At 44.1% G+C, this 115,343-nt stretch carries 97 protein-coding genes (2 of these 97 running past the window's edge); 53 read left to right on the forward strand and 44 right to left on the reverse strand.

The genetic code is table 11. The features are described 5' to 3' along the window. Both Q4561_RS05870 and hydA read left to right on the forward strand, forming a co-directional pair. Nucleotides 1-835, forward strand: the 3' portion of a protein-coding gene (locus Q4561_RS05870; protein WP_303458301.1) for an NCS1 family nucleobase:cation symporter-1. The gene continues 641 nt to the left of window position 1, outside the view; only the last 835 of its 1,476 coding nucleotides appear in the window; its start codon lies off the left edge, out of view; it ends in the stop codon at nt 833-835. A gap of 23 nt (nt 836-858) precedes the next feature. Beyond that, nucleotides 859-2,325 (forward strand): dihydropyrimidinase, encoded by a 1,467-nt coding sequence (hydA, locus tag Q4561_RS05875; RefSeq protein ID WP_303458302.1) that lies wholly within the window; start codon nt 859-861, stop codon nt 2,323-2,325. Between the two features lie 101 nt (nt 2,326-2,426). Here hydA and Q4561_RS05880 read toward each other — a convergent pair whose 3' ends face one another. From Q4561_RS05880 to hemC, 4 genes are read right to left on the reverse strand one after another with little or no spacing between them, the layout of a single operon-like run. Beyond that, nucleotides 2,427-3,599, reverse strand: a complete 1,173-nt coding sequence (locus tag Q4561_RS05880; RefSeq protein ID WP_303458303.1) for a heme biosynthesis HemY N-terminal domain-containing protein — start codon at nt 3,597-3,599, stop codon at nt 2,427-2,429. Beyond that, the gene (locus tag Q4561_RS05885) at nt 3,596-4,804 is read right to left on the reverse strand and encodes a uroporphyrinogen-III C-methyltransferase (protein WP_303458304.1); all 1,209 of its coding nucleotides are present in this window, start codon (nt 4,802-4,804) and stop codon (nt 3,596-3,598) included. Before Q4561_RS05885 ends, Q4561_RS05880 begins: the two co-directional genes overlap by 4 nt. Further along, nucleotides 4,805-5,581 carry a uroporphyrinogen-III synthase gene (locus tag Q4561_RS05890; protein WP_303458305.1) on the reverse strand — a complete coding sequence of 259 codons (777 nt, stop codon included), beginning with the start codon at nt 5,579-5,581 and terminating at the stop codon, nt 4,805-4,807. It abuts the gene before it with no gap. Between the two features lie 35 nt (nt 5,582-5,616). Then, entirely contained in the window at nt 5,617-6,552 is a 936-nt protein-coding gene (gene hemC / locus Q4561_RS05895; protein ID WP_303458528.1) for a hydroxymethylbilane synthase, read from the reverse strand. 197 nt (nt 6,553-6,749) lie between these two features. Here hemC and Q4561_RS05900 point away from each other — a divergent pair, with 197 nt between their 5' ends. Then, nucleotides 6,750-7,808, forward strand: a complete 1,059-nt coding sequence (locus Q4561_RS05900) for a GGDEF domain-containing protein (RefSeq protein WP_303458306.1) — start codon at nt 6,750-6,752, stop codon at nt 7,806-7,808. Between the two features lie 127 nt (nt 7,809-7,935). Here the strand turns inward: Q4561_RS05900 and Q4561_RS05905 are convergent, their stop codons facing one another. Beyond that, nucleotides 7,936-8,607: an alpha/beta hydrolase gene (locus Q4561_RS05905; RefSeq protein ID WP_303458307.1), complete on the reverse strand. Its 672-nt coding sequence runs from the start codon at nt 8,605-8,607 to the stop codon at nt 7,936-7,938. Nucleotides 8,608-8,805: 198 nt separating this feature from the next. Here Q4561_RS05905 and gmk point away from each other — a divergent pair, with 198 nt between their 5' ends. From gmk to Q4561_RS05965, 12 genes are all read left to right on the forward strand, one after another. After that, nucleotides 8,806-9,447 carry a guanylate kinase gene (gene gmk, locus Q4561_RS05910; RefSeq protein WP_303458308.1) on the forward strand — a complete coding sequence of 214 codons (642 nt, stop codon included), beginning with the start codon at nt 8,806-8,808 and terminating at the stop codon, nt 9,445-9,447. Between the two features lie 111 nt (nt 9,448-9,558). Next, nucleotides 9,559-9,831, forward strand: a complete 273-nt coding sequence (gene rpoZ / locus Q4561_RS05915) for a DNA-directed RNA polymerase subunit omega (RefSeq protein ID WP_057794791.1) — start codon at nt 9,559-9,561, stop codon at nt 9,829-9,831. Nucleotides 9,832-9,972: 141 nt separating this feature from the next. After that, a complete protein-coding gene (gene spoT / locus Q4561_RS05920) occupies nt 9,973-12,081 on the forward strand; it encodes a bifunctional GTP diphosphokinase/guanosine-3',5'-bis pyrophosphate 3'-pyrophosphohydrolase (protein WP_303458310.1) in 2,109 nt (702 codons plus the stop codon). Between the two features lie 26 nt (nt 12,082-12,107). Further along, complete coding sequence (locus tag Q4561_RS05925) at nt 12,108-12,494, forward strand: RidA family protein (RefSeq protein WP_303458312.1); 387 nt, start codon at nt 12,108-12,110, stop codon at nt 12,492-12,494. A gap of 3 nt (nt 12,495-12,497) precedes the next feature. After that, entirely contained in the window at nt 12,498-13,229 is a 732-nt protein-coding gene (gene trmH, locus Q4561_RS05930) for a tRNA (guanosine(18)-2'-O)-methyltransferase TrmH (RefSeq protein WP_303458313.1), read from the forward strand. Nucleotides 13,230-13,374: 145 nt separating this feature from the next. Further along, on the forward strand, nt 13,375-15,447 hold the full coding sequence (recG, locus tag Q4561_RS05935; RefSeq protein ID WP_303458314.1) for an ATP-dependent DNA helicase RecG: 2,073 nt from the start codon (nt 13,375-13,377) through the stop codon (nt 15,445-15,447). After that, nucleotides 15,440-16,234: a class I SAM-dependent methyltransferase gene (locus tag Q4561_RS05940; RefSeq protein WP_303458316.1), complete on the forward strand. Its 795-nt coding sequence runs from the start codon at nt 15,440-15,442 to the stop codon at nt 16,232-16,234. The genes recG and Q4561_RS05940 overlap by 8 nt, the downstream gene beginning before the upstream one ends. A gap of 9 nt (nt 16,235-16,243) precedes the next feature. Further along, the gene (locus tag Q4561_RS05945) at nt 16,244-16,717 is read left to right on the forward strand and encodes a peroxiredoxin (protein WP_303458318.1); all 474 of its coding nucleotides are present in this window, start codon (nt 16,244-16,246) and stop codon (nt 16,715-16,717) included. 398 nt (nt 16,718-17,115) lie between these two features. Next, nucleotides 17,116-17,925 carry a hypothetical protein gene (locus tag Q4561_RS05950; protein ID WP_303458320.1) on the forward strand — a complete coding sequence of 270 codons (810 nt, stop codon included), beginning with the start codon at nt 17,116-17,118 and terminating at the stop codon, nt 17,923-17,925. 15 nt (nt 17,926-17,940) lie between these two features. Next, complete coding sequence (locus Q4561_RS05955; RefSeq protein WP_303458322.1) at nt 17,941-18,975, forward strand: extracellular solute-binding protein; 1,035 nt, start codon at nt 17,941-17,943, stop codon at nt 18,973-18,975. Then, the gene (locus Q4561_RS05960) at nt 18,972-20,492 is read left to right on the forward strand and encodes an iron ABC transporter permease (RefSeq protein ID WP_303458324.1); all 1,521 of its coding nucleotides are present in this window, start codon (nt 18,972-18,974) and stop codon (nt 20,490-20,492) included. The genes Q4561_RS05955 and Q4561_RS05960 overlap by 4 nt, the downstream gene beginning before the upstream one ends. Next, nucleotides 20,492-21,508 carry an ABC transporter ATP-binding protein gene (locus Q4561_RS05965; RefSeq protein WP_303458326.1) on the forward strand — a complete coding sequence of 339 codons (1,017 nt, stop codon included), beginning with the start codon at nt 20,492-20,494 and terminating at the stop codon, nt 21,506-21,508. The genes Q4561_RS05960 and Q4561_RS05965 overlap by 1 nt, the downstream gene beginning before the upstream one ends. A 23-nt stretch (nt 21,509-21,531) precedes the next feature. On the opposite strand, the gene Q4561_RS05970 is transcribed toward Q4561_RS05965, so the two are convergent. After that, entirely contained in the window at nt 21,532-23,472 is a 1,941-nt protein-coding gene (locus Q4561_RS05970) for a bifunctional diguanylate cyclase/phosphodiesterase (protein ID WP_303458327.1), read from the reverse strand. Between the two features lie 28 nt (nt 23,473-23,500). After that, nucleotides 23,501-23,716, reverse strand: coding sequence for a DUF2892 domain-containing protein (locus Q4561_RS05975; protein ID WP_303458329.1), 216 nt, complete (start codon nt 23,714-23,716; stop codon nt 23,501-23,503). A 277-nt stretch (nt 23,717-23,993) separates the two neighbouring features. On the opposite strand from Q4561_RS05975, the gene Q4561_RS05980 reads away from it, so the two are divergent. Further along, a complete protein-coding gene (locus Q4561_RS05980; protein WP_303458331.1) occupies nt 23,994-25,175 on the forward strand; it encodes an NAD(P)/FAD-dependent oxidoreductase in 1,182 nt (393 codons plus the stop codon). 378 nt (nt 25,176-25,553) lie between these two features. On the opposite strand, the gene Q4561_RS05985 is transcribed toward Q4561_RS05980, so the two are convergent. The 8 genes from Q4561_RS05985 to Q4561_RS06020 form a co-directional block, all read right to left on the reverse strand. Then, nucleotides 25,554-26,228 carry a hypothetical protein gene (locus tag Q4561_RS05985; protein ID WP_303458333.1) on the reverse strand — a complete coding sequence of 225 codons (675 nt, stop codon included), beginning with the start codon at nt 26,226-26,228 and terminating at the stop codon, nt 25,554-25,556. A 237-nt stretch (nt 26,229-26,465) separates the two neighbouring features. Then, nucleotides 26,466-27,299 (reverse strand): mechanosensitive ion channel family protein, encoded by an 834-nt coding sequence (locus Q4561_RS05990; protein ID WP_303458335.1) that lies wholly within the window; start codon nt 27,297-27,299, stop codon nt 26,466-26,468. Nucleotides 27,300-27,569: 270 nt separating this feature from the next. After that, complete coding sequence (locus Q4561_RS05995) at nt 27,570-29,696, reverse strand: TonB-dependent receptor (protein ID WP_303458337.1); 2,127 nt, start codon at nt 29,694-29,696, stop codon at nt 27,570-27,572. A 92-nt stretch (nt 29,697-29,788) separates the two neighbouring features. Then, entirely contained in the window at nt 29,789-30,196 is a 408-nt protein-coding gene (locus Q4561_RS06000; protein ID WP_303458339.1) for a group 1 truncated hemoglobin, read from the reverse strand. A gap of 79 nt (nt 30,197-30,275) precedes the next feature. Next, the gene (locus Q4561_RS06005; RefSeq protein ID WP_303458341.1) at nt 30,276-31,229 is read right to left on the reverse strand and encodes a DUF3034 family protein; all 954 of its coding nucleotides are present in this window, start codon (nt 31,227-31,229) and stop codon (nt 30,276-30,278) included. Between the two features lie 71 nt (nt 31,230-31,300). Further along, nucleotides 31,301-33,217, reverse strand: coding sequence for a tetratricopeptide repeat-containing diguanylate cyclase (locus tag Q4561_RS06010; RefSeq protein ID WP_303458343.1), 1,917 nt, complete (start codon nt 33,215-33,217; stop codon nt 31,301-31,303). 143 nt (nt 33,218-33,360) lie between these two features. Further along, entirely contained in the window at nt 33,361-33,954 is a 594-nt protein-coding gene (locus Q4561_RS06015; protein WP_303458344.1) for a bifunctional 2-polyprenyl-6-hydroxyphenol methylase/3-demethylubiquinol 3-O-methyltransferase UbiG, read from the reverse strand. After that, the gene (locus tag Q4561_RS06020) at nt 33,951-34,838 is read right to left on the reverse strand and encodes an ArgP/LysG family DNA-binding transcriptional regulator (protein WP_303458345.1); all 888 of its coding nucleotides are present in this window, start codon (nt 34,836-34,838) and stop codon (nt 33,951-33,953) included. Before Q4561_RS06020 ends, Q4561_RS06015 begins: the two co-directional genes overlap by 4 nt. Before the next feature lie 184 nt (nt 34,839-35,022). Between Q4561_RS06020 and Q4561_RS06025 the strand changes: the two genes are divergently transcribed. Beyond that, on the forward strand, nt 35,023-35,625 hold the full coding sequence (locus tag Q4561_RS06025) for a LysE/ArgO family amino acid transporter (RefSeq protein ID WP_303458346.1): 603 nt from the start codon (nt 35,023-35,025) through the stop codon (nt 35,623-35,625). A gap of 56 nt (nt 35,626-35,681) precedes the next feature. Further along, nucleotides 35,682-35,999 carry a multidrug efflux SMR transporter gene (locus Q4561_RS06030; protein WP_303458347.1) on the forward strand — a complete coding sequence of 106 codons (318 nt, stop codon included), beginning with the start codon at nt 35,682-35,684 and terminating at the stop codon, nt 35,997-35,999. Nucleotides 36,000-36,081: 82 nt separating this feature from the next. Here the strand turns inward: Q4561_RS06030 and Q4561_RS06035 are convergent, their stop codons facing one another. Next, nucleotides 36,082-36,798, reverse strand: coding sequence for a DUF1499 domain-containing protein (locus tag Q4561_RS06035; RefSeq protein ID WP_303458348.1), 717 nt, complete (start codon nt 36,796-36,798; stop codon nt 36,082-36,084). 239 nt (nt 36,799-37,037) lie between these two features. Here Q4561_RS06035 and Q4561_RS06040 point away from each other — a divergent pair, with 239 nt between their 5' ends. The 6 genes from Q4561_RS06040 to Q4561_RS06065 all read left to right on the forward strand — a co-directional run bounded on the left by Q4561_RS06040 (nt 37,038) and on the right by Q4561_RS06065 (nt 45,833). Continuing rightward, the gene (locus Q4561_RS06040; RefSeq protein WP_303458350.1) at nt 37,038-37,709 is read left to right on the forward strand and encodes a DNA-J related domain-containing protein; all 672 of its coding nucleotides are present in this window, start codon (nt 37,038-37,040) and stop codon (nt 37,707-37,709) included. A 424-nt stretch (nt 37,710-38,133) separates the two neighbouring features. Next, nucleotides 38,134-39,276: an efflux RND transporter periplasmic adaptor subunit gene (locus Q4561_RS06045; protein WP_303458351.1), complete on the forward strand. Its 1,143-nt coding sequence runs from the start codon at nt 38,134-38,136 to the stop codon at nt 39,274-39,276. Nucleotides 39,277-39,293: 17 nt separating this feature from the next. Further along, the gene (locus tag Q4561_RS06050) at nt 39,294-42,392 is read left to right on the forward strand and encodes an efflux RND transporter permease subunit (RefSeq protein ID WP_303458353.1); all 3,099 of its coding nucleotides are present in this window, start codon (nt 39,294-39,296) and stop codon (nt 42,390-42,392) included. 21 nt (nt 42,393-42,413) lie between these two features. Then, complete coding sequence (locus Q4561_RS06055) at nt 42,414-42,914, forward strand: alpha/beta fold hydrolase (protein ID WP_303458355.1); 501 nt, start codon at nt 42,414-42,416, stop codon at nt 42,912-42,914. Between the two features lie 112 nt (nt 42,915-43,026). Then, nucleotides 43,027-44,868, forward strand: a complete 1,842-nt coding sequence (locus tag Q4561_RS06060; RefSeq protein WP_303458356.1) for a bifunctional acetyl-CoA hydrolase/transferase family protein/GNAT family N-acetyltransferase — start codon at nt 43,027-43,029, stop codon at nt 44,866-44,868. After that, on the forward strand, nt 44,865-45,833 hold the full coding sequence (locus Q4561_RS06065; protein WP_303458357.1) for a histone deacetylase family protein: 969 nt from the start codon (nt 44,865-44,867) through the stop codon (nt 45,831-45,833). The genes Q4561_RS06060 and Q4561_RS06065 overlap by 4 nt, the downstream gene beginning before the upstream one ends. Here the strand turns inward: Q4561_RS06065 and Q4561_RS06070 are convergent. From Q4561_RS06070 to Q4561_RS06105, 8 genes are all read right to left on the reverse strand, one after another. Continuing rightward, entirely contained in the window at nt 45,830-46,315 is a 486-nt protein-coding gene (locus tag Q4561_RS06070; protein WP_303458358.1) for a DUF6436 domain-containing protein, read from the reverse strand. The two genes, Q4561_RS06065 and Q4561_RS06070, sit on opposite strands and share 4 nt — an antisense overlap. Before the next feature lie 47 nt (nt 46,316-46,362). Then, complete coding sequence (locus Q4561_RS06075) at nt 46,363-47,844, reverse strand: methyl-accepting chemotaxis protein (protein WP_303458359.1); 1,482 nt, start codon at nt 47,842-47,844, stop codon at nt 46,363-46,365. 168 nt (nt 47,845-48,012) lie between these two features. Beyond that, nucleotides 48,013-49,002, reverse strand: coding sequence for a zinc transporter ZntB (locus Q4561_RS06080; protein WP_303458360.1), 990 nt, complete (start codon nt 49,000-49,002; stop codon nt 48,013-48,015). Between the two features lie 144 nt (nt 49,003-49,146). Beyond that, entirely contained in the window at nt 49,147-50,481 is a 1,335-nt protein-coding gene (locus tag Q4561_RS06085; protein WP_303458362.1) for a DUF3300 domain-containing protein, read from the reverse strand. A 162-nt stretch (nt 50,482-50,643) separates the two neighbouring features. Beyond that, a complete protein-coding gene (gene ribA, locus Q4561_RS06090) occupies nt 50,644-51,258 on the reverse strand; it encodes a GTP cyclohydrolase II (protein WP_303458364.1) in 615 nt (204 codons plus the stop codon). Between the two features lie 155 nt (nt 51,259-51,413). After that, the gene (locus Q4561_RS06095; protein ID WP_303458365.1) at nt 51,414-54,275 is read right to left on the reverse strand and encodes an EAL domain-containing protein; all 2,862 of its coding nucleotides are present in this window, start codon (nt 54,273-54,275) and stop codon (nt 51,414-51,416) included. 102 nt (nt 54,276-54,377) lie between these two features. Continuing rightward, complete coding sequence (locus Q4561_RS06100) at nt 54,378-54,686, reverse strand: DUF3630 family protein (RefSeq protein WP_303458367.1); 309 nt, start codon at nt 54,684-54,686, stop codon at nt 54,378-54,380. After that, nucleotides 54,674-56,101 (reverse strand): YdiU family protein, encoded by a 1,428-nt coding sequence (locus Q4561_RS06105; RefSeq protein WP_303458368.1) that lies wholly within the window; start codon nt 56,099-56,101, stop codon nt 54,674-54,676. Before Q4561_RS06105 ends, Q4561_RS06100 begins: the two co-directional genes overlap by 13 nt. 207 nt (nt 56,102-56,308) lie before the next feature. Between Q4561_RS06105 and Q4561_RS06110 the strand changes: the two genes are divergently transcribed. Further along, nucleotides 56,309-56,977 (forward strand): glutathione S-transferase family protein, encoded by a 669-nt coding sequence (locus Q4561_RS06110; RefSeq protein ID WP_303458370.1) that lies wholly within the window; start codon nt 56,309-56,311, stop codon nt 56,975-56,977. Nucleotides 56,978-57,032: 55 nt separating this feature from the next. Here the strand turns inward: Q4561_RS06110 and recQ are convergent, their stop codons facing one another. Beyond that, complete coding sequence (recQ, locus tag Q4561_RS06115) at nt 57,033-58,871, reverse strand: DNA helicase RecQ (protein WP_303458529.1); 1,839 nt, start codon at nt 58,869-58,871, stop codon at nt 57,033-57,035. Between the two features lie 162 nt (nt 58,872-59,033). On the opposite strand from recQ, the gene Q4561_RS06120 reads away from it, so the two are divergent. The 3 genes from Q4561_RS06120 (at nt 59,034) to rarD (ending at nt 61,982) form a co-directional block, all read left to right on the forward strand. After that, nucleotides 59,034-59,537, forward strand: a complete 504-nt coding sequence (locus tag Q4561_RS06120; protein WP_303458371.1) for a thioesterase family protein — start codon at nt 59,034-59,036, stop codon at nt 59,535-59,537. 30 nt (nt 59,538-59,567) lie between these two features. Next, on the forward strand, nt 59,568-60,905 hold the full coding sequence (locus Q4561_RS06125) for a magnesium transporter (RefSeq protein WP_303458372.1): 1,338 nt from the start codon (nt 59,568-59,570) through the stop codon (nt 60,903-60,905). A gap of 126 nt (nt 60,906-61,031) precedes the next feature. Further along, complete coding sequence (gene rarD, locus Q4561_RS06130; RefSeq protein ID WP_303458374.1) at nt 61,032-61,982, forward strand: EamA family transporter RarD; 951 nt, start codon at nt 61,032-61,034, stop codon at nt 61,980-61,982. Here rarD and Q4561_RS06135 read toward each other — a convergent pair. Both Q4561_RS06135 and uvrD read right to left on the reverse strand, forming a co-directional pair. After that, entirely contained in the window at nt 61,970-63,226 is a 1,257-nt protein-coding gene (locus Q4561_RS06135; protein ID WP_303458375.1) for a diguanylate cyclase, read from the reverse strand. The two genes, rarD and Q4561_RS06135, sit on opposite strands and share 13 nt — an antisense overlap. 36 nt (nt 63,227-63,262) lie before the next feature. Next, on the reverse strand, nt 63,263-65,434 hold the full coding sequence (gene uvrD, locus Q4561_RS06140) for a DNA helicase II (protein WP_303458377.1): 2,172 nt from the start codon (nt 65,432-65,434) through the stop codon (nt 63,263-63,265). Between the two features lie 371 nt (nt 65,435-65,805). Here uvrD and cysE point away from each other — a divergent pair, with 371 nt between their 5' ends. Further along, on the forward strand, nt 65,806-66,624 hold the full coding sequence (gene cysE, locus Q4561_RS06145; RefSeq protein WP_303458379.1) for a serine O-acetyltransferase: 819 nt from the start codon (nt 65,806-65,808) through the stop codon (nt 66,622-66,624). A gap of 68 nt (nt 66,625-66,692) precedes the next feature. On the opposite strand, the gene Q4561_RS06150 is transcribed toward cysE, so the two are convergent. The 8 genes from Q4561_RS06150 to Q4561_RS06185 are packed head-to-tail and all read right to left on the reverse strand — an operon-like array spanning nt 66,693 to nt 73,002. Then, nucleotides 66,693-67,415: an HAD-IA family hydrolase gene (locus Q4561_RS06150; protein WP_303458381.1), complete on the reverse strand. Its 723-nt coding sequence runs from the start codon at nt 67,413-67,415 to the stop codon at nt 66,693-66,695. A 29-nt stretch (nt 67,416-67,444) separates the two neighbouring features. Next, nucleotides 67,445-68,368 carry a tyrosine recombinase XerC gene (locus tag Q4561_RS06155; RefSeq protein ID WP_303458382.1) on the reverse strand — a complete coding sequence of 308 codons (924 nt, stop codon included), beginning with the start codon at nt 68,366-68,368 and terminating at the stop codon, nt 67,445-67,447. Between the two features lie 5 nt (nt 68,369-68,373). Beyond that, the gene (locus Q4561_RS06160) at nt 68,374-69,069 is read right to left on the reverse strand and encodes a DUF484 family protein (RefSeq protein ID WP_303458383.1); all 696 of its coding nucleotides are present in this window, start codon (nt 69,067-69,069) and stop codon (nt 68,374-68,376) included. Further along, nucleotides 69,066-69,896 (reverse strand): diaminopimelate epimerase, encoded by an 831-nt coding sequence (dapF, locus tag Q4561_RS06165; protein WP_303458384.1) that lies wholly within the window; start codon nt 69,894-69,896, stop codon nt 69,066-69,068. The genes Q4561_RS06160 and dapF overlap by 4 nt, the downstream gene beginning before the upstream one ends. Nucleotides 69,897-69,930: 34 nt before the next feature. Further along, the gene (gene lysA, locus Q4561_RS06170) at nt 69,931-71,181 is read right to left on the reverse strand and encodes a diaminopimelate decarboxylase (protein WP_303458386.1); all 1,251 of its coding nucleotides are present in this window, start codon (nt 71,179-71,181) and stop codon (nt 69,931-69,933) included. Beyond that, nucleotides 71,181-71,363, reverse strand: coding sequence for a lipoprotein (locus Q4561_RS06175; protein ID WP_303458387.1), 183 nt, complete (start codon nt 71,361-71,363; stop codon nt 71,181-71,183). Before Q4561_RS06175 ends, lysA begins: the two co-directional genes overlap by 1 nt. A 51-nt stretch (nt 71,364-71,414) precedes the next feature. Next, on the reverse strand, nt 71,415-72,482 hold the full coding sequence (locus tag Q4561_RS06180) for an MJ1255/VC2487 family glycosyltransferase (RefSeq protein ID WP_303458389.1): 1,068 nt from the start codon (nt 72,480-72,482) through the stop codon (nt 71,415-71,417). 1 nt (nt 72,483) lies between these two features. Continuing rightward, nucleotides 72,484-73,002 carry a phosphatase PAP2 family protein gene (locus Q4561_RS06185; RefSeq protein WP_303458390.1) on the reverse strand — a complete coding sequence of 173 codons (519 nt, stop codon included), beginning with the start codon at nt 73,000-73,002 and terminating at the stop codon, nt 72,484-72,486. A 368-nt stretch (nt 73,003-73,370) separates the two neighbouring features. Between Q4561_RS06185 and rraA the strand changes: the two genes are divergently transcribed. Then, a complete protein-coding gene (rraA, locus tag Q4561_RS06190) occupies nt 73,371-73,856 on the forward strand; it encodes a ribonuclease E activity regulator RraA (protein WP_013785912.1) in 486 nt (161 codons plus the stop codon). Between the two features lie 168 nt (nt 73,857-74,024). On the opposite strand, the gene Q4561_RS06195 is transcribed toward rraA, so the two are convergent. The 3 genes from Q4561_RS06195 to mpl form a co-directional block, all read right to left on the reverse strand. Beyond that, nucleotides 74,025-74,825, reverse strand: a complete 801-nt coding sequence (locus Q4561_RS06195) for a S1/P1 nuclease (RefSeq protein WP_303458392.1) — start codon at nt 74,823-74,825, stop codon at nt 74,025-74,027. Nucleotides 74,826-74,894: 69 nt separating this feature from the next. Then, nucleotides 74,895-75,530, reverse strand: coding sequence for a flavin prenyltransferase UbiX (locus Q4561_RS06200; protein WP_013785910.1), 636 nt, complete (start codon nt 75,528-75,530; stop codon nt 74,895-74,897). After that, nucleotides 75,530-76,909: a UDP-N-acetylmuramate:L-alanyl-gamma-D-glutamyl-meso-diaminopimelate ligase gene (mpl, locus tag Q4561_RS06205; RefSeq protein ID WP_303458395.1), complete on the reverse strand. Its 1,380-nt coding sequence runs from the start codon at nt 76,907-76,909 to the stop codon at nt 75,530-75,532. The genes Q4561_RS06200 and mpl overlap by 1 nt, the downstream gene beginning before the upstream one ends. Before the next feature lie 274 nt (nt 76,910-77,183). Between mpl and Q4561_RS06210 the strand changes: the two genes are divergently transcribed. From Q4561_RS06210 to Q4561_RS06220, 3 genes are all read left to right on the forward strand, one after another. Then, on the forward strand, nt 77,184-78,161 hold the full coding sequence (locus Q4561_RS06210; RefSeq protein WP_303458397.1) for a class 1 fructose-bisphosphatase: 978 nt from the start codon (nt 77,184-77,186) through the stop codon (nt 78,159-78,161). A gap of 118 nt (nt 78,162-78,279) precedes the next feature. Further along, a complete protein-coding gene (gene ppa / locus Q4561_RS06215; RefSeq protein ID WP_303458399.1) occupies nt 78,280-78,810 on the forward strand; it encodes an inorganic diphosphatase in 531 nt (176 codons plus the stop codon). 139 nt (nt 78,811-78,949) lie between these two features. Then, nucleotides 78,950-79,390: a DUF3299 domain-containing protein gene (locus Q4561_RS06220; protein ID WP_303458531.1), complete on the forward strand. Its 441-nt coding sequence runs from the start codon at nt 78,950-78,952 to the stop codon at nt 79,388-79,390. Nucleotides 79,391-79,500: 110 nt separating this feature from the next. On the opposite strand, the gene Q4561_RS06225 is transcribed toward Q4561_RS06220, so the two are convergent. Beyond that, the gene (locus tag Q4561_RS06225; RefSeq protein WP_303458401.1) at nt 79,501-80,202 is read right to left on the reverse strand and encodes a 2OG-Fe(II) oxygenase; all 702 of its coding nucleotides are present in this window, start codon (nt 80,200-80,202) and stop codon (nt 79,501-79,503) included. Further along, nucleotides 80,195-80,629 carry a thioesterase family protein gene (locus tag Q4561_RS06230; protein WP_303458402.1) on the reverse strand — a complete coding sequence of 145 codons (435 nt, stop codon included), beginning with the start codon at nt 80,627-80,629 and terminating at the stop codon, nt 80,195-80,197. The genes Q4561_RS06225 and Q4561_RS06230 overlap by 8 nt, the downstream gene beginning before the upstream one ends. A 169-nt stretch (nt 80,630-80,798) precedes the next feature. Here Q4561_RS06230 and Q4561_RS06235 point away from each other — a divergent pair, with 169 nt between their 5' ends. After that, complete coding sequence (locus Q4561_RS06235) at nt 80,799-82,298, forward strand: Hsp70 family protein (protein ID WP_303458404.1); 1,500 nt, start codon at nt 80,799-80,801, stop codon at nt 82,296-82,298. A 119-nt stretch (nt 82,299-82,417) separates the two neighbouring features. Here Q4561_RS06235 and uvrA read toward each other — a convergent pair whose 3' ends face one another. Next, on the reverse strand, nt 82,418-85,252 hold the full coding sequence (gene uvrA / locus Q4561_RS06240; protein ID WP_303458406.1) for an excinuclease ABC subunit UvrA: 2,835 nt from the start codon (nt 85,250-85,252) through the stop codon (nt 82,418-82,420). A gap of 197 nt (nt 85,253-85,449) precedes the next feature. Between uvrA and Q4561_RS06245 the strand changes: the two genes are divergently transcribed. From Q4561_RS06245 to Q4561_RS06255, 3 genes are all read left to right on the forward strand, one after another. Continuing rightward, complete coding sequence (locus tag Q4561_RS06245) at nt 85,450-86,793, forward strand: MFS transporter (RefSeq protein WP_303458408.1); 1,344 nt, start codon at nt 85,450-85,452, stop codon at nt 86,791-86,793. Nucleotides 86,794-86,880: 87 nt separating this feature from the next. Continuing rightward, nucleotides 86,881-87,477 carry an HAD family phosphatase gene (locus tag Q4561_RS06250; RefSeq protein WP_303458410.1) on the forward strand — a complete coding sequence of 199 codons (597 nt, stop codon included), beginning with the start codon at nt 86,881-86,883 and terminating at the stop codon, nt 87,475-87,477. A gap of 27 nt (nt 87,478-87,504) precedes the next feature. Continuing rightward, nucleotides 87,505-88,371, forward strand: a complete 867-nt coding sequence (locus tag Q4561_RS06255) for an alpha/beta hydrolase (RefSeq protein WP_303458411.1) — start codon at nt 87,505-87,507, stop codon at nt 88,369-88,371. A gap of 435 nt (nt 88,372-88,806) precedes the next feature. Here Q4561_RS06255 and Q4561_RS06260 read toward each other — a convergent pair whose 3' ends face one another. After that, a complete protein-coding gene (locus Q4561_RS06260; RefSeq protein WP_303458413.1) occupies nt 88,807-89,808 on the reverse strand; it encodes a LacI family DNA-binding transcriptional regulator in 1,002 nt (333 codons plus the stop codon). A gap of 284 nt (nt 89,809-90,092) precedes the next feature. Between Q4561_RS06260 and Q4561_RS06265 the strand changes: the two genes are divergently transcribed. The 12 genes from Q4561_RS06265 (at nt 90,093) to serC (ending at nt 106,076) form a co-directional block, all read left to right on the forward strand. Next, nucleotides 90,093-91,109 carry an aldose epimerase family protein gene (locus tag Q4561_RS06265; protein WP_303458415.1) on the forward strand — a complete coding sequence of 339 codons (1,017 nt, stop codon included), beginning with the start codon at nt 90,093-90,095 and terminating at the stop codon, nt 91,107-91,109. A 201-nt stretch (nt 91,110-91,310) separates the two neighbouring features. Beyond that, the gene (locus tag Q4561_RS06270) at nt 91,311-92,366 is read left to right on the forward strand and encodes a UDP-glucose--hexose-1-phosphate uridylyltransferase (RefSeq protein ID WP_303458417.1); all 1,056 of its coding nucleotides are present in this window, start codon (nt 91,311-91,313) and stop codon (nt 92,364-92,366) included. Further along, entirely contained in the window at nt 92,359-93,498 is a 1,140-nt protein-coding gene (gene galK, locus Q4561_RS06275; RefSeq protein ID WP_303458419.1) for a galactokinase, read from the forward strand. The genes Q4561_RS06270 and galK overlap by 8 nt, the downstream gene beginning before the upstream one ends. Before the next feature lie 274 nt (nt 93,499-93,772). Continuing rightward, on the forward strand, nt 93,773-95,335 hold the full coding sequence (locus Q4561_RS06280; RefSeq protein ID WP_303458421.1) for a sodium/sugar symporter: 1,563 nt from the start codon (nt 93,773-93,775) through the stop codon (nt 95,333-95,335). Between the two features lie 265 nt (nt 95,336-95,600). Further along, entirely contained in the window at nt 95,601-96,188 is a 588-nt protein-coding gene (locus Q4561_RS06285; RefSeq protein ID WP_159528021.1) for a single-stranded DNA-binding protein, read from the forward strand. 623 nt (nt 96,189-96,811) lie between these two features. After that, on the forward strand, nt 96,812-97,756 hold the full coding sequence (locus tag Q4561_RS06290) for a TRAP transporter substrate-binding protein (protein WP_303458425.1): 945 nt from the start codon (nt 96,812-96,814) through the stop codon (nt 97,754-97,756). Further along, nucleotides 97,746-98,252: a TRAP transporter small permease gene (locus tag Q4561_RS06295; protein ID WP_303458427.1), complete on the forward strand. Its 507-nt coding sequence runs from the start codon at nt 97,746-97,748 to the stop codon at nt 98,250-98,252. Before Q4561_RS06290 ends, Q4561_RS06295 begins: the two co-directional genes overlap by 11 nt. Beyond that, entirely contained in the window at nt 98,252-99,532 is a 1,281-nt protein-coding gene (locus Q4561_RS06300; protein ID WP_303458429.1) for a TRAP transporter large permease, read from the forward strand. Before Q4561_RS06295 ends, Q4561_RS06300 begins: the two co-directional genes overlap by 1 nt. A 49-nt stretch (nt 99,533-99,581) precedes the next feature. Continuing rightward, the gene (locus tag Q4561_RS06305) at nt 99,582-101,102 is read left to right on the forward strand and encodes a PLP-dependent aminotransferase family protein (RefSeq protein ID WP_303458430.1); all 1,521 of its coding nucleotides are present in this window, start codon (nt 99,582-99,584) and stop codon (nt 101,100-101,102) included. Between the two features lie 246 nt (nt 101,103-101,348). Continuing rightward, complete coding sequence (locus tag Q4561_RS06310; RefSeq protein ID WP_303458432.1) at nt 101,349-104,000, forward strand: TonB-dependent siderophore receptor; 2,652 nt, start codon at nt 101,349-101,351, stop codon at nt 103,998-104,000. A 114-nt stretch (nt 104,001-104,114) separates the two neighbouring features. Beyond that, on the forward strand, nt 104,115-104,852 hold the full coding sequence (locus Q4561_RS06315) for a sulfite exporter TauE/SafE family protein (protein WP_303458434.1): 738 nt from the start codon (nt 104,115-104,117) through the stop codon (nt 104,850-104,852). A gap of 57 nt (nt 104,853-104,909) precedes the next feature. Continuing rightward, nucleotides 104,910-106,076 (forward strand): 3-phosphoserine/phosphohydroxythreonine transaminase, encoded by a 1,167-nt coding sequence (gene serC / locus Q4561_RS06320; RefSeq protein ID WP_303458436.1) that lies wholly within the window; start codon nt 104,910-104,912, stop codon nt 106,074-106,076. Nucleotides 106,077-106,296: 220 nt separating this feature from the next. Here serC and Q4561_RS06325 read toward each other — a convergent pair whose 3' ends face one another. Next, nucleotides 106,297-107,547 carry a response regulator gene (locus tag Q4561_RS06325; RefSeq protein ID WP_303458437.1) on the reverse strand — a complete coding sequence of 417 codons (1,251 nt, stop codon included), beginning with the start codon at nt 107,545-107,547 and terminating at the stop codon, nt 106,297-106,299. Next, entirely contained in the window at nt 107,531-110,224 is a 2,694-nt protein-coding gene (locus tag Q4561_RS06330; RefSeq protein ID WP_303458439.1) for an ATP-binding protein, read from the reverse strand. The genes Q4561_RS06325 and Q4561_RS06330 overlap by 17 nt, the downstream gene beginning before the upstream one ends. Before the next feature lie 206 nt (nt 110,225-110,430). Here Q4561_RS06330 and Q4561_RS06335 point away from each other — a divergent pair, with 206 nt between their 5' ends. The 4 genes from Q4561_RS06335 to Q4561_RS06350 all read left to right on the forward strand — a co-directional run. Beyond that, nucleotides 110,431-111,663 (forward strand): EAL and HDOD domain-containing protein, encoded by a 1,233-nt coding sequence (locus Q4561_RS06335; protein ID WP_303458441.1) that lies wholly within the window; start codon nt 110,431-110,433, stop codon nt 111,661-111,663. A gap of 151 nt (nt 111,664-111,814) precedes the next feature. Beyond that, nucleotides 111,815-112,750: a dihydrodipicolinate synthase family protein gene (locus Q4561_RS06340; protein WP_303458443.1), complete on the forward strand. Its 936-nt coding sequence runs from the start codon at nt 111,815-111,817 to the stop codon at nt 112,748-112,750. 122 nt (nt 112,751-112,872) lie between these two features. After that, on the forward strand, nt 112,873-114,075 hold the full coding sequence (locus Q4561_RS06345) for an MFS transporter (RefSeq protein ID WP_303458444.1): 1,203 nt from the start codon (nt 112,873-112,875) through the stop codon (nt 114,073-114,075). Between the two features lie 154 nt (nt 114,076-114,229). After that, nucleotides 114,230-115,343 carry the 5' portion of an acetylhydrolase gene (locus tag Q4561_RS06350; RefSeq protein WP_303458446.1) on the forward strand. The gene runs 164 nt beyond the window's last position, so 1,114 of the gene's 1,278 nt are visible here — the first part of the coding sequence; its start codon is at nt 114,230-114,232; its stop codon lies off the right edge, out of view.

Here is a 115,343-nt window from a genome sequence, read left to right on the forward strand (position 1 = left end):
AGGCACAAGGCCTGAAGATGCAGGCTTCTTTAGTTACTTCTTTGCAGGGCTTACCGCCATGGTAGGTTTTTGGGCAACGTTATCGCTGAATATTCCTGATTTCAGTCGTTACGCGAAAAGCCAAAAAGCTCAAGTAACAGGGCAAATTATTGGCTTGCCACTTACCATGTTTATGTTTGCCGCCCTAGGGGTGTTGCTAACTTCAGCCTCTACCACGTTAGTAGGCGAAACAGTTTCAGATCCTGTTACCTTAATTGGTCATATCGATAGCCCATTTTTTGTGGCTATAGCCATGTTACTTATCATTGTAGCGACCTTATCTACGAACACCGCCGCAAACGTAGTATCGCCCACCAACGACTTTCAAAATATTGCCCCTAAGTATATTAACCACACCCGTGGTGTATTACTGACTGGCCTAGTTGGCGTATTGCTAATGAGCTGGGAGCTATTGAAAAAAGCCGGGCTTATTGAATCTGATGTAAGTGTAGATAGCTTGTACTCAAACTGGCTACTTGGCTATTCAAGCTTATTAGGCCCTATTGCGGGCATTATGATTGTTGATTACTTCCTAATTAGAAAACAAGAACTAGATGTAGCGGCGCTTTACACCAGCAGTGCTGCCTACCCGAAAGTGAATTGGGCCGGTTTTGTTGCCTTTTTAATTCCAGTAGGTATTACCTTGCTAGCCATAACCGCAGATGTACTAACGTGGTTCTATAGCTATGGCTGGTTTACCGGTTCTATTTCGGGCGCCATCATTTATTACTTTGCTGCAGGCAAGCTAGTTAACACCGTGAACACGAACGTTGGTGAACTAGCAAAAGCTTCATAAATTAAAGCGAAAAGGACACAAAAATGGCCATATTATTACGCGGTGGGACCGTAGTTACCCACGAAATGACCTACAAAGCCGATGTACTTTGCGAAGACGGCAAAATTACTAAAATTGGCGAAGACCTTGCAGTCAACGATGTTTCTGTAGAAGGCACAGATGTAGAAATTGTTGATGTATCTGAAAAGCTAATTATGCCAGGTGGTATCGACCCGCATACCCATATGCAATTGCCATTTATGGGTACAGTAGCTGCCGATGACTTTGCCTCTGGCACAGCCGCTGCCCTTGCTGGTGGCACCACAACTATTATCGATTTCGTTATTCCAAGTCCCGGTCAGCCTTTGATGGAAGCCTATCAACAGTGGCGAGATTGGTCTGAAAAATCCATGTCTAACTATACCTTCCATGTGGCCATAACGTGGTGGGATGACAGTGTTCACAAAGACATGGAAACACTAGCCACAGAATACGGTATTAATAGTTTTAAACACTTTATGGCGTACAAAAACGCCATTATGGCCACCGATGATATTTTAGTATCAAGCTTTACCCGTTGTATGGAACTTGGCGCTATCGCGACGGTTCATGCTGAAAATGGCGAGTTGGTGTATCACTTACAACAACAGCTAATGGATAAAGGGATTACTGGGCCAGAAGCCCATCCACTATCTCGCCCCCCCATGGTTGAAGGTGAAGCGGCTTACCGTGCTATTAGTATTGCTGAAACCCTAGGCGCACCTTTGTATTTAGTGCATTGCTCGGTAGAAGAGTCGGTTGATGCGATTCGTTATGCACAGCAGCGCGGGCACCATGTTTATGGTGAAGTATTAGCTGGGCATTTAACGGTAGATGATAGTGTTTATCAAGATGTAAGTTGGGAGCGCGCAGCAGCCCACGTAATGAGCCCGCCATTTCGTCCTAAGAAGCATCAAGACGTACTATGGAAAGCCTTGCAAGCAGGCACGTTGCAAACTACCGCTACCGATCACTGCGCCTTTTGCAACGAACAAAAAGCCATGGGTAAAGACAACTTCACCCAAATTCCAAACGGCACTGCTGGGGTAGAAGAGCGCTTGGCAGTACTGTGGGAAAAAGGCGTGAACGGCGGCAAGATTACCCCTAATGAGTTTGTGGCGGTAACGTCTACTAATGCGGCTAAAATCTTCAATATGTATCCTGCTAAAGGCGCGGTACGGGAAGGCTCTGACGCCGATTTAGTAATATGGGATCCGAAAGGCACAAAAGTGATTTCTTCCGAAACCCATATGTCGAATATCGAAACCAATATCTTTGAAGGGATGGAAATTACAGGTGTACCTGTGATGACTATTTGTAACGGTAATATCGCGTGGCAAAACGGTGAGTTATTAGCGAAAGCAGGTGACGGTAAATACGTTATGCGCCCAACTTACGCACCGTTTTATCAGTCGCTTCAACGGCGCAAAGCCTTAGCTGAACCTAAAGCGGTAGACCGCACTTCAGCGTAAAACGCAGCGTATAGCGTACAATAGAAAAGAAAAAGGCCAGTCAATTTAAAGTGACTGGCCTTTTTTTATCTTCTTTCAAATTAAAAGTGAGCAGTGTAAAACTACACTAGTTGCTGACCTTCCTTGTAATATTGCAACGCCGTAGAGCTATCGTGTCTGCGTTCACTTATGGCTGACAGCAATAACAGGTCATCTTTGTTCGATTCCATCTTCACTGCTTTTAATAACACTTTCTCAGCCAAAATATCGTCACCTGCATTGAATGCGACTCTACCCAACGTAGAATATAATTCTACATTTTCGCTGTCTTGTTTAATCCAGCTTTCCAGCAACCGCAACGATGGTGAAGCATTCGGAATATTTAACTGGGTGAAATAAGGGAACAGGGCAGGGTTTGGCCCACGTTTTTGCCATTCTACTAACAAGGTTTGTGCTTCAGCATGCATACCTTGTTCAAGCAATTGCTGAATATAAGCTGCGCGATAAGCATCGTCCTGCTTAATTTTACGGGGTAAACCTTCCCAGTGGGTTTTAAGCTCAGCGGCACCTTGCTTACTGGCAATTTCGGCTAGCTTGCCTTTAGCGATTTGCTGCGACCATGCGGTGTAATCTTCTTTTGATAACGCCTTGCGCCAACCGCCTAGTTTTTCCTGTAGCTCTTGCCATTGGCCTTGCTCTGCCATAATCGATGCTTTAAGTTTTATCACCTGCGGGTTATTAGCATCTTCCTCATCTAAGCTGTCTAGCTTTTCAAGTGCGTCAGCGAACTTACCTTCGGTAATATCTATACGCGCCATAACGATGGTAGCAGCCACTTTAGCACTGTCATAATCTGCAGCTTGCAGTAAGAAATAACGAGCTTTTTGCGGGTCGTTTTGGCTTTGTGCTACTTGCGCAGCGGCCAAGTAGTTCACCCCTTCAAAATCGCCGTTGGTGGTTTGGCTAAGTGCCTTGTGAGCACTTTTTAGGTCGCCCGCTGCCAATGACTGTAAACCATGATAAAAGGCACGCTTGCGTTTACGCTCGCCTAAAGCACCAAACCAGCGGTGAGAGCCTGTTACCAAACTTAACGTCCATAACACCAACTTAGAGATAACGTACCAGGCTACAATGGCGCAAATTATCATGATGCAAAAACCAATCACGGTGGTTTCTATCGCGGTATTACCTAACGAAATCAACACGTAGCCTTTGTCGCCCAAAATCATAGGGCCAACAATAAGCGCAATAATAAATGCGGCCAGCACCGCAAGGGCAATGACTAACCATTTCATAATGCGCTAGCTCCCTGACTGAATGCTTGTTTTACACGAGACTCCAATAATTGCTCAAGCGGCTTTTGTGATGCCAATTGGCTAGGAATGGGTTGTGAAATGTCGGTATCAACAAGGTTATCAAGTGCTGAGATAAAACCAGTAACTTGGCTCTTTTCAACATCGTAGTGCTCTTCAAGCATGGTTTTAGCGTAAAGCAAAGATTGCTCATACAAGCCTGAGTCTGCTTTAAGTGCAGCAGATTGTGCGTGCATTAACTGTAGTCGAAGCTGTTCTTTTACTAAAAACTGGGCTTGTAGTGACATGACAGGTTCAACCGGGCCTTCTAAACTTTTCACTGTTAAAAAGCCATCAACAATGGAGTGCCATACTTTTGCTAGGTTTTCTTTCCAGTCGTCTGCCGATTCAGACAGCTCATTACTATCAGCATCTGCATCTACTGGCTTTTCAAAGGTATCTAACGGTAACTTGTCAATTTGCGCCAGCATGCCAGTAAGGGCAAGAGCCACTGAACTTTGAGATACAGGGTTCATTTGTTGAAGGGTTTGAATATCTTCAGCAAGCTTGGCACGAACCGGTAACACCGAAGGGTCGGCTAATGATTTTAAACGTTTATCGGCATTCACTAACAACAAAGTTGCTGTGCGTACATCGTTTTCTAACCACAGTTTTCTACCCGCCATACGAACTAAATAATCAGCCTCGGCTATAAGCCAATCGGCAGGGCGTTGACCTTCCATGCTGTTAAGTTGTTGTTGTGTGGCTTCGGCTTGTTGCACTAAGGCACTATTTTGTTGCTGCAATGAATCTACAGCGTCTTTTAGTTCGCCGTTTTGCATATTGAGCATGCGTAAGGCATCTGCTGTTTGCTTGCGATCAGAACTTAAGTTGTTAAGTTGGGTTGTATTCGCCTGTTGGATTTGGACAAGGGTATCGCTGCTGCCTTGTTGTTGCATGTAGTACCAATACCCAGCACCAATAATACCCAGTACTAAAAGGAAAATAATAATAACCACAAACCATAGAAGCTTGGTTCCTGATGATTTCTTTGCTTTTTTCGGTGCGCTTTTAGGCGTAGCTTTAGGTGATACGGTATCGGTGCTTGATGCCGTGTTCGCTGACGTCGATTCTGATGTCGTACTAGATGATGATTCCACGCTTACCATTTCCCCGTTTTGAGGGTCCTTCTCATTCTTGTCAGACATTTAATACTCCCAATTATCCTTTATCCAGGCAATTAATGCCTGATCGGTGGCGCGGTTGCACACCGAAACGCGTGCTATTCCATAATTACGTAAGCTGGTTGCAACACGTTCACTTACTGTTAACCATGGTAACGCTAATATTTGTCTACTATGAGTAGAAATAAGTTGCTTTGCTAAATTCTCGCTTGTAGCGATAATGCCGCGAACGTCGTCAATTTTCCAGACTTTTGTATAAAATGGGTTCGCAAGTGGCTCCCTCTTATATACACAAAATTCAGTGGCCGATATACCTCTATCGCCTAAAACACGAGAAAGTGTATCTCTACCACCTTCGCCCTTAATAATAACGACTTGTGTACAGTTTGCCTCATTAAGTTGCTGCATGACCAGTATACCTTCGGATGTATGTTGCGAAGGCGTAACGATTTTGAAAGGTAAATTCGCGCTGTGCAGTGCACTAGCCGTGGCATCGCCAACCGCAACTAACGTTGGGGGCGATGCTAGGAATGAAGCTTGACTAAGCGCATCAAGCGCAGCGGGCGATGCTAGGAATGAAGCTTGACTAAGCGCATCAAGCGCAGCGGGAACCGCATAAATGCTGGTAACAATGATGATATTCACGCTGTTTGAACTTATCAAAAATTGCTTTAAAGCATTTGCCTTACCAGGCACACTTTGAATGTCAGATGTAGCGATCCCCACGGCATCAATACCCGCCTGCTCAAATGCATCTGCACTTGCCTGTAATTTAGGAAGAGGGCGGGTAATCAGCAGCATAAGTTAGTAATAATATAAGTTAGCAAGAACATATATTAGTCATACAGTGCACTAAGAATTTCTCCAGCGCCTTGTTCAAGCAGTGCCTCGGCGACTTCTACGCCTATGCTTTTCGCATTTTTTGTAGGACCTGTGGCAGAAGCAAACAATAAGGTTGAGCCATCTGGCTGTCCCACCATACCGGTTAAGGTTATGCTGTCTCCGTCAAGGGTAGCAAAACTGCCGATAGGAACTTGGCAGCCGCCTTCCAAACGCTCGTTCATCGCGCGCTCTGCGCTCACTCGGGTTTGGGTTTCACTGTGGTTCAGCGCCTGAAGTAAATCAATAAGCTCGGCGTCATCATTGCGACATTCAATACCTACAGCACCTTGCCCAACGGCAGGAAGCGATACCGAAGCTGGCAAACCGGTTTTAATGCGTTCTTCCATGCCCAAACGGATAAGTCCAGCGGAGGCAAGAATGATAGCATCGTATTCGCCTGCATCTAATTTGGCTAAGCGGGTGTTTACATTGCCGCGTAAATCTTTAATTTGCAGATCTGGGCGGTGTTTACGAATTTGGCATTGGCGACGAAGACTAGAAGTCCCTACTACAGCACCTTGTGGCAACGCATCTACGTTATCGAAGTGATTGGAAACGAAAGCATCAAACGGGTTTTCCCGTTCGCAAATAGCGTGAAGGCCAAAGCCTTCTGGGAATTCAACCGGTACGTCTTTCATTGAATGCACAGCAATGTCAGCTCTGCCTTCTAACATGGCAACTTCTAACTCTTTAATGAACAGGCCTTTACCACCAATTTTAGCCAGTGGCGTATCAAGTATTCTATCGCCCTGTGTGCTCATAGGCACCAGTTCAACAGTTATTCCATCATGATGTTCTAATAATTTTGCTTTAACGTACTCCGCTTGCCATAGCGCCAGTGCGCTTTTGCGTGTAGCAATACGAATCGTTCTTTTAGGAGCTGTTTGCATCATAAAAATCCTTTCTAAGGCCTTGTTTCAGGCATAGAACCAAAAGCAATCAGATATCATGTGCTAGTGGTATAAAGTCGACTAATTTATATATTGTACTTAAATCTTTCACTTGCGCACAGGTTTAAGGTTGCGGGAATGTAAGTAAAGTGACTATGCTTATTTCACTTATAAAATATGATTAAGCTCCAATTTGCATGGATACTTCTTCTTTTCGCCAGTTTCTCGAAAATACAGATCTAAATGGTGCCGAAGCAAAACGCCGCCGTTTAACCCTGTATTTCATCTCGTATATTGGCGGAACCATTATGGCTGTGCTCACAGTCCAAAATATCGCTCGTGGCGATCATTTCCTTGCGTTTTGGTTAGGGCTTTTTTCGTTATTGGTTTTTGCTAATGCAGTCTTGTCTCATGTATTTAAAAATAATAGTGTTTTTTATTATTTAGCGGGCGGTATTGTGGTGATTATGATAGCGGTGATTACCTTTACCGGCGGCTATCATAATACGGGGTTGCACTTCGTGTACCCGCTCATTTTTATTCAAATTATAGTAGTACGTTTTAGAGCTGCTATTGCGTATGTCACAGTAACCGTGTGTGTGGTGTCGTTTATTGTCTATCACCAAGATTCGATTCCCGCTATTTATCGAAGTGAGGACGTATCCCGTTTTTTAATTTCCTTGTTATGTTTTATCGCCGTGGCTTTTATCTCTGAATACTTCTGGCACAAAAGCAGAAAGGAAATGATGACCGATAACTTGGAAAAATTGCGCCAAGCCAATTCTGACCCGTTAACGAAAGTACCTAACCGACGTTTTTTAGAGTCGGTCTACTTTGAGCGAGCAATGCAAAACCCTGCAGACTATTTCCCATTAAGCGTGGTGGTGGTTGATATCGACTACTTTAAAAAAATAAATGACAACTACGGGCATGATGTAGGAGATAGGGTATTAGTTAAAATAGCCACCTTGATGAAAAACGCTATTAGGTCGACCGACGTGGTGTCGCGCACTGGTGGAGAAGAGTTTTTAATCCTTTACCCAAAAACAACCTTAAGTGTGGCGATGAAACTGGCGGAAAAAATTCGAGTAGAAATTGAAAAATCCCCCTTCGAAGAAGGTGAAATCTATCACCCGATCACAGCCAGTTTTGGGGTGGCAACAGCACTGACTGACACCAATATCAATGCCTCGATTAAGTTAGCCGACGAGCACCTATACGAAGCGAAAGGCGCTGGTAGAAACCGCGTCATGTAGCGTTAACTCGTTTAGCTAATCGAGTAGCCATTTAACAGGCTACATAAGCGAAACGACTGAACGTAAAGGTACTTAGTAAAAAGCCCAACGTAAATGAGCTTAGCCAAGCACCTCTATGCAGACACTACTAAGCAAGCACCTTTTGTAGCCAAGCTGAAATATCATTTAGCTCTTGCATACAGACGTTGTGCTGCATGGTGTAGGTTTGCCAGGTTGCGTTAAAACCGTTGTCGGTTAACGTTTTATATGCAGCGTTACCCATAAAAATAGGTACTACTTCATCTTGATCGCCATGGGCCATCATAATGGGTATGTCACGATTAGTATCAGTCGCTTCACTTGCCAATAAACTTGGCTCACACATATAAGTAGAAAGTGCCATTACGCCGGCTAACTTGTGTGTAAAGCGAGGCGCCAAATGAAGTGCAATTACGCCACCTTGAGAGAACCCTGCTAACACAATGCGGTTTGTAGGAATGCCTTTATCTACTTGTTCTTGAATAAGGGCCTCTACTTGACTCGCCGACTCAAGCACACCAGTTAAATCTGCGCGGCTATTGAAATCGAGTGATTTGATGTCGTACCACGCACGCATACGCATGCCACCATTAATGGTGACGGGGCGCTCTGGTGCGTGGGGGAAAATGAATTTTACTGCCATAGTATCAGGCAGTTTTAGCTCAGGTACGATAGGCGCAAAGCCATGTCCAGAATCGCCTAAGCCATGAAGCCAAATTACGCAGGCATTGGGTGTAGAGCTGGGGCTTTGTTCAACGTATGGCAAAAGTTCTTGCTCCATGTTTGTGTATTCCTACTTCTTTGTATTTTCCTAAAACAGCGCGAGTTTTACTCTTGCTGTAAACTCATCACTTTATTCGTGGTGTAAGCGCAGACATCGTTAGTGCATGTTTAAACGATTGCTACTACGGCTTAATGGTTCAATATGCTATCATTGCTCCACGAAATCACCATATTTTAAAATATATTTAATACTTTCATGGCATCATTACTCGGTAACTTATTTATACTTGCAGCGCCTTCAGGCGCAGGAAAATCCAGCCTTATAAAGGCGCTAATGGAAAAGTACGCGTCTAACAGCAATAATGCAATGGAAGTGTCGGTTTCCCACACTACTCGAAAGCCTAGACCCGGTGAAGTTGATGGCCAGCATTACCACTTTGTAAGCCGTGAGCAATTTGAAGCGCTTATAGAACAAGGCGTTTTTTTCGAGTGGGCTGAAGTGTTCGGTAATTACTACGGCACATCAAGGGTGACCATTGAGCAAACCTTGCACCGTGGTATCGATGTATTTCTAGATATCGATTGGCAAGGTGCACGTCAGGTGCAAAAGCTTATGCCAGATACCTGTGGCATTTTCATCTTGCCGCCTTCAATTGAAGTGCTAGAGCAACGCTTAACTAATCGCGGGCAAGATAGCGATGAAGTTATTGCAGGACGAATGAAAGAAGCGGTGACAGAAATGTCGCATTTTAGTGAGTTCAGCCACGTTATTGTTAACGATGATTTCGCCACTGCGCTTAACGATTTAGAAGCAATTGTGATTTCACAGCGCCTGCGAACAATAAAACAACAAATGCGTTATCAGCCTTTATTGGACGAATTGCTCGGATCTGCTTAATATATATATTGTTTTAAATTCAAACAAACCGCTAGGATCGCACCCTACATAGGTGTATACTACGCGGCCGCTTTTTGAATTACTTGATCAACCTAATTTTCGGAGAAATACATGGCCCGCGTAACAGTTGAAGATGCCGTAGATAAAATTGGTAACCGCTTTGATTTGGTTTTGGTAGCGGCCCGTCGTGCACGCCAAATTGCCACCGAAGGTAAAACTCCAATGGTTGATGTGCAAAACGACAAGCCTACCGTAACTGCACTTCGTGAAATCGAAGAAGGTTTGGTAACTGCTAGCACATTAGAACAAGACGATTTACGTGATCAGGAACAACAAGAGCACGCTGAATTTTCTTCAGTAGCAAACATTCTTTCTGATCAATAGTTACACCTTACGGGTAACTATTGTATGTTTAAGCGCCAGTGCTTTGAAAAAAGCACTGGCGCTTTGCTTTTTGGTATTGGCTAAAGGCTCAATTCTACGTATTCTTAAGGTTGTAACGTTAATCAGGAGTCGCACTAGTCCGTGTATTTGTTTGAAGGCTTAAAACAGAAAGTAATAAAGTACTTGCCTGCTGACCGAGTTCAGTTGGTACAAGAGGCGTTTGTGTTGGCTCAAGAAGCCCACGATGGCCAAATGCGCTCAAGTGGCGACCCTTATATTACGCACCCTGTTGCTGTTGCCAGTATTCTTGCCGACATGCATTTAGACCATGAAACCCTCATGGCAGCCTTGTTACACGACGTGATTGAAGACACCCATTACAGCCAAGAAGATCTTGCTGAAGCCTTCGGCGAAACCGTCGCTGAGTTGGTGGAAGGGGTAAGTAAGCTAGATAAAATTGCTTTTAGTAGTAAACAAGAAGCGCAGGCTGAAAACTTCCGTAAAATGATGATGGCTATGGTGCAAGACATTAGGGTTATCCTAATAAAGCTTGCCGACCGTACCCATAACATGCGCACACTAGGTTCGCTTCGCCCTGACAAACGCCGCCGTATTGCCTTAGAAACTCTTGAGATTTATGCTCCTATTGCCCATCGATTGGGTATTCACGATATTAAAAATGAGCTAGAAGATTTAGGTTTTCTTGCCATGTACCCGATGCGCCATCGCGCATTAAAATCGGCGGTGCGTCAAGCACGTGGTAACCGCAAAGAAATAATAGAAAATATTCGTGAAGAGTTAAGTACCCGTATAACGGCGTATGAAATTGAGTCTGATGTACTTGGCCGCGAAAAACACCTGTATTCTATCTACCGCAAAATGCGTAATAAAGAGCTAATGTTCAACGAGGTGATGGACATTTATGCGTTTCGCATAGTGGTAGACTCAGTGGATAACTGTTATCGCTCGTTAGGTGCCATGCACGGTTTGTATAAGCCCATTGAAAACCGTTTTAAAGATTATATCGCTATTCCTCGTACCAATGGCTATCAGTCATTGCATACGTCACTTATTGGCCCCCATGGTATTCCGGTCGAGATTCAAATTCGTACCCAAGAAATGGATCAAATGGCGGATAAAGGTGTAGCGGCACACTGGCTTTATAAAGAGCCTGGCGACAATGGCACTACTGCGCAACTAAGAGCACGTAAGTGGATGCAGTCGTTGCTTGAGCTTCAGCAGTCAGCCAGTTCATCGTTTGAATTTATTGAATCGGTTAAAACCGACCTATTCCCTGAAGAAATTTACGTATTTACCCCAGACGGCCGTATTATCGAACTGCCTATGGGCGCAACCGCCGTAGATTTCGCCTATGCGGTACATTCAGACGTGGGTAATACCTGTGTTGGGGTGCGAGTAGAGCGTAGAAATTACAGTTTAAGTAAGCCGCTACAAAATGGCCAAACCGTAGAAATCATTACGTCACCAAAAGCCAAGCCAAATGCTAACTGGCTAAACTTTGTAGTGAGTGCTCGCGCACGTACTCGCATTCGCCAATATTTGCGTAAACAGCATTCTCAAGAAGCGGTGAACATGGGTAATCGCTTACTACGCCATGCACTAGGTGAAGTGAAACTGGACGATATTCCAGAGGCCGATATTGAGCGGGTGGTAGCAGAAACCAAGCATGACGATTTTGACTCATTACTTATCGATATAGGTTTAGGTAATGAACTTAGCGCTATTGTTGCTCGCAGACTGTTAGGTGAAAGTACAGATTTACCAGAGAAAAAAGGTAACGTGGCCATTCGCGGAACGGAAGGCTTATTGGTGCATTATGCCCGTTGCTGCCATCCTATCCCTGACGATGAAATTGTGGCGGTATTAAGCCCAGGTCGCGGTATGACCATTCACCAAATTGGTTGTAACAATATTCGTAAGCTGTCTAAAGAAGAGCCACAGCGCGTGTTACCTATGCGTTGGGACGAAGAACCACAAGGTGAGTTCAAGGCTTCACTGCGCATAGAATTGTTTAACCATCAAGGTACCCTTGCTACGCTAACCAATACTATTTCGGGTAGCGACTCCAATATTATTGGACTGCAAACGGAAGAAAAAGAGAGTAACATCTACTTTATCGACATTGAGATTACCACGCAAAATCGCGTGCATTTGGCAAGAGTAATGAAGAAAATTCGTACCATGCCAGAGGTTCAAAAAGTGTCACGTCACAGTCAGTCCAGACACTAACGTTTTAAAAATTTTTAGGATCTATTATGTCTAAGTCTATTATTCAGACCGATAAGGCACCTGCCGCTATTGGTACTTACAGTCAAGCTGTTAAAGCCGGTACAACAGTTTATCTTTCAGGTCAGATTCCATTGGTGGCAGAAACCATGGAAATGGTTTCAGATGACTTCTCAGAACAAGCTGTTCAGGTGTTTGAAAACTTAAAAGCGGTTTGTGAAGCTGCAGGTGGAAAAACTAACGACTTAGTAAAAGTGAATATTTTCCTTATCGATTTAGGTCACTTTGCTACGGTAAATGAAATTATGAGCCGTTACTTCAACAAGCCATACCCAGCTCGCGCTGCAGTACAAGTTTCGGCATTGCCTAAAGGCGCACAAATTGAAATCGACGGCGTGATGGAATTGCCGGAGTAATCCATGTCGCCCGAGCGCTACCTTCGCATTCGAAGTGCGTTGGCAAAAAGGCAAACCGACCTGACGGTTTGCCTCGAAAATGTACATAAACCCCACAATGTATCGGCAGTGGTTCGAACCTGTGATGCCATTGGTATTCACCGTGTACATACCGTGTGGGAAGAGAAATACCAGTTTCGTGGCGACACCGCTATGGGAAGCCAGCAATGGGTTCGGCAAACCAATCACGACAGTTTAGGTAATGCGATAGGCGCGCTAAAGCAACAAGGTATGCAGGTGTTAGTCACTCACTTGTCTGATACTGCCGTGGGCTTTCGTGAAGTTGATTACACTAAACCTACCGCGATTATTTTTGGTCAAGAACGTTACGGTGCTACCGACGACGCTATTGCCATGGCTGATCAAGATATCATCATTCCGATGGCGGGTATGGTGCAATCGTTGAATGTGTCTGTTGCGGCAGCGTTAGTGCTTTATGAAGCCCAGCGTCAACGCGAACTGGCAGGCATGTACGATGTTGAGCACTTACCCGAAGAAGAATGCCAAAAACTCTTGTTTGAAAGAGGCTACCCCAGGCTGTGCGCCTTGAGTAAAACGAAGGGGGTTCCATACCCTGCCATTGACGATATAGGGCGTATTGATGCGCCGGCAAGTTGGTGGAAGCAGATGCAGTTAACGCCTGAAGCCTTACATGCCCTATCTGACAATGACGAGGCTGTGTCTACTCGAGCGTAGGCCAGCACAAACCCGCAGACGGCCAATACTGACCTTAAACCATACTCGCCAAGCTTCTCGCAATCTATTACACTTCGTTTCTAATAAATGATTGGTTTCATTACCCTAATGAAATCATACGCTTGTTTTAAGGAATGTCGGTCAAATGCAAACTCTTGCCACCACGCCCATCACCGCCCTAAAAGGGGTAGGCGCTAAAGTGGCCGAAAAGCTGGCTAAAATTGGCTTATTTACCTTACAAGACGTGCTGTTTCACCTGCCGCTACGTTATGAAGACAGAACGCGGGTTTACAGTGTGGCCGAGTGCCGCCCTTTTACTCATGTTAGTGTGCAGGGCGAAGTAAAAAGCGCCGACATCCAATACGGCAAAAAACGCATGTTAGTGGTGAAGCTAAGCGATGGTACAGGCACTATTACTTTACGCTTTTTTCACTTTGGCGCGGTACAACGCACGATGATGACGCCGGGCAATGTTATTCGTTGCTTTGGTGAAGTTCGCACCGGTAAGTGGGGCATTGAAATGATGCACCCTGAATTTAAACTTATCGACGAAGATGCCCCGCTTGAAGCAGAATCATTAACGCCTGTTTACCCCACCACCGAAGGGGTAAAGCAACTTACTTTGCGAAACTTGACCGACCAAGCCCTTAAAATGTTAGATAAAGGCGCACTGGCCGACTTACTGCCTGAAGGTATGTATAGCGACCAGATTAGTCTAAATGAAGCATTACACGCAGTGCATCGGCCAGCCCCTGATACCGATGTGCACGAAATGGAAGAAGGGCTTCATCCTGCTCAGTACCGGTTAATTCTAGAAGAGCTTTTGTCACATCATTTAAGTGTACTAAAAGTACGCAAACTTTCAGATGCACAGCCTGGTATTAGCATAAAGGTAGACAAGCCCCTTATTGAAAAGATGTTGGCGCAATTGCCGTTCTCGCCGACAGGTGCCCAGCAGCGGGTAGTAGCAGACATTCAGCAAGATATGCAACACCCGCGTCCCATGATGCGCTTAGTTCAAGGGGACGTAGGCTCGGGGAAAACCTTAGTGGCAGCCCTAGCTGCGCTATCCGCTATTGGCGCAGGGCATCAAGTGGCATTAATGGCGCCTACCGAATTACTTGCCGAACAGCATGCGAACAACTTTCGAGAATGGTTTGCACCGCTGGGCATAGAAATAGGGTGGTTAGCCGGTAAACTTAAAGGCAAAGCTCGCACTGAAGTATTGTCCCGGCTTGAAAGTGGCGATGTGCAAATGCTGGTAGGCACCCATGCTATCTTCCAAGAAAGCGTGACATACCAACAACTCGCCCTAGTGATTGTGGATGAACAACACAGATTTGGTGTGCACCAGCGCCTTGCGCTTCGCGATAAAGGCGAACAACAAGGGCGATACCCACACCAATTAATTATGACAGCAACCCCTATACCCAGAACACTGGCCATGACCGCATATGCCGACCTAGACACATCGGTTATCGACGAATTACCCCCTGGGCGAACGCCAGTGACCACCGTGGTATTACCCGATACACGTCGAGCCGATGTTATCGAACGGGTGCGCACAGCGTGCAAAGGTAGCGGCAGGCAGGCGTATTGGGTTTGTACCCTAATTGATGAATCGGAAGTATTGGAATGCCAAGCGGCTGAAGATGCCGCGGTTATTCTTCGCACTGCGTTGCCGGAACTTAACGTAGGTTTGGTGCATGGGCGCTTAAAGCCAGCTGAAAAGCTACAAGTCATGGCCGATTTTAAAGCCGGTGAACTCGACTTATTGGTTGCTACTACGGTGATTGAAGTAGGGGTAGATGTGCCTAACGCCAGCATCATGATTATTGAGAACCCTGAACGGTTAGGGTTAGCTCAATTACACCAGCTTCGCGGCCGAGTAGGGCGGGGTGCAGTTGAAAGTCAGTGTGTACTCATGTACCAAAGCCCCTTATCTAAAACGGCTACTCAGCGATTAACCGTACTGCGTGAGTCTAACGATGGGTTTTATATTGCCCAGCGAGACCTAGAAATTCGAGGGCCCGGTGAATTTATGGGTACCAAACAAACCGGTATGGCAGAACTTAAAATTGCTGATTTAGTGCGAGACGCTGCGCTTATTCCAAAGGTACAAGAAATTGCCTATACCTTATGGGAGCAATACCCTTCCCATGCACAAGCGATTATCAACCGCTGGATAGGGCATAAGGAGCAATATGGCCATGCTTAGTACTCTGCCTCTTGTGATTGCTAGCACCCAAGCTGATGCGAGCTTTGAAAGCGACAAAGCACTCGCTCTTAGTATTAGTGAAAACTGGGGTTTTCCGATTGACGATAAGCCTGTTGAAGGTTTCTACCTTCAAGTTGGTCACAATGTACTTGGGCTTGCTGATGCAAATGAAAGTAAAACCCTGCCTGTTGTCGTGGATTTTGCTTCTCCTGCCAGTTTATATCGTAAAGCCCATGGCGGCGGCAGAAAAGAACCTATCGTGAAAGCTGTGGGGTTAAAAGGTGATGTACTCAAAGGTGCTGCGCCATGGCACGTAGTAGACGCTACGCCTGGTTTGGGGAGAGATGCTTTTGTGTTGATAAGCGTAGGCTGCAAAGTCACTATGATAGAACGTTCGCCTATTGTAGCAGCCTTGCTTGAAGATGGTATTCGCCGCTTAAAAACTGCCTACCCAGAGCTTGCAGAGCGATTAGCACTACAACATGGAAATAGTGTCGATGTAATGCAATACTGGAATGGCGAGAACGTAGATGCAATTTACTTAGATCCTATGTTCCCGCATAAAAAGAAATCAGCCTTGGTGAAAAAGGAAATGCGACTGTTTCAACAATTGCTTGGACACGACCCCGACGCCGATGCATTGCTAGCGCCCGCGCTGGCATTAGCAACGGCCAGAGTGGTGGTAAAACGTCCGAACAGTGCAGAAGTGCTTGCAGGAATAAATCCATCAATGGCAATAGAAAGTAAAAAGCACAGATTCGATGTGTATTTACGTCAAATATCCTAGGAGAGCAGCATGATAGAAGTTGGTAGCACCTTGCCCGAGGTGGATTTCAGCCTTTTAGTAAATGGTGAGATGACAAACCCCGGCACTGCCGAACTTTTCAACGACAAGCGTGTAGTAATGTTTGCAGTGCCTGGCGCGTTTACGCCAACCTGTTCTCAAGCACATCTACCTGGCTATGTCGCATTGGCAGATAAAATTAAAGCGAAAGGCGTAGACACGGTTATTTGCTTATCGGTAAACGATGCATTTGTGATGGATGCATGGGGTAAGATGAATAACGCTGAAGAGATTATAATGCTGGCAGACGGCAACGGTCATTTCACCAAGCAAATTGGTTTAGACATGAACACCAGTGACTTTGGTGGCCTGCGCTCTATGCGTTACGCCATGTTAGTTGAAGACTGTGTTGTGAAAAAAATCAGTGTAGAAGATCCAGGTCGCTTTGAAGTAAGTGACGCTGAAAGCATGTTAAAAAGCTTGTAACAGCAAGATTAAATTCTACGCTAACTCTATTTTAAAGGCCTGAGCATATTGCTTGGGCCTTTTTGGTTATCTCCAACTAACTCTATTGGCGTGTCTCTTAAGTAAGTTAGCATGCCAGCTTTTGAATAAGTGTGAACATAGTTCAGGCTGCCTAAGTATTCATAAAGTTGATCGCAGAGCATCGTTAAAATGTAATATAACTGTGCTGGTAGCCTACCTACAAAAGCCGGTTTCACGACGAATGACTAAATACGATTCGCGCTTAAAGTACCGTGGTTAAAGGCCTAATAGCCAAATTTTTGGTGCGAAAGTATGACATATTCATACGCTGAGTTACCTTTACTTAATTAATGATAATAAGTATCATTTGCATAATTAGAAGCGTACTAGGAAAAACGATGACAACAACAATGAAGAAGCTAAGTGCTTCAGTATTAGTATTAGCAGCAACCTTTTCTTTAGGCACAAGTAGTGCTTTTGCAAATGGGGTTATCAGTGAACATGTAAATAACCTTCAGGCTCATATTGGTGAGTACACTGAAGAAGTGCACTGGCTAGAAGAAAAATTCGGCAGCGTGGTAGATGCCTACGAAAAAGACAGCAAGAACGTAGACACAGATGCGTTAATTGAATACTGGGAAGAAGTTGATTTTCATTCTGCTATCGAAACCCAATATGTACCGATTTATGCGTCAATTTGGCAAGGCATTTACGGCATAAAAATGGGCATTGAAAACGGTAAAACGTTAGAAGAAGTGCGCGCAGAAGAAACCAAACTTAATCAAGCCTTGTGGCAAGCGTTGGGCGCAGTTAAACTTGCGTCTCAATATCAAAAGCAGGGTTTAATTGCCAAGGTTCAAACTACTGAAGTTGAACCAACCACAGCCCCTGAAGTGATTGACGATATCAAAAAGCGTTTAGATCGCGTAGTGGCTAAATCGGCAGAACAACTTACCGAAGTTGCTACCACATTAGTTCACGATACTTACCTACAACGCTTTGAAGGTGTTGAAGGTGCGTTAATCGAATTAGATGCAGCGCTAGTTGAAGACTTAGAGAAAGACTTTAACGTTACTTTACCGCAGGCAATTTCTGGCGGTAAAGGTGTAGAGGCGGTACGTGGTGTAGTAGAATCTATGCATACTAAGTTAGACCGTGCTCGTGCTTTGTTAGTAGAAGCTGAGAAAAGTCGTAAAGACGTTTTCTAAGGAAATATTTTTTAAATGCAACGTAGAACATTTTTACAAGGTTTAGCCGCCGCAGGTGCGTTAGGTAGTTTACCTATTAGCAGTTTAAGTTTTGCCAACACTATCGCAAGTGTGTCGGTAGAGTCGCTACCTAAATTGGAAGGTGATCTCACCCTTTATTTAGGCCGAGGCGAAGGCGGTTTATATGAAAATGTGCTTGAAGCAATTAAGAAACGAAATCCAAAGCTTAACTTAAAAATTAGACGCGGCGCTTCCGCCGCGTTAGCGAATACCCTTGCTGCAGAAGCAAAAGCAGGGGTAAAGCGCGCCGATTTATTTTGGGCGGTAGATACAGGTAGCGTAGGCATGGTAACCGACTCAGGTTTAGCCAAGCCACTACCTACCGACTTAACCACCCAATTGAAAGAGGGTTTCCAATACCCAAGCTGGACACCAGTAACTGGCCGTATTCGTACATTGCCGTACAACACCGAGCGAGTAACCCCCGATCAAATTCCTGATAGCGTGATGGCCTTAGCAGATAGCGATTTAGCGCTAGGCTGGGCACCGGCGTATGCATCGTTCCAGTCTTTCGTTACCGCTATGCGTATTTTAGAAGGCGAAAAGGCCACGGCCGATTGGCTTAAAGGCGTTAATAGCAAAGCGAAGAAGTACGCTGGCGAACTTGGTGTAGTGATGGGCGTTGAACGTGGTGAAGTAGATATGGGCTTTGCTAACCATTACTATACATTACGCTTAAAAGCCGGCAAGCCAAATGCGAATGTGGCTCTAGCGTATACCCAAAACGACGCGGGCTGCTTAGTAAATGCCTCTGGTATTGTGGCATTAAGTGAAGGTGACCTACCGGTGAACTTCATTCGCTATTTGCTTAGCCGTGAAGTGCAAGGATATTTGGCTAGCGAAGCGTACGAAATTCCGCTGGTACAAGGGGTAACACCGCCGCAAGGTATTCCAGCGCTAACGGAAATATCTCCTCCTGATATGGACCTTCGAAAACTAGCAGATTTACGCCCTACGCTTAATCTCATGCGAAAAGTCGGGGTGCTGTGAGCAACTGGCCAAAGTCGTATCCGCTGGCTCTAATTATCGCGTTAATGGCACTACTGCCAGTAGGCGTTTTATTTTCGTTGGCATCAGATAGCGCAGAAATATTCGACACCCACAACTTGCGCGTACTCGGTAACACCGTATCACTTATGGTGCTGACCATTATTGGCTCGGTACTAATAGGCGTGCCGTTAGCGCTGTTCACTGCCTACGTACAAATGCCGTTTAAACGGTTTTGGTTAATTTTATTGGCTGCCCCCTTAGCCTTACCCAGTTACATTGGTGCATTCGCCATGTACTTTTCATTTGGCCGTGGTGGTGAAATAGAAAACGTATTAGGTATTTCTACCCCAAGTGTGGATGGTCTGTGGGGTTCAGCGCTGGTAATGTCTCTGTATACCTACCCCTTTGTGATGATGACCACACGAGCATCGTTATTAAGCCTTGATGCTAGCCTGATTAACGCAGCCCGCACGCTAGGTGTTTCACTGTATAAAAGCTTATGGCGTGTGGTATTGCCTCGTGTCGCTACTAGTATTGCTGCCGGTGCCTTATTAGCTGCACTTTATGCGCTGTCTGATTTCGGTACCCCTGCCATTATGGGCCTAGACACCTTTACCCGTGTTATTTTTGTTGAATATAACGCCTTTGGCTTAAGCCAAGCTGCTATGTTGAGCTTGCAGTTAATGGTGATTGTAGGGTTAATCTTATTTATTGAAAGCCGCATTAGCGGCGCTAAAGAACGCCCTGGGCGACACTTAAGCCTATGGCCTGCTCGCTGGCAGCGTAATCTGATGTTACTAGCCGCAATGCCCGTTCTGTTGTTAGCAATAGTGCTTCCCTTGGCGATTTTCACGTTGTGGCTTATACGCGAAGGTACCGGTGGCTTTGAATTCAGCTACGCATGGAATTCAGCTTATGCTTCATTCTTGGCGGCTATCGTGGCAGTTATTTTAGCCATACCCGTTGCTCAAGCGGCTATTGCAGGTAAAGCTGGCCGTTTGATGGAGCGCATTACTTATTTTGGTTTCGGCGTACCTGGTATCGTAATGGGTACCGCATTGGTTTACGTTGGGCTTCAATTGCCCTACCTATATCAAACCTTGGGTTTGTTGGTAATGGCCTATGTACTACGCTTTATACCTCTTGCCGTGGGCAGTGTGCGTAGTACTGCGGAAAATTTAGATACCGGATTAGTGAAAGCGGCGCGAGTATTAGGTGCAAGCCCTCGTGAAGCATTTATGCGCATTACCTTACCACTTACTCTAAGAGGTATGATAGCCGGTGCCGCACTGGTGTTTTTAGAAGCCATGCGAGAACTACCAGCCACATTAATGTTAGGGCCAACTGGGTTTGAAACCTTAGCTACCTACATGTGGCGAGTATACGAAGCCGGTTACTTTGGCCGCGCCGCTGTGCCCGGTTTATTGCTGGTATTGTTATCGGGCTTTGGATTAATATTAATGCTTTCCGGCGAACGCCGCGCCCAGTTTACCGTTTCCGAGGATGAACGTAGTTAATGCTTAAAGTTAGTGAGTTGTCAGTTGATTATGGTGCTACACGTGTAGTGAATAAGCTAAACCTAGCATTAGGTTCAGACGAAATTCTTATGCTGGTGGGCCCAACAGGCTGCGGTAAAACCACAATTTTACAGGCATTAGCCGGCCTTATTCCTATTTCAGAAGGGCAAATGACCTTAGGGAATTGGACTGCGACACCAAAGAAAGCCGTGCCTCCTGAAAAGCGTAATGTGGGCATGGTATTTCAAGACTTCGCTCTGTTTCCTCATTTAACCGTGCAGCAAAATGTTTGCTTTCGATTAAAAGATACCAAGCTAGCCGATCATTGGTTAAAGCTTCTTGGCCTTGAAGATTTTCGTGATGCTAAACCTGCTCGCTTATCCGGCGGCCAGAAACAACGTGTTGCGCTAGCCCGTACCTTGGCACACGAACCCGCTTTCGTGTTGCTAGACGAACCGCTTTCAAACCTAGATGCCGCCTTGAAAGACAGCCTTCGCTGGGAAATACGCGATGCGCTTAAAACTGCTGGCGTGCCTGCTATTTGGGTAACTCACGACCAAGAAGAGGCCTTAAGCGTAGGTGATAGAGTCGGTATTTTAAATAAAGGTGTACTAGAGCAACTTGCTACACCAGAAGCTTGTTATTCAGAGCCTGCTAGCCGTTTTGTGGCCCGTTTTATGGGTGAAGCTAGCTTCATTCCTGGTACCTTCACGAACGACACTGTCACTACTGAAATTGGCACCGTGCCCGGTACCTCAGTAGATGGTGCTACCGGCAAAGTAGACTTGTTAGTGCGTCCTGATGATTTAAGTTTAAGTGCGCAGCATGAATCACCCAATGGCACCGTAGATTGGGTACGTTACGAAGGCGAAAGCCGCTTGTATGCTGTAACCCTAGACAGTGGCAGTCAATTGAAAGTACGTGTAAGCCACGAAAACGCTATAAAGCCTGGAACCAGAGCCAATATGCAACTAATCACATCTCACCCATTGGCCGTTTTCTCACGAAACAATTGATGAGTTAAGCGGCTTTCAAGTAGTCAATACGTCTCAAAGATGCTGGCTGCATTAACGGATGTATCTAACTTCATACCACTTTTCAAAATGCGTTTCATGTCATGTTCAGGCATCGGTTTTGCGTAGAAATAGCCTTGTGCAATAAAACAACCTAGTGATAATAATAAATCTGCTTGGCTCTTTGTTTCTACACCTTCCACCACAACATCGCATTCGAACGATTCTGCCAACGTGACCGTAGACGATACGATGGCACGATGACCTTTATTGGTCTCAATATCGGTGATGAACGTTTTATCAATTTTGATGGTATTTGCTTTTAGATTATTGAGATACGCCAAAGAGCTCATCCCGGTTCCAAAATCATCGATAGCTATTGCTATTCCAAGTTGCCGAATTTTTGTGAGTGCAGATTCTATATATTTTATATTGAGGCAGGTTTCATTTTCGGTAAGCTCGATTTGCAGGAAGTTGGCTGGCAATTGATATTGCTTTAATTCTTGTTGTATAAAAGCGAGTAAACTCGGATCTAAAAGGTTATATGGAGAGAGGTTGATGGCGATAGGAATACCGTGGCCCTCATTTCGCCATGACGATGCATGCTCAATAGCTTTTTTTATAATGTAACGCCCAAAATCTTGCACTTTGCCGCTATGCTCTATTAAATTGATAAAAGCAAAAGGCGTTAGTAAGCCTAGTCTAGGGTGCTGCCATCGACACAATCCTTCGACACCGACAATGTTGCAGTTTCTCATATCAACTTTTGGCTGAAAATGTAGGATCAGCTCGTTGTTTAACATTGCATCATTCAAATCCGCCCTGAGCATAACGTCACGCTCGTTGACTAGCACATTTTGATTGTCGTAAATTGCCCAGCCGCTCCGCTGTTTTTTGGCTTTATACATTGCTGTATCGGCACACGATATAAGCGTTTCAGGATTATTTGTATGTGAAGGATAGTGTGCAAACCCAACACTGGCCCCCGTATTAATCTCTAAGCCATTAAGTGGAACCGTTGTGTCGCATACCTGCACAAGTGATTGCGCAAGTGTTTCGCCCTGTTGAATATTGCAATGTGGTGCCCATACTATGAACTCATCGCCACCAATTCGTATAAGTTCATTAGGTAGCGTTACAACAGCAGCCATGCGGTTAGACAATTCCACCAACAAATCATCACCGGTTTTATGCCCAAAAGAGTCGTTAATTTCTTTAAATTTATCAAGATCAATAACGAACAAGCATGCCTGTGAAAGTGTTATTCTCTTGTGTTCGTTAGTTTTAATTTCATGTAAGGTCTCAGTGATATAGAGACGGTTTGCAAGACCTGTTAAAGGGTCGTTCGTAGCAAGCTTTGCAAGCGAAGCGTTAATCTCGTCAGCGCGTTTTGCTATGATTGACGACAGCGTTAAGGCCAGCCAACCGGTTATCCAAAATACGATTACAGAGGTAATGATGAGACGTTTAGCAACAAGTTGAAGTGTCGCATCGATTAACGTCGTCTCCTTAAAATAATAAATATTATATTGATCAGACTTCACGTTTACCCAAAGGTAATTTCGATTATTTAGGGAAACAATAGAGGCACTTTTTTCGGATAACATTGCTATGTTTTTTAATATATTACGGCTGGAACGTGAGTCTATTAAATGTGCTTGAGTCCACTGTCCTTGAGATGAACTAACATGGAATAGCGTAGATAATGCAGGGTCTGCTAATCGACTTTGGGGGTCAAAGGTATAGTTACCATTAAAAAGCACGTCTTCGTTTGTTTGTATTTCTGTATTTAAGAAAGCGACAACACGCGTCATTCTAGCTAGTTCGTTTTGAATTCCTACGTCAGCCGCTAAGCGATAAGACACAATAACGTAGATAGCCGAAACTAAAATAGAAACCGTAAGGCACGCGAAGATAAGCCTGGTTCGAATGGCTGTTCTTTGTAGGAGTATAGGCACTTTTTGCATAGGAAGTTATGACTCCAAAACCTAAACTTTAGCTTTCTTTCGTACTAACTCCGGCTATTTGGTAAACCGGGCACCAACCAGAAAACAAAGAAATTAGGTTAAGCACCCCAAAAATGCCTAGTAATATTTCAATGAATACATCATCGATAATATCGCCGTTAAGAAACGCAAATGCGGTTACACAGATACCTATAGCGCCGCGAAGAGACCGGTCTAATAAACTTAAATTTGCTTGGATAGCCATAATGCTGCCATATCGAGAGCTTTTTATAAGAGTAGCTGGATAGGGTTGAAATCGACAGTAGACTTTAAGGTACTTTTAATACCCTTAATTTACACAATCATTCAGGCAAACGTTGAGAGGTCTACCTAATAACGTATAATCCAGCGCGTTTTGCTCTAATGCCTTATTATTTAACTGGCAAGGCAATTCGTTCGATATTCCAAGTCAGGTATAGCAGTTGAATATGCATCAATTAATGATGCATTAATTAACAGTGCAGCAATTAGAGGTAAGTAGTGTGAAACAGCGTGACGTAATTGTAATAGGTGCTGGTGCAGCTGGGCTGTTTTGTGCTGCGCAGGCTGGTGCCCGTGGGCGGAGCGTAGAAGTGCTCGATCACGCCAAAAAAGTGGGGCGCAAGATACTTATGTCTGGTGGCGGACGCTGCAACTTCACCAATATGTACGCTGGTCCTGAAAACTTCTTATCGCAAAACCCGCACTTTTGTAAGTCGGCCCTAAGCCGTTACACACAATGGGATTTTATTGGTTTGGTTGCCGAGCACGGCATTGCATACCACGAGAAAACCCTAGGCCAGTTATTTTGCGACGACAGCGCTAAAGACATTGTTGAACTTCTGCTAAAAGAGTGCGACAAAGCCGGTGTAACCATTACTCCTCGTTGTGAAATACTCAGTGTTGAGAAAACCGAAACAGGTTACACGCTCAATACCTCAATGGGTGAATACCAGTGTGAGTCACTCGTTATTGCCACCGGCGGCTTGAGCATGCCGAAACTAGGTGCCACACCGTTTGGTTACAAAGTGGCAGAGCAGTTTGGCTTAAACGTGCTGCCCACCCGTGCGGCACTAGTACCTTTTACCCTGCAAGATAAAGACAAAGACGTACTAGCAGAACTAAGTGGCATTGCCATAGACGTAAATGCACAATGCAACGACACCTCATTCCGTGAAGCTATGCTATTTACCCATCGCGGCCTAAGCGGCCCAGCCATGTTACAAATATCAAGTTACTGGGAAGCCGGCGACGCGCTTAGCATTAATACGCTACCTACCGAAGATGCGCAGGCGCTTATTAATACAGCGCGCACCGACACGCCAGATGCCTTACTGGCAACTTGCTTAAACAAAGTGTTCCCCAAACGCATGGTTCAAAGCTTTATTGAATATCATCAATGGCGCAACGTGCCGGTGAAACAGCTAAGCCACAGCGAATGCGAGGCTATTGCCAATACCCTAGAAAACTGGCAAATAAAACCTAACGGCACCGAGGGCTACAGAACCGCCGAAGTTACCATTGGTGGCGTAAACACCGACGAGCTATCGTCTAAAACCATGATGGCTAAGAATGTAGAAGGTTTATATTTTATAGGCGAAGTGGTAGACGTAACTGGCTGGCTAGGAGGCTTTAATTTCCAGTGGGCGTGGAGCAGCGGCTGGGCAGCCGGGCAAGTGGTGTAGTGTTTTCGTGGAGTAGTTTTGAAGGCAAGACGCTCTTATTTAACGCGGTACAGCAAGCTAACTAAATAATAAATATAAGAATATTTTTGTCTTCGATTCACATTATCGGGAGTAGGGGGATGAAAATCCCTAGTGAAAATTAGCAGATATTTGTATCATTTCCAAGCTGTCTAAATCTATGAAAAATCGGGGGCCTTCGTTTCAATATGAGTGTGATAGTTGTACACGTTGACATTTATGTAAAACATGGGGCGATGGCTAAAATTTAACTTGTTATCAGCAGCATTCGAGCACGGTTCAATGTTCACTTCTAGACATACGACTTGCATATAGTTATAAAAACGCTGGGAGCATGTCCCAGCGTATAGAATAATCTATTTATTCAAATGCACATCGCTCGCAAGGTTTGGACACTTGTCTTTCCAGCCACGCACTAGAGAAATTATTGTATCTATACAAGCCCCTTGAAGAGTGTGAACTATCACTATTGTAAAAATCTGCAATGAAATTCTGAAATTGCGGAATATCGTTGTCTGTAGCTGCAGCATAAACCAGCAAAAGGCTTTCAAAGGATGTTATCTGACCACACGCACCAACGCATTTTATAACGATTCGTTCGTATTTATCGTTAGTCGTATTTGTGCGAAAATGCCGTTGAAATTCATCATCGTCAATAATGTGTTGAGTCATTTCGTTAAAAAATGGATTGAGCTTATCGACTGGCAGCCCCAAAAAGTTGGCCATTTGGGTTTGTTGATTATTGTACGCAACCATGATTTCCTGTTGAGAGTATAGCTCCGGATTCATTAACTCATGCACTTCACGAAATTCATTCATCTGAGGCGATTTGACCTCCGACACCATCAAAAGAAATTGGTCGGTTGCATATTTCATCTGACTGATTGAAAGTCCCAACGCTTCTGCGCTAGCCGAAAAGTCATCACTTATGAATTCTTTTGATTCACTTATCAAAAATTCCTGCGTTGCACTTGATTTAGACGATGCCAAAAGTGGAAAGGTTAAAAAACATAGTAAACAAATACTTCTAATCACTTAAATATCCTTATTTGAGAATTTAGAATCGACAATTGCCGAAATCAATGAATATCATCTCATTAAATGAAAATCAATATTCCAAAACGGTGTTGTGTACAAACTTTATTATGCGAACACAAGCTGTAAATCAAGTCATAAATTAAGTCAAAAGCGCATACAAAAAAGCGAATGTTCAATGTTATTGAACAGTCGCTTTTAGTTATTTTCTGCCTATCTGTATCACATCAAAACTAGTTACTGATTAGTTTCGTTAACCAAAATAACTTTACGATGTGGGAATGGAATTTCAATGTTCGCTTCATCAAGCCCTTTCTTAATTTGCTCAGGCACTGAGTAACGAATATCGAAGTAGTGCTGACCTTCACAGAACGGACGTACAATGAAGTCTACCGAACTGTTGTTTAAGGTTTCAACTTCAACAAACGGCGCTGGCTCTTTAAGTACATGGGGGTGTTCAGCAAGTACTTTGTCGATTACGGCGCGAGCAGCATCAATACTTTCACCATACGCAACACCAAAGGTCATATCTACACCGCGAATTTCATGGTGTGAATGGTTGGTGATTTGCTCTCCCCAAATTTGGCTATTTGGAATAATAATGTGTTGGTTATCGAAGGTTTGCAAAATGGTAGTGAACATATCTATTTCGGTGACTTTACCAAATTTTCCTGCAGCTTCTACAAAGTCATCTACTTTGTATGGGCGGAAAATAAGAAGCATAACGCCAGCAGCTAAGTTAGACAGGGTGCCTTGTAGTGCTAAGCCTACGGCAAGCCCTGCGGCACCAAGCAATGCAATAATAGAAGCGGTTTGTACACCAAAGCGATTAAGTACCGCTATGCCTACAAAAGCCAGTATGGTGTAGCGCAGTACGCTACCAAAAAACTTAAATAGGGTGTCATCTAATTGGGGATATCTACTAGCGAGTGCAACCATCGCTTTGTAGGCTTTGCCTGCTACCCACATACCTATAATAAGTATAAGTAATGCAAGTAGTATATTAGTGGCCCACGCTAGTGCGCCAGGGAGATACTGATCCACATCAAGTGATGCAATAAATTCTTCCATGTTAAAATTCCTCATAACGATTGATTATTCTTTAATGATTCGTAAGGGTGCTTCAAGCTCGTACTTTATAGTCCATAACTTTCATCAAAGGTATTCATCAATAGTATGAGGGTGTGGTAGTAATGTGGTGTGGTGATCGGTGGTTACATTGTTTTATTTATGGTAATCAATTAATTATAAGCGTGTTGGTTCTTTAGTCTATTGCGGCGGAAAGCCGCCGCATCATTTCGTTTATTGTCTGCCGCTTATTGTATGAACTTGGGCTGATTCTTAGTATTTAATCCCAAAGGTAAGTCTAACGGTTCTGGGCTCTACGGGGTGGTAGTGTAAGTCTTCTACCCCTTCTTCTGGCTCGCCAGGTAAGCGAGAGGCGTAGTAATAATCAATGTCGTGTGCATCGCTATCAAGTAGGTTCAATACCTCTAACCCTACTTGCCAATCGGTATGTTGATAGGCAACTTGGGTGTTTAGCAAAAAGGTTGAGGGTGGTTCAATAACATCAAAACTGTCTACCGTACGTGAGCTTAAGTACCTTGCACGTAAGGTATAACTGAAGCCTTGTTGATTACTGCGCTGGTACCAGGTAGCTCCGGCACTCACGACAATCGGTACAGTACCGTCTATATGATCCCCTTCACCATCAACGGTATCGCTAAAGCGTGCCTTGGTGTATGCCGCTTCTACATCGGCAGTAAGATGATGATTTAACCAGTAATAAGCGCTTAATTCCACACCATAACGTTTAGACGGACGGCTTGCTTCGGTGAAACCCGCATCGCCCACATAAACCAACTCACTGTCTAATTCTAACTGCCACAGGGCCGCTGAAACATTGTAAGTTTTGTCGTCGGTCCAATTAATACCGGTTTCATAACCGAGTGAACGTACTAGTAATGGCGCGGGCTCTACGGCTTCGCCTGTAGTTGGGTCTTGGGTAATAGTTACCCCGCGGGCATCGTTCGAATGGTAGCCTTGGCCTATGTTGGCAAAGGTCGTTACTGTGTCGCTAACCTGATATTTTAAGCCCGCTTTTAGGCTAAACATGCCATCGTTCTCACTACCACTGTTTGCTGCCACTTGGCTGTCTACATCAATGTCGAAGTAGTCGTAACGTCCACCTAGCGATAAAGACAGCGCATCCGAGAGCATTATTGTTGACTGTGCAAAGGCGGCGTACGAACTACTTTCTATCGCATCTTCACGAATAGTTCCTAGACGCTGCAGGTCTTGTGTGCGATACAAACCTACATTGTCTATGTCGTCATATCGCCATTGTCCGCCAAAAGTGATGGCGCTGCCTTCACTAAAAGAACCACTAAAAGGCATGGTAAAAGGAAGGGTAGTTGATAATTCACCGCCGTAAATCTTTCTATCATCAGCTTGCTCGAACTGATCACCAGTTTCTGGGTTATCTAAGAAATAGGTGAAGTTAGAGAAAAGGGTAAGGTCGGTATCGATAGCATATAGCGATGCATGTATCGTGTCGCTTTTATATTGTGCAGACAAACTGTATCGTGATGACTCGCCGCCAACATCAGTATCTATTGAGCCTAAGCGGTCTATCAGGCCGCTTTGAATTGCTCTTTCGGGAACTTGGTCAGCGCTGTTCCAACTATTTTCGTATGCCATACCGCTAATGGCCAATTCACCATCGAATAAAGGCACTATGTAACGCAGGTTAGCGTTCTTTTTCTTCACGTCTTCATTAATGTCTGACCATGGGCCATCGTACGTTTGGTACTCCAATGCGGCAATGGCCGTCCCTTTACCAATACTGGCTGAATTCAGGGTTACGGCGCGGCGATAGTTGTCTTCACCTAAGGTTACAAGCAGTAGGTTATTATCAAGGTTATCTTTAGAGCTGAAATATGCGCCACCAGCACTGGAAAAATCGCCGATGTTGGCGTAATACGTACCTTTGAAATAACTTAAATTATCTACCATTTCGGGAATGACGAAGTTTAAATCTGAATAGCCTTGACCGTGGCCATGACTTCGCATATTCACAGGCATTCCATCTACATTGACGGCGAAGTCGGTACCATGATCTAAATTAAAGCCGCGTAAAAAGTACTGATTCGCTTTGCCTGAACCACTGTGTTGGGTCACCATCATGCCTGGAATAAACTCTAGCATTTCGCCTGTGCGAAGCATGGGCCGTTCTACTAATGTATCGCCCGACACCCAGCCTTGAGAGGCTGAAACAAACTGGCCACTTTGTGTTTGTGCTTCGCCTTGAATACGTATTCGTTCGATTTCATGACCTGTTACTTTTGCAGGGTCGCGCTCTGGATCATCAAGGGCATAACTAACGGGAGCAAAAAAAGTGAATGAAAGAGTTAACGCAGTGAATAACGCAGAGCGATGGAATGGCAATGTAGTGTGTCGTAAGTACATAAAAAATCGATTTTTTGATGGCGATATTAACCTTACGTATAAGATAAGGTATTAGACGCAGCTTTTTATGAACAAGAGTTAAAATTTACCTTTTATAAGTAGATGGTTTCAGATTTGATGGGGGCTAATTTTTGCAGAATTTGATTTTCTTGCTGATAGGTCAGCCCTACATCTCGCATCGCGCCTTGTACATACTCCACTAAAATATAAAACTCTCGCTCTTTAATGTTTAAGTCTTTGTGGGTGTCTAACATAGCCTTGCCTTCATAAACACAAGGACCACCGATAAGCTCACAGGTTTGTGATACCAGTTGTTTGCGTAAATGGCTTTTCGGTACACCATTAAAATAATGACCAATAATTGGGTCGTTGTAGATTCGATTTATAGCGACCCCAAACACAGTGTTTAGGGTTTTACTCCCACCTATTTCATCGTACAAACTATTTGCAGCTTGTGTTGCAGGTTGTGTTGAAGTCAGGGTGGAAGTACACCCACACATGCACCAGAAAACCAGGGTAAATAACGCGAAGACAGGTGTTTTAGCTATTGTTTGCTTTAAATATGTAATCATCATCGACTTAAAAATTAGCAGTGGCAGTTAAATAGAAGCCTGTTGAGCTAGGCTGCATGGGTAAGTTACCTAAATCTACATAGGCAGCGGTAAGCGAGAATGACTTATTGGGAAAATAAGCAATGAAAGCATCGGTGACTGTGTCCTCTTCTGCTAACCCGCCTAAGCGGTTGGTTTGAGTTCTAAATTCAACCCCTATTACCGTAGAAGGGCTGGTTAACAGCGCCAGCGTTCCTTCCCATTCTAATTTATAGCTATCATCACTAGCACTACCGAAACCAAGCAAGCCAAAGGTGTTGGCTTTGGTATAGCGGGCAGTTAGGTTAGTTAATAAGTTAAAGCCGTTGATATGGCCTAAATATAGCTTAGTGGCAGATACAAAAAAGTCGGTGCCGCTATCGTCTTTCGCACCAAGTATACGAGCTACACCTTGATTGGGCAGGGGGCCGGTGCCGTCAGGCAGTAGTAGCGTTGTATCAAAATCTCGATGTTTTTTATATTGTGCGCCCACTGCCACTTGGGGCACCCAAGAATGTTGATCAAACACACCGTCACCGAGCACTTTAACCTTGGCTGTCACAATATCCATATCGATACGGGTAGATTTCGCGGTATTAATTGCCCCCTCTGTGAGCAAACTAAACACACTGCTGGTAATGCCTGAAGAGATATCTAAGGTTTGACGCTGTGCGCTTAGTTCAATGCGATCATAAATACCCAGGCTAGCCCCAAAGGTGGTTAAGGTGTAGTCGTTCAAATGCAGATATTGAACATTGGCGGTGCCATTTATTTCTTCTTTACTGCCATAACCGCTGATAAAAGCCCAAGGGGTGATGCCACCACCGGCAGCACCCTCAAACCCTGTAATACCGCCAGTAGCGGTAAGGCGCGAACCCGAATTAGCGAGGCTAAAAAAAGAAACAAGACATAAACTAGCGGCAATTATTTGCGTTCTAAACATAAAAATCCCATCGATTGCTTAACTAAAGAATAGGTAAGATTTTTTAGAAATACAGCCGGTTAAGTAAATTTTTATGCAGCAACGGTGAAACGATTTTTACCTGCACGCTTAGATTCATATAAGGCCGTATCTGCAGACTCCATCAACGACTTAACATCTAAGGCAATCTTTTCATTTTGATGATGATAGGCCACACCTAAACTGGCTGTTACAGTAAAATCGGCGCCTTCTTTGGTGGTGAATCGATGGCTTCTTATATTCTCTAATACGCGCTTGGCTATTTCTTTGGCTTGCAGCAAAGTGGTACGAGGAAGCGCAATAATAAATTCGTCACCGCCAATTCGTGCAATAACATCGTTGGTACGTAAAGTGTTTGCCGCTGTTTGCGCTACAGTCTTAATTACCTCATCGCCCACATGGTGGCCTAAGCTGTCATTGATGTGTTTAAAGTTATCGATATCGAAGGATATCAGTGCTAACCCTACATGTTCAGGATTTAGCTTAACTAAGTTATTCTCAAAATAATCAAAGAAGTAACGACGATTATGCAAGCCGGTAAGGTCGTCTCGAATAGAAAGTGCCAGCAGTTTTTTTGAGTTCTTATTTTGATAAACGACAAAGATAAGCAATAGGGCAAATATTAAGACTACTCCTGCTAACAACATGTTCTTCTGCCTAACTTTTAGTGATTGTTCTCTTGCTGTAACCGCTTGCAGTTGAGCTTGCTGCTTTAACAGCGCAATCTCTTTGTCTTTGCGCTCTGCCTCCATGGTAGCTTGTACTTGCGTAACATATTCTGAATTATTTAAGCGTTGTAGCTCTAGAAAGTCTTTGTAATATACATGAATAAATTCAAAAGCTTGCTCGAATTTATCATCTTTAAATGCGACTAATCCGTCAATGTAATCAAGCTCCAAATGCCACTGAGTACCATGAAGCGCATCTATGCCCTCAATGATATTCCGCGCTTTCGCTAAATCTTGTTTCGCTGCGGCTAAGTTATCTAGGGCCAAATTACACAGGGCTCTTTTTTTATAAAGCTCTGCGTTGTAATCAATAGGGCCAGATAAGCTTAGCGCGTTCTCGATGGCGCTAACTGCGGCAGTACAATCGCCCTTTTCAGCAAGCGTCATGGCGCGGCCGTAATGTAGAAAGAACTTTTCGCTGTGCTCGTTGGTAAATTCGAGCGCTATTTCATAACGCTCAAAGTAGGTCAGTGCATCATCCCAATTTTCTAGCTTGCGATTAACCATCGCGAGCCCTAGCAAAGTACTGGCAACAAGAGGTCGGTAGTTAAGAGAGTCAAAAAACGCCAGCGCACCCTCGTAATACTCTATCGATTTTGTGTAGTTGCCTAAATAGTTATAAGTATCGCCTAGGCTTTCCTCTAAAAGGCCGTTGAAGAAAGGGTTATTTAAGCTGACGAGGTTTTTATAGGCATCTTGCAGAATTAGCGTTGCGCGGTAGTAGTCACCAGATAGAGCATAAACATAGCCTAGCTCTCTAATAGACAACACATATATGGTGCTGGTCGTGTCCTCTTTAGCAACGTCAACAGCCTGTTCTAGTGCTATGATGGCTTCAGTAATACTTCCTTTGTGATGTAACCGTACTCCCTTCAAATAACCCCATAAAGCAACCTGTTTTGAAGTCAATACATTGGCATAAGGTTCGATAGCGGCAAACGTTGTGTCCATATCCTCGAACAAGGTTAATACACTTTCAGATTGTGCTTTGCGCAGCAATAACCAAGCTTTGCCCTCAAGGCTAAAGTTGTTCGTTTCAGTTAATTTAACTAATTCGTTGTAGGTTTGTTGTGGATACAGATAAAGATCGTCTTCAAATTGATGCAGCGCATTCTCTGTCACATTTTCTGACACAGTGACAGGTGCAGTATTACCAGTATTAGCAAAGGCGGGAAGCGAAAGGCCAAAATGAAAAGCCAAGGCGCACAGCGTTAAGAACCAGGTACATCTGTGTACAGCCAAGAGATACCCTCCGAAATGGCAATAACCCTGCTTATATTTTTTGCTTAGAAGGCCTTTGAACTAGTGCCGAAATAAAGAATGCCTTTGCAGTTTGGCTGCCTAGATTAGTACGAAAAGTGGTCGGAGTGAAGCGACATTTTGGGTTATTTGGTAAAAACCAAGGTTTGCCAGTTAACACGGCGGCGCTGCAGCTTATCGTTAGATGCAATGTTGTGAAGCATTGTTAAGCCACAGGATTTTGCGAATTCAATGGTAGAGGTAGCGTTTACTGGCGTGGCTACTCTGGCATCATCAAATTCACCATGACGCAAAGTAATAACCAAATGCCCATCGGTTAAAAGTAACTGGCTGCATCGCTGTAAACTTTGCTGTTGTTGCACGTGGGTGAGGTGCATCCATACCGCGCTAACCAAAATTAAGTCATAGCGGTGTTTTTTTTGTGAGGTGAGTAAAGGCAGGGTATCGTTAACCCAGGTGACTGAACTCCCTGTTAATCGGCTTCCTAACTGCATTAATGCACTTGCCGGTTCAATAGCGGTAACTTGATTTCCCATGCTGGCCAGCGCTTTTGCATCTCGGCCAGCTCCCGCGCCTATATCTAATATGTTTCCACTCGTTAATGGTGGAATGAGTGAAAGCCAATCATTGTGAACATCTTCAAACGCCACGCTAGTGTACTGCTTGGCAAATGTATCTGCATGCTGGTGATAATATGCTATGTGCTTGTTGTACTTCATGGTTTCAACTGTTCTTTTGAAATGAGTTTTACCACTTGGCTCAAATCGCCAAGGGCATTCGATGCTAGTTCTGTCCAATGCCAAAACAAGGGCACACCTAGTTGTTTGTCGGGAAAAAGAGAAATGAGCTGCCCGGTTTTTACTTCTTGTTCAACTTGTAAGGTTGGCAGCAATGCCCAAGCCACACCTTCTAGGGCCATTTTTGCAAAGCCGTGAGACGATGGATACCAATGGCATGTGGTTAATGACGGTGCGCAATCTAAACATTCCCGTTGATAGTCGGTAAGTAGAGTGGCATCAAATTCATCATAAAGTAACCCCGGCGTGCGCATTACTCGCTCGGGGGTGATGTCATTGTGTAAATAGCGCTGAATAAAATGAGCTGATGCATAAAGCTGATAGTTCATTGTACCCAGCCTTGCTGATTGCCCGCCCGTAATTGGCGTGCCGGTTTGACTAATACAAGCCATCACTTTGCCTTGCTGCAATAATGTACGGGTTTGCGTTTGATCAGCATTGTAAATATGGACAGGGTTTGCACGGATTTCGCTAAATTTTGCCATCACTTCAGTAAACCAAGTGGCTAGCACATCGTTATTCACCGCCACGCTTAAGGGAGAAGCTTGGTCAGTAGTTCCACTTCGAGTGTTTAATTGCTCTTCCAGTACACTGACTTTCTGTACATGGGATAACAATTGTTCGCCAAGAGGCGTTGCTTTTAAAGGCTTTATCCGCACTAACACGGGCCCGCCTACGTGTTGTTCTAACCGTTTTATTTTCTGTGAAACTGCTGATTGAGTTAGGTTGAGCGCCTGCGCGCCGCGCTCGAAACTACCATAGCGTAGTACTTCTCTGAAGCAATGTAGGGCCGCGTAATCAAGCATGGGAACCAATCATAAAAGCACAAACCTATTATAAGTTAACGGTTCTTCGAACAGATATTCTGTTTACTATACTTTCATTAATTAAATTAATATAAAAGAAAAATTATTAATTTAATTTGTTCGAAAAGGATAGCTAAAATCAGCGCCTCTTATTCATATATTCTAATTTTTTAAGGTTTGGTTCATGTTTGCGGCAGCGTTGAGTGGTTTTGTGATGGGCGGCACCCTAATAATTGCCGTTGGAGCACAAAATAGTTTTCTAATCGAGCAATCTTTAAAGCGTCAATGGACAGGGTTGTTCGTACTGTTGTTTATAGTGAGCGATGCCATTTCTATCAGCTTAGGCGCCATGGGGTTTGGCTTACTGCTACAGGAGTACCCATTGTTAGTGTCTGTGACTAAATGGGCTGGTGTGGTCTTCCTGTTGTGGTTCGCGTTTAACAAGCTTAAAGCCTCAATGGCAGATGATGCATTGGTGCTTGAAATGTCGAAGAAGCAAACGTCATTTAAGCGTGCGTTCCTCATTGCTATGGCGGTGACGTGGTTGAATCCACATTTTTACTTAGATACGCTGTTGTTGATGGGCAACCTTGCCAGCCAGTGGCAAGTGGATAAATGGTGGTTTGTGTTTGGTGCGATTTGGGCATCTATCGTATGGTTTGTTGGGCTAAGCACATTAACGGCTAAATTCGCTCACCATATGCAGCGCCCGTCGTTTTGGCGCTGGTTTAACCGCTTAAATGCCGCGGTATTAGGTGCGGTTAGTATTCAGTTAGCAAGTTTGTAATTCAGCAGCAATACCGAAAGCTAACGGTAAAAATTAAGATTAGAAAGGAGACAAAAATGAGCTGGGTCTATTTGATTGTGGCTGGCTTATTGGAAATAGGTTGGCCGGTAGGGCTAAAGTTGTCTCAAGAAGCTGAAACCCGCGTAATGGGTATATTGTTAGCCATAGGGTTTATGGCGGCCAGTGGTTTTTGTTTGTGGATGGCGCAAAAAAATATTCCTATTGGAACGGCATACGCAGTATGGACAGGCATAGGTGCGGCGGGTACTTTCTTGGTGGGTGTCATTTTCTATGGCGATCCTACTTCTATCGCGCGCTACTGTGGCGCTGCCCTTATTGTGGCAGGCGTTGTGGTATTAAAATTAGCGCATTAGTAATTTCCCCTTTTCATCTTGCATAAAAAAGCTCAGGGACTGCCTGAGCTTTTTGTTTTACTGCAATGAAAAGCGTGGGTTATTAATTAGCGTTTAACTCAGCGCGCAGTTCAGTGAAGAAAGTATCAATGCGTTCAGCATTTTTACCTAAATCGCTTCTTCCTAATCTAGACTTACTACGTACATCTACAAGCGTGTTATCGTCTTTAGCTTTTAAGCGGATAACCACATCATCTTTAAATCCAAACCATTGTGTTGTTTCAGTTGCCTCTAGCGTATATGGCAATGCCCCATCGGTCACTCGTTCCCAGCCCAGTGCATCAATAGTGCGTTCACTGGCAGCAAAAACCTCGTCGATACTTTGAGCGAGTAATTGAGTTTTAATTTCTGGGTAAGCATCAATTTGTTGTCTGGTTACTTCCCCGCCTTCATAAGTAATAGGGTTAGGCGCATTTTCACGTAGTGGTGCAATGGCAATAAATGCTGGAGGGTTGGTAACATCGGTAGTAATGTCATGGATAGGCGGTACCGTGCTGCCTTTACTCATCATTCGAACCGGCATGGCAATGGCAATTAAGGCTAATATCGCGAAAACAAACATACTACCCCAATTGACGCTTTTGCGCTTTATCAACACTTGTAAAATGATAAGTATAATAGCTGCGCCACCCACATAAACACCGTATCGAAATGAAGTAAAAACGATGCCTAAATCGACCCCAGCATATTTGTACAGCGGGCCAGGTAGTACCACCATTAAAAATCCAATAATGCTGGTTAATGCAATGAGTGCTTTCACATGAGCTCCTAATTATTATTAATGCTTCAAATAACCCAACTTTAACAACAATTTGTTAGTTTTAGTTCAACTATTTCCTGAAATTTACACATTGGATTCTACTCACATGAGTTAGGTAGTCGAAAATTTGATATATACAATAGCGAAAGAATGTTTATAGCCGTATATGCGGTTGTATGAGTGAGGGAATGAGAATGCACTCTGCTATGCTATAGGTTGATGAGAACAAGAGGTTTACTATGGGTAATGTGCAAAAGAAACCATCTTTAAGTGCCACCAATTCCCAAAAAGTAGAATTGTTGCTGGATATACTTTCCACAAAGAAAGTGCTATTTGAGGAAGGAATTAGCGAGTATGCGCTAATTTCCCAACTTAAGTCGCCACCATATCAGCTATTTAATGAAAATGCGCTGCGCGAACCCCTCGCACTATTCAATACGCATTTCATCTTGTTTCATACCCTTTATTTGCTACGAAACCTGTGGCGTGAAGCATCAGTTGGCGAGCTAGATATCCATACGACTCGTATAGTGTTATTGCCACTCAAAGGCGTAATCAAGGGTAAGTCGGGGGGTAATTTTAATACGCTGGAAAGCAGCGAACCTTTGGCTGCCTACTATCTCAACTGGAGCAATTTAGCGAGTACCAATGAAGACGAGGTAGAGTCGTTGCTAAGTAGTTTCTGGCAGAAAATGACGGGTGCTATAACGCAAATAGAATCGAAAGAAGCCCTTGCCAGTTACCACGCTATACTGAATTTAGATGACGGTATGCCCGTTCCGTTAGCTACACTTAAACGGCATTATCGAAAACAACTATCGACAGTACATCCAGACAAAGGGGGGAGTCATGAACAGGCTCAGCAAGTAATTTTGGCTTATCAATCTTTAGTAGCTTATTACGGGCTTTAACACCAGAAATGGTATGAAAAGCGAGTTTTATGCATTTAGGTTGGCTGGTTAGTATAAATTTACTGCAACTGGGCGAAAAGATAAGTGTCTTCAACTTCCTTCGCTGTTAATCGTTAGTCTAAGTCCGCACAATGGTCGATTGTGTAGTTGATAGTAGAATTAAGGTTTACGAGTTCTTTACGTTAATGAGCGAGTAATTCCATCGTCATAGTTATTTACTACACTTGCTGAAATATTGTAAATGCCGCCAGCAGGCTTGAAAACAAACTCTGTTTTCAAGCCTGCTGGCGCATGGAAGCCAATCAAGTTAGTGAAAATCTTGGTGAACGAAGATCACTAGTTATTGAAGATCCAAAATTTATGTTTATGGGTAAAACGTTCGTGCTTACCGGTAATCGATAGTTTTTAAATTCGAGAAAATATTATGAAACGCGCTTTTTATGTAATTACTACCCTAGCTATGTTGATAGGTGTAATAGGATGTTCATCTGAGTCAGAGCAGGCGAGCGCAGGGCCGCAAGGCATGCCAGCCCCAGCAGTGTCAGTGCTCACAGTGAAACGCCAAGCGGTAACCCATGAGATGATTTTACCGGGTAGGGTCACCCCATCTCGTCAGTCTCAGGTGCGTCCTCAGGTTGATGGCGTGATTACAGAGCGTTTATTTGAAGAAGGCGCACAGGTTGAAAAAGGTCAGCAACTTTATCAAATTGATGATGCACGCTACCGTGCCCAGTTAAATAGCACCATTGCTGATGTTAAAAGTGCCGAAGCGAATTTAAAAACATTGGAAGCGAAAGCCCGTCGCTACGACGACCTCATTAAAAAAAATGCGATTAGTCGCCAAGAATACGACGATGTCATTGCGCAAAGAGAACAAGCACAAGCAGCCATTATTGTTGCTGAAGCCGCAGTAGATTTAGCCCGAGTGAATTTAGGTTACACCAAGGTGTACGCGCCAATTAGCGGCCGCATCAGCCGCTCGTTTGTAACCGAGGGCACGCTAGCGACCACAAATCAAACTCAGCAACTTGCCACTATCACGCAATTAAATCCTATCTTCATTGATATGCAGGAGTCGGGTCGCGCCATACTCACCCTTCGCCAAGCTATGCAAAAACAAGGTTCTATGCCGGTAGAGTTAACCGTGGATGAAGCAACGGGTAAAAAATACGAACATACTGGAAGCGTGAAATTTTCAGAAGTGACGGTAGATGAAAGTACTGGCTCTGTAGCTCTTCGCGCCGAAATGCCAAACCCCGACGGATTATTACTTCCAGGCTTATTCGTGAAGGGCCATGTTATAACTGGCACAGAACAGGCTCTGTTAGTACCTCAGCGCGCCACTATGCGTCAGCAAGACGGTTCATTATCGGTATATGTTGTGAATAGTAGTGACGAAATAGAAGCTCGCGTATTGCAAATTAGCGATATTTATAAAGACCAATACATTGCCACGTCGGGCATTAATGAAGGCGATAGACTGGTTGTTTTAGGTTACCAAAAAGTAAAGCCAGGCAGTAAAGTAAACCCCAGCGAGTGGCAGTCAACGTCACGCGGCTCACGTTAAGAAAGGATTAGTTTACTATGGCTCGCTTTTTTATCGACCGACCCGTGTTTGCATGGGTACTCGCAATTATTACTATGATGGCTGGGGTACTTGCCATCTATACCTTACCAATTGAGCAATACCCTAAAGTTGCGCCACCTACGGTAACAATTACCGCGACTTACCCTGGTGCTTCAGCGGAAACCGTTGAAAATTCGGTTACTCAGGTGGTTGAGCAAAACTTATCTGGTATCGATAACTTACGTTATTTTTCTGCCAGTAGCTCAAATAGCAGCATGTCTATTAGCCTTACCTTTGAGCCAGGCACCGATCCTGATATTGCGCAAGTGCAAACTCAAAACAAAGTTCAAGCAGCACTTCCTTTGTTACCCTCTCAGGTGCAACAACAAGGGGTTACCGTTGCAAAGTCTAACTCAGCGTTCTCGTTAGCTATTGGCTTTTACGACGAAACGGGGCAAATGAGCCAGTACGATTTAAGTGACTTATTGGTATCTCAATTCCGTGATTCTGTATCCCGTGTTAATGGTGTGGGTAGCGTGCGAGTCTTCGGTGCACAGCGCTCAATGCGTATATGGTTAGACCCAGACAAACTATACAGCTACAACCTAACGCCGGTAGATGTTCAAGGGGCAGTAGAAGTACAAAATACCGATGTGTCAGCTGGGCAATTAGGTGGCCTCCCCGCCATTCAAGGCCAGCAAATCAACGCTACTATTCAGGCTCAGTCGCGCTTACAGACCGTAGACGATTTTGAAAGCATCGTGCTGCGAGTAAACACAGATGGTTCTCAAGTACGCGTACGCGATGTTGCACGGGTTGAACTAGGTGCAGAAAGCTATGATGTTATCGTTCGTTACGACCGTCACCCTGCCTCAGGGATGGCGATTAGCTTAGCGTCTGGTGCGAACGCACTAGATACCATCAACGCAGTAAAACAACGTGTTGAAGAACTACGGGTAAACCTGCCAGACAGCGTTAAAGTGGTTTATCCGGTTGATGCGTCGCCCTTTATTGAATTGTCGATAGAGTCGGTGGTGCACACACTGATTGAAGCTGTAGTACTGGTTTTCTTCGTCATGCTGCTGTTTTTGCAAAATTGGCGCGCCACCCTTATTCCTACCATTGCAGTTCCGGTGGTATTACTAGGTACCTTTGCGGTATTACTGGCGTTTGGCTACAGCATTAATGTATTAACTATGTTTGCCATGGTGCTCGCCATCGGCTTGCTAGTGGATGACGCTATCGTAGTTGTTGAAAACGTTGAACGTATTATGGAAGAAGAGGGCTTACCGCCCGCTGAAGCCACTAAAAAATCCATGACACAGATTACTGGTGCGTTAGTAGGTATAGCCGCGGTGTTATCCACGGTATTTATTCCTATGGCCTTTTTCAGTGGATCTGCCGGGGCTATTTATCGCCAGTTCTCAATTACTATCGTATCTGCCATGGGCTTCTCGGTATTGGTGGCGATTATATTGTCACCTTCATTGTGTGCCACGCTGCTAAAACAACACGACCCCGAGCACGACAAAGACAAGGGCTTCTTTGGTTGGTTTAACCGTACGTTTAACAAAGGCCGCGACCGCTATCAAAGAACCACTACCCACATGGCCAAACGTGCCAAACGCTACTTCGCGGTATACGGTATTTTAGTGGCGGGCATGGCGTATATTTTTGCCCAATTGCCTGGTGCGTTCTTACCCGATGAAGACCAAGGTCGCTTAATGGTGCTAATCAGTACGCCTCCAGGTGCAACCGCTGGGCGTACCTTAGAGTCGGTTAAAAAGGCCGAAGACTTCTTCTTAGAGCAAGAGCAAGGTGCAGTTAATGGCTTGTTTACGGTAGTCGGTTTTAGTTTTGCAGGCCAAGCACAAAACGCAGGTATGGGGTTTGTAAACTTAAATGACTGGAGCGTACGAGACGAAAGTGACTCAGCATTTGCATTAGTAGGCCGGGCCTTTGGGGCATTTAGTCAGATTGAAGATGCTTCAGCATTTCCAATAGTGCCACCGCCTATTATGGAATTAGGTAACGCGACAGGTTTTGATATGCAGCTTGTAGATCGTGGAAGCAATGGTCACGAGGCGTTAATGGATGCGCGTAATCAGTTATTAGGCATGGCAGCGCAAAACCCTAAACTAGCGGGTGTACGCCCGAATGGGTTAAGCGACGTACCTCAGTTTAAGGTGAATATAGACAGCGAAAAAGCTTCTGCACTGGGGTTAAACCTAAGTGAAATAAACAGTGCGCTACAAATTGCATGGGGCTCAAGTTACGTAAACGACTTCATTGATAAAGGTCGTATTAAACGGGTTTATATGCAAGCCGATGCAAAATATCGCATGTCGCCTGACGATCTAGATAAATGGTTTGTTCGTAACGCTGACGGTGATATGGTGGCATTTAGCACCTTTGCTTCTACGCAGTGGGTGTATGGTTCGCCAAAGCTTGAACGTTTTAATGGTATTTCATCAGTTAACATTCAAGGCAGCCCTGCACAAGGCGTTTCATCTGGTGAAGCCATGGATGAAATGGAGAAGCTAGTTGCCCAATTGCCTGACGGTTATGCTATTGAATGGTCAGGGCTATCCTTTGAAGAGCAACAAGCAGGTTCGCAAGCACCTATGTTGTACACTATTTCTATTCTTATCGTTTTCTTGTGCCTAGCAGCATTATATGAAAGTTGGTCGGTGCCATTTGCAGTAATGTTAGTGGTACCTTTAGGTATTTTGGGCTCGGTAACCGCAGCGTTTTTATTCAATTTACCAAACGATGTTTACTTGCAGGTGGCTTTCCTTACCACGGTAGGATTAGCAGCGAAAAATGCCATTCTTATTGTAGAGTTCGCAAAAGACCAATACGAAGAAGGCGTAGATTTAATGACGGCGGTTTCAAATGCAGCTTCACAGCGTTTTCGCCCCATATTAATGACATCTATGGCCTTTATACTCGGTGTAACACCGCTGGCAATGGCTAGTGGTGCAGGTTCAGCAAGCCAGAACGCAATAGGTATTGCGGTGATGGGGGGCATGTTTGCTGCCACCTTCTTAGCTATTTTCTTTGTACCTATGTTTTACGTTATGGTTGAAAAGCTGTTTCATAAACAAGATAAATAACTTAGACGTTGAGGTTTTACGATGACAACTGTCATTTTTTCTCATGGAAAAGAAAGTGGCCCTTGGGGCAGTAAGATCACTACATTGTCTAACGTAGCTAGCGATGTTGGCTTTAATGTTATTAGTGTGGATTACCAAGACTTACCTTCCCCTGAAGACCGTATTACACGCTTAGTGGAGACGGTTGAAGAGCAAGGCGATGAAGTTATACTGGTGGGATCGAGTATGGGCGGCTATGTGTCTTTAGTGGCCGCTGAAAGGGTAATAGCTAGGGGCTTGTTCTTACTAGCGCCTGCGCTCTATATGCCAAACTACGAAGTACAAGAATACAACTTTACTGGCAAAACTAGTGTCATTCACGGCTGGAATGATGACATTATTCCGGTAGCCCACAGTATCGATTATGCTAAGTTGCGTAATTCGCAGCTATTACTGTTAGAAGATGGTCACCGACTGTCAAACAGTATGTTTGCTATATCGCCTTTCTTTCGCAATTGGTTGCATCCGTTTACACTGAACTAGTAGATGCTTTGCCGCGTTATCGTTTTTCCCGTTGTCTTGCGAGCTTGGTATCGCACAACGGGAAAAATGTGTCATTATAGTGGTACAGATTAGCGGGAATAAGGCCGAGGGTATGGCAATAGGTTTACCGTCTGAACCAGATTGGAAAGCGCTGATAAAATCGGGCTGTCGATTATTTGTAGGTGGAAATGCATCAGTACCTTATGCATTGATACAGCATTTAATTGATAACAGCGGTGGTTTTAGCGATATTGAGTTGGTACACATGCTGGCACTTGGCGATACGCGCTGGGTTAAGGATGAGTACAAAAACCTCTTCAAAGCCAATACCTTCTTTATTGGTGGGCAAGCCATGCGGCAAGCTGTTGATGAAGGCAGAGCCGACTATACTCCCGTATTTTTATCTGAAATTTCCAGTTTATTTAGCGACGGTACACTCTCTTTAGATGCTGCCCTTGTAAATGTCAGCCCTCCTGATGAATTTGGCTATTGCTCGTTAGGTGCCTCGGTTGATATTGCGATGTCAGCGGTACGCCAAAGCAAATACGTGATTGCGCAAATTAACCCGCAAGTTCCCCGTACATCAGGGCATTCCTATATTCATATAAGCGAAATTACTGCTTGCATTGAAGCTAACGAGCCTTTAGTTGAAGTGATGCCTCCGCCTATCGATAGCGTGGCAGAACGTATTGGCCAATATGTGTCTATGCTGGTGGATGATGGCGCTACGCTGCAATTTGGTATTGGTAAAATTCCTAGCGCTACACTCAAATACCTGTGCAACCACAAAGATTTAGGTATTCACAGCGAAATGCTAACCGATAGCATTATTGAGCTTTTGGCTTCGGGCGCGGTAACCAATAAAAAGAAAACTTTTCACCCCGGCAAAGTGGTGACCAGTTTCGCCATTGGTACGCGCAAGCTCTATGACCTTATTAATAACAACCCGCATATTGAGTTTTACCCTAGCAGCTATGTGAACAAGCCCACCAATGTGGCTAAAAATGACAACATGGTGGCTATCAATAGTGCATTGGAAGTGGATTTAACCGGTCAAGTTGTGGCCGACTCCCTTGGATATGATTTCTACAGTGGTATTGGTGGGCAGGTCGATTTTGTGACAGGCGCGTCTATTAGTAAAGGAGGCAAGGCTATTATTGCATTGCCATCAACGGCCAAAAACGAAAGCATCTCTCGTATTACCCCTCGTATTGCAGAAGGCGCTGGTGTCGTTACTTCGCGGGGTAATGTGCAATATGTGGTAACCGAGTACGGTATTGCTTCTCTTAAAGGAAAAAGTATTCGTGAGCGGGCGTTGGAGCTTATTCGGGTGGCGCACCCTAAATTCAGATCCCAGTTATTAGAAGAGGTTAGGCAGCACTACTGGGTACCCCATTACCAAGAAAAGTACCCGACAGATATACCAGAGCTAGGGGCCATTCAACTTAAGCGGCTGAATATTCAAGGCGAGAAATTCTATATGCGGCCATTAAACCCAGCCGATGAACGCCGCCTTCAAGAGTTCTTTTATTCGCACACAAAAGAAACCCTGCGCCTGCGCTACAACTACGATCCCAAACAAATGTCCAGAGAGAAGTCGTGTAACTTAGTCAGTATCGATCAAACCTCTGACGTGGCCTTGTGCATAGTGCGCCAAGAAGGGTCTCGAATTACCATTCATGCCGTAGGCCGATTTTATTACAACGCCAGTAATAACTCTTGTGAAGTGGCCTTTGTTACCCGAGAAACGCAGCAGGGTAAAGGCATGGCAAGTCGGTTGTTGAATGAGCTTATTCGTATCGCGAAAGCGCGCGAAATTGGCCAGATGGTAGCCTACGTTAGGGGAGAAAATACGCCCATGATCACCATTTTTGAACAAATGCAGTTTAAACGCCTCTTTACCGGTGACCCGAGTGACGTTGAGTTAGTACTAAACGTGAGCGAGTTACCATGACCATTCGAATTTATCGTGGAAAACACTGCGTTAAACATGACCTAGGGCCAGAGCATCCTGAATCACCCGATAGGCTATACGCCATAGACGATCAATTATTAGCGTCGGGCTTAGAAATGGTGTGTGAACATGCTGATGCGAAACCCATTGCAGAAGCTTACCTGGCTCTGGCGCACAGCCCTGAGTACGTAAAAAGCGTTTTTGAGCGGGCGAATACGTTGTCGGTTGATGCTATAGCACATCCAGATGCTAAGCATAAAGATGCCAATCCGGTTACGTGGTTAGATGATGATACCGGTATGATGCAATGCACTTTACCGGCAGCCTTAGAATCGGCGGGAGCTGGTTGTAATGCGGTGGATTGGGTCATGCAAGGGGAAGACCGACAAGCGTTTTGTGCAGCACGCCCTCCTGGCCATCACGCGACTTATGATAGTTCAATGGGTTTTTGCCTGTTTAATAATGTGGTGATTGCGGCGCGGTATGCGCTACAAACATACCAACTCTCTCGTGTTGCTATTATCGATTTCGATGTACACCATGGTAATGGCACTGAAAATATTATCGCCGGTGATCAGCGCATCATGATGTGCTCTAGCTTTCAGCATCCGTTTTATCCTCACAGCGGCGCTCCTGTCTCAGCTAGCAATATATTATCTGTGCCGATAGATGCCGGCACCACCGGCGATGTTTTTAGGGAAAAAGTGTCTCATTGGTTTAATGCGTTAGAGAATTTTCAGCCTGAGCTTATTCTTATATCAGCAGGGTTTGATGGCCACGCTGAAGATCCCATGGCGCACTTACGCCTTACCGAAGATGATTACTATTGGATAAGCCAACACATAAGGCGTATAGCTGATGTTTGCTGCAACGGGCGTGTGGTTAGCACACTTGAAGGTGGCTACGATTTGAGTGCGTTAGGGCGAAGTGTAGTGGCGCATTTAAAGGGGCTATCGAACCCTTAATAGTGCGGGCTACAGAAGCATCCATCTGCTTCAGTTTTTACCACTGCACTTACGTATGACGGGCTTGAAGCATATCCACTAATTTCATCAACCAAGTTTTTGCCAGTAAAGCAGCCGTAGCCTGTTGCGTAAGGGCCTAGATATCGTAGGTTAAACTTTGCGTCGATAACAATAAGCGCAGGCACGGAAGGGAGTATACTGGCAAACTTTGGCATTGTTTCAATAGTTAGGTTTAATGCGTGATAACCCAATGCTCCCAGTTTATTGATTAACTGGGTTTGATGAGACTTGGTTAAGTTTTCGCAATAACAATTTCCCTGCGTACCTACGTGAACAATACTGCCAGCAGGTACACCGTATTCTTTGAGCATAGTTATCAAAGATGTATCGAAGGTAGGGCTAGTTGATTGGTGAAGTAAGGTACCCTGTGGGTCAAATTCAGTAATCTGGCGCTGGCTGTAAAACAAAACTGCAGTTAACAAGCTTATAGCCCATATTAGGAGCAGCGCCCAACTTTCTTTTTTTGACATTACAGCTTAAAACGATTAATGGCACTGCGCATTTTGTGTGAAATTTGAGACAGAATTTCTACTTCGGCGGAAAGAGATTCAGCCGTAGCCAGTTCTTCAGAAGTCAGTTCACTTAATCTTGCTGTACTTTCTGCTATAGAAGCTGACGCCGTTTCTTGCTCAAAGGCAGAAGTAGCAATTTCGGTCATACTCTCGCTAGCAAACTGAATCTGCGACATGATATCAGACATAGCTTTGGTAGCGTTATCAGCCGATAACACGGCTTCATCAACCAGCTGAATACAGGTTTGCATTTGATTTACCGAGCTAGCGGTTTGACTGACTAATTGCTCAGTAACGGAGGTAATTTGGTCAGCACTTTCTTTAGAACGAATAGCCAAGGTACGCACTTCGTCGGCTACAACAGCGAAGCCTCGACCATGCTCACCGGCACGGGCAGACTCAATAGCCGCGTTAAGCGCTAGCAAGTTAGTCTGTTCGGCAACCGAGGTAATAGCTCGCATTGCATCTGAAATATGTGAACACTGTTCATTTAATGCACTATTAGTTTTTGATGCATCTTTCAAGGTGCTTCGAAGTGAATCTATGGTTTTGCTGGTATTTACGATTGAATCTCGAGTGATGCCAGATGAAGCCTCTGCAGCACTGGCTTTGTCGCTAGCACGGGTGGTTTGTTCTGATGACATTTGCATGGTTTGGGCAATTTCTTCAGAGGAGGCAGATACCATGGCAAGTTCTTGATCCGTATTGCGGCTAATTTCAAACATATTATTTGCCGCACTTTCCATCTTTTCACATCCCCTGACCACTTCATCCATTATTGAAGAAGCCAGCGTGATTAAGTCTTTTACTTGGTCTATAAGCTCGCCGAATGGGCGAAGTATTTCATTCTCGCGCTCAAAAGGTACGGTTAAATCAATTTGTCCTTCTGATTTTTGCATATTCTCTATGGTAATACGCAACTGAGCTGCACCTGCACCTTCCTGATGAGCTTGCTTAGCCATGTACATTAACAAGCCACCTTCAGCTAATGCGAACGCAGCATGCATGAGTAAAATAGAGAAGTACAAATCGCCTTCTTGAAAAATAAAGACAGGTACGCCTTGGGTGGCCAAAATATAAAAACTAATATGATGAACGGCTACAACCGATGTCGCCGTAGCGATGACTTTCCAGTCTCTGAAATAGGAAAGAAAGGCTAATGTGACGAATATTTCGAAATGCATCTCAATAAGCCCGAAGGTTTGATGAATATGCAATGCAGTAAATAACTGAATACCAATAGCAACCGCATGTCGGCTAATGACAGACTGAGGCTGTTGAAAGCTGAAGTACAAAGGCAGAGCAGCGATAGGAATGCCTAACACTGCAGCAGTAGTGATATCGCCGGTTACAAAACCAATGACGAAAGAAATCACTAATTGAAGCAAAATTACAACGCGAAAGATTTTATGTCCATCTAATATCCACGGGTACTGCATATTACCGTTCTCCACCAAAGCAGTTTGCCATAAGTGTAGGCAACAAATGCTAAATTTTCTAATTTGAACGATGTTACGAAAAAAAACTTATTCGTTCTATTAGCCATTACGCTAAAATAATAAAAATTAATAATTTTTAATGAAAATGAAATACTCAATAAACATGTTCTAAAGCCATTTTTTCCATAGCATTGCCACTAGCATACAAACGCTAAGGCCGCCCATACCAAGCATTAAATACCCAAAGGCATCGGCAGATTCGGTGCCCGGCAATCCGCCTACATTCATGCCGAAAACCCCAGTTAGAAACGACAAAGGCAAAAATATAGCGGTAACCATAGAGAGCACATACATACGTACGCCTTGTTGCTCGGCTATGCGGTTACGCAATTCATCTTGAAGCACTATCGCCCTTTCCCTAAGCAAGTCCATGTCTTCTACATATCGGCTCATTCGATCGGTTTGCTCCCGAAGTTCAAAGCTTTGGTTATGAGATAACGCATCAGGAAGACGAAGTAGGGCATCTAATGCATCACGTTGCGGTGCAAGGTAACGCCGAATCGATGCTGCTTGGCGTCGTACAACAGACAAATTCTGCCTGTCTTCTTTTCGAAGCTGTTCGCGAGTTTCAAACCCTACAAGGCTTTCGTCCATTTCATCTACCGTATCTAAAATGGTATCGGCCACCTTGGTGATCATAGTAAGTAGCAATGCCGACGGGCACAAAGGGGCATGGTTAGCGGTAATGTCATCGCGAAGGCTTTGAATTGATGCTAGTCGTCTGTCTTTGCGCCGCGCACTGATAATAATATTGTCGTTATACCAGGTTCGAAGCGACACCATATCTTCAGGGTCAGCATCTGGATTTTTGTTAATACCGCGCAAATAAACCAAGGTACCTTGGTTTAAAGACATGGCTCTTGGCCTTGTTTCCAATGCTAATAAACTGTCTATAACCGTTTGATGAAAGCCAATAGATCGTAAAAGTGTGCCTGCGTCTTCAGCATCTGATTGCACATGAAGCCAAAGGTAATCATCATTTGATTCACACTGTTTTAGCGTGCTCACAATGGCATCGGCCTCAATGATGCTAGCGTTACCATTTGGAGAGAGTTGATAGGCCCATAACAAGGCATGAGTGGTTGAAGCTAGGTGCATAGGTACCGATTACAGTATCTTAGAATGTACCTCATACTACGCACAGATATAGCCGCTTTCCAATAAAATTGGTAGCGAAAAAAAAACGCGCCTGTATAAACATGGCGCGTTTGGTATTTAAGTGAGTGACATGCTTGTCTCTAACTACTTATGTGAATGAGACTTACTTTGTCCATTTCTGTCACGACTAGCGCTGCGATTAACATTCCGTGTAGAACGTTGTTGCGATATAGACGAACGGTTAGACGCTGTGCGTGTATCCCTAGCTTGCGTATTTTTAGAGCTAGTTTGCGCCCGCTTTACATGAGTAGAAGCGCCTTGCTGGTACTTCTGCCCTGAAGCCTTATTACTCTCACGTTTTACGGTTTTAGTCGTGGCGACTGTTCGCGTCGTCGTGCTATTTCTAGGAGATACCTGCTGGCGAGTATTGTTCACCGCACGTGGCGTTTTCAACTGCTTATTGGCCACATTCACATTGCGCGAAGTCTGTCCTTTAAGTTGATTATTTTGAGGCACGCTTGTCTGCGTTTGTCTTGAAGACTTGGCGTTGACAACCCGAGTGTTACCTCGCTCATTACTTCGAACTTTTACCGTACGATTACTGCTATATTGCTTTGGCGCACTATGCACTAAACGGTTCGAGTAGCGGGCTCTACGATGGTCAGCATTATGCTGCCAGCGTTGATAACCTTTACTATAAACACGCTTGTTCGGCGTACCTCTATAATAAGTTCTCACAGGCTCTCTGTGGATCACCACATGTCGGTTACTCCAACGAATACCGCCAAAATAGAATAAGCTTGAAAGCCTAACTTGCGGTGCCCAGAAAAAATTCCCGCGATGACGGTAGCTAACTCTATGGTGCCAATGCACAGGCGCGATGGCATGAGACCAAAGCCCGAATACAATAAGCGGGTCATAGTAAGGCACGTAAACCACATCTCTATGGCGAGGGGCGATAACAATCACACTGCGCTCTTGTTCTATTTCGCGCTCTACTTCAAGGTAATCATTCGATGCTAAGTTACCCGCATCAAGGGCGTGCTGGCGAAGCAGTTGCACCCTATCAAGCACGCGAGCTTCACTAATAAGCACATTATCACCAAGTTCTTGTAACCAGTTAAGGTCCTCTGCCATGGTATGCAAAATGTCCGTGAATGCAGCCAAGGCTTTTACGCTAGGATCCCAAGTTACAGGTTCTAATGCTTGCTCTACTTGTTCAGGGGTAAGGTGCAAGTTACTTTGACGCCATCTGTCTGCTGCAACCACATCAAGGGGGTAGGTAGCCGCAATCATAATATGAGTAAGCAAGGTATCGGGATAGAGTGCAATAGGCGCAAGTAGGCTATCTAGCTCAGCATCTGAATACTGATAATTGTCTATCGCAGTGCCTGGATCAGACGTAGCTGAGGCTACAATGGGAAATGATGTCGACAGTGTTCCCATGGCAACGAGTAAAGCTAAAGTCAGTTTTTTCATACGTTCTCCTTACATTACTCTACGTGGGAATGCTAATAACTGAGCATTTTATGCAGGCAATGTCATAAAGTCTGTATGTGTTATAACCCAGCGGTTATTAACGTAACCTGAACCAACCTGAATTTTTCCATTCAGGTTGGACAAGACTTTATAGAAAGGAGTTTACTTGAAAGAGTGAGGATCGAACGCGTGTCCAAGCTTTTCAGTTTTGGTCTTAATGTAGTTTTTATTGTCTTCTGTAATACCATGATCGATAGGTTTACGAGCCACTACATCAATACCCAGCGACTTAAGCGCGGCCATTTTCTTCGGATTATTCGTCATCAATTCAACACGGTGAACATTTAAGGTATCAAGCATTAACTTACAAATATCGTAACTACGTAAGTCGGCATCAAAACCGAGATGTTCATTCGCTTCAACCGTATCTAAACCACTATCTTGTAAATTGTAGGCACGAATTTTATTGAGTAGACCGATACCGCGGCCTTCCTGACGAAGGTAAAGTAAAACACCAAAACCATTCTCGGCAATATTTTGCATGGCTTTCTCTAACTGAAAACCACAGTCGCAACGGGTGCTAAACAAAGAGTCACCGGTTAGGCATTCTGAATGTATGCGGATGGGTACCACATCATCTTCTTTCCATTCACCGTAGGAAAGGGCAACATGCTCCTGTCCACTGGCTTCAACGAAACCATGGATTTTAAAATTACCGTGACGAGTGGGTAATTTTGCGGAACTGACATATTCGTATTTAGGCTGTTTGCTGCTCATGTTACTTCTACACCTGGATCATAAGCGTTTATGTGGGGGTGTTCTTGCCTTTTACAAGGGCTTGAGACAGGTTCATCTCCCCATTTATTAATGCGCGAATGTTACAATATACCCATTTCAAAGTGTAGTAATACCATAGCCTAATCGGTTTTAGGTTATAACGGTTTGAAGTCAATAAGGGGGGCAGGGGGGGCAACGCCGAAGCCTTGCGCAAAATCGACACCCATATTCCCCAGCTGTGTCATGGTGGCATCAGATTCTACAAACTCACCTACGGTCTGCATTCCCAAGGCTTTCGCTACGTCTTTAATCGATGAAACCATAGCCACATCTACCGGATCTGCTCGCATGTCTTTAATGAAAGTGCCGTCAATTTTGACTACATCTACAGGCAAGTGCTTTAAATACCCATAGGAGGCAAACCCTCTACCAAAATCATCTAATGCAAATGAGCAACCTAATCGATGGAAAGTGCGCATAAAGTCGATGGTGTATTCCATTTTAATAATGGCTACTGACTCAATCATTTCGAAGCAAATTTTATCGTAAGGTATTTTATAACGCTCAAACGCATTTAATACAAAGAGTTTAAAGTCTCTATCGGCTAACGAGTGGCAGTTCAAATTGATGCTACAGCGCTTCAATTTAGATAAATGCTCAGGATTCTCACTTAGCCAGTTAAAGGTATTAGTAATTACCCATTTATCTATTTTGACATTCATCTCAAAGCGTTCAGCGGTGGGTAAAAACGCTGCGGGCTCGATAATACTGCCATCGGTTTGTTTTAAACGTAAAAGTACTTCGTAATAGTGGCCGTCATTGGGTCTGCTTAGCGGCCTAAGAGGCTGGTAGTACAGCAGGAATCTGTCTTCAGATAGCGCAAGTTGAATAGTGTTAACCCAGTCAAGTTCGTCTTGATAACGCAGGGTACTTTCATCGTCTTTGCTGTACTTATGAATTTGATTGCGGCCTTGATCTTTCGCGTAGTAGCACGCGGCGTCAGCCATACAAATGTACTGCTCGGCAGTGCCGTTCGGCTCGGAACACACAACCATACCAATGCTAACCCCGAGGCTAAATATTCGGTTTTCCCATGAAAAACGATAAGCCTGAACGGCATTCAATAATTGAACAGCTTGTAAGTAAGTCGCTTCTTCTGGTTGGTTTTCAAATATAACGGCAAATTCATCGCCACTAATTCGGGCCAACATCGCCTCATTAGGCAGGGACTTTTCCAGTAAGTGAGCAATGTCTTTTAACAGGGCATCACCCGCTTTATGACCCGAAGTATCGTTAACCAGTTTAAATCGGTCTAAATCGAGATACAGTATACACGGCGGTATAGTCGACTTTTCACTGAGCTTAGCGGTTAGGGTAGTTTCAAACTGACGCCTATTGTACACCCCTGTTAGGGAGTCGTGGGTAGCCATAAATTGCAGGCTAGAGTCTGATTGCTTCTTCTCGGTAACATCGATAATAGAGCCATATAAAAAGCTACTGTCGTCGTTTTTTCGTACTTGGCAAGAGATGGAAAACCAAAATGCACTGCCGTTGGAACGCATTCCTTTAATTTCTCGTGTTGAAACCTGACCACTATGGAGTAACTCTCCGACTAATACATCGCGGTCTTCAATATTGGCGTAAAACTGCTTGGTGTTTTTTACTTGCTCCAGCATTTTGGACTCGTTCGGATAGCCAAACAATGCACACATGGCAGGGTTAACGGTTTTGAGCTCCCCCTCTAAGGTAGAAGTATAGAGTCCTTCACTGGAGTTTCTGAACAGGTCGTAAAAGTGATGAAGGCTGCTGATAGTTGCTTCATTTTCAGACAACTTTACTCGGCTGATATTTCTCTCTTTTAATTCAACAGCAAAGCCTAAACACAGCAAGGATAACGCCAGCAAGGTTAAGATAACCATGATAATGGAAGCGGTATAAAACATGTCGTCGAAGGCCACTTTCGCAAACACCGCATAGAGCATGAATACAAACACCCACGCGAATGCGAATAAGCGACTAGAGGCTAAATTTTGTTTGTCTTTGTAAATGAATGCCAACGCAAGATGATAGATAGCAATGATAGGGCTGGCAGCAAAAAGAATACGGGTAGCATCGAATGCATTGCTGGCTAACGCCGCGATAGTCATGGCAATAGGAAGCGCAAAAGTAAGTAGCCTAAGGGCTAAAGGAATAGGCGAGAATAGACTATGAGTCACTTTCGCCAGCATCAGAAAACTAAGGCCTATCAGGCAGGCAAAGGTTATTTCACTCGCGTTCGTCAAAGACGGCCAAGTAGCAAGGCCACCTTGTGCAACAAAGAATAGGGCAAATAAAACGAAATTAGTAATGGTGAGCCAGAAACGGGCTGGCGTGCGCTGATATAAATACGACAGCAAGAAATAGCCGGTTAATACTGTGAGCATCCCCAACACAATACCCAGCAGAATAAGCATGGTTTCATCGTATTGTTTAAGTTCTTGTTTTTCCCACAAAGAAATAGGGAAGTAGCGAAGCCCGTCATCGTATACCCCAATCACTAAACGTACATCTTCTTGGGGAGTCAGCGAAAAGCTTAAACGAATAGCAGAGAAGGGCTTCTTTAACGAAAAATCGCCTTTACCAGCTTGATAGCGGTAAGATTTTATAATGCGGGCATTGCCATCTAGTAGGTAAATCTGTAAGTCATTAATGTTGAGCCGGTCTATATTCAGCACCAAGGGAATAGTGCTAAACCCATCATTCCTTATTTCACTTGAAATCCAGAGTCGGCTATTTTTTCGGGTAAGGGGAATACCACTGGTTAAGGGGCTAGATGGGTGAAGTACATCTAAATACGTCATCGATTTATGAGCAACGAAGAATGAGCTGCTATCGTTAATGGTGGCTACACGAAACGATTCATCAACCGTGAATTCGGCTGCTACTGCTGAATTTTGCGCAGCCGAGCCTAATGCCCAAGTAGATAAGGTGATGAACGCGATGACGAATGCCAAAATTCCCTTTTTGATAAATGGCATAGCTACCTTATAAACGTATATTATTAAAGGTGAATACACTAATAGTAACGGAAGATTCTGATTTTGGGGATCAAAATGATAAAAAGAATGATGAAAAGACCATCATTTTTCATTAAACAAATATTCATAGAGGTCGTGAGCATTTTCATTGCTCCCTATTGGCTCAAGCCAAATGGCCTCACATAGCCACTCAATAAACATCATACAGCTAAAGCTGCCATGGCTTAGCGTGACTTGATACCGGTCTGCTCCCCACTCTTGATTTGTGGCATTTAAACTAAACAAGGAGCAGAAAGTTTGCTCCCATTGCTGTGCTTTTAAAGGCGTGGAAGGAAGCGGCATATCGATAAACAGCGCTTGGCCGTTAATTTTAGATGAAGCCTTAATATTTTGTATAGTTAACTGCTGCATGACAAGCTCGTGTGTGATGTTGATGCGGGTGGTTTGGAAAATGGGTGAATGTCCCATTTAGTATCAAAGGGTGTACTCGCGGCTTCTAGCAATGCTTCCGCCAGTGAAAAATCATCTTTCTCAGCCAGTGCAATTGCCTGCTGAAGCAAATGGGTACGAGGAATAACTGCAGGGTTTAGCGACAATAGCTGAGATTGACCTTGTTTGGCCAAGCGCAGTTCACGGTAGGTTTCCCACCATGCATCTAGTTTTTCTCTGTCAACGAATGTATCGCGAAAAGGGCACTGGATATTGTTTATATCTGCTAATGCTAACTGACGAAAGTTATAGGTGTAATCTTGGCTTTGGGTTTCAAGTATTTGTAGCCAAGACTGCATTAGCGCAAGGCTTGGCTCCTGTTCGCTTTCCTCAAGCCCCATACGCGAAAGCATAAGGTGCTGATACTGCGTTATAAAGGTTGATTCGAACGTCGATAATGCCGCTTTTATTTCATCAATTGAGCAATGACCTGAAAATGCATGAGCCAAAGCGTTTAAATTCCAAAGTGCAATCCCTGGTTGCTGATTAAACGCATAACGACCTTGATGATCGGAGTGGTTAAATACCGCCTCAGACTCGTAGGTGTCTAAAAAGGCATAAGGCCCATAATCGAACGTAATGCCATGAATCGACATATTGTCAGTGTTCATTACCCCATGTACGAACCCGTGGGTTTGCCACAAGGCAACTAATCTAGCGGTACGAGATACCACAGCCTTTAGCAATGAAGCATAAGGGTTTAGCGCTTCTTTGCATTCGGGAAAATGGTGTTCAATGGTGAAATCGAGCAAGCTTTGTAAATTATCGGTTTGGCTCGAATAAAAATAATATTCAAAGTGGCCAAAGCGAATGTGACTGGGGGCTGTTCGAATCATCATGGCACCGGTTTCAGGCCGCTCACGATATACCGTATCTGAACTGGTAAATAAGCACAGTGAACGACTCGACGGTATACCCAAAGAATGCAACGCTTCCCCGCCAATATATTCTCTTAGCGTTGAACGTAATACAGCCCGCCCATCTGCGTGTCTTGAATAGGGCGTTGGGCCGGCACCTTTTAGATGGAGATCTTGCGGGTGGCCCTGTGAATCAGTCGTTTCTGCTAAAAGCAGCCCACGCCCATCACCTAATTCAGGGTTCCATTGACCAAACTGATGGCCACCGTACTTTTGCGCAAATGCATGTTGGGTAAGTGGCGTAACGGGGGAATACAGCCAATCAAGCATGGTTTGAGGCTGCATCAAGTCATCAGGCAGCGCAAGTTCGTTGGCTAACTGGGTATTAAATAAGCCAACTTGCATGTCTTTTAACGGTTCAGGAAGTACAAAACTGCCCAGCCCTGTTAGGGTTTCTGCGTAGCGATTTAATAAACCCATAATTTAATAATTACCCAACGGCATGCAACAATGCATAAGGCGGAAAGTAGCAAAATGTGACCGCCAATAAAAGGGGCATTTACATCAGTGAGACACAGTGCAACTTATCACAGATTAAAATTAAACTTACCTTACATAAAACGTGTATAAAACACCTATGCCAGTAATAAAAAATAGACGGCCACATATTCGGCCCAAGGACGCGCTATGCTTACATTACATCATTTGAATAACTCCCGCTCACAACGTATTTTATGGTTATTGGAGGAGCTTGGAGTAGACTATAATATTGAACACTATCAGCGAGATAGCAAAACTAATCTTGCGCCAGATGCACTAAGAGCAGTGCACCCATTAGGTCGTTCGCCTGTGCTTACCACGCCCGAGGGTGCTATTGCTGAATCGGGTGCCATTGTTGAGTACTTGGTTCGTCAGTATGGACAAACTACGTTTTCTTCGCCTGAAAGTGGCGAAAACCTGCAGCAATATTTATTTTGGTTACACTTTGCCGAGGGCTCGTTAATGCCGCCGCTAGTGGCTAGGCTGGTACTTGAAAAAGCCCGTCAAAAAGGGTCTAAGCCTTTCTTTATCAAGCCCATCACGAATAAGCTAATTGATGGTATTTTGAATGCCTATTATGGGCCTAACTTAGCCCAGAGTTTGCGCTATGTAGAATCATACTTAGCCCACCATGCTTGGTTTGCCGGTGAACAACCGACAGGGGCCGATGTTCAGATGATATTCCCGTTAGAGTCGTTAGTGGCAAGCGGTAATGCGAAAGATTTTCCTGCTATTCGCGAATACGTTAAGCGGGTTCACGCAAGGCCTGCCTATAAAAAGGCGCTTGAGAAAGGTGGCGAATACGCTTACGCCTAGGCGTCGCGGCCTAGGTTAGCAATACGACTTAGCCTAGCGTCGCGACTTAGGGCTTTTAATGTTCACGATTTATGTAGTCATCAATAAGCTGCATAAAGGCATCGCCATAGCGAGATAGTTTGGTTTGCCCTACGCCGCTTACATCCAACATAGTATTGCGGGTAGTCGGTAGCTTAGCGGCCATATCTACTAGCGTGGCATCACTAAACACAACGTACGGCGGCACTTCGTTTTCTTCTGCTAGCACTTTACGTAAGTGCTTTAAGCGCATAAATAAGGTGCGGTCGTAGTTAGCAGGTGCTTGCTTCGCTTTTTTGTCTGGCTTGAATTCTAGTCTAGGCACTGCCAACTGCACCGGCACTTCGCCTTTAAGTACAGGCCGAGCGGCTTCTGTTAACCGAAGCGCTGCATGCGCAGTAATATCAACCCGTATCAACCCCTTATGAATAAGCTGGTTAATCATGTTGTTCCAGTAACTATCAGATTTGTCTTTGCCAATGCCATACGTTGAAAGCTGGTGGTGCCCTGCTTCTTGCAAGCGCTTTAGTTGTTTGCCGCGCAATACATCAATAAGATATTGGGTAGAGGCTTGCTGCGAAAGCCTAAGAATACAAGAAAGCACTTTTTGGCTAATGACCAAGCCATCAATCATGGTGGGTGGGTCTAGGCAAATATCACAGTTACCACAGGCACTATCGCTAAACTGAGAAAAATAGTTAAGCAACACTTGTCGGCGGCAGGTTTGCGCTTCAGAAAATGCTTCCATAGCCGCAAATTTTTGAAGTTCGATGGCATTTCTATCGGCTTGCTCACCTTGTTCTATCCACTGACGTACCCGAGCCGCGTCTTTTTCGTCGAACAGCAACATGGCTTCAGATTCAAGTCCATCACGACCTGCGCGCCCTGTTTCTTGATAGTAACTTTCAACACTTCGTGGCACATCATGATGTACAACGTAACGCACGTTCGACTTGTTAATACCCATACCGAAGGCAACGGTGGCCACCACAATATCAATTTTGTCGTTCAAAAACTGGCGCTGAACGAGTTCTCGCTCATCGGCATCCATACCCGCATGATAGGCCGCACAGCGAAAACCTTGTTTGAATAGTTTGGCGTGCAAGTCGTCTACTTTGGCGCGGCTATTACAATAAATAATCCCGCTGCCTTCTTGTTGCTTAACGTAGTCAACGACTTGTTCGAAGGCTTTATATTTTGCCATCACCCGATAACGAATATTGGGTCTATCGAAACTGCCTTTATAAACCAATGGTTCATTAAGTTGCAGTTGGGCGAGAATATCACTTTGGGTAGCGATATCGGCTGTGGCGGTTAAGCCAATCACCGGAATGTCAGGAAAGCGCGATTTAATCTGGCCGAGTGCACGGTAGTCATGCCTGAAATCGTGGCCCCAATGTGACACGCAGTGCGCTTCATCGATGGCGAATAACGCCACTTCAGTGGTGCGAAGGGTTTGCTGAAAGCCAAATTGAAGTAAGCGCTCAGGGGAGACATACAATAAATCTAACTGATTAGACACCAGTTGCTCTGAAATACTGGCTTGGTCTTCCTGACTGAGTGTTGAGTTCAGGTACGCAGCTTTCACCCCTAACGCTTTTAACTGTTCGACTTGATCTTGCATTAACGAGATAAGCGGCGACACTACAATACCGGTACCCGGGCGAATAAGGGCCGGAATTTGGTAGCACATAGACTTACCGCCACCGGTAGGTAGCAGTACAAGTGAATCTCCACCCTTGCATACATGGTGGATAACGTCTCCTTGTCCGTCGCGAAAATCATCATACCCGAACACATTTTTTAAAACGTTTTCAGGGGTTAGTGCATCGGAAATGGGAGAACTAATAGTGGTGTCGGCAATTACAGAAGTCATGGCGGGGGATTTTACGCGTTTTTCCACTATTCTTCACGAAACAAACGCAAAAACTGGACTAAAATTCAGAAGTCATATGAAAAGGTATAACAAATTAAAACAGTGCGGCAATTTAAATTAGGCTAACGTCGAAGTAATGCTACTCATTATTAAGGATGCATAATGCGCACTTCAGATAACAATAATATGCTTAGTCGCAACGACATGATTGCACATGTCATTAGTTTATTTCGTGATACTATGCCGTTTATCAAGTTGTTGGAGTTAGAGTTTGTTCGCCCTGACAGTAAAAAAGATGATGACAAAGAAGGTGACATCGAACTTCACGTGTCTTGGCGTGAAGCGTTAACTGGAAATCCACTGCAAAAAATTCTTCATGGCGGCGTAACAGCTACCATGTTAGATACCATAGGCGGCTTAGTCGCTATTATCGAAACGATTAAGCGTACGTCCGATGCCGACCTAGCAAGCTTGCAAACCCGTTTACCGAAATTTGGTACCGTAGATATGCGCGTCGACTATTTACGGCCCGGCCGTGGGGGAAAATTCATCGCTACGGCAAAGGTTATTCGTGGTGGGGCTAGGCTAGCGGTTTGTAGGATGGAGCTGCACAATGAAAAAGGCGATCATATTGCCTTTGGCACGGGTACCTATATGTTTGGGTAGCCGATAGAAAACGTATTTTGGAGGTAGCGAGTGGCGGAGCCATTACCCGATCTTATCGAAGAGTTTGTAACAGATGGTATGGGTGACGACCCAGCATCTATTCTTACCGCATTAAGTGGACAGGATACTGTCTACATTGCCTCCTTATTAGAGTCGTTGCCCTTAGAGCGACGACTTATCGTTTGGGAAGGTATACCACGAGACCGCAAACTTAGCGTGCTAGTGGAAATGCGTAGCGACCCCCGTGAAATACTCATCGATGCCACGCCTCACAACGAGTGGGCGTCTATTTTTGCCGATATTGACGCCGAAGACTTACTGGAACTTCTTGATTCATTACCCACACGGTTAGTTGATGTTGCCTATGAGGCACTAGACAGCCAAGAGCGTAAATACTTCCGCGAAGCGACTCAATTCCCCGATGAACAAGTGGGGCACTGGGTCAGCCATGAACTGCTGGTGCTACCAGCAAATGCCAAAGTTAAAGAAGGCTTACGCCTTTTGCGACGAGACATTCCTCAGCACTGCGATAGTATTTACTTGGTGAACCGTTCTGGTCAATTTACGGCACTGGTGAAAATTCATCGTCTTTTTTCAGCGCAAGAACATAGCTCACTGATTAGCATGGCTGAAGAAAATGTCACTATGCTAGTAGGCACAGATGAGTCTACCGCGGCATCCTTACAAGTGCAGCGCTCAGGGTTATCATCTTTGCCTGTGGTGGATGAATCTAACAAACTGATTGGCCGTTTAGATATAGCTTCGGCCAGTGAGTTAATGAACGAGTTTTACGAGCGCCAAGTGATGGCCTCGGCAGGTATGGATGAAGACGAAGATTTATTCTCACCTGTGGCAAAAAGTGCGAGAAACCGGGCATTATGGCTAGGTATAAACTTGCTTACCGCCTTTTTGGCATCTTGGTTTATTGGATTGTTTGAAGCCACCTTGCAGCAGGTGGTTGCCCTTGCGGTGCTTATGCCAGTGGTCGCCAGTATGGGCGGTATAGCAGGCAGCCAAACCCTAACCCTAATAGTGCGGGGGCTTGCGCTAGGTCAGGTAACCCCAGCCAACTTACGTGCGCTTATGATGAAAGAGCTAAAAGTCGGGGGGCTAAATGGCGTGATATGGGCGTTAGTAATAGGCATAGTGGCCTATTTTTGGTTTGCCGATGCGCTACTAGGTATGGTGATTTGTCTCGCTATTCTGTTTAACATTGTAGCAGCAGCCTTAGCTGGCGTGTTTGTGCCCTTTATTTTAGACAGACTAAAGATAGATCCGGCGCTATCAGGCTCGGTTATTCTTACCACGGTGACCGACATTGTAGGCTTTGTTGCCTTCTTAGGCTTAGGTACGCTGTTTTTGTTATAGCTGGAAATATAGTTTCACACAGCTTTATCGAAAAATACCCCATGCTGGGCGTTATAGGCTTGTTATCTAAAGCAAGGTAATAAACACTATGCGCCCTGTTTCAAACCTCTAAAGTGATTGTTAACCATGCGCGCCCAGCAAGCCAGTGCCGCCCAAGTCGGAATAATGTGTGCCATTGCGGCTTACACCATGTGGGGCATTGCGCCTATTTACTTTAAGCAGCTTACTGTATTGCCGGCGGCAGAGATTCTGATGCACCGGGTAATTTGGTCTGTTTTAGTGCTGGTGGGGTTAATTGCAGCGTTAAATCAGTGGCCTAAAGTTACCGCAGCGTTTCGTAATAAAAAAGTGATGCAGGTGCTATTTGTCGCCGGTATTTTACTTGGAGCAAACTGGCTACTGTTTATTTGGGCGGTGAATAACGATCACTTACTTGATGCCAGTTTAGGTTATTACATTAACCCTCTCATTAATGTGTTTCTGGGGCGACTTTTTCTCGGTGAGAGGCTAAGGGCGTTTCAACAAGTTGCCGTGGTATTAGCTATTGTAGGCGTGGCTATTCTTATTTTTTCGTACGGTCATGTGCCTTGGATAGCGCTAGTTCTGGCTGGAAGTTTTAGTATTTATGGTTTGTTGCGCAAGCAGGTGGCGGTAGATTCTTTGCCGGGACTGTTTATAGAAACCTTAATGTTATCGCCATTGGCCGTGGGCTATTGGCTACTATTTGGTTCACAGTACAGTAACTTGTTTGATAACGACACTCACTTAAACCTGCTTATTTTAGCCGCAGGCATTATCACTACTGCGCCTCTGTTGTGTTTTACTGCCGCGGCTCGGCGCATCATGTATTCAACCTTAGGCTTCTTTCAATACATAGGCCCTACACTCATGTTCATGTTGGCTGTGTACTTGTACGATGAACCGTTAGACGATGCCAGATTAGTCACCTTTGGTTTTGTATGGTTAGCACTTGCAGTATTTAGCGTCGACTCTTTTATTGCCTACAAAAAGCAGCGAAAAGCCTTAAGGGCATCGGTGCAGGCAGCTAAGGCAACCAGTGAAACTCAAACTTCTTGAGTTTCACTGCTAAGGTAAACTTGATTGCGCCCAGCATGTTTCGCTTTGTACAAAAGCTTATCTGCTGTGCTCAACAAAGTTTCTATATTTTGCGTGGGCGTATCACACAGGCCGATACTACAAGTTACTGACACGCTTTCTTCGCCTAACTGAATCGGTGTTTTCTGTAGCGCTATTCTGAACCTGTTTAACCGTTCTTTGGCGTTAATAATATCGATTTTCGGTAAATATACACAAAACTCTTCTCCGCCAAATCGTGCCACTAAGGTATCGCTAAAGTGTACCTGTAATAGATTTGCTACCGTTTTAAGTACTAGGTCGCCCGCATCATGCCCATAGGTATCATTAATACGTTTAAAATGATCCAGGTCAATCAGTGCTAACGAATGTTGTTCAGGTAGCTTTTTATATTGTACGGTTACCGTATAAAAGAAATGGCGACGATTGGGTAGCCCCGTTAAATAGTCAGAATTGGCCGCCCTGCGAATAGCTTCCACACTTTCAATATATTCAATATTTTGCATTACCCGGCACAAGAACTCTTCATGACAGTAGGGTAAGTGCAAAAAGTCGTTCGCGCCGCTTTTTATAAAATGCGCCGACATAAGCGGGCGTTGATCGCTGGCTAATCCAATAATAGCTAACTGCTCTTTTGAAAAGGCTTTACGCAGGCCAGATATAAACTGCGTGCCCGTCATATCAGGAAGGGCGTTGTCGGTAATAACCAATCTGATATGTGAATGCTCGGCAAGCATATTCATGGCTTCACTTGCGGTGGGGCAGTCATAAACCACAAAGTTATGCCGATAAAGCAGTGTTAGCATTTTTTTTCTAGAAGCACGGTGAGTGCTTACTACCACCACACCTGTAGATTTGTTTTTCTCTAATCGAAACAGCAAGCGGCTTAAATAATCATAATTTTGCGCGTTTTCTTTTGGGATGTAGTCAACCACATCCTTTTCTAATACTTTATCGCGGGTTTTCGCTTCTAAACTGTCGGTGGTGACTATGGTTGGGATAAAGGCATCAATGGCGAAATCGATAGCTTCGCCATTCGGCGCGTCAGGTAAGTTATGAGCAACAATGGCGCATAAGAAACTTTCGGGCATCATAAGCGCAAAACGGGCGCTCGCTTCGGTAAGCGAGTGAGCACCTACAGGGGTTAGCCCCGCTTTTCTTACAAGTTTTGATACAACGTCTAAATTTTTATCGCTGTTTTCTATTACCAGCACGTTTTGCGGCATATTTCTCTACTTGGGTTCAGGCTTCTTGCCAGATGACTATGCTTTTTCCAATTTAGCATAGGCGAGAACGAGCCATTTTGTACCAAATTCGTCAAAATTAACTTGTACCCTAGCGTGTTCACCACTGCCTTCGTAGTTTAATACTATCCCTTCACCAAATTTACGGTGAGCGACTTTTTGGCCCAATTGAAAGCCGGTTTCCTCAAAAGAGGCGTGTGATGTTGCTTGGCTGAATCGGTTATGTATCGGTCGAGAAATAGTAGACTTGAGCCTTACTTCTTCAACACAATCGGCGGGAATTTCACGAATAAAGCGAGATGCTGTGTGATATTTATCTTGCCCGTACAACCGGCGGCTTTCCGCATAAGTAATATACAGCTTCTGCATGGCGCGGGTCATGCCCACGTAACACAAGCGGCGTTCTTCTTCCATTCTGCCAGGTTCATCGTTGGTCATCTGGCTTGGAAACATGCCTTCTTCAACACCAGCCATAAACACCATTGGGAACTCTAGCCCTTTAGCAGTGTGAATAGTCATCATCTGCACTGCATCTTGGTCGGTACCCGCTTGGGTTTCACCCGCTTCTAACGAAGCATGAGCTAAAAAGGCTGAAAGCGGTGTCATTTCTTCTGCTTCATCCGGTACCATAAACTGCTTACACGCGGTAACCAATTCTTCTAAGTTTTCTAAGCGCGCTTGGGCTTTTTCGCCACGTTCGGCTTGATACATGGCGTATAAACCTGACTGCCTAATGGCCACATCGGCGTGTTTCTCTAAGGGCTCGTCTACGGTAGCTTGTTCAAGCTCGGTAACTAACAGCACGAAACTTTGAAGGGCGTTAAGTGCACGGCCTTTTAGTGCGTTTTCGTTAATGAGAAGTTGGCTAGCCTGCCACATAGAGCAATTATGTGTTCTGGCGGCTTCTCGTACTTGTGACAGGGTTTTTTCACCCATGCCGCGAGTAGGTGTGTTCACCACACGCTCAAAGGCGGCATCGTCATGAGGGTGATTCATCATGCGAAGGTAGCCAAGCGCATCTTTAATTTCTTGGCGTTCGAAGAATCGAAGGCCACCATAAATGCGGTACGGAGTACCTTGATGCAGTAAGGCTTCTTCTAATACCCGCGACTGGGCGTTATTGCGATATAAAATCGCGGTGTCTTTTAGCGCATTGCCTTGGTTCAGCCAGTCTTTAATTTTCGACACAATAAAACGGGCTTCGTCTAATTCGTTAAACCCAGCATAAACAGAAATTGGCTCGCCATCGTTGCCGTCTGTCCAAAGCTCTTTGCCTAATCGGCCAGTGTTGTTATCAATAACCGTATTCGCGGCTTTCAAGATAGTGCCGGTAGAGCGGTAGTTTTGCTCTAATCGAATGGTGGTGGGGTTGTTGAAGTCTTTCAGGAAATGCTGAATATTATCAACATTTGCACCACGCCAGCCGTAAATAGATTGGTCGTCATCGCCCACAATCATAATGTTGTTTTGATTGCCGCTACACAGCATGCGTAGCCACGCGTATTGAATGTTGTTGGTATCTTGGAATTCGTCCACTAATACCGCGCGGAAACGGCGCTGGTAGTTAGCTAATACTTCTGGGTTTTTAGCCCAAAGTTCATGTGCACGTAACAGCAACTCAGCGAAATCCACAAGCCCTGAGCGGTCGCACGCGTCTTGATACGCGGCGTAAATTTCACGCATTTTTTGTTGGGTTTGATCGTTGTGGGTTTCAATATGTTGAGGACGTAGGCCTTCGTCTTTATTACCGTTGATATACCACTGAATTTGACGGGGCACCCAGTGCTTTTCGTCTAAATTCATGGCTTTTAAAATACGTTTGATTAAACGGTATTGGTCGTCTGAATCAAGAATTTGGAAATTTTCAGGCAAATTAGCTTCTGCATGGTGGGCGCGAAGCAGTCTGTGGGCTAGACCATGGAAAGTACCAATCCACATGCTATTAAGGCCACGGCCCATCAACGATTCTATTCGGCCACGCATTTCTTTCGCGGCCTTGTTCGTAAAGGTTACGGCCAAAATGGAAAAAGGGGCAATATTTTCCACTTCCATTAACCATGCTATGCGATGTACTAACACCCGAGTTTTACCGCTTCCTGCGCCAGCTAATATGAGGGCGTTAGAAAGAGGGGCTGCTACCGCTTCACGTTGTTTGTCGTTAAGCTCGTCAAGCAGTCGGGATACATCCATAATATGGTCAACCTAATTTGTCTAGTTTCAATGCTGCAACATTATGCCAGCTGACTGTGAATTTATACAGGCCTGTTTAATGATGTTATCGAGTTGTCCTTGTTAATACTCTGACCCGTGTTTAGCTTTCTAGGTATGAGCGTGGTCCCGCAGTTAGATTTTTTAAAGATGATTCGAGCCGCAATGAAGGGGTGGTTATCGATAAATTGAACAATTTTCACGCTTGAAACCTAGTCTGAAGGTGTTGTTTTTATTATGCCTCATGTACACTTCGAGCCCTTGAGATGCTTTTTACAATCTAGGCCTTGTGCAATCTTGTGCCTACCCGCATTTAAGCGGGGTCTAAATTTTATTTTTACAGGAACTGCCTCATGCACGCACTCTCGCCATCGACTGACTTTTGGTTATCGTTAAAAAAAGAAGCGCAAATTGTGGCGGAAAGCGAGCCGCTATTAGCAAGCTATGTTCACGCCTGTATTTCAGCCCATCATAATTTTGAGTCGTCGTTAAGCTTTATACTCTCAAGCAAAATGGCTGATGAAGTCATGCCTGCTATTGCCATTCGTGAAGTGTTCGATGAGGCTTATTTGTTAGAGCCCTCTATTAGCGAATCTGCTATAGCAGATATTAACGCGATTCGTGCTCGAGACGCCGCAGTAGACGATTTTTTAGTGCCACTTTTACACTTTAAAGGTTTCCATGCTGTGCAAGTTCACCGTATGGCGCACTACTTGTGGTTGCATGGCAGACATCAATTGGCTTTATTCCTACAAAGCCGTAACTCGGCGACCTTCGGCGTAGATATTCACCCTGCCGCTAAGATAGGTAAAGGCGTGATGTTCGATCACGCCACCGGTATTGTGGTGGGGGAAACCGCGGTTATTGAAGATAACGTGTCTATTTTGCAGAGCGTAACTCTTGGCGGAACCGGTAACGAGTCTGGCGATCGTCACCCCAAAATTCGCCAAGGCGTGCTTGTTGGCGCAGGTGCTAAAATTCTCGGCAATATCGAAATTGGCGAAGGCTCAAAAGTGGGGGCGGGTAGTGTTGTGTTAGACAACGTTCCACCTCACGTTACCGTAGTGGGTGTGCCGGCTAAAGTCGTTGGGCGCCCAGTATGCCAGCGCCCTTGCGATTCCATGCGTCAAAACGTGTTAGAAGACAACCAGCCTTATTCGCAAAAGCCTTAAGAGCCATTATTTAAAGAGCAAGACCTAAAGAGCAAGACTTTAAGAGCAAGCGCTACTTGCTGCTTTACTTATAAGAAGTGAGCTAACTCGTCTAACGAATCTAGTGCCACGTGAGGGAGTACAGACGCTCTCTCACGAGGTAAATGCATTTCTCGGTTGCAAGCAAACCACGCCGACTGAAATCCTGCATTAATTGCCCCGTACACATCTTTAATAATGTTATCGCCCACATGCAGTATATGTTTGGGCGCTTCCCCTATAATAGTTACAGCTTCATCAAACATGGCTGGCGAAGGCTTCATGGGGCGGGTGACGCTCGAATGTAGAATTTCATCAAAATAAGGCGTAATGCCTATTTGGTCGGCGTTCACATTACCATTAGTAATGCCCACCAATGTCATGCGCTCACTCAGCAGCGATAAGGTACTATGCACATCATCAGCCAATTCAAATTGGCTTCTCGCGTGATAAAAACAGTCGAAACACGCTTGTACAGCAGCGTCTAATTCTTGAGTGTCATGTGATTGAATGTCATGCACTAACGCGGCATTTAGCACGGCTAAGCGCAGCTTTCCCATATCGGATGAATAAGTAGGATTGGCCGTGATAGCATCCCGCTTTAGCTGTTGCCAGTGTGTAGGAGTTAATGCTGCCGTTTTAGGGTGATACTGCTTTAAATGCGTATTCAACGCGGCTTCGGCTTGGCGAATAATAGGTTCGTTGTTATATAAGGTGTCATCAAGGTCGAAGGTCATAGCCTTCACGGTATTAATAGCTCTGAAGAACTGCATAATAGTTAAAGGCCTATTTCAAAAGATGATTATTTTTTGTGTGCTCTAGGGTGCGCCGCATCATACACCTTGGCTAGGTGCTGAAAATCTAAATGGGTATACACTTGGGTGGTAGATAAATTTGCATGGCCTAATAACTCTTGTACCGCCCGTAAATCACCGCTCGATTCTAATACGTGTGTGGCAAAAGAATGGCGCAATTTATGTGGGCTTACCTTTTGACTCAGGCTTTGTAGTTCCGCCATTTCATTCAGTCGGTTAGCCACTTGGCGATTGGAGATCCGCGTTTTGCGCTTGCTAACAAAAATAGCCGGTTCGTAGGGCGATGCATAAGCAGGGCGTATTTTAAGCCAAGTATTTAGCGCCTTTTGAGCTTGTCGGCCTAGAGGCAAAATACGTTGTTTACTGCCTTTACCGGTTACCTTAATGGTGCCGTCTTTCGGGTAGTCACTTAGGTTTAAACCCGTTAATTCGCTTAATCGAAGACCGCAGCCGTACAGCAATTCAAACATAGCCACATCGCGGCAAATAATGCCTTCATCCGTATCGCTGCTGCCGGTTTGTTGATTCGCCAACAACTGCTGCATTTCATCAACACTAAGTTGTTTAGGTAATGGTTTACCTTGTTTGGGTGCTTGAATACCTTCCACAGGGTTACTAAAAAGCTGCTTATGCTCAATAAGATATTGGCTGAAAGTGCGCAAGGCAGATAGTCGTAACGCAATGCTTCGAGGTTTGTGCCCGTCCATTTTAGCCGCGGCCATTACACGCTTTACATCAGAGGGCGTAATTCCCGACCATTCATAAAGCCCTAGAGTAATGGCAATACTGGTGAGTTGTCTGCGATAGTTGCTAATGGTTAGGGGGGATAACCCTCGTTCGACTTGTAGGTGAAGCAGGAATTTTTCAAGCCACAGATGGCAGGGTTCACTAAGGGTAGTTTCCGTTGTCACGAAAACTAGTACCCCATCATCTCTGGCAAAATAATATTAAGCACTTGCTGCAACTGTTGTAGCAACAAGGTATCCATATCGGGGGTGAAATGACTTGCGTCACTGCTACTAATACCCAAAATACCAATTTCTTGGTTGTCGCCTAATAGCATTAATGCAACAGATTCCGCACTGCTATCACCAAACAACAACTGGCGTTCGTGTTGCGATAATCGGCCGAAAAAGAAGTTCGATGTTTTAAATCGCTTTTCGGTGAACAACCGGCGTTGTAACTCAGGAATGGCGTGAGGGCCTTTGAAGCTTTTTATTACCGCAGAAGATAACTGCAAGCGTTCTTGTAACACATCTTCAAGGGTAAACTGCACTTCTGCTACGCTTTCGCAGCGCAGCAACTGTACGTTAAGGTCGGTATACACGCGGTAAATTTTTTCGTTTTGCTTGGCAATGCTGACTAGTTGGGTGAGTTTATAATTCAACTGACGCACTTTTTTGCGTAGCTGCTCACTCTGAATTTCAACCAGTGACACGCTGCCTTTTTGCGCATGAGGAATTTTTAACTTTTCCAATAACTCAGGGTATTGTGCGAAAAAATCAGGGTTTTCTAACAAAAAAGCGCGAACTTGCTCTGAGGAAACATCGCTGTCACCTGAAAACACTTCTACTACCGCTGATGCGCTAGCTTGTCCTGATAATTCACTCATAGATTTATATGTCCATCATATACGTGTTCCGCAGGCCCTGTCATTTTCAATACATTGTCTGGGCCAGGCCAGCGGATCCGTAAACTGCCACCGGGTAAATCTACCCGCACATCTTTACTTAATTTACCTTGAATCTGGCCGATTGCAACTGCCGCGCATGCGCCGCTGCCACAAGCTAAGGTTTCACCCGAACCTCGCTCAAATACCCGCAAGCGAATATGTGATTCATTGATAATTTGCATAAAGCCAACATTCACGCCTTCTGGAAAGCGTTCATTGCGTTCAACGAGTGGGCCTATCTCTTTAACGGGCGCGGTATCAACGTCATCTACTTCCATAACACAATGGGGATTACCCATAGAAACGGCACCATAAAACAAGGTTTTATCGTTCACTCTTAGAATATAGGTGTTTTCCTGCTTGTTCGCTTTAAGTGGAATTTTAGCCGGCTCGAATTCGGGTTTTCCCATATTCACAGTGACTTGGTTGTCTTTTTCTAAGTACAACACCATTTTGCCGGCTTTGGTACTCACTACAATTTTATTGCGGTTAATTAACCCTTTTTGCTTCACGAAGCGCGCAAAACAACGTGCGCCATTACCACACTGTTCAACTTCAGAACCATCCGCATTAAAAATACGATAGTGAAAATCTTGTTCAGGGTCGTAAGGCGGTTCAACCATAAGCAATTGATCGAACCCTATACCGAAGTTTCGATTTGCTAATTGCTGTATTTTGTCTTTCGAGAAAAAGACGTTCTGAGTGACATTATCAATCACCATGAAGTCATTACCCAGACCGTGCATTTTTGAAAACTGAACCTGCATTAACCGCGCTTCTTATTTTAAATTTAACTCTAGTTTACGTAAGTTTGTGCTCACCTTTCCAGAGATCTTTTAGAATTTCTCTTTCACGCACCACAATTGCTGCGTCACCATCTACCATAATCTCTGCTGGGCGGCAGCGACTATTGTAGTTAGATGCCATGGCAAAGCCATATGCACCGGCACTTCGAACCGCTAACAAATCAGTTGGTTCAATAGCAAGTTCACGGTCTTTACCGATGAAATCACCGGTTTCACAAACCGGGCCTACTACATCGTAAATACGCGCTGTAGCGGTGCTTTCTTGCTTAACCGGAATAATATTTTGCCAAGCCGAGTAAAGTGCAGGTCGAAGTAGGTCATTCATGGCGGCATCAACGATGGCAAAGCTTTTCTCTTCACCTTCTTTGATGAACTCAACCTCAGTGACCAAAATGCCTGCGTTTGCGGCAATGGCGCGGCCGGGCTCTAAAATGAGTTTAAGGTTTTCGCGGCCAACCATTTTTTCTGCCATCGCAGCAGCATACGCTTTTGGATGTGGCGGCTCTTCATCGTTATAAGTTACGCCTAAACCACCACCAACATCTAAGTGATCAATGGTAATACCGCGCTCTGCTAATTCATCAATAAGCAGTAATAAACGCTCTAGGGCATCAACAAATGGGCCAATTTCAGTTAATTGTGAGCCAATGTGGCAATCCATACCCACTACATTTAAGTGTGGAAGCGATGCGGCAAGTTCGTAGGTTTGTAGTGCGCGTTCACGGGCAATACCAAACTTGTTCGCTTTTAGGCCTGTTGAAATATAAGGATGAGTTTTGGCATCTACGTCTGGGTTTATACGCAATGAAATGGGTGCTTTTTTGCCGAGCGATTCTGCTACCGCATTAATACGATGCAATTCAGACTCAGACTCTACGTTGAAGCACATAATGCCTTGTTCTAACGCATAGCGAATTTCGTCGGCTTTTTTACCTACACCGGAAAATACTACTTTGCTGGCATCGCCGCCGGCTTCCATCACGCGTGCTAATTCACCACCTGAAACGATGTCAAAGCCAGAGCCAATTTTGGCTAATGAACTAAGTACACCAAGGTTTGAATTGGCTTTTACCGCATAACAAATAAGGTGAGGGTGTTCACCAATTGCATCATTGAAAGCATGCCAATGGCGTTCTAGCGTTGCCCGTGAATAAATATAAACAGGGGTTTGGTATTGTGCAGCAATATCTGCAACGGCAACATCTTCAGCGAAAAGCTGGCCGTTTTTATAAGCGAAAAAATCCACTAGTTAGAATCTCCTGGTGTGGAGGCGGGTTGGCTTTGCGTGTTTGGTGAAGACGCTGTTTCGTCTGGCTTTTCAGTTGGCGTTGTTTGCTCTGGCGCTTGTGGAATATACAGCGCCCCTTTATAGCCACAACCACTAAGTAGAATGGCTGCGAATGTAACTAAAACCCACTTCTTAAGCACGAAAAATCCCGCGAATACGACAATAAATGCCGTTATCATCGCATTGCGGGATTAAAATGCAAGAGACAATAAGCGTTCTCGTGTTTTATCGCCGTATTGAACATCTTTCCATAGCGAATCACACAAACTTTGGGTGTCTTCTAAGTTACCTTGTTTCAACCAATCTATTAGCACATCTGGATTGTCTGGAAACTGAATGGCTTCTATATCTTCTGCTTCTAACCACTCTTCAACAATATCGGTATCAAGCTGAAATAGCGTGTGGCAAAGCTCGAGTTTATTCAACGTAAGCACATTCGATAGCTGCTCAAATTGGCCATGAAGAGGTTTAATAAGAAGCTTTTTACCCAACTGTAAGGCTTCGCTAGAAAGCTCGAAGCCGCCATTCGCAATTACCCCATTGCAATGCTGTAGCGCACGCTGGAAGTGTTGTTTTGATGTTGGGTTCCACTGAATATGACCCGCATCTTTAATTTCATTGATATCGGGGTGAAAGCACTGAAATTGTTGGTCGCTTAAAGGCTCTAGCATTTGTTGAACGTCGGTAACATCTTCAAACGGTAGATAAACTAATACATGACCTTTACCCGGCATCGAAAGCGGTTTTTCTGCCACGAAAGGGGGAATGATGGGCTGATTGAAATGATACCAGTGTACCCCTAATTGAAGATTGGTAGGGGCAAATTTTTTCATTAGCAGTCTATCGATGATGGTGTCGCCCGTTTTAGGCACATCATACGAGAACGCCGCTTGGTGGCTAATTGAAATAGAGGGGATATTTTGTCGGTTTGCGGCCCATGCTGTTACGGGTTCAAAGTCGTTGACCAAAAGGTCGTAACCGCTCGCATCAAAGCTTTTCATGTCTTTCAAAAATTGGCTGATGTTAGCTTGGCGTAGCGTTTCCCATTTGTCGACTTTGCCACTTTTGGTAATAAAGCTTAAGCCCGTGAAGGTGCGATAGTCGCCAAATACATCCATATCGAAATATTTATCTGCTGCACGACCAGTGAAAACAAAGTCTACTTCAACATCAGAACGCTTAGCGAGTGCTGCTGCCATAATTCTAGCGCGGGCTATGTGCCCGTTGCCGGTGCCTTGCACGCCATACAATAATTTCATGTTACCCCAGGATGGAAATACTCAACGACGCGATAATGATACCAAGTAACATACCTGCAACGACATCTGATGGATAGTGCACGCCTAGCAATACCCGAGATAAGCCAATAAGGGCTGCCCAACTGTATGCCAGTACTGCGAATGGTGGATAGTAATGCGCCACAATGCCTGCCATTAAGCAAGCAGCAGCAGTGTGCCCAGAGGGCAAAGAGAATTTATCGGATGGCGTAACATGTGCTGTTAAATTCAATAGAAAATCGCAAGGGCGAGGGCGCTTGAACATTTTCTTAAGCAACACATAGATAGGCAACTCCAGCGCGTATGCCATCAGCGCTGTATAGAGGAAGAGTTCACCGTGCTCAGGTTCAAAAGCCCAAAGCAAGGCGCCGATAACCAAGTATAGGTAACCGTCTCCAGTTTTTGACAACCAGATTATGCTGCGACAGTCACGTTTTACGGTAAGACTGTATAAGCGATAGAATAATGTTGTATCGTATTTGGTCAAGGATTTAAGAAGCATTAGCCTTGCCCCCTTTCGATTGATTAATGCACAATTTAAAAGCAATCTGTGACCAGTCAGTGACAGAAAAAAGAAACCTTTATGACAGGCGGTAGTTGGGTTGGCCACAATGCACTACATTAATAAGCTTCTATTTAGCGTAGTATGTTAATTAGCTGTCTATTCCAAAGACTCGTTGTAAAAAACAAGCAATTTACGTGCTAACTAGGTGAAATTGTTGTCACTAAATGAAGTGATTTACCCTTTCGTTGAACTGTCGCAGATGTTTCCCAGAATCTTCATAAATCAGGCGTTTTCAACTAGCAAATTAATGCTATGCTAGAACAAGGTAAATAACCTACTACTCTCAATTAAAGTAAGGTAGAGCAATGGATTACAACACTTCTGAATTGTGCGATTTATTTGCAGACAGCGTCGACGTGGTCGACCCTATCTTCGCAAGCTTTGGCGGCCGTTATTCTTTTGGTGGCGAAATCACCACGATTAAGTGTTTTGAAGACCGTGGCCTTATCGACCGCGTATTGGCTCAACCTGGTGCAGGCAAAGTTCTGCTGATTGATGGTGGTGGTTCAACCCGTAGAGCGTTATTTGATGCAGCCCTTGCTCAAGTGGCTATAGACAACGACTGGGAAGGTATCGTTTGTTACGGCAGCGTACGTGAAGTTGATAACTTGGCCGAAATGGATATTGGCGTACTAGCGGTGGCAGCAATACCGGTTAACGCTGAATGTGAAAGCATTGGTGATGTGGACGTGCCGGTTAATTTTGGTGGCGTAACTTTTCTACCAGAAGATCATCTTTACGCTGATAGCACGGGCGTTATTCTTTCACCGGAACCTCTCGATATCGACTAAATTTTTATACAAGGGTCTTGGCTACGTTTGAGATTTATTACTCAAATACACAGGCTTAAGATAACAAAAGCGGAGACAACTGAATAAAGTGCCTCCGCTTTTTTTGTGCCCAGGATTCAGCAAGCATTTATAAGCGCTAGCAAACCCCGCTGCTGTATCTGCTTTTAATTACTTATCAAAAGTCTCATTCAAATACATAGCCAGTCGTATTCCTGCCATTTGTAAGCGCTGCTTAGCGGTAGGAAGGTGCTGGTATAAGTAATCGTAATTCAGGCTGTTGGCATCTTCAGGGTAGATTTTATCGCGAATTTTGGTGCTCTCTTCAATCCATACTAAAGGATCTGTGGTTGCCCAACTACGAATGTCGCTAGGAGTAATATGTTGCGTAAGCCTGTCGGTCCATTCTGTGTAAGACAGTTTACGCTGCTCTAGCATTTGAGAGTCCCACACTCGATGTAAATTAGAGTCTTGCCAGAAGAAATTTACTTTTACATCGTTACCACCACGGTCACTGCCATCGCCAGCATGCAATGGTTGGTGCAAATCACCAATAATGTGCACGACAAAACGAAGCGCTAAGCGCTTTTCTTCAACAGTGGCTGTCTCGCTTTTAAGCGTTTTTGTATACGCTTTAAGTGCGGTAACAGCATCACCTTGTTTAGGAGCACCTACTTCGGTGTAGCTTTTTTCCTGAGGCACAGTGACATAGTGCCAGTGAGTAGACATTTTTTGCCAAAACTCGCTTGGGTTTGAGCGCATCTCATCAGCATAGGTAGATGCTTCTGCTAGCGAACCATTGGGCAACAATTCTGCTACTGCGGCTTGCGAAAGTGGGCTTAAGTATTGCTCTGCAATGGCTCCGGTAACGCGATGGCCTGTTTGTCCCCAACCAAACGCTGGAGATGAAGCAAGTAACGTAATAAGTGAGCTTAGCGCAACGGCGAAAGTCCTATTTCTCAACGCTATCATTAATTTTCCTTTGTTCTATTTTTAGATTTTGTTAGTAGTTGTTGTTATTTTCTAGTAGCTATTTAGTCGCTAGGCATTACCACTATGTTTAGCGGTTTCGTAACCCCACCGCGCCACTAAAGATTGTTCAACGCCAAGGTGATCAAGAATACGAGCGACAACAAAGTCGACCAAATCTTCGATGGTCTTAGGGTTATGATAAAAGCCAGGCGCCGCTGGCATTATTGTGGCCCCCATTTGTGACAATTTAAGCATATTTTCCAGATGGATAGAGGACAGTGGCATTTCACGAGGCACCAATATCAACTGGCCTCTTTCTTTTAATACCACATCGGCGGCTCGCTCTATCAAATTGTCGCTAGCACCAACGGCAATAGACGACAGCGTGCCGGTAGAGCAAGGGCATACTACCATCTTGGCTGGCGCTGCCGATCCTGACGCGACAGGCGAAAACCATTCTTCTTTTCCAAATACTTGTACTTGGCCTGGCTTACCGCCGCAATGCTCAATAAAAAAAGCACTGGCATCTTCAGGCCTAGCGGGTATTTTTATATTTTCTTCTGTAGCCATGACCACTTTGGCCGCAGAAGAAATTAGCACATACACTTGGTAGTCAGCTTTTACTAACGACGTGAGTAGCGACAGTGCGTATGGGGTGCCGGAAGCGCCCGTAATGGCTAGGGTAATTTGCTTATCATGTTTCATTATTCTACCTCGATTGACGGGGTAAGTACGCGTAAAACACGGTCATGGATGCCTTCAAAACCACCATTGCTCATAATAAGAATATGATCGCCAGGGCGCACTTCGCTTTGCAATACTTTTACAATGTTTTCAACATCATTAAATACGGTGGTTGGCGCTGGGCTATTCGCTGCGGCTTCTTTCAAAGACCAATCTAGCCCCTGAGGTTCATACACATAAACTGCATCAGCTGCTTGCCATGATTGGGCAAGGGTATTTTTATGCACCCCCATTTTCATGGTGTTCGAGCGTGGCTCTAGCACAGCAAGTATGCGCGCATTACCTATTTTCTTACGAAGTCCGTCAATGGTGGTGGCAATGGCAGTGGGGTGATGAGCGAAGTCATCATAAACTGTGACTGGTTTACCTTCAGCTTCTAACGTAACTGTGCCTTTTACTTCCATACGACGCTTAACGTTTTTAAAGCTTGATAGTGCCTCGACGGCATCGTTAAGAGTAACACCGGCATGATGAGCCGCAGCAATAGCCATGAGTGCGTTATCGACATTGTGCTGGCCTAGCAGTTCCCACTTTACTTCGCCCACAACGTCATTGTTAAACAGCACGTTAAACTGGCTACCGTCTTTATTAATAAGCTCTGCAGACCATTCTTTGCCTAAACGTTGGCGCTGTGACCAGCAGCCTTTTTTCAGTGTTTCTTCAATAGAAGGGGTATGTTTAGGGGTTAGAATTAGGCCATTTTCTGGCACCATGCGCACCAAGTGATGAAATTGGGTTTGAATGGCGGCTAAATCAGCGAAAATATCGGCATGATCAAACTCTAAGTTATTAATCACCAATGTTTTAGGGCGGTAATGCACAAACTTTGAACGTTTGTCAAAAAAGGCACTGTCGTATTCGTCAGCTTCTATAACAAAAAATGGGCTGTCACCTACACGAGCAGACACACCAAAGTTTTCAGGTACGCCGCCTATAAGATAGCCAGGATTCAATTCACTGTACTCTAGAATCCACGCCACCATGCTGCTGGTGGTGGTTTTTCCGTGGGTGCCCGATACGCCAATTACCCATCTATCTTTTAATAAGTTATCAAGTAGCCACTGTGGGCCACTGGTATACGGCAAGTTTCTGTTTAGCACGTACTCAACCGCAGAATTTCCACGAGACATGGCATTACCGATAATGACCATGTCTGGAACAGGTTCGAATTGGTCAGTATCGAAACCTTCGGTAAGCTCGATGCCAAGCGCTTCAAGCTGGGTACTCATGGGTGGATACACATTGGTATCTGAGCCTGTGACCTTATGGCCCAAGGCTTTCGCAATGGCTGCTATGCCACCCATAAAGCTACCGCAAATACCTAAAATATGTACATGCATAGCGAATTCTCATTTTTTACTGCATTGAATACTGGCTACTTTATCAGAACAGCAGCAGGTTAAATAATGCATTTTTACGCATAATGCCTGCTTTCACTGGTATGTTGTGTAGATTGCCTGCGCTTGGCTTATTCCACTTCGGTGCATTCACGGTTACAATCAAATTAACGAGCATATAAAGCAGTGCTTGTTGGTAATGTGAGAGAAAGCCGGTAAGGAAAGCTGTGCGCCTCCCATTGTCATACCCTACACACTAAAAAAAGGCTTAACTAAGATGAGACGTTTAAATTCCCAGTTGCAAGAAGATGGTGCCCCGTTAGAGCTGATCCTGCTCATAAGAACCTTGTTAGCGAGCTGTAAAGAAATTTCATTCCGAGTGAGTCAAGGTGCCCTTGCTGGCGTATTGGGTTCTACCTTGTCAGAAAACGTACAAGGTGAAACGCAAAAGAAGTTAGATGTGATTTCTAATCACATCATTAAAGATACGCTTCGTGAGTCGGGCTATGTAAAAGCCATTTCATCAGAAGAAGAAGACGATGTTGTACCATGCAACCCAGATGGTAATTATTTGGTGAGCTTCGATCCACTAGACGGTTCATCGAACACAGAAATTAATAGCTTAATTGGTACTATATTTTCTATCACTCATGCTCCTCAGTGGATGAAGCCTGATGATCCATCGGCATTCCTTCAGCCTGGGACCCAAATTGTGGCAGCAGGTTACGTACTTTATGGTCCGTCTACTATGCTTGCATTAACCACTGGCCGCGGCACTCATATTTATACCTTAGATAAGACCCACGGTGGTTTCTTACTTACTCACCCTAATATTCAAGTGCCAGAGCAAACCACTGAGTACTCGATTAACGCGTCAAATCAGCGTCATTGGGAGCCTGCAATGCAAGCCTACATTGCCGACCTGATAGCGGGTAAAGATGGCCCTCGTGAGAAAAATTTCAACATGCGTTGGGTAGCAGCCATGGTAGGTGATATTCATCGTTTATTATGTCGCGGCGGTATTTTCATGTACCCATACGACAAACGTGACCCATCTAAGCCAGGTAAATTGCGCTTACTTTACGAAGCAAACCCTATGGCATTTTTGATGGAGCAAGCTGGCGGCAAGGCTGAAACAGGCGCCGGTCGTATTCTTGAAGTTATGCCTGAAGAAATCCATCAACGTGTGCCGTGTATCATAGGTTCTAAAGAAGAAGTAGAAACCTGTTTAAGCTATTACGGTAAAAGTGAATAGAAAAATCGCTAAATAAAGGCGGTTTTGCGTGAGATTCACCCTAAACCGTTTTTATTTTGCCGTCGTCACCGTATACTTAGCGCCAAATTTTTTAAAACATCATTGAAAGGACCTTAGAATGAGCTTGAATGATATTCCTGCTGGCAAGAACTTGCCTGAAGAAGTGAATGTAGTTATCGAAATTCCAGCACACGCTGACCCGGTAAAGTACGAAGTAGATAAAGACACAGGCGCTATGTTTGTTGACCGTTTCATGGCAACTTGCATGCACTACCCAACTAACTACGGATACGTACCTAACACTTTGTCTGAAGACGGTGACCCAGTAGACGTATTGGTAATGACGCCGTTCCCACTATTAGCGGGTTCAGTTATTCGTTGTCGTCCAATTGGTGTTTTGAACATGACTGATGAGTCAGGTAAAGACGCTAAAGTATTGGCTGTGCCAATCGACAAGCTTTCTACTATTTATCGTAAAGTGAAAGAAACCACTGATGCACCTGAATTACTACTTCAGCAAATTGAGCATTTCTTCTCTCACTATAAAGATCTTGAGCCTGGTAAGTGGGTTAAGATTGATGGCTGGGCTGATTCAGCTGCAGCGAAAGCAGAAATTGTCGCAAGCGTTAAACGTTTCGAAGCAGAATAATTCACGCTGCTAACAAGACATGCTAAAAAGGGTTGGTACTGATAAGTACCGACCCTTTTTATTTTTAGAGCTAGCCTTTTTTATTTGAGTGAGTGTTATGTTTAAAGTCATGGGAAAGGTGTTAGCCTTAACCTTCGTTATGTTGCTTCCGTCGTTCTTTGTGTATAGCGACGAAGAACCTATTGAAGTGTACTGGGAAGATTTGGTACCAGAAGGGTTTAATGAACTTGCGCCTCCGGCAGTTCAGCACAATGGTGAAATGTCGCAGTTGCAGCCTGATGCACCCGTGGTCGATAAATTCGATGGTAAGCGAGTGAAAATCCCAGGCTTTGTGGTGCCCCTTGAAGGCACGCCTGAGCTCACGACCGAATTTTTACTAGTGCCTTACTTTGGTGCCTGTATTCATGTGCCGCCGCCTGCGTCGAACCAAATTGTGTACGTGACTTTTGAAGAGGGCATTCCTCTTGAGAATATTTACGACGCAATTTGGGTAACTGGTGAACTCACCACTGAAGGTTGGAAAGGTGATATCGCATCGGTAGGCTATCGACTGAAAGGTGTCGCGGTAAGCGCTTTTTAAGCGAGTGTAAGCGCCTTCTAAGCGCCGAAATTAGGCGCCGAAATAAGCTCCTTATCGGTTTAGGATAAGCACCTTTCGGGTAGGAAGCGCTTCATAAACAAAAACGTGGCCTAGCCTTGTGGCGTATAAATTTGTTCTGCACGATTGAACAACAGCCAAGAGGTTAGAATGTACTTGTCGTTGCTTCTAGGTATTTGCCCACGGTGAGTATGGGTAAAATAAGCCGGAGCAATGACCATCCTGCCTGCCTTTGGCTTTACGGCTTTATCTTGATAATAAAACTCGGTTTCCCCACCATCTTCCACATCATTTAGGTAAAACATAAACAGTAGAACCCGATGCAAAGCTTCATTGTGAGGCGCTTGCGGATACACTTCTGAATGCCAGTAAGGGTAACCGCCATTACCTGCGGTGTAGCGCTGTGCGTTAATGTCGCCAATACGAAATAGGTAGTTAACCAAGTTATGTAAATTGGGTTTACCTACTTCTTCAAAGTTTTCACCGGTTAGCTTAACGGGCTCGCCCGTTTTGGGATGGCGTACGGTTAAGCCGATAGGGCCAACCAGTGCGTAATAGTAATTCTCTATATACTTCACCAATTGCTCGCCTGTTAGCTGCATCACCTGCTTAAATAAGTCAGCAAACTCAGGCTGTTGAGAGATAGACACATCAACACTACGTTTTTTGTCTAAGTCGACACCACCGCCCGTTTTACCTTGAGTTAGGTTTGGGCTTTTTTCGAAACGCGCGATAAGTTGAGTACACAATTCGGGTGACAAAACGTCATCAATAACTTCAATTAAATCAGCCATTAGGTAGCGCCTTAAAGTGTGCTTGCAACGTAGCTTTTATATCCTCAGGAATGGGGGCTGAGCGCTGCTGCTTATAGTCGAAATGTACCATAGTGGTTACACCCGTTGAGCACAGGTTACCGTCTTGCCAGAGTTCTTGGTATACATCAAACGCGCTGTTTCCTAAGCGACTGATAAACGTTTTTACGGTAACGGTTTTGCCGTAATAAATTTGCGCAAGAAAATCGACTTTGTAGCTTGCTAAAATAAGCGGCCAGTTCTGTAAATCCATCGTCGGCGTGAACATTCTGAAGATAGGATCCCGAGCAGCTTCAAACCAGCTGACTAATGCGGTGTTGCTCACGTGTTGCAGGGCATCGGTCTCACAAAACCGTACTTCGAATGACATTTCCATAGGGATGGTTTCAGATGGAGTTACTGCTGACATATCGCCTCTTATTTTTATCGTGATATGTCTTCACTTTATCACGCTATATTGGGTTTTTCAGTAATCAGGCTCAATCTGACAGGCCATTGGAAACGAAATTAAGATGAAAAGTGATTCCCGCGTGGTTTTAAATTACAATCTGCGCCAAATTTCTGATTAAACAATGATTATGACTGCAATTGGGATTGATTACGGTACCTCAAATTCAGAGGTGGTGTACTTTGATGGCGCTACCCATAGACATATAAAGCTCGACCCATCACTTGAACAGGGTAATAAAATTCGCTCGTCTGTATTTATATACTTCGAGGATGAACTGCCGCCTCCACCTGATGCCATGGTGGAAGCTAAAGTGTCGCAGTTACAGCGTTTAATCAACGAGCAAATAGATAAAGCCAAGCAGGGTTATTACGACGCTAAAGATCCCAAAGAGCAGTCGCGCTATAGCAACCGTATTGAATCGCTTCGTGGTGAATACCATAACCGACCTGCATTGCAACGCAAGGCTATCCAGCAGCTTATGCACGCTATGTCACTGGAAGAAATTCCATTGTTACGCTTAGTGGAGCATGGCAAGTTTGCCTTCGGTGAAGAAGGGTTTAAACGCTTTTTAAAAATGCCTGATAAAGGCCGTCTAATTTACTCGCCTAAAAATTTCTTAGGTGCATCATTAGATGGCGACCAGAAAAAGGCGTTTATTGGCATTATTGCCAAGCAGTTAGCGTATTTTAAACAGTGTGCAGAAACCCAATTAGAATCACCGGTTTCTTCGGTAGTAATAGGGCGCCCAGTTAAGTTTCATGGCACCCGTGGTGAAGTAGGCAATACCCAAGCCATTCAGATTATGACCGAAGCGGCGTCTAACGCTGGCTTTAGTAAGATTAACTTTTTGGATGAGCCAATTGCGGCCGCCTATAAAATTGAGCAGACATTACCTCGTGATACCACGGCACTTATTGTGGATATTGGCGGCGGTACTACGGACATCTGCTGTATTAATCTTTCGCCAGAACGCAATAATCAATTAGATAGAAAGCAGGACGTGCTATCGGTTACCGGAAGACGCTTAGGCGGCATGGATTGTGATAAGAGTTTGTTGCTGAAAGTGGTTGCGCCTGAAATGGGAATGGGGCTAAAAATGATTAATGGCCTGCCTATTCCTCCTACTTATTATTCAGATATGTGTGCAGTTGATAATATCCCTGCACTTACTCGGTTCTTCTCTGATGATTACGGCCTAGAGATTTCTCAAACCATGTCAGTCACTAAGCAACCCGAGCAATTAGAGCGCTTGTTGTTAGTACAAGAAAACAAGTTATCTGCGCGGGTGGTTAACTCGGTGAGAATGGCAAAAGAACTGCTTTCTAGCAAAGACAAAATCACCTTACCACTGCATTACATTGAAGAAGATTTTGATGTGAACATTAGTACCGAGGACTTAAAGAGCGCACTTAAACCTTGGTTAAGCAAGGTAAAAGCGTTAGTGGTGGAATGCTTAGAGAAAAGCGCTGCGGCACCTGAGGTTGTGATGGTTACCGGCGGTATGAGCTTATCGCCTATTATTATCGATGCATTGTATGAAGAGTTACTGACCGGATTGCCTCGGTTAGAGAACGATGCGTTTAACTCTGTGTGCGAAGGCTTAGCTATTCAAGCGTCTAAATTCTAAAGCTAGGCTAATCAGGCGCTTAAGTATTTAACAGTGCCAAATAGAAAAACGCGCCGAAAGGCGCGTTTTTTTGTTCTTGGTACTAAACCTTAAAAGCTAAACCTTTGAAGTTTATGAGCTTAGGCTTGTGCTTCAAGCATTGGCTTTAAGAATCGACCGGTATGAGAAACCTTAGATTCAGCCACCACTTCTGGCGTACCTTCAGCAATAATTTGACCACCGCCTGAGCCACCTTCAGGGCCTAAGTCGATGATCCAGTCGGCAGTTTTGACCACATCAAGGTTGTGCTCAATAACCACCACTGTGTTGCCATGGTTACGGAGTCGGTGCAGTACGGCTAGCAACTGTTTAATATCGTGGAAATGCAGCCCTGTTGTGGGTTCATCCAGAATATACAGGGTTTGGCCGGTATCACGTTTCGACAGTTCTTTGGCTAATTTAACCCGCTGTGCTTCACCACCCGATAAGGTAGTAGCTGCTTGCCCTAAACGAATATATGCCAAGCCTACTTCTTTCAGCGTTTGCAGTTTACGGGCAATGGCAGGAATGGGGTCGAAGAAATCTCGAGCATCTTCTACCGTCATTTCTAGCACTTCGTGAATGTTCTTGTCTTTGTATTTCACTTCCAAGGTTTCGCGGTTGTAGCGCTTGCCTTGGCATACGTCACACGGTACGTAGACATCAGGTAAGAAGTGCATTTCTACTTTAATAACACCGTCGCCCTGACACGCTTCACAGCGACCGCCTTTCACGTTAAAGCTAAAGCGACCTGGTTTATAACCGCGAGAGCGCGCTTCCTGTGTACCGGCAAATATTTCACGAATAGGCGTGAAAATTCCGGCGTAAGTTGCAGGGTTTGAACGCGGTGTTCTACCAATAGGGCTCTGGTCAATATCGACCACCTTATCAAGCTGATCTAACCCCGTCATCGAGACGTAAGGCGCAGGCTCAGAGGTAGTCGCTTTGTTTAATTCGCAGTGGGCGATTTTATAAAAAGTGTCATTAATAAGGGTAGATTTACCTGAACCAGATACACCGGTTACGCAGGTCATCACGCCCATAGGCACTCGCAAGTCTACCGACTTCAAGTTGTTGCCAGTGGCCCCTTTTAGCTCCAACCATTTATCATCTTTAATAGGAGTGCGAACCTCAGGTATAACAATTTTTTCACGGCCAGAAAGGTATTTCCCAGTAAGTGAGTCTTCACTTGCTAGAATATCTTCAAGCTGACCTTCGGCAATAATTTCACCGCCATGTACACCGGCTCCAGGGCCAATGTCCACAATATAATCGGCTTCACGAATGGCGTCTTCGTCGTGCTCTACTACCAATACTGTGTTACCCAAATCACGCAAGTGTCTAAGGGTCTTCAATAAGCGCTCGTTATCTCGTTGATGAAGCCCAATAGAAGGCTCATCAAGAACGTACATTACACCTACTAATCCGGCACCAATTTGGCTCGCCAAGCGAATACGCTGCGCTTCACCGCCCGATAGTGTATCGGCACTGCGTGAAAGGGATAAGTAGTTCAAGCCAACGTTAACCAAGAAGCGTAAGCGGTCGAGAATTTCTTTTAAGATTTTCTCTGCTATTTGGGCTTTTTGGCCTGTTAACGATAAGTTTTCGAAAAACTCGTAGGCATCGGCAATAGATTTATCCGCAATGGTAGGCAGTGTAGTGTCTTCAATAAAGACATTACGGGCTTCTACGCGCAAGCGTGTGCCATTACAGCTGCTACAGTGCTGTTGGCTTAAGTATTTAGCCAGCTCTTCACGTACCGCGTTAGATTCGGTTTCCCGATAGCGGCGCTCCATGTTCGGAATAATGCCTTCAAACGGATGCTTACGCTCCATTACATCGCCGCGTTCGTTAATATACTTAAACGCTAACGACTTACCTTTAGAGCCATACAGCACAATATCTTTGTGCTTATCGTCTAACTCGCCGAAGGGGCCAGTTAAATCGAATTCGTAATGGTCGGCAACCGATTGCAGCATCTGAAAATAATAATAACTGCGTTTGTCCCAACCGCGAACCGCGCCGCCTGCAAGGCTTAATTCGTCGTTACCCACCACACGTGTTGGGTCAAAGAACTGTCGTGTACCTAAACCGTCACAGGTTGGGCACGCCCCAGCAGGGTTGTTGAATGAGAACAATCTAGGCTCTAATTCACTAATACTGTAACCACAGTGCGGGCAAGCGAAGTTAGCTGAAAATACAATTTCTTCAGCATCGCTGTTGTCCATGTCGGCAACAAGCGCATTGCCGCCAGCTAACGCTAATGCGGTTTCAAAAGATTCTGATAAGCGCAGCGCTAAATCGTCGCGCACTTTAAAGCGGTCTACTACCACTTCGATAGTATGCTTTTTATGTAAATCTAATGGTGGTGGATCGGATAAGTCACAAACATCGCCGTCTATTCGCGCACGAATAAAACCTTGAGCAGACAAATTCTGTAAAGTTTTTAAATGTTCACCTTTACGTTCTTTCACGATAGGCGCTAGCAGCATCAACTTGCTGCCTTCTGGCATTGCCAACACCTTATCTACCATCTGACTCACAGTTTGCGCATCAAGCGGCACATCGTGATCTGGGCAGCGTGGTGTGCCAACACGGGCAAACATCAAACGAAGGTAATCGTAAATTTCGGTAATGGTACCCACGGTTGAACGAGGGTTATGTGATGTTGATTTTTGCTCAATGGATATAGCCGGCGACAAACCCTCTATATGATCAACATCGGGTTTTTCCATCATAGATAAAAACTGACGGGCATACGCAGACAACGACTCAACGTAACGACGTTGACCTTCTGCATATAAAGTGTCGAAAGCTAAGGACGATTTACCTGAACCAGACAGCCCAGTTATCACTACCAGCTTGTCACGTGGCAGTGTTAAATCGATATTTTTCAAATTGTGGGTGCGAGCACCGCGTATTTCGATTTTATCCATTGAAGCCTAAGTACGAAAAAAGAATTAGTATGCCATAACCGTCAAGCAAATTGATATTGCATTGCATGATCAAGTTATACTGTTTGGCTATCAATCAGATCACCCTCGATTGCATTAATCGATAATTGCGAACGTTGGCAGCTTATTAATATATGCTACACTTCGCGCCCACATTGATTTTGAGGAACGGTACAGCTTTGAACGCTTTGGAATTGCGCGCCTCGTTAGCGCTGGCATCTGTTTATGTATTACGCATGCTGGGATTATTTATGGTGATGCCGGTATTAGCCGTCGCTGCTATGGATTATTCAGACTACTCACCGTTAATGGTGGGGTTAGCGGTGGGTGGATACGGTTTAACGCAGGCTGCTTTGCAAATTCCAATGGGTATGATGTCTGACAAATGGGGTCGAAAACCCGTTATTTTGTTCGGACTGGCTGTATTTGCTTTCGGTAGTTTTATTGCCGCGAATGCCGACACCATGGCATGGCTTATTGTTGGCCGTATATTGCAAGGTGCAGGGGCTATAGCGGGTGCCATTATGGCGCTGGCAACTGACGTAAGCCGTGAAAGTCAGCGAGCAAAAGTATTAGCCATTATCGGCATCGCTATCGGGTTCTCGTTTTATATGGCAGTACTACTAGGGCCTTTAATTGCGAATAACTGGGGGCTTGCAGGCATATTTGCCATTACTGGCGTGCTGGCCATACTTTGTATGCCTTTAGTACAATGGGTTGTGCCCAATGGTGAAATACTCAGTAGCGGCGATACCTTACCTCAGAAGGGTCAACTTAAACGCTTGATATTCTCTTCACAGCTTTGGCGCTTAAACGTAAGTGTGCTTATTTTGCACATGCTGATAACTTTGTTGTTCGTACAACTGCCTTTAACCTTACTGCATTTCGACATGGCTCTGGATACCCATTGGACGGTGTACTTGCCAGTATTAGGTATTTCGGTGGTGGGATTAGTCATAATGATGGGCATGGCCAGAGGCCGCACACCAAAATCCTATCTACTTTTCGCCGTGGTGCTTATGGGGAGTGCGTTTGCAGCCCTTGCCATGAAAGATCACAGCTGGTGGGTAACCACAGCCGCTGTTGTATTGTTCTTTACTGGGTTTAACTATTTAGAAGCCAACTTTCCCTCTCTTGTTTCCAGTATTGCGCCAGCCGGTCAAAAAGGCACTGCAATGGGTATTTACGCTAGCTTCCAGTTCTTTGGCGCATTCTTAGGCGGTATGTTGTCTGGCTTTGTGACCGATATCTGGTCACCCGATATCGCCTATATGGTTGGTGCAGTAAGCACGTTGCTCTGGCTGTATGTCATTTTTGGGCTAAAGGAAGTTAGCCGAGTGAAGCGTGTCATGATGAACGGCACTTTCACTGCACAGCAGCAACATGCGTTAGAGAAAAATATTTCTGTGGTTCCCGGTGTTTTAGAAGTGACTTTAAACAGTCAAAATGGCACGGTATATTTAAAAGTGAATCGAGACTTCGATGCTACTCAAGCTAGAGCAGTAATCGACGGCTCTCAATAACGGTTTACCTCTTATCTTCTTTTAGATATTTCTCTTTCCATATACTTGCTTAAATTGGCTGGTTTAACAACGTTAAGGATCGCGACCATGATAGATTTATCGTCTTTCAAAGGTATTATTTTTGATATGGATGGCACCCTAGTCGATTCAATGGGCAGACATATCAACGCATGGCAGGTGACCTGTGAAGTGTTTGGCTATCCGTTCGATGCTGATTACATTCACAGCTTAGGCGGCGTACCAACACTCGAGACCGTTGAGATGTTGAATGCCAAATACAATAAACAAAATGATGCAGAAGAAGTGGCTGGCTTTAAAAAGCGTACTTCGGAAAAATTACCCGATATTCCTACGTTAATTCCAGATACTCTTGCTGTATTTAATCATTACATTAAAAGTCATCCTATTTCAGTGGGCACGGGCTCTGACAGACAGCATGCCGAGTGGTTACTGGATCATCATAATATTATCAACCAATTAAAAGCATTGGTTACTGCCGATGATGTGGTAAAAGGTAAGCCCCATCCTGAAACTTTTCTGATGGCAGCCAAAGCAATGAATGTGGCCCCTGAAGACTGTGTTGTATTCGAAGATACTGAAATGGGTCAGCGGGCAGCATTAGATGCTGGGATGACATGTGTTATGGTTAAAGACGGTAAGATTGTTAATTCATTGGCTGGTTAAAAACAGGTAGCCGACAAGGATAGTGATATGACATTTTCGAAGCTACGCATGGCGGCAGTAGGGCTGATAGCACTAGGTTTAACATCCTGCGCAATTAATGTGACACCCAGCGCCTTTTTTCATCAAGACAATATATCAAAGCCGCTAACTACCACAAAGTTACACGCTGCTATTGAGCAAGATAAAACCTCTGCAGGTATTACCCAGGTTGAAATTAAAAATGAACAAGGGCTAACCTTACGAGGCGTTGCTGTGTCTTACGCTAAGCCGGTTGTGAATATCGTTTTTTATGCTGATAACCGCATGCCAGTGAGTGAGAACAACAGCGTTATTCATCGTTTAGGTAAAATACCAGCGAATATTCTTTGGATGGATTACCAAGGGGTGGGGGCCAGTGAAAAGTCTGAGAAGCTCAGCATTAATGCTATTAAAGCCGATGCATTAACGGTATTCGATTACGCCGAAGGTATTTTTGATAAATCGCTGCCCACTATTGTGCATGGCAGAGGGGTAGGGAGTTATTTTGCCAGTTATGTGGCGGCCAATAAGCCTATAGGCGGCCTAGTGCTCGACGGAGCCTTTAACAACATCTCTGATTTAATCGCGAATATGGTGCCAGGGTTTTCTAATTCGTTAACCAGCATGAAACTTCACCCTGAAGTACACCTAATGCAAATTGCGCCTATTCTGCGACATTATGAAGGGCCACTTTGGTTATTGGTTGGCGAGAAAGATGTCATCACCCCATTTGAAATAAGTAAGCAATTATTGGCCACGGCTTCCAGTAAAGCTAAGTACATTAGTGTGGTACCTGGTGCTACCCATAACGCCACCCTTAAGCACGACTTCGCAATAACAGAATACCAAAGGTTCATCAGTCATATAAGCCCGTAACATAAAGGTTTATCGCACTTTTTAGCCTGTGGATAAAGTGTGGATCATCTTGTTAGTAACTCAATAATCTTCTGAATTGAACATAAGATCGTGATCTGATTAGACAAACTGGTCAGATCACGTTACCTCAATTAAATCAAGGGCTGTAGCAAGTTTATTTTAGATCGGTTGATAAGTAGATCTTTTATGCGGTTAGGATCGCGAGTAAAGCGGCATTGGGGATAAAAATTTTAAATAACGGATCAAGCTCAGTTGGTTGTCAAGATCTATAATGCATGAAATTTTCTAACAGATTTAAACTTACCTTCGTAATTTTTACCAATTATTTAAGGCAAGTGTCTAGAAAGATAGCGGGTCTAAATACTAATATACAAGGCTAAGTAGAGGGATAAGTAGCAGGCTAAATACAACTTGCAGAAAGGTAGCAGTAGCCCGTTAGAAACGAACTACTGAATCACGCTTAACAACCGTTGGCGTGTATTTAAAGGTAAGTCCTTCTTCCGGTTTTGCCCCTGCGGCGTATTTCAGCGCTAACTCAGCCGCTTTAGCTGCCATCATTTCTATTGGGTAGCGAAGCGTTGTCAGTTTCGGGCGACAATACTTAGCAAGCAATACGTCATCATAGCCCATCACAGACACTTGTTCAGGTACGGCAATGCCGTGGTCTTGTAACATCGTCATTGCGCCTGATGCCATGGCATCGTTATAGGCAAGTACCGCTGTAAATTCAGCACCTGTTGCCAGTAAGTTCTGCATCGCTAATTCACCACCTTCCTGATCTGGGGTTGCATATTCAATCATGCTCTCAGGTAAGGTAAGTTTGGCTGATTCAACGGCAGTTTTAATACCTTCAAGCCTGTGGTTAGGGTCATCTATACAATACTGACTGCTTATTACAGCGAGTTTTTTATGCCCTTGATTAATCGCGTGTTCGGCCATTAAGCGCCCACCGGTTATGTTGTCTAACCATACACACCGATTAGCAATTTCAGGGATGTAGCGGTTGATTAATACAAAGCCGGGTACTTGTTTAGAAAAATCGATAAGGGTTTTATCGTCTAGTGCTTTACTGTGAACCACCATGGCTTCAACGCGGTGCTCCAGTAAAATTTCGATAGCGCGCAACTCGGTTTCTTTTTCAATAGAGCCGGCACTTAGTAAAATTTGAACGTTATTTTTTCTGGTGACAGTTTCTACCCCATGGGCAAGCATGGCGAAGAAAGGATCATGGAGTTCGGCTATTACTACGCCTAAAGATGCACTACGCTTGGTTACCAAGGCTCTTGCATTTGCATTGGGTCTATAACCCATTTCTTCCATGATAACTTTCACTCGTTGGCGAGTTTCTTTACCAACTTTAGGGCCGTTATTTATTACGCGGGAAACGGTTGCAAGTGATACACCTGCCGCTTGAGCAATGTCTTTAATTGTAGCCATACAGAAAAATTAGCAATTTTTATTAAGTTAAAGAAGTGAAGACACGCAGTTTAGGTTGGCCTGTAAGCATTTTTGCTATCAATTCTAGCCATATTGGCTGCAACTATCCTCTGTTATGGCGTACAGCGTACAGTATATTTACAAAAAAACATAAAAATGTTCTGCGAAATAGCACTATAAACAAGGTGAGAAAACGTATACCCTCCTTGCTATTGAGGTCGTGCCAGCCTATAGGATAAAAAATGGTAATCTTCATTTCACGCAAAAAAGGTTAATGCATTGTTATGAATATTGAAGCGTCTGATTTTGGCGTAGTTGATGGTAAAACCGTCACGTTATACACATTAAGCAACTCTCAGGGTATGCAGGTTAAAATTCTGAATTATGGCGGTATTGTGCATGAGTTAAATGTACCCGATGCCCAAGGTAATCTGCATGCTTGCGTACAGTCTTATTCAACTATAGAAGGCTATGTGGACGATCCTAGTTACCGAAATGCAATAGTAGGGCGTTTCGCTAACCGCATTGGGCATGGAAAGTTCACGTTAGAAGGTGCTGAGTATCACCTCGATAAAAATGGGGGTGAACATAACTTGCACGGCGGTATTCCAGGTTTCCACAAAAAGATGTGGAAAGCTAAGGCAGAAACCCATGCAGACAGTGTTTCGTTATCTTTAAGCTTATCTAGCCCTGACGGCGAAGGAGGTTTTCCTGGCAACGTAGACGTTGAGGCTGTTTATACCCTAGATGATGCTAACACGTTATCGCTTTCATTGAACGCTACTACAGACAAAGCGACCCCTTTCAGCCTTACTCAGCACGCCTATTTTACGCTAAGTAAAGATGCGACAGTGGAAAACACTCTTGTGCAAATTGACGCAGAGCAGGTTACCGATGCAGACAGTACTTTATTGCCAACAGGCAAGCTAATAGAAGTAGCCGGTACGCCCTTCGACTTTAGCGCACTCACACGGGTGAACGAAAACAGCGCAAAATCACATGATCTATATAATTTAGTGGGTGGGTACGATCATAACTTCGTATTAAATAAAGCGGTAGCTGGAAAGCCTCAGGCACAAGCCTTTGCTGAAGATACAAATTTGCAAATGGATTTATACACTGACTTACCGGGTATTCAGTTCTATACGGGTAGCTTAGAAACTGACAGTCAACTTGGCGCATTATGTTTAGAGCCTCAGCACTTCCCAGATGCACCTAATAAGCCAGAGTTTCCTGATTGTATCATTTATCCCGATAAACCCTTTACCGCTGAAATTCGGTATCAATTTAAACTGAGATAAATGAAAGATAGTGCATTTCAATTGTTAATTTAATTAACACTGTATTATCTTTATTCGATAATTGATAATCGTGAGCCCTTACTATATTATTGAGGGTAAACGTTTAACCTTTTTGGTTTGATTACACCTACTCACACAAAATTTATTTGGTGACGGTGTGGCAAAATTGCAACGAAAGCCAAATAAATAGTGAGAGGAATTATGGGAAAGCCCTTCGACCCAACTGACGATCCACATCGCCGTTATAACCCATTGCTAGGTGAATGGGTTTTAGTGTCGCCACATCGCGCTAAGCGCCCTTGGCAAGGACAATCTGAAGAGCCTTCAAACGAGCAAAAGCCGTCATACGATCCCACTTGTTATTTGTGCCCGAGCAATACTCGGGTAAACGGTGAAGTAAATCCTAGCTACACTGGCACGTTCGTTTTTGAAAATGACTTTGCTGCATTGAAAAAAGACACCCAGCAAGCCAGCGAAAAGAGTGGATTGTTTCAGTTTGAAACCGAGCAAGGTTGCAGCCGTGTTATCTGCTTCTCTCCCGATCACAGCAAAACGTTGCCGGAACTTACCGACGATGAACGCACTGAAGTGGTGAATTGTTGGAAAGCACAAACCGAAGAGCTAGGTAAAGAATTTACTTGGGTTCAGGTGTTTGAAAACAAAGGCTCAGCAATGGGATGTTCAAACCCACATCCTCATGGTCAAGTATGGGCGCAGCAGCACTTACCTTCAGATCCGGCGAAAAAGCTGGTTCAACTTGGTCAATACTACGCAGAAAACCAACGCCCCATGCTGCTTGATTACGCCGAACAAGAAGTTGAAAAGCAGGAACGCGTAGTTTGCCAAAATGATGATTGGGTTGTTGTGGTGCCATACTGGGCTGCGTGGCCTTTTGAAACCTTATTGCTTCCACGCTTTAACGTACAGTCATTAGATAAAATAACCGATGCGCAATCTTACTCGTTGGCGCAAATTATTGGTGATATCACCAGCCGTTACGACAACTTATTTGAAACGTCATTCCCGTATTCGATGGGCTGGCATAGTGCGCCGTTCGATAACGAAGCGCACCCAGAATGGACTGTACACGCCCATTTCTTCCCACCACTGTTACGCTCAGCGAGTGTACGCAAATTTATGGTTGGCTACGAAATGATGGCTGAAGCTCAGCGTGACCTTACGCCCGAGCAAGCTGCAGACCGATTAAAAGCACTGCCTATAGTGCATTATAAGAAACGCGAGAACACCAATGGATAACCAGTTACTTTCATCAGAATTTACACGTTGTTTCGGCACCTTGCCTACGCTTATTGCCCACGCGCCAGGTCGAGTGAACCTAATCGGTGAGCATACCGACTACAACGAAGGGTTTGTGTTTCCAGCCGCCATTAACTTTGGTACGTGGGTTGCTGCATCAAAACGTGATGACAACGACATAGTAGTGACAGCCCTTGATTATGAAAATCAGCAAAACCAGTTTTCACTGGCTGATATTCAGTATGACGATAACCAAGGCTGGGCGAACTATGTGCGTGGCGTGGTAAAAGTCCTTAAAGATGCCTTACCTGATTTTGCTGGTGCTAATCTTGTTGTTACAGGCAACGTACCACAAGGCGCGGGCCTAAGTTCATCGGCGTCTTTCGAAATCGCTATTTTGAAAGCCCTTAGTGCTCTGTATGAATTACCGCTAGACGGTGTTCAAGCGGCCTTACTTGGCCAGAAAGCTGAAAACACCTTTGTGGGTTGTTCGTGCGGCATTATGGATCAGTTAGTATCGGCCATGGGCCACGAAGGCAATGCAATGTTGCTTGATTGCCAATCACTGGCAATTGAACATTCCCCACTGCCTTCGTCACACCAAATTGTGATCATTAACTCAAATGTAAAACGTGGCTTGGTAGACAGCGAATACAATTTGCGTCGTGAACAGTGTGAACAAGGCGCGTCGTTATTAAGCGTTCCTTCGTTACGTGAAGCAACGATAGAAATGCTGGAAACCGCTAAGCCTCATATGCCTGAAGTGGTTTATCGCCGTGCCCGTCATATTATTACTGAAAACGCTCGTACATTAAGTGCAAGTGAAGCACTGAAGGTAGGTGATATCACTACGGTGAGCGAGGCGATGGCAGAATCTCATGTTTCTATGCGCGATGACTTTGAAATTACCGTACCGCCAATTGATTACCTTGTAGAGATTATTGGTGAAGTATTAGGTAAAACCGGTGGCGTTCGCATGACTGGTGGCGGTTTTGGTGGCTGCGTTGTGGCGTTAGTTCCAACCGACTCAGTGGATGCGGTTAAGCAAGTGGTGTCCGACAAGTACTTCGACGAGACTGGCTACAAAGCCGATATTTATGTATGCACAGCGACTCAAGGTGCCTTTGCTTAATTTCTTTATGTAATACACAAGCCTCCCGTTAACGATTACTTGTGCCCCTTGCGTTGTTTTGAATTTCAAGACAACGCTTTTTTTTGCCTTAAATTTATATTTCTTGTTCATCTAAGTTAATGAAATGTGATATTAATGATGCGCTTTTTGGCGAAGTCATAAAGAAAGTCATGGTGTGGACTTTAACTTTAATAATAATAATACCAATTGCCTTCATCGACCCTGCATCGAGAAAATTCGCACCGCAAAACTAAAATAATCGTTGGGAAAAACTATGAAATTAGCATCGTTAGATATCACAGTGTTTGTGATCTATGTGGTGGCGCTTATCGGCATCGCATGGTGGGTATCAAGGGAAAAGCAGGGGCACGAAAAAGATACGAACGACTACTTCTTAGCAGGCTCTAGCTTGCCATGGTGGGCAATAGGCGCCTCGCTGATTGCAGCAAATATATCGGCAGAGCAGATCATTGGTATGTCAGGTTCTGGCTACCAGCTGGGATTAGCTATTGCTTCTTATGAATGGATGGCAGCCATCACCCTCATTATTGTGGGAAAATACTTTTTACCTATCTTCTTAAAACATAAAATATATACCATGCCGCAGTTTCTAGAGCAGCGTTACGATCATCGCGTACGTAAAGTGATGGCGGTATTTTGGTTAGGTGTATATGTATTTGTAAACTTAACCGCGGTCTTGTGGTTAGGCGCTTTGGCTATTAACACCATTGCTGGTGTGGACATGATTTACGGTATGATATTCCTAGGTGCTTTCTCGCTAGCGTATTCGTTATACGGCGGGCTAAAAGCCGTGGCACTTACCGACATTATTCAAGTGGTACTATTGATATTCGGTGGCCTGTTTTTATCGTATACCGCGCTTAATTTAATCAGTGGTGGTAATGGCCCTATTCAAGGCTTTATTGACTTAAGTAATCAGCTACCTGAAAAATTCGATATGATTTTATCGAAAGATAATCCGCATTATATGGACTTGCCGGGCATTTCCGTACTCATTGGTGGTATGTGGATAATGAACCTGTCGTACTGGGGCTTTAACCAATACATTATTCAGCGCACATTGGCGGCAAAAAGCTTACAAGAAGCCCAAAAAGGGATTGCGTTTGCGGCATTCCTTAAACTGTTAATGCCATTGATTGTGGTGTTACCAGGCATTGCGGCAGTGCTATTAGTGCCGGACCTTTCAAAGCCTGATCAAGCCTACCCATCACTAATGAGCATGATGCCAGTAGGGTTAAAAGGAGTTATTTTTGCCGCGTTAGTAGCCGCAATAGTGTCGTCGTTAGCTTCGATGACCAACAGTGTATCGACCATATTCACTATGGATTTATACAAAGACAAACGCCCGAATGAAAGCCAACATCACTATGTAAAAGTAGGCCGTATTGTTAGCTTTGTATCACTTATTATTGCCATGATTACCGCAAAACCATTATTGGGTAATTTCGATCAAGCCTTTCAATATATACAAGAATTTACAGGCTTCTTTACGCCAGGTATTTGCGCCCTGTTTGTATTGGGTATGTTCTGGAAGAAGACCACCGCAACCGGTGGATTGTGTGCGGCACTAGGTTCGTTTGTACTTAGTATTGTATTCCGTCAATTCTGGCCTGAACTGCCGTTTATTGACCGTGTTGGTATCGTGTTCTTACTTTGTGTTTCTGTGGCAATCATTGTGTCGCTTGCCGAGAAAAAAGGTGTACATGAAAACGCGGTAGATTTAGATGAGGTCGAATTCGCTACAACGAAAGGGTTTAATATTGCCGCGTTCGCCGTAGTGTGTTTGCTTATCGCCTTCTACGGCGCTTGGTGGTAAAGAGCGACTGAAGGCAGAGAGTAAAAGGGAATGGTTTGGGCGCGTAATCTATCAAGCGCCCAATAAAACCATGCGAAAGTTCAGCCGACAAGCGATGAATATTTTGATAGCGTTCAAATTTGAAAGCACACGGGAGAGAAAAAACTTAATTTCTCCCGTTCAAAATAAGATATACTAATCGGCTAATATCGATGAAACTTTCGCACTTGTTGTTGTCACAAAGTGATAGAGCAGCAAGGCACTAAATACGTTACAGGAGACACCAATGGCAACGAAAGGCGTTAACAAGGTCATACTTGTGGGAAATCTAGGTAATGATCCTGAAGTACGATACATGCCTAACGGTAACGCCGTTGCGAACCTAAGCTTGGCTACCAGCGAAAGCTGGAAAGATCCGCAAGGCCAAATGCAGGAACGCACTGAGTGGCACCGCCTTACTATGTACCGTCGCTTAGCAGAAATTGCCGGGGAATATCTGAAAAAGGGTTCTCAAATTTACGTTGAAGGTAAATTGCAAACGCGTAAGTGGCAAGATCAGTCAGGCCAAGACCGTTACACCACAGAAATCATTGTAGACCAAATGCAAATGCTTGGTGGTCGCGGTGGTGAAGGTGGCGGTGGTAATGCGGGTGGCGGTTATCAACGCCCTCAGAATAACCAGCAAGGTGGATACCAGCAACAAGGTGGTCAAAGCCAAGGCGGTTATCAACAGCAAGGCGGCCAGAACCAAGGTGGTCAAAACCAAGGTGGTTACCAACAGCAAGCGCCTAATCAAGGCGGTGGTCAGTCACAGCCTAAGCAGCCTCCAATGGCTGAGCCAGACTTTGACTTTGATGACGACATTCCGTTTTAAACAAAGACAAAATGTTGAAAAACAATTTAGAAAGCCGCTATTAAGCGGTTTTTTTGTTTTATAAGTAAATTATTGTTTTTAGATTGAAAAGGGCTTGTTTTTACAAGTCCTTTTTTATTTTCTTTAAATTCTATTGGGAACCCTTTAGGATTAATGGAAGTGTATCTCTGGCACCAAAAAAACTCTAAACTGGTACTATATTTCCATCACCCCCTTTGAAATGATTCAACGCATAAAGAATGCGCTTAATTACGTATAAAATAATAACAAATACGTTAATAATAATAAGAAAGCGTCGCTTAAAATAAAAACTGCCTTATACAATATTTTAGCAACTTATGGTGATAAATCGTTATCACCTTGAAGCTTAGTATCAAATCACCAGGACATGAAAATCAATTGCGCCGTAAAGCTGAACTTTACGTGTGGTGCTTTTGTGCCTGGCCCTGCCAGAAATTTAATATTCAGCGAATGAAAACTGATAGTAATTACATCAGTTTTCATCTAAAGGAGTGTGAATGTACAGCATGCCGAGTTCATTATCTAAGTCTATGCTTTTTCTTAGTATGTGGTGTTGCCTCTGCGTTAGTTTCCCTACGTTTTCCAAAAACCTAAGGTTAGGTATGGGCGACCAGCTCGACTCTGACCAGGGAGCATTTGCTGAACGTTTTGAGGCGTTAGTTGAAACGTATTCTGAAGGAAAACTAAACGTTCGTTTGTATCCTGGAGGCATATTGGGCGCTGAGCCTGAAATGGTTCAGAACACACGCTTAGGTGCTCAAAGTTTCGCTTTGATAGGCGTTACCAATTTAGCGCCCTTTTCTAAAGAAATGGGCATGTTAGCACTGCCTTACCTTATCGCGGATTCTGAAGACGCAGTGAAAATGACAACAGGAACACTTGGAGAGCATTGGAACAACATAGCGAAGAAGCAAATAGGAGTAGAGATACTCGGCTGGACATACTCAAATTTTAGACACCTCACCAATTCTAAAAAACCAGTTGCCTCGCTGGAAGATTTAGAAGGACTGAAAATTCGCGTACCTCAAAACCCCATTATGCTCGCTACATACGAGGCATGGGGTGCCAATGCAATTGCAATGTCGTGGACCGAGACATTCACCGCATTACAGCAGCGGGTAGTGGATGGGCAAGATAATCCCTACATCGTTAATGATTCAATGAAATTTTATGAAATTCAGTCATATCTAACAGAATTACACTATATGTACTCCCTACAACCACTAGTAGTAGGGGTAAGAGCGTTTAATAAAATGTCAGATGAAGATAAACGCATCATTCGTCGTGCTGGAAGAGAGGCCTCTGAATTTGCACTTGCTTACCAGCTTCAAGAGGCAAGTAAAGCGAAAAAGCATATGCAGTCCGAAGGTGTAGAGGTTTATACATTGAAAGATGAGTCAAGGTGGGAATCAATAGCGAAAAACGAGGTTTGGCCATTGTTTTATGAATCAGTTGGCGGAAAAGAGTCGGTAGACTGGGTCATGTCGCAACTTAATACTAACTGTATGCGTAAGTGTGAGAAGAGGGAGGATGACAATGAGCGCTAAACGCTTAAATGTAATTCTCAACAATATAGAAAACTATTTATGTCAGTTTTTACTTTGTGTATTTGTCATTTTGTTGTTTGCACAAGTCGTATTGAGAGTAGTTTTTAATCACGGTTACCCGTGGATTGAAGAGTTATCTCGATTTGCCTTTGTGTGGTTTGTTTATCTTGGCGCTGCCTATGGCGCACAAAAAATGGCACATAACCGAGTCACTATTCAGCTATCTAAATTGCCTGAAAAAGTCCGTATTTGCTTGGATATCTTATCTGATTTCATTTGGATAACGTTCAATACCTTACTAACTTACAAGAGTATTGAGATAATTATACTCATGTTTGAATTTACTTATCATACCCCCGCACTCGATTGGTCAATGGCATACCTGTATATGATATTTCCTCTCTCATTAACATTAATGACAATTAGAATTTTGCAAAACAACTACCTTCGATTCTTTACCGATAAGAATATCGACGTGGTAGAGGAGACAATGTAGTGAGTGCTTCTTTCGTTTTATTTGGTACTTTTTTACTGTTATTGATAATTGGCTCACCTATTGTTGTGGCGTTAGGCGCTTCGGCACTACTTGTTTATGTTTATAGTGGAGATGATTTTCTTTCCCTAATTCAAACTGCATGGAACTCGGTAGACTCTTTTCCCATTATGGCTTTGCCTGCATTTATACTTGCTGGGGCGTTAATGCAAGCATCAGGTATTTCTCGGCGATTGGTGCATATTGCTGAGGTAATGGCCGGCGCTACTACTGGCGGGCTGGGATTTTCTGCAATTTTAGCCAGTATATTTTTCGGTGCGATTTCGGGGTCGGGCCCTGCGACCACGGCCGCAGTTGGTATGTTAATGATCCCCGCAATGATAGACAGAGGATATGGAAAAGGCTACGCCGCGGGGCTAACTTCGTCATCGGGCGGTATTGGTGTAGTAGTCCCTCCCAGTATACCCATGGTAATTTTTGGTGTAACAGCAAGTGTGTCAATCAGTGAACTATTTTTAGCTGGGGTAATACCGGGTATTTTAATTGCTGCTGGTTTAATGGGAATGAATTATTTTTTATGCAAACGTAAAGGGATCAAACCAGAACCCAGAGATGAAAGTGAAACATTAGGTAAAGCATGCAAAGATGGAATATGGGCAATATTAGCGCCTGTTGTCATTCTAGGGGGAATTTATTCGGGTTTATTTACCCCCACAGAAGCCGCTGTAGTCTCAGTTTTTTATACACTTTTTGTCGGTTTCTTTATTCACAAAGAATTAAAATGGCCCAGTGTATCGGCTTCGTTGCAATCTACCACATGGTTAACTGGGCGGGTGCTAATTATCATGTTTGCGGCTACGGCCTTCGGTCGTATTCTCGTTGAAAATGATATACCTTCAGAAATAGCGGCATCCTTGCTAGAGTTAACCGGAAGCCTCACCATAATATGGCTTATCGTCATTTTCTTTCTCATATTTGTTGGCATGTTCATGGAGACACTAGCCACCATCATGATAGTGACACCAGTGCTTCTTCCCGTAATGGTAAGTCTGGGCGTTGACCCCATTCACTTTGGCTTGGTGTTGGTAGTTTGTTGTGAGATTGGATTTGCGACGCCGCCTTTAGGAGAGAATATGTTTATTTCTTCCAGTATTGCTAAAGTCTCTATTGAAGAAATATCTGTCAAAGCGTTACCTTTTGTTCTCACTAGTATCGCTATTGTCATTCTATTGGCCTTTGTACCACAACTATCTCTTTGGCTGCCGAGTCTATTGGGCTACTAAACGCTTTGTTTGAATAGCTGTTTTTTTATTAAACAGCAGGGGAATAATCATGATTGAGCATTATCTCGACACACATTTTAGCTCTGCAAGAACCTTACAAGAGCAGATTCGTGAAAAGCTGATTAAAACTATTCTTTCCGGCTGTATTCCAAGTGATGAGGCTCTGCCCTCATCACGAAAGCTTGCGCAAACCCTAAATGTTTCGCGTAACACTATTTTATGTATATATGAAAGCTTAATAGATGACGGTTATTTAATTTCCAAAAAGCGACAAGGGTATTTTGTTTCGCCAGATTTTAATGGCGATAACTTTACGCCTCAACAGCAGATATCTAAATCTAGCACTAAACTCGTTCCCTCAAATAAAAAAAATGATGTCGCGCCAGGAGGCATTACAGCTGACGCGGCGCAATGGAAAAGTAGATTTAAACAAGCCCCAAGCGTTCACTCAAACATCATCAAACCGAAAAATTGGGCTGACTACGAATATCCATTCATTTACGGCCAAGTACAGCAAAATCAGTTCCCTATTCAGCATTGGAGAAACTCGTTAAGAACCATGATGGGGAACGCTGTCGTCGGTGACTGGATCCATGACAATGTGGATAGAGATGATCCGGCGTTAATAGAACAATTGCGAACACGTATCCTTCCTCGAAGAGGTATATATGTAAAATCTGATGAGATTTTGATGACAATGGGTACGCAAAACTCTTTGTTTTTAATCGCAAAGTTGCTCATTGATAAAACAACCAAAGTGGCTGTTGAAAACCCAGGCTTCAGAGATGCGCATAATATATTCAAATCATTTGATGGGGAGCTTGCGCTTCATAACGTAGATGAAAATGGGCTGATTGTGGATGACACGTTATCAGACAGTGATTATGTATTTGTAACGCCTGGGCACCAAGTGCCTACAGGCGCGGTTTTATCTGCAGATAGACGCAGAAAGCTAATGAATAAAGCAATTGAGAATGACTTTATTATTTTAGAAGATGATTATGATTCGGATATAAACTTAAATGAAGAATCTATGCCTGCACTTAAATCCGCAGATCCTAATGGACGAGTTGTCTATATGGGGAGTTTATCGAAGTTGGTTGCCCCAGGACTTAGAATGGGCTATATCGTGGCCGCGCCAGCTTTAATTGAAGAGCTAAGGGGCTTACGCCGCTTAATTTATCGTCATCCGCCAACGAATAATCAACGTACTACAGCGCATTTTATTGCCCAAGGTTTTTATGACACGCACTTAAGGAAAACGCGAGAGCTCAACCGAGAAAAGCGTGATGTGATGATGAATGCTATTCATCAAACTATGCCCGAAAACCTAGTGTCATTTTCAATTGAACCGCAAAGCTCTTTTTGGTTGAAGTTAGGGGAGCATCAAGACTCTGAATTACTTCGCTATGAAGCAGAAAAACAATCAATTCTTGTTGAACCAGGGAACATTCACTACCTTGGTATAAATGAACCTAACAATTATTTTCGATTAGGTTTTTCTGCTATTAATAAAGAAAAAATCACGCCAGGGATCCATGCTTTAAGCCGCTTAATTGACGATTTATAAATATCCTCCTCTATTTCAAAGTGTAAATTAAATTTTTCATATCTGTATGATTAATATCGTTTTATTTTTAACTTCTCACTGGACCTAAAAATACTTTGAACTGGTACTGTATTTAAAATGTACAGTTTGGAAGTATGTAAATTAATCATGTTGTTGAAACTAGCCAGGACACTGAAAGAGCTAGTAATACACATGAGCCTGCCTAATAAGAAAATACAAACAGGAACTTAACCAGGAGATATTTACATGCAACCATCGCGTTTTAAATTAGCGCCTTTATATGTGGCCGTAACTTTTATAAGTTCGGGCATTGTGTCCAACCTACATGCTCAAGAAGTCTCAGAACAGCAACGCCCTGCAACAGCAGAAAAGCAGAGCGAAGCTGTAGAGAAAATTGCTGTACTGGGTTCTCGCCGTGCAGCCAGAACGGAAACAAGTACACCAGCACCTGTCGACTTTATTTCATCAGACGACTTATCAAGGCAAGGTAATACAGATATGAGTACCATGCTAAGAAGCGTTGTACCTTCATTTAATGTTGCCGAGCAGCCTAACTTAGATGAGGCGTCGTTTATACGCCCTGCTAATTTAAGAAATTTACCCCCTGACCACACGTTAGTATTAGTGAATGGTAAACGCCGTCACCGTGGCGCAGTGATTACATTTTTAGGGAGTGGGGTATCTGACGGTGCACAAGGGCCAGACATATCACCTATTCCCAGTGTCGCATTAAAAGAAGTTCAAGTTTTACGTGATGGTGCCGCCGCTCAATATGGCTCAGATGCCATCGCAGGAGTAATGAACTTTCAACTTAAAGATGCGGCCGATGGTTTTCAACTTACCGCTCGCCGTGGTGCAACATTTGAAGGTGATGGAGAGAATTACCGTATTGCGACTAACTTTGGTTTGCCATTAACTGACAATGGTTTTATCAATATATCTGCTGATTACTCAGAATATGAGCCGACTGAAAGGCAAGTGCAGCGAAGTGATGCGGCTCAATTGTCTGTGAATAATTCGGCTATTGCAAACCCTGCCCAAACATGGGGCTCAGCTGAAATTAAGAATGACCTAAAGTTATTTGTTAATGCTGGCATTGACCTAAATGACAGTGCTCAGCTTTATAGCTTTGCTAATTACGCAGACAAAGAAGTGCAAACTGTTTTCTATTACCGTACTCCCGATGGCAGTGATAGAACTCAACGCTTCTCGAATGACGGCGGAGAAACAGTATTAGTTGGTGATACTAACCTTGATAATGATATTACTTGCCCTACGATTTTTATCGAAAATGGAAATCCTACTACTAGTGAAAATTTCGATTTGATTTCGAATGGTGGGGAATTAGACAGTGAATGCTTTGCCTTGGCAGAAATATACCCTGGCGGCTTCGCACCGATATTTGGGGCAGATGTTACCGATAAGAGTTTTGCGGTAGGTATTAAAGGCGAGTTTGATAGTGGTTTGTACTACGATGTTAGCACGCACGTGGGGAGTTCTCGCGCTGACTACTTTTTTATCAATAGTGTTAACCCTTCTTGGTCTTCTTCTACACCGAACTCGGTTATTAGCCCTGGCTATAACGTACAAACTGATACCAATGTGAACATCGATCTTTCATATCCTGTAGATGTTGGGTTAGCATCCGATTTAAATATAGCGGGTGGCTTTGAGTGGCGTAATGAGGAATATGAGGTTGGCTTAGGAGATGTAGAAAGTCGTGAAGCTGGTGATTTAGCCGGGCAAGGATTTAGAGAAACAGTAGATGGTTTTGCCGGTTTCTCAGAGCGTGCGGCAGGTATCTTTGATCGCAGTAACGTTGCTGCTTACATCGATTTGGAAGCGGATGTTACCGACACATTGATACTTGGCGGAGCGCTTCGCTATGAAGACTTTGATGACTTTGGTTCAACCACCAACTTTAAACTGTCATCGCACTTAACCCTTACAGATGAAATTTCAATGCGAGGGACGGTAAGTACGGGGTTCCGTGCCCCCACCCCCGGTCAAGCTAATTCGGTAAGAAGCTCAACGTCTGTGACCGCCGCTGGTATTTTTGAATCTGGAATATTTGCACCAACTGATCCCTTGGTTATCGCACTGGCAGACGCAATACCAGATGCACCTCAGCCACAGACCCTCACCCCCGAAACGTCTACAAACTACAGCTTAGGCTTTATTTATTCGGCCGGAGGAATCGACTTAACAATAGATTTCTTCCGTATTGAAATTGAGGATCGTATAACGTTGAGTTCTACGGTTTCTATTACCGATACGTTAGATGCTGGAGGTGCTGTTGCAGCTGATCTACAAGCCGCTATTGATGCACTGGTTGCAGCAGGAGATTCAAGTGCAAGTTCTATATCCGGCTTTAACTTTTTTATTAACGATTTCGAAACGACTACAACAGGTGTTGACGTAGTATTGAGTATGCCTATTGCGTTGAATGATGGAGATACTCGCTTATTAGCCGCTTATAACCACACTGACACGCAGGTAGAAGGAAGCTCCGACTACTTAAGTGATGTTCGCGTATTTTCTATAGAAAATGGTTTACCTAAAGATAGGCTAACGCTTACGGCGATGCACGAACAAGGAAATTGGAGTTTCGTTACCAGAGGAAGTTACTACGGAGAAATCGGTGTCGGAAACGACATTGGCCTAGGCACATATAATGATTTTGACGGCTACTACAGCGGTAAGTTCCTCGTCGATGTTGAAGCGCAGTATTACTTTAATAATGCTTTCTCTATGACGTTCGGGGTACAAAATCTCTTTAATACATATCCTGATGAGGTATCTAACCCGGCTGACAATGCAGGGCAAATCTATCCAGAAGAGTCACCATTCGGTTTCAATGGAGGAAGTGCCTACCTACAGCTAAATTATAGTATTTAAGCCCTTAAATTACGCCAGTTCTGGTACTAACAATGATTAGGACTGGCGCTAATTTTTCGTCGCGTTTTTGTACATAATTACGCTCTATATATGAATAATAGATAAGGTCGAAGTTTGGTAGATTCTTTTGGGATTCTTATTCTAGCTGCGTTTATTGCAGGTGTAGTTCGTGGGTATGCTGGCTTTGGTTTTGCAGCTATTGCCATTATTGGTTTTAACCTAGTACTCGCACCTCAACAAAGCATACCTATCGTTTTAGGCTTAGATGTGATTTGTAGCTTGAGTTTACTTTCACAAGCGCTGCGTCAAGCCGATTTTCACACCTTTAAAATACTGATTGTTGGCGCGCTTTTGGGTATTCCAATAGGGCTTGGCTTATTGGTATTGATACCAGGTGAGGTAATGAAGTTACTGATCTGTACAATTATTTTGGCATTTTCAATACTGCTTTTCGCCAACGTAACCGTGAAAAATACTAACAATAATATAGTGAAATCAGCGTTTGGAGTTTCAAGTGGCATAGGCACTGCTGCAGCTTCGGTAGGAGGCCCTATGATTGTGTGCTACATGCTATCAAGCCGGCTATCTCCTAGTCAGCAAAGAGCCACTATGATCCTTTTCTTCGTAGTTAGCGAGACGTTAGCATTAGGCGCTATTGCTAGTAGTGGATTACTCGAGTTATCGATGCTGAAAACCTTATTAGTGGTGCTTTTACCGACCCTTATCGCAGTAAGAATTGGGCAATGGTTCTTTAATAAGAAGCCGCCGAAATCATTGAAGCACTTTGCACTCCCCATCATGCTTTTAGTGGCCCTACTAGGCTTAAGTGCCTCGTTAAAAGCAATTTTTTAAAAAATGGTTTTCCTGTTTGGAGCCTCAATACATGTTAGCCTATTTTAAGGAAATATTATGAACGATACTTCTCATCCCGCTTTAATTGGTGCGTTAACGACTACAGCACCGAAAACCTACAATTTTAGCCCAGGCCCAACATCATTACCTCAATCAGTTGAGGAGCGCATTGCTCAGAGTTTCCAAACAGGGAAGTTGACATCGTTAGCACTGTCGCATCGTTCACCTGAATTTGTAAAAATTTTATCGACCACAAAAGCCAAAATACGCGACGTAATGTCAGTGCCAGATAATTACGAGATACTATTTACTCATGGTGGTGGTCACGGGCAATTTGCTGCAGTACCCCTAAATTTGTGCACTTCTAGCGATGATGTTGCAACTTATGTGATAAACGGTACTTGGTCTGAACGAGGGCGAGATGAAGCTAAACGGTATTGCACTGTAAATACCATAGATGCCAAAGGCGAAAATGGGCAATACACGACTTTTCCCGCACTTGATGAGGCAAACATCGATAGCAGAAGTAAGTTTATTTACCTATGTTCCAATGAGACAGTAAATGGCATAGAACTTTACCGCTTACCTAACCTTCCTGAATCTCTTCGACATATTCCGCTGGTGGTCGATGCCAGCTCAGATTTCAGTACGAAACCGATTGATTGGGAAGGAGCTAATGTAGGTATTTTGTTTGCGTGTGCATCGAAAAACATAGGCCACCCTGGCGCAACTGTTACTATTGTGCGGAAAGATCTGATGGGGCAAGCAAGCCCACTCTGTCCTGGTGTTTTTCACTACAAAACCAATGCTCAGTCAGATAATTTGTGGAATACCCCAGCTACCTTCAATATTGAAGTAATTGGCTGGGTAATGGATTGGTTAATCGAACAGGGAGGGGTTGAAGCTTGTGAACAGCGCTCAAAAGCCAAAGCGCAATGCCTTTACGATATAATCGATAGCGTGCCAGAGGTTTATCAAACACCAGTGGAGCCTAAATCGCTGCGAAGTAGAATGAATGTTCCTTTTAGTGTGATGAACGGGGATCAAAAAAAGACAGACAGCTTTTTAATTGAAGCCTGGGAAGCAGGTATTGTTGGCTTAAGAACGCTTACACCGTTTGGTGTTGGTGAGTATTTAAGAGCTAGCTTATACAACGGTGTTTCACTTGCGCAAGCAAACGTGTTGGCTTCATTTATGAAAGATTTTGCTGCCCGGCAGAAATAAAGACAGACGTACCTTATAACATTAATCAAAAAGCCTGCTTCAGCAGGTTTTTTTCGTTACAACTGGAGGGTAATCACCCTTATGCTTAAGGTTATCTTTAAGGACAACTATGCTCACCGGACTGTGCATATCTTCAACGCCCTCTCAACATGAAAAATTGACTTTCACGCTTCTGAAAAGCTTATTAGTAATTTAATATGTCAGACCATAAAATCAGGGTCTAAGATGGAATATATTTCTCAATCAACCTATCAAATGAGCTTTTTTGCAGGGGCTTAATAATGTAACCCTTAGCCCCTTTTTGCATCGCTTTAGTCACCGTAGCTTTATGCTTATCTCCTGATAGCATGATAATAGGCGTGTCGGCATTTAGGCTTTGCTGTGAGGACGCTTGGCCTACAATGTAAATGCCATTGCTGTCAGGTAGGTTTACATCCATCAACACAAGATCGTATTTTTTCGTGGTTAACGAGGCGTAGGCTTGCCTGCCAGTGGTTACCGTGTCGCAATGCATCTTGTATTTGCTAATCAATCTTTTGGTGAGCTGAAGACTAATAATGTCATCTTCCACGACTAAAATGGAAGGTATCTCGTTGTTTTTTTCTAGTACCTTTTCAGGGTCGATATCTTGATTATATAGTCGGTTAAACACGTAGTCTTTATCTGTCTCTTTTGCCGGTGGGGTGGCTTCAGTACTAGAGCCTGCTGTGTCTTTTTGCTCGCCGGCGTCTGGCGTTAAACCTGCTGTTTTTAGGTCGAGCGTTTTTTCTAATAAACTAATAGCGCGTGCTTGTAGTTTAATAAGTTCAGGGCGAATTTGGTCTGATTTTATTTTAGATAAAGTTTCTTGTAACTTTACAATATCAAGGTCGACGGCTTGTTCCATTTCTACCCGCGTTACGGCTCTTTCTAATGCACTTTCAATTTCGACAATGGAATTTTCAAACTCAGATTTTAGTTGGTTTTTGTATTCTAGTCCGTGTTTCAACGCGTGCTTTATTTTGTCATCGAAGTGATCAATTTTGCGAAAGTAAGTCTGCTGAGCAAGCATCTCTTTGTCTTGAACATAAACACCTAATTCGCTAAACAAATGTTCGCAAATTAGAATGATACGATGCAATTCATAAACAGGTCTCGCAATCATATAGTCATCGATAATCCCCGCTGCATGGGCTTCATAAGCCTCTTTCTCGAACTGACGAGGAATAAGGCTCACGATTTTATGGCTACACAAATGGTATGACTTTAACGCTTCAAGGGTGCGATAGTAAGTAAATAGGCTTTTTTCTAACGATTCACCGGTAAACAAAAGCACTTTGGGCTTAGCATCAATCAGCAGTTTGCATAAATCTTTCATCGCATAGCAAGCCACGTAATCATCAAAGTGCGTGTTTATGATTTCCAGCACAATTTCGTCACTTTGCGGCTCGGTGATATAGAGAACAATTTGAGCTTCACTGGCGTGCATCATGATTTTCCAAATACTGACTTAAATGGGTGATAAGGTCTTCTATCGCGGTTTTCATTTCTTCCCAATATTTCAACATAAGCTCATCTGGAGCTGTGTGCCTTCCTGTGGTTTCTACTATTTCGCATAAGTGACTTAAATGATATGCCCCCACTATTCTTGCGCTACTTTTCAATCTATGTGCAAGTTTAGACAGGCTTTCCCAGTCACTGGCATCAACTAAGTCGCGCATTTGTGAATAGTCTCGTTTTAAATTACTCTCAAATGAGCATAAATACTCATATTCTTCTTTCGGACTAATCTCTCCAACCATCTCGATTAATGCTGAAATATCAAAAATACCGGCGGGATCAATATTGGTGTTTACTTGGCTACTGTCATCAAAAAAATCACCTTCGAAGGTGTAAGTGTCTTCTTGAGGTATTGCTTCCGTAGCCGCCAAAGGTTCTTGTGAAAAATCCTGTTGAACTATAGGCTCGAGCTCGTTGTTTGTTCGAGTAATTAAATCCGACAATGTTTGCAACGTTAACGGCTTCATTAAGATACGATCTACGCCTACCTCGCGGCAATGTGCTTGGCACTGTTTTGAATTATCGGCGGTAAGAATAAACATGGTGGCTGGTGATCTTTGTTCGGTTTCCTCTAGGTCTCGCAAAATACCGATAAGCTCGCCGCCTGTAATTACGGGCATTTGATAATCGCTGATCACTAAATTAAAAGGTTGTTGTTCAAAGAAAATAACGGCTTCTTCTGCCGACATAGCAAAGCTTGCCTTAACCCCTAAGGCATCAAATTGTTTTTTAAGCACATAGATATTGTCTTCATTATCTTCTACAACCAAAATTCGTAGTCTGCTGGAAATATTTCGAGGCTGCACAGGCTGCCCGCTTGATGACGTTGCAGCGGTAGAAGGTAAAGTTAAAGCATGTAGTTCGAGCAACTTTAATGGGACCAAGTGAATTTGCTTTGTATCTGAAGGGACAGCCTTATTTATATTATCAACAATAAGGGCTGTTTGGTCTTCAGGTAAGTTAGATAGCGCGGCATGAAATGACATTTCAGATTCAACCAATCCAGACTCAAGTGCTCTTATTTCATCCAATAAATAGAGGTGTTTAGGTGCAGCCGATTTAGGCATATCATCGATAAACCGAGCGTTAAAGCCGAGTCGTTTTGCGTACAACTCAAGATCGTTAAAGAAAACAGGGTTATTGGTTTCAAAAGTATATCCCTTCAAGCTAGGGGATAAGCGTTCTACTTCTGATTCTGAGCAGGCTTTTAAGGGAAGTTGCACTACAAAAGTAGAGCCGGTTCCTAGCTCACTCTCCACGTAAATACCCCCGCCCATTAACTGCACTACCTTTTGGCATATACTCAAACCTAAACCTGTACCACCAAAGTTTTTATGAATATCGTCGTTTGCCTGGGTGAAACGGTCAAAAATAGTGTGAACTTTAGTGCTTTCTATACCAATGCCGTTATCGATAACATTAAAATTAATGTAATCGGTTAATTCATCCTTCAGCACCTCTATACGAAGTGTGGCATTTAGTTTTTGATTAAATTTGAGTCCATTACTGACTAAGTTAGTAAGTACTTGCGTAAGGCGCAGTTCATCAACGTTAACGACACTGGGTATGATAGGGTCGACATACAAAGTAAGCTCAATATGTTGTTGCTTAGCTTGCCCATAAAAGGTACTTATCAAATCTTCACACAATATTCTTAAATTAATGTCGGTTGGTGAGAGTTGGACCATATTGGCATCAAACTTAGTAAAGTCTAGTACGTCATTGATAAGGTTTAGCAAAGCGGTTGAGCTTTTCGACACCCGACGTAATAGCTCATTTCCTTTGAGCGCTTCTTGATGCTCGCATAAATCTAGTAAACCAATAATGCCGTTTAACGGTGTACGCACTTCGTGGCTCATTGCGGCCATAAAGTTACTTTTAGCATTGCTTAATACATTGGCCTCGTTAAATGCACTTTCAAGCTGCTCATTCAGACCTTTTATTTGTGATTCATTAATAATTAAGCCAACCCTGCCACCGGTAAAGGTGAGGTTGTCTCGGTATTCATAATACTGTCCGTCAGGGGAGGTGAAGGATAATGAGAGCTCTTGTTTACTGTTGAACTTTCGTCTTAAAAAGCGATAGGTTATTGTCCGTAACCGGACATCGTCTTGTGAAAAGTAAAGGCTAAAGTCTTTAAGAATGCTATCTAACGGTACGTCGTTTAAGCTTCTATTCGCACCGAAAGGAAAAATACGTTGGAATTGTTCGTTTACTAGGTCTATCTTGCCGTCACTACAAATAATGGCGGCGTCGGGTATTTTATCGATAGCCGTGACTAAATTGTAGTATCGCTTAGCGAGCGCAGAAGGCTTGGAATTCGCTATTTTAACCAGCGTCCGTCCATGCTCCATTGGCATGGCGGTGAAAAGCTTTTCTTCACCTTCCATTACGCAAAATGCCAGTTCCTGCTCACCATTTAGTAAAGGAAGTATTGTGTCCAATATAATAGGTAAGTTTGACGACAAAACCTCGTTTGCAGTTAACTTATTATTGGCCGCCAAAATGTCCAAATTGTTATTAACAACCAGAACTGGGTGATAAAACAAATTAATCAGGTTTTGCGTCTTTATCAGATCTTTATTAATTCCATTATCTTTTATAGTCATGAAAAGGTGGTCTACTATTGAAAGAGCATAAAGTTGATTTTTAAAAGGAGTTTGTTTTGTTGATAGCAATTTTTAATGTAGATGACTATAGGCATAATTGCGAAGGGAAGCGTTAGGAAACATAGTATTCTAAGTTTTAGATTACGGTTTAGAGCTGAAGTCCGAAGCCCTTAAGCCCGAAGCCCTGAAAAGTAATGGAGTAGCAGATGGTGAAGGATGTGTTGACTGCAAGGCAACTTGTGTTTAACGAAAACCATGAAGTATATGCCTGTGAATTCCTATGTTTAGATACAGGAAGTGGCCATGCAGAGTCTCCCGCTCACAATAACCCATTGTTGGGTGTTATGACCACTGAGGTTCTGACCAAGGTATGTAACAGTGTTGAAGAAGGCGGGCGACATTTAAATGTGCCAATGTTCATTAACGTTGATCAGAACTTTTTGAGTGAAACCGACAGTATTACCCCGATAAAACCAAACATCATTTTAGAGATACTTGCATCGGTAGAGCCCACCGAGGCTAATTTAAAACGTATTCAGCAATTAAGGCGTTTAGGCTTTGAATTTGCTTTGAGTGAATATGCGTTAGACCCAACCAAAACGCCTTTTTTCAAATACCTTAAAATTATTAAAGTCGATGTGGTCAAACTGACCGAGAAGCAACTTGAAAAAAGCATTCCAATTCTAAAAAAGTCGAACTGTTTACTATTAGCTGAAAAAGTTACATCGCAAGCCCTGTACGAGCAGTGTAAAGCGTTGGGGTTTGATTTGTTTCAAGGGGATTATCTTGAATACCCCTCTCTTTTAGAAAGTAAGAAAGCCAGTGCAGAGCAGCAAAGTAGCCTGCAGTTAGTATCTGAGTTTAGTAAAGGCGATATTGAAGTTGATAAAGTAGCCGAAATTATCTCTTGTGATCCTGTTTTAACGACGAAAATTTTACATCTAATAAATTGTCCGCTTTATCAACTTGTTCGTGATGTAAATAGTGTGCGGGAAGCCGTGGTGATATTGGGCTTAGACGTAGTGAAACAATGGGCTATTGTTATGTCGTTAATGTCTGTTTCGACAAGCCCTAACGAGTTGTTTCGAACCCTACTAACAAGGGCGAAAACCTTAGAGCTTATTGCACATCATAAACAAAAAGAGCAAGTGCAGGTTCTTGCATTGGAATGTTTTTTGGTGGGCTTATTGTCGGGTGTAGATGCCATTTTTGAAGTTAAGATAGACACCCTTGTTGGCAACATGAAAATAGAGACTCATTTAAAACAAGCGCTGCTCACGCACGACAATGAATTAGGTACATTACTGAATAATGTCATCGGAATAGAAAGGTTCGATAGCCAAACATTTGAACGTTTATCTAACCAAGAAATCTGCCTGATAGGTCGATGCCAACAAGATGCAGCGTTATGGGCCGATAAGGTAATGGCCAACCTATAAGCCGAATTTTAACTCTTTGTTGTACATACTTACGATGAGCGCGGTGATGAGTGTTTATATCGGTAATTGCATGTATATAGCTAATTGATGCTTGTATAGTGTCAAGTGAGGCTTATGATTAGTTGCTTCGCTTATTGCATTTGGAGCTCTCATGTTTACCGGATTGTGTGCCTTTCCCCTTACACCTTTTCATGATGAAAAAGTCGATTATCGTGCTTTCGATAAACTTATTGGCAACGTGGTACAAGCTAAGGTTGAATCAATCTGTGCCATGGGCTCAACGGGCCTTTATCCATACTTAAACAGAGATGAACTTACACAGGTTACTGAAGCGACCGTGGGTTCAGCAGATGGCATACCGGTAATGGTAGGAATTGGTGCTCTGCGTACCTACGACGTATTGAAAAATGCAGATGCGGCACAGCAAGCTGGGGCAAGTGCCTTGTTACTCGCGCCGGTATCTTATCACCCACTACATGAAGCTGAAGTGTTCGGGCTATACGAAAAAGTTACGGCTGAAATCTCAGTGCCTTTATGTATTTACGAGAACCCTGGGGTGACTCAATTTAGTTTCAGCGATGGGTTATATAGCCAAGTTACCCAACTTCCTAATGTAGGGGCGATCAAAATTCCAGGTATGCCTTTTGCCAATTCAAATTCTGCTTCTGGCACCAGCACCGAAAGTAAACCCAGTGCAAGCGGCGCTGCCCGCCTTGCTACATTACGTAAGCTCGTGCCAGAGCATGTAGCCATTGGAGTAAGTGGTGATAAGTTTGGCGCATTGGGAATGCATGCCGGTTGCGACCTGTGGCTGTCTGTCCTTGGTGGGTTATTTCCAAATACCGTAAAAGCAATGATTACCGCAAGTAAAGCATCCTCACCGCAAGAAGCTATAGCGCAGTCTGAACGCTTAGCGCCATTGTGGGAGTTGTTCGCCCGCAACAAAGGCGGAATGCGAGTTATGGCTACCGCGGCTGCAATAATAGGGCTTACAGAGGCCAATTGTTTACCCCATCCGCTACAGCCATTGCAGAGCGACGATAGACAAATATTGGAAACCCTTTTGAAGCAATTATCACTGGGTTAAGCAGCACGTGAATTATTTAACACTTTTTGCCCGTGTAGATGCTAATTCTGATCTTATTGCGAGTGCGAGTGCGAGTGCGAACGCCAATGCCCACTTAAACGTCAACATGAGTGCTAGTGTAAATGGATAAGTCGGCCTTAAGCGAACATTACCCGCCCGCGTTAATCAAATATGTTGTGGCAGCTATATTGGCGCGCACGGCAACCGGCGGTGCAATTGTGGCCATCGTATTACTCTCTAGCAACTTAGGCCTAGAAAGTAAGGCGGCAGGTATATTGGCCGCATGCTTAACCTTGCCTCATTTGCTAGGCCCTGTGTATGGCCGATGGTTAGATGGGGTGTCCCAGCCTAAATATCTTATTAGTGCGGCGGCGTTTAGTTACACAGGCTTTTTCCTATTAGCGATATTTAGCTTTGAAAGGCAGTTAGCATGGTTATTGGCTTTCTCCTTATTGTTAAGTGGGGTTTGCAGTTCATTTATTATGGGGGGCTTGGGCACTCAACTACCGAGTTTAGCTAAGATAACGAATACATCGCTAAGAAAAGCGCAAAGCTGGGATACCATTACCTATGGAGTAGGGCATACCGTTGGCCCCTTTATTGTGGCAACCTTGTCAGCGCTTTATTCGGCGCAAGTTGCTGTTAGTGTATTGGTATTCACACCCATGTTAGCCGGTTTGCTTATATTGACCTTCCCCGTAAAACGGGTGTTAGCAAAAACAGATGCCACATTAGAAATAGGATTTAAAAGCGTATTTTATGCTTTTAAGAATTCGAGCGAACTAGTGCGTACCATGGCAATGACTTCGGGCGCGGCGTTTAGTGTTGCCGCTTTGCCTGTGTTGGCGGTGTATTTAAGTACCTACTGGCAGCATGAATCACATCATGGTGCTTATCTGGTCACAGCATACGGAGTTGGTAATTTGAGCGGCGCGCTATTTCTAATTTTTAAGCCCCTTTCAAAAGAGCCCCTTACGTTATTGAAGCGTGCAGGAAGCTTTCTATTACTGGCGTTAGTGGCCACAGTATTAAGCCCGTCATTTGTCGTCGGGGCGGCGGGCTACTGGTTATGTGGTGTGGCGAATGCCATTTTCTTTACGTCCAGTTTGGCCGCGCGAACCGAATTTGCACCTGTGCATAGTGCGGCGCAAACCTACATGTGGGTAGCTGCCGCAAAGGTTGGCGCAGGTGCTATAGGGGCATTAATCGCTGGGGCGTTATTGGTGCTGGGCGTAAAGGTACCCTTAGCGGTATCTTGCAGCGCACTTGCTTTAGTTATTCTAGGATGTTTTGTTATATTCAAAGCTCGAAAATTAGCAGATTAGGTTATACGTTTACATTTCCTTTGATTGTCACCATAAATATAAATTCACTTCTCTTATTAATTACAATTCATTTAAACAATACCCTTTGGCTTGTATGTTTGAATGGTAGCGGTAATATGGGTATAAATAAGAATTAACAAAAAATTAGCAAATTATGAAAACGTTATCCCTATTTTGCACCGCTGCTTTGTTGGCCTCATCACCGGTATTTGCAGCGCAAACCCTTTATCAAGATTTCCCTTCAGATGTAACCCCAGAGTTAAGTGAGAACGGCGAGTATCAGGTGGGGGTAACCACCCTTACGGTAAACTACCCTGAGCCTGTGATGACGTTGCAAGGGCAAGCAGTTGAACGCGCCTTAACGCTAGAAGTCTGGTACCCCACTAACGATAGCGGCGCTGCAACAACTTACGATAACCAAACCCGCAGTGGCAAAGAATTTAGTATTCAAGCAGACGCTATTCGCGATGCCAGTGTGGCAGATACGCAAGGCACTTACCCTGTGGTTGTGTTATCACATGGTTATACCGGTTATCGCACCATAATGTATTACCTTGGTGAACACTTGGCGTCTCATGGGTATATCGTGGCAGGGATAGATCACACCGATTCCACAAACGAAGATGTCGACTTTGCGAATGCGCCTTATGCTGGCTTTCCTAGCACGCTATTAAACCGCTCGCGAGACCAAGTGTTAACGTTAAACGCGGTTAGTGAAAATACATTATTTAAAGATGTTGCCGATCCTAAAAACGCGGGGCTTATTGGTTACTCAATGGGTGGCTTTGGCACGGTTAATACCGTTGGTGGCTGTTACGACTTTAGTGATGAAGCGACGGCGAGCTTTACCGGCGTAAAAGATCCGGCAGTGATCAGCGCACTTCAAAACGCACTTAATACCTGTGCTGGTGGTAACGCGAATGCCGACAGTGTTGATGAACGCTGGAAAGCTGCTATGGCGTTAGCCCCTTGGGGCGGTCAACATAAGGTATTTTCTCAACAAGCACTAAATAAAATCAATGTACCTATGCTTTATGTAGCCGGTGATCACGATGATATTTCTGGTTACCAAGGTATTCAGTGGTTATTTGAAAATACGGGCAATGAAAGTACGAAATTACTAACGTTTAAAAACGCCCGACACAATATTGCACCGCATCCTGCACCTAAAGAAGCGTTTGGCAATGAGTTCGATATAGGCCATTACTTAGAGCCAGCGTGGCGCTCAGAAACCATGAACGATATTAATGAACACTTTGCGTTAGCTA

Source organism: Alteromonas sp. 1_MG-2023 (genome assembly GCF_030547075.1).
GTDB lineage: Bacteria > Pseudomonadota > Gammaproteobacteria > Enterobacterales > Alteromonadaceae > Alteromonas.

What these genes read in the sequence shown, in the direction of transcription:
- Q4561_RS06050 (WP_303458353.1), top strand. Translation starts at nt 39,294, where the DNA reads ATGGCTCGCTTTTTTATCGACCGACCCGTGTTTGCATGGGTACTCGCA.
- rarD (WP_303458374.1), top strand. Translation starts at nt 61,032, where the DNA reads ATGCGCGCCCAGCAAGCCAGTGCCGCCCAAGTCGGAATAATGTGTGCC.
- hydA (WP_303458302.1), top strand. Translation starts at nt 859, where the DNA reads ATGGCCATATTATTACGCGGTGGGACCGTAGTTACCCACGAAATGACC.
- Q4561_RS05890 (WP_303458305.1), bottom strand. Translation starts at nt 5,581, where the DNA reads ATGCTGCTGATTACCCGCCCTCTTCCTAAATTACAGGCAAGTGCAGAT.
- Q4561_RS06065 (WP_303458357.1), top strand. Translation starts at nt 44,865, where the DNA reads ATGACCATTCGAATTTATCGTGGAAAACACTGCGTTAAACATGACCTA.
- Q4561_RS06045 (WP_303458351.1), top strand. Translation starts at nt 38,134, where the DNA reads ATGAAACGCGCTTTTTATGTAATTACTACCCTAGCTATGTTGATAGGT.
- Q4561_RS06330 (WP_303458439.1), bottom strand. Translation starts at nt 110,224, where the DNA reads ATGACTATAAAAGATAATGGAATTAATAAAGATCTGATAAAGACGCAA.
- Q4561_RS06120 (WP_303458371.1), top strand. Translation starts at nt 59,034, where the DNA reads ATGCGCACTTCAGATAACAATAATATGCTTAGTCGCAACGACATGATT.
- trmH (WP_303458313.1), top strand. Translation starts at nt 12,498, where the DNA reads ATGTCGCCCGAGCGCTACCTTCGCATTCGAAGTGCGTTGGCAAAAAGG.
- rraA (WP_013785912.1), top strand. Translation starts at nt 73,371, where the DNA reads ATGGATTACAACACTTCTGAATTGTGCGATTTATTTGCAGACAGCGTC.
- Q4561_RS05990 (WP_303458335.1), bottom strand. Translation starts at nt 27,299, where the DNA reads ATGGAAGAATTTATTGCATCACTTGATGTGGATCAGTATCTCCCTGGC.
- Q4561_RS06015 (WP_303458344.1), bottom strand. Translation starts at nt 33,954, where the DNA reads ATGAAGTACAACAAGCACATAGCATATTATCACCAGCATGCAGATACA.
- Q4561_RS06005 (WP_303458341.1), bottom strand. Translation starts at nt 31,229, where the DNA reads ATGTTTAGAACGCAAATAATTGCCGCTAGTTTATGTCTTGTTTCTTTT.
- Q4561_RS06195 (WP_303458392.1), bottom strand. Translation starts at nt 74,825, where the DNA reads ATGATAGCGTTGAGAAATAGGACTTTCGCCGTTGCGCTAAGCTCACTT.
- Q4561_RS06270 (WP_303458417.1), top strand. Translation starts at nt 91,311, where the DNA reads ATGGGAAAGCCCTTCGACCCAACTGACGATCCACATCGCCGTTATAAC.
- Q4561_RS06110 (WP_303458370.1), top strand. Translation starts at nt 56,309, where the DNA reads ATGCTTACATTACATCATTTGAATAACTCCCGCTCACAACGTATTTTA.
- Q4561_RS05995 (WP_303458337.1), bottom strand. Translation starts at nt 29,696, where the DNA reads ATGTACTTACGACACACTACATTGCCATTCCATCGCTCTGCGTTATTC.
- mpl (WP_303458395.1), bottom strand. Translation starts at nt 76,909, where the DNA reads ATGCATGTACATATTTTAGGTATTTGCGGTAGCTTTATGGGTGGCATA.
- Q4561_RS06260 (WP_303458413.1), bottom strand. Translation starts at nt 89,808, where the DNA reads ATGGCTACAATTAAAGACATTGCTCAAGCGGCAGGTGTATCACTTGCA.
- Q4561_RS06085 (WP_303458362.1), bottom strand. Translation starts at nt 50,481, where the DNA reads ATGAAAAAACTGACTTTAGCTTTACTCGTTGCCATGGGAACACTGTCG.
- Q4561_RS06340 (WP_303458443.1), top strand. Translation starts at nt 111,815, where the DNA reads ATGTTTACCGGATTGTGTGCCTTTCCCCTTACACCTTTTCATGATGAA.
- Q4561_RS06235 (WP_303458404.1), top strand. Translation starts at nt 80,799, where the DNA reads ATGACTGCAATTGGGATTGATTACGGTACCTCAAATTCAGAGGTGGTG.
- Q4561_RS06225 (WP_303458401.1), bottom strand. Translation starts at nt 80,202, where the DNA reads ATGGCTGATTTAATTGAAGTTATTGATGACGTTTTGTCACCCGAATTG.
- Q4561_RS06055 (WP_303458355.1), top strand. Translation starts at nt 42,414, where the DNA reads ATGACAACTGTCATTTTTTCTCATGGAAAAGAAAGTGGCCCTTGGGGC.
- hemC (WP_303458528.1), bottom strand. Translation starts at nt 6,552, where the DNA reads ATGCAAACAGCTCCTAAAAGAACGATTCGTATTGCTACACGCAAAAGC.
- Q4561_RS05950 (WP_303458320.1), top strand. Translation starts at nt 17,116, where the DNA reads ATGACAACAACAATGAAGAAGCTAAGTGCTTCAGTATTAGTATTAGCA.
- Q4561_RS05965 (WP_303458326.1), top strand. Translation starts at nt 20,492, where the DNA reads ATGCTTAAAGTTAGTGAGTTGTCAGTTGATTATGGTGCTACACGTGTA.
- Q4561_RS06295 (WP_303458427.1), top strand. Translation starts at nt 97,746, where the DNA reads ATGAGCGCTAAACGCTTAAATGTAATTCTCAACAATATAGAAAACTAT.
- Q4561_RS06135 (WP_303458375.1), bottom strand. Translation starts at nt 63,226, where the DNA reads ATGCCGCAAAACGTGCTGGTAATAGAAAACAGCGATAAAAATTTAGAC.
- Q4561_RS06250 (WP_303458410.1), top strand. Translation starts at nt 86,881, where the DNA reads ATGATAGATTTATCGTCTTTCAAAGGTATTATTTTTGATATGGATGGC.
- Q4561_RS06180 (WP_303458389.1), bottom strand. Translation starts at nt 72,482, where the DNA reads ATGAAATTATTGTATGGCGTGCAAGGCACCGGCAACGGGCACATAGCC.
- Q4561_RS06265 (WP_303458415.1), top strand. Translation starts at nt 90,093, where the DNA reads ATGAATATTGAAGCGTCTGATTTTGGCGTAGTTGATGGTAAAACCGTC.
- recG (WP_303458314.1), top strand. Translation starts at nt 13,375, where the DNA reads ATGCAAACTCTTGCCACCACGCCCATCACCGCCCTAAAAGGGGTAGGC.
- Q4561_RS06185 (WP_303458390.1), bottom strand. Translation starts at nt 73,002, where the DNA reads ATGCTTCTTAAATCCTTGACCAAATACGATACAACATTATTCTATCGC.
- Q4561_RS06105 (WP_303458368.1), bottom strand. Translation starts at nt 56,101, where the DNA reads ATGGGTTTATTAAATCGCTACGCAGAAACCCTAACAGGGCTGGGCAGT.
- Q4561_RS05970 (WP_303458327.1), bottom strand. Translation starts at nt 23,472, where the DNA reads ATGCAAAAAGTGCCTATACTCCTACAAAGAACAGCCATTCGAACCAGG.
- gmk (WP_303458308.1), top strand. Translation starts at nt 8,806, where the DNA reads ATGGCATCATTACTCGGTAACTTATTTATACTTGCAGCGCCTTCAGGC.
- uvrA (WP_303458406.1), bottom strand. Translation starts at nt 85,252, where the DNA reads ATGGATAAAATCGAAATACGCGGTGCTCGCACCCACAATTTGAAAAAT.
- Q4561_RS06220 (WP_303458531.1), top strand. Translation starts at nt 78,950, where the DNA reads ATGTTGCTTCCGTCGTTCTTTGTGTATAGCGACGAAGAACCTATTGAA.
- Q4561_RS06210 (WP_303458397.1), top strand. Translation starts at nt 77,184, where the DNA reads ATGAGACGTTTAAATTCCCAGTTGCAAGAAGATGGTGCCCCGTTAGAG.
- Q4561_RS06080 (WP_303458360.1), bottom strand. Translation starts at nt 49,002, where the DNA reads ATGCACCTAGCTTCAACCACTCATGCCTTGTTATGGGCCTATCAACTC.
- uvrD (WP_303458377.1), bottom strand. Translation starts at nt 65,434, where the DNA reads ATGGATGTATCCCGACTGCTTGACGAGCTTAACGACAAACAACGTGAA.
- Q4561_RS06325 (WP_303458437.1), bottom strand. Translation starts at nt 107,547, where the DNA reads ATGATGCACGCCAGTGAAGCTCAAATTGTTCTCTATATCACCGAGCCG.
- Q4561_RS06290 (WP_303458425.1), top strand. Translation starts at nt 96,812, where the DNA reads ATGGGCGACCAGCTCGACTCTGACCAGGGAGCATTTGCTGAACGTTTT.
- cysE (WP_303458379.1), top strand. Translation starts at nt 65,806, where the DNA reads ATGCACGCACTCTCGCCATCGACTGACTTTTGGTTATCGTTAAAAAAA.
- Q4561_RS06100 (WP_303458367.1), bottom strand. Translation starts at nt 54,686, where the DNA reads ATGCAGCAGTTAACTATACAAAATATTAAGGCTTCATCTAAAATTAAC.
- Q4561_RS06030 (WP_303458347.1), top strand. Translation starts at nt 35,682, where the DNA reads ATGAGCTGGGTCTATTTGATTGTGGCTGGCTTATTGGAAATAGGTTGG.
- Q4561_RS06040 (WP_303458350.1), top strand. Translation starts at nt 37,038, where the DNA reads ATGGGTAATGTGCAAAAGAAACCATCTTTAAGTGCCACCAATTCCCAA.
- Q4561_RS05975 (WP_303458329.1), bottom strand. Translation starts at nt 23,716, where the DNA reads ATGGCTATCCAAGCAAATTTAAGTTTATTAGACCGGTCTCTTCGCGGC.
- Q4561_RS06230 (WP_303458402.1), bottom strand. Translation starts at nt 80,629, where the DNA reads ATGTCAGCAGTAACTCCATCTGAAACCATCCCTATGGAAATGTCATTC.
- Q4561_RS06000 (WP_303458339.1), bottom strand. Translation starts at nt 30,196, where the DNA reads ATGTGTGGGTGTACTTCCACCCTGACTTCAACACAACCTGCAACACAA.
- Q4561_RS06280 (WP_303458421.1), top strand. Translation starts at nt 93,773, where the DNA reads ATGAAATTAGCATCGTTAGATATCACAGTGTTTGTGATCTATGTGGTG.
- Q4561_RS06060 (WP_303458356.1), top strand. Translation starts at nt 43,027, where the DNA reads ATGGCAATAGGTTTACCGTCTGAACCAGATTGGAAAGCGCTGATAAAA.
- serC (WP_303458436.1), top strand. Translation starts at nt 104,910, where the DNA reads ATGAACGATACTTCTCATCCCGCTTTAATTGGTGCGTTAACGACTACA.
- rpoZ (WP_057794791.1), top strand. Translation starts at nt 9,559, where the DNA reads ATGGCCCGCGTAACAGTTGAAGATGCCGTAGATAAAATTGGTAACCGC.
- Q4561_RS06285 (WP_159528021.1), top strand. Translation starts at nt 95,601, where the DNA reads ATGGCAACGAAAGGCGTTAACAAGGTCATACTTGTGGGAAATCTAGGT.
- Q4561_RS06200 (WP_013785910.1), bottom strand. Translation starts at nt 75,530, where the DNA reads ATGAAACATGATAAGCAAATTACCCTAGCCATTACGGGCGCTTCCGGC.
- Q4561_RS05885 (WP_303458304.1), bottom strand. Translation starts at nt 4,804, where the DNA reads ATGTCTGACAAGAATGAGAAGGACCCTCAAAACGGGGAAATGGTAAGC.
- ppa (WP_303458399.1), top strand. Translation starts at nt 78,280, where the DNA reads ATGAGCTTGAATGATATTCCTGCTGGCAAGAACTTGCCTGAAGAAGTG.
- Q4561_RS06075 (WP_303458359.1), bottom strand. Translation starts at nt 47,844, where the DNA reads ATGCAGTACCCGTGGATATTAGATGGACATAAAATCTTTCGCGTTGTA.
- galK (WP_303458419.1), top strand. Translation starts at nt 92,359, where the DNA reads ATGGATAACCAGTTACTTTCATCAGAATTTACACGTTGTTTCGGCACC.
- Q4561_RS06305 (WP_303458430.1), top strand. Translation starts at nt 99,582, where the DNA reads ATGATTGAGCATTATCTCGACACACATTTTAGCTCTGCAAGAACCTTA.
- recQ (WP_303458529.1), bottom strand. Translation starts at nt 58,871, where the DNA reads ATGACTTCTGTAATTGCCGACACCACTATTAGTTCTCCCATTTCCGAT.
- Q4561_RS06020 (WP_303458345.1), bottom strand. Translation starts at nt 34,838, where the DNA reads ATGCTTGATTACGCGGCCCTACATTGCTTCAGAGAAGTACTACGCTAT.
- Q4561_RS05925 (WP_303458312.1), top strand. Translation starts at nt 12,108, where the DNA reads ATGTCTAAGTCTATTATTCAGACCGATAAGGCACCTGCCGCTATTGGT.
- Q4561_RS06095 (WP_303458365.1), bottom strand. Translation starts at nt 54,275, where the DNA reads ATGCCATTTATCAAAAAGGGAATTTTGGCATTCGTCATCGCGTTCATC.
- Q4561_RS05955 (WP_303458322.1), top strand. Translation starts at nt 17,941, where the DNA reads ATGCAACGTAGAACATTTTTACAAGGTTTAGCCGCCGCAGGTGCGTTA.
- ribA (WP_303458364.1), bottom strand. Translation starts at nt 51,258, where the DNA reads ATGAGCAGCAAACAGCCTAAATACGAATATGTCAGTTCCGCAAAATTA.
- Q4561_RS05940 (WP_303458316.1), top strand. Translation starts at nt 15,440, where the DNA reads ATGCTTAGTACTCTGCCTCTTGTGATTGCTAGCACCCAAGCTGATGCG.
- Q4561_RS06310 (WP_303458432.1), top strand. Translation starts at nt 101,349, where the DNA reads ATGCAACCATCGCGTTTTAAATTAGCGCCTTTATATGTGGCCGTAACT.
- Q4561_RS06335 (WP_303458441.1), top strand. Translation starts at nt 110,431, where the DNA reads ATGGTGAAGGATGTGTTGACTGCAAGGCAACTTGTGTTTAACGAAAAC.
- Q4561_RS06150 (WP_303458381.1), bottom strand. Translation starts at nt 67,415, where the DNA reads ATGCAGTTCTTCAGAGCTATTAATACCGTGAAGGCTATGACCTTCGAC.
- Q4561_RS05905 (WP_303458307.1), bottom strand. Translation starts at nt 8,607, where the DNA reads ATGGAGCAAGAACTTTTGCCATACGTTGAACAAAGCCCCAGCTCTACA.
- Q4561_RS05945 (WP_303458318.1), top strand. Translation starts at nt 16,244, where the DNA reads ATGATAGAAGTTGGTAGCACCTTGCCCGAGGTGGATTTCAGCCTTTTA.
- Q4561_RS06025 (WP_303458346.1), top strand. Translation starts at nt 35,023, where the DNA reads ATGTTTGCGGCAGCGTTGAGTGGTTTTGTGATGGGCGGCACCCTAATA.
- Q4561_RS06255 (WP_303458411.1), top strand. Translation starts at nt 87,505, where the DNA reads ATGACATTTTCGAAGCTACGCATGGCGGCAGTAGGGCTGATAGCACTA.
- Q4561_RS06160 (WP_303458383.1), bottom strand. Translation starts at nt 69,069, where the DNA reads ATGAGTGAATTATCAGGACAAGCTAGCGCATCAGCGGTAGTAGAAGTG.
- dapF (WP_303458384.1), bottom strand. Translation starts at nt 69,896, where the DNA reads ATGCAGGTTCAGTTTTCAAAAATGCACGGTCTGGGTAATGACTTCATG.
- Q4561_RS05880 (WP_303458303.1), bottom strand. Translation starts at nt 3,599, where the DNA reads ATGAAATGGTTAGTCATTGCCCTTGCGGTGCTGGCCGCATTTATTATT.
- Q4561_RS06345 (WP_303458444.1), top strand. Translation starts at nt 112,873, where the DNA reads ATGGATAAGTCGGCCTTAAGCGAACATTACCCGCCCGCGTTAATCAAA.
- Q4561_RS05900 (WP_303458306.1), top strand. Translation starts at nt 6,750, where the DNA reads ATGGATACTTCTTCTTTTCGCCAGTTTCTCGAAAATACAGATCTAAAT.